A 111,001-nucleotide genomic window follows, 5' to 3' on the forward strand; every position below is an offset into this window, starting at 1 on the left:
GACGAGCTCATCGCCAAGACCTGCCTCACGCACGCCGGCGAGATCCGCCACGAGCCGACGAGGCAGCTCGTCGACGCGGCATGACGCCGAACGCTACGGCCGCCACGCGCGGCCTCCATGCCAAAACCCGCAAGGTGACGCCATGATCGACGGATTCCTCGCGCTCTACATCTTCATGCTCGCCGCGTTCACCGGCAAGGAGATCATCGGCCGCGTGCCGGTGATCCTGCACACGCCGCTCATGTCGGGCTCGAACTTCGTGCACGGCATCGTGCTGGTCGGCGCGATGATCGCGCTCGCGCACGCCGACACGCTGCTCGGCCAGGTCATCGGCTTCATCGGCGTCGCGCTCGGCGCGGGCAATGCGGCCGGCGGCTACGTCGTCACCGAACGCATGCTCGAGATGTTCAAGTCCAGCAAGGACAAGTAGCCCATCGCCGGCCGCCCGCGACGGCGCCGGCCACCGCTTCACGCGCACGCGCCACCGGCGCGACGCCTGCCACTCTTCCGGGGAAACACGCATGGATCTCGACAACGCGCTGATCTGGATCGCCAAGGCGAGCTACTTTCTCGCCGCCGTGCTGTTCATCCTCGGCATCAAGCGCATGGCCTCCCCGGTCACGGCGCGCAAGGGCATCGTGCAGGCCGGCATCGGCATGGTCATCGCGACGCTCGCGACGTTCGCGATCACGGGCGGTCACAACATCGGCCTCATCATCGCCGCGATCGCGGTCGGCGTCGTGCCGACATGGCTGTGGGGCAAGAAGGTCGCGATGACCGACATGCCGCAGATGGTCGCGCTGTTCAACGGCATGGGCGGCGGTTCGGCCGCCGCGATCGGCGCGGGCGAGCTGCTCAAGTTCTCGGCGGTAGGCGCCGCGTCGGTGCCGGTCGTGACGATCGCGCTCGCGGTGCTCGGTGCGCTGATCGGCGCGATCTCGATGACCGGCTCGATCATCGCCTGGGCCAAGCTCGACGGCCGCATGGACAAGCGCTTCACGTTCGGCGGCCAGCAGGTCTTCAACTTCGCCGTGTTCGCCGCGGCCGTCGCCACCGGCCTCGCGCTGATCGCGTGGCAGGTGCAGCCCTGGCTCATCGTCACGTTCTTCGTGCTCGCGCTCGCGTTCGGCGTGCTCATGACGCTGCCGATCGGCGGCGCCGACATGCCGGTCGTGATCTCGCTCTACAACGCGTTCACGGGCCTCGCGGTCGCGTTCGAAGGCTACGTGATGGGCATCGAGGCGCTCATCGTGGCCGGCATGGTGGTCGGCGCGGCCGGCACGTTCCTGACCCAGCTCATGGCCAAGGCGATGAACCGGCCGATCAGCGGCGTGCTGTTCTCGAACTTCGGCGGCGGTGGCGAAGGCGCCGCGATCGAGGGCTCGCAGAAGCCGATCGAGGCCGCCGATGCCGCGTCGCTGCTGTACATGGCCGAGAAGGTCATCATCGTGCCGGGCTACGGCATGGCCGTCGCGCAGGCCCAGCACAAGATCTGGGAGCTCTCGCAGCAGCTCATCAAGGCCGGCAAGGACGTCAAGTTCGCGATCCATCCGGTCGCGGGCCGCATGCCCGGCCACATGAACGTGCTGCTCGCCGAGGCCGGCGTGCCGTACGACCTCATCGCCGACATGGACGACATCAATCCCGAGTTCAAGACGTGTGACGTCGCCATCGTCATCGGCGCCAACGACGTCGTGAACCCGGCCGCGAAAACCGACAAGTCGTCGCCGATCTTCGGCATGCCGATCCTCGATGTCGTCGAGTCGCGCCAGACCATCGTGATCAAGCGCGGCAAGGGCACCGGCTTCGCCGGCATCGAGAACGCGCTGTTCTACGCCGACAACACGCGCATGCTCTACGCCGACGGCAAGGACGCGGCCAACCAGCTCGGCGCCGAGCTCAAGGCGATCGAGGGCGGCGGCGGGCACTGAGTCCGGCGATCGCGACTGTTGCGCAGCGCGTAACCCGCAAAGCGGCTTCCGCCGCCACGCGAAGTGGCGTGCGGCCGCAGCTAGCACCATCCGTACCGACGACGCGCGTCACGGCGGAATCGCCTGCGGCGGTTCCGCCCTACGCGTGGGACGAGAAGCAACGCAAGAGCGGGGAGGGCTTCGGTAGGGCGGAACCCGCGCAGCGGACTACGCCGTCACGCGGAGTTGCGCGCAGCGTCACTCTCGTCGCGTCGACCGCTCGTGTCGCCGTGTCCACGAGGAGATCACCTTCCTTGACTCCTCACCACGCGTCTGCCGTCCGGGCGGACCGCGTCAGCGTGACCGCCACACCAGCCACGCCGACAGCACCGCGGCGAGCACGATCGTGCCGATGTGGAAGCCGGTCATGTCCGCCCAGCTCACCGCGGCGGCCATCTCGGGGCCGATCGCGAGCAGGGTCGAGCGCATCGGCAGGCCGAGGAACGTCGCGACCTTGGCCGCGGCGAGCAGGTAGCTTGCGTAGGCGCAGGCGAGCAGCGTGAGCGCGGCGGCGACCGCACTGCCGGACAGCGTGCGTGCGAAGCCGTGGTTGCGCAGCGCCCATGCGACCAGCGCGCCGGTCGGCAGCGCGAGCACGACGAGGTCCATGCGCAGGTAAAGCTGCGCCACGCACCAGACCGCGCCCGCGGCGAGTGCGCACATGAACGCCGTGGCGAGGCCGACGACGAGCTGCGGACGGTGCCGGCCTTCAGAGGACATCGGCGTGGACGATCGGTCGCGGCATGCGGCGGGCCTTCCTGAGGGTCCGCGATCTTAGCGGCTCGCGCCGGTGGCGCGGAACCGCCGGTCGTCGTGCCTCAGCCGGCCAGGCGGCGCGCGGACGCGGGCAGGTCGACGCCCGGCGTCGCGTCGTCGGCGACGACCGGTTCGCCGTAGACGAGCGCCATCGGCACGACGCCGCTCCAGACGGGCAGCCCGGCATCGGCGGCATCGTCCCTGGGTCCGCCTTCGCGCACCTTCGCGCTCGCGTCCTCGATCGTGAAGCGCAGCAGCATCGTCGCAGCGAGTTCGTTGCGGTCGGCCGCGCGCGACTCGACGGCGCGGCCCGGGATCATCGCGTCGACGAAGCGTGCGAGCGCCGCGGCCTTCTCGTCGGCGTCGGTCACCGGCACGGCACTGCCGAACGCGACGACCGAGCGGTAGTTGGCCGAGTGGTGGAAATGCGAGCGCGCGAACACGAGGCCGTCGAGCAGGGTCACCGCGATGCTCGCGCGCACGCCGTCGCCGAGCGTGCGCATGAGGCGGCTCGCGATCGAGCCGTGCAGCAACAGCGTATCGCCGTCGCGTGCGTACAGCATCGGGATCACGAACGGCTGGCCGTCGTCGTCGGCGAAGGCGACATGGCACAGCCACGCGGCGTCGAGGATCGCGTGGATCGAGGCGGCGTCGTAACGCGCGCGCTGGCGCACGCGGCGGACGTCGTGGCGGGCAGGTGTCGGCATCTCGGCGGGCATCGGAGGGGATTGACGGCGGCCATGCTGCACCGACAGATTGGCCCCTTCGAGTCCCGCCTCGCGGGAAATCGCTGGAGCCAATCGTGTACCTCGACCTCGACGGCCAGGGCCCGCGCTACGCGCAGCTGATCCGTGCGCTCAAGCAGGCGATCCTCGACCGCCGCCTCGCGCCGGGCGTGCGCCTGCCGGCCAGCCGCGTGCTCGCGCGCGACCTCGACCTCTCGCGCAACACCGTGCTCGCGGCCTACGAGCAGCTGCAGGCCGAGGGTTTCGTCGTCGCGCGCGTCGGCTCGGGCAGCTACGTCGCCGAACTGGGCACGCGCGCGACGCCGTCGCGGCGCAGTGCCGCCGACGCGCTGGTCGCACCGCTGTCGCCGTTCGCGCGGCGTGCGCTCGACCTCAGCGACGGCGCGCGCGTTCCGGGCCATCAGCACGCCGGCCTGCGCTACAACCTGCAGTACGGCCTGCCGCTGGCCAATCCCGCGCTCGCGAGTGCGTGGCGGCGCGAGATCAGCCGCGCGACCGAGCGCGCCGATTTCGGTTATCCCGACGCGCAAGGCCTGCCCGCGCTGCGCGAGCAGATCTGCGACTACCTCGCACGTCGACGTGGCGTCAGCGCCGCGCCCGAGGACGTGCTCGTGCTGTCGGGCACGCAGCAGGCGTTCGCGCTGGCCTCGCGCGTGCTGCTCGGCGACGGCGCGACGGTCGTGCTCGAGGATCCGCACTACCGCGGCGCGCGCCAGATCTTCCTCGCGCATGGCGCGCGCGTGCGTGCCTGCCGCGTCGACGCCGAAGGCCTCGTGCCGTCGGCGTTGCCCTCGCGCGCGCGGCTCGCCGTGGTCACGCCGTCGCACCAGTTCCCGACAGGTGCGCTGCTGCCGCTGTCACGGCGTGTCGAGCTGCTGGCCTGGGCGGTCGAGCGGCGCGCGTGGCTCATCGAGGACGACTACGACGGCGAATTCCGCTATGGCGGGCGCCCGCTCGCGGCGCTCAAGTCGCTCGACCAGGACGGTCGTGTCATCTACATCGGCAGCTTCTCCAAGACCTTGTTCCCGGCGTTGCGGCTCGGCTACATGGTGTTGCCGGCCGCACTGCGCGAGGCGTTCCGCGCGGCCAAGTGGCTCGAGGACCGCGGCAGCACCACGCTCGAGCAGTTCGCGCTCGCGCAGTTCATGGCCAACGGCGGTTTCGAACGCCACCTGCGCCGCGCGACGCAGACGCTGCGCGCGCGCCGGGCGGCGATGCTCGCGGGCCTGCGCCGCCACGCCGGGGCCTCGCTCGAGGTGGTCGACTCCAATGCGGGCATGCACCTGACCGCGTGGCTGCGCACGGGCTCGCACGCCGACTGCGAGCGTCTCGCGGCGCATGCGCGCGAGCGCGGGCTCGGCCTCTACACGGTCGCGCCGTATTCGCTGCAACTGCCCGCTCGGCCGGGCCTGCTGTTCGGCTACGCGGGCCTTCCACCGGCCGACATCGAGGCCGCGCTGCGCCTGTTCGGGCGCTGCCTGCGCGACACCGGCCTGCTCGCTTGAAGCCCGCCTCGGCCGACCCGATATCGGCGGGCGGGAAGCCGTATCATGCGCGCCCCACCGCCCCCGTCCCGACGCTCCCCGACACGCCATGGGTTACAGCTCCACCTCCGAACCGGTGCGCTTCGAGCGCGATTGCCCCGCCGTCATGGTGCCGCAGGGCGATGCCGTGACCTTGCCCGCGGGGGAGGCCGGCTACGTGACCCAGGCGCTCGGTGGCAGCTTTACCGTCTACGTCGACGGCAACCTGTTCCGCATCGCCGGTGCCGACGCCGACGCGATCGGCAAGACCCCGCCCGCGCCGATCGAACTGCCCGACGGCGCCGGTGACGCCGAGGTCGAGCAGCTGGTCTGGGCGCAGCTGCGCACCTGCTTCGATCCGGAGATCCCGATCGACATCGTCGAGCTCGGCCTCGTCTACGACTGCACGCTCGAGCCGCTCGAGGACGGCAACCGCCGCGTCGAGGTACGCATGACGCTGACCGCGCCCGGATGCGGCATGGGTGACGTGCTCGTCGACGACGTGCGCTCCAAGCTCGAGATGATCCCGACGATCGTCGATGCCGACGTCTCGCTCGTGTTCGATCCGCCGTGGAACCAGACCATGATGTCGGAAGCGGCGAAGCTCGAGACCGGGATGTTCTGACACCCGCGACGCGGGGCCGTCACCAGAGCGGACGACCGAAGTCGAACTCGGGTTGCGCGAGCGGCTGCGAGAAGGCCGGGCCAACGGCGTAGTCGATGCCGAGGCGCAGCAGCAGATGCGCGCGGTTCGCGTTGTCGGTCTCGGGTGCGATGACCGCGGCGCCGGCGGAATGTGCCTTGCGCACGAGCGCCATGACCGTGTCGGCCACCGAACGCACGCTGCCGAGTTCGAGCACGAGCGCGGGATCGAGTCGCACGACGTCGACCTCGAGCTGCTTGAGCGCGTGCACGGCGGCCCAGTCGCGGCCGAAATCCGACAGGCACACGCGCACGCCGAGTTCGCGCAGCTCGGCGATGCGCGCGCGGCCGCGCTCGCCCGTGTCGATAAGCGGCGAGCACGGCAGCACGAGGGTCAGGCCGGTGCCCGACAGGTGGCGTTCCTTGAGTTCGCGTGCGAGCCACCAGGCGAGGTCGGGCGCGAGCACCGAGTCGACCGATTGCGGCACGAGCAGGCGCAGCTGGCGACCACGCTTGAGCTGCTGTTCGCGCACCTCGAGCGTGTGCTCGAGCAGCCAGCGGTCCATGCGTGCGAGGCTTTCCCGGTCACTCGCGACCGAGGCGAGATCCTCGTAGGCGATCGACGTGCCCGGATTCTGCGCGCTGCGCACGCGGAAGCGCAGGTCGAACTGTCCGCTGAGCTTGCCGGCGAGCGGCACGATCGGCAGGAAGTCGACCGCGATCTGCTCGGCACGCAGCGGCCGGCCCAGCACGGCGCGTGCGGCGAGCTGCGGATCGCTCGGCAGCAATGCGGCTTCCTTGGCTTCGTACCAGAGCACGCGATCGCCACCCATGTGGCGTGCGGCGAGCTGCGCGCCTTCGGCATTGACCACGACGGCATCGATGCCGGCGACCTCGCCACCGAGCAGGGCCAGGCCGATGCTCGCCGTGATCGCATGGGCGCGTTCGGCGAAGCGCCACGGTTCCCGCGCGAACGCGGTGCGGATGTTCTCGGCGGTCAGGCTGGCCTCGCCACGCGAGCGGCGGTGCACGAGCACGAAATAGTGGAAATCCTGGTAATGCGCGGCGATGTCGGTGACCTCGAGCTGCGAGCGCAGCAGTTGTCCGACATGCGCGTCGAGCGCGGCGAGGCCGCTCAGGCCGATGCTCTCGCGCAGTTCCTGCGCGTGGTCGATCGCCACGCACATGAGGGCCGCGGAACGATCGCCGAGCACGTTGCCCAGCTTCTCGAGCAGCACCGCGCGCGAGTACAGCCCGGTGCGCGGATCACGACCGCCCGAGGCGCCGATCATGTCGCGCAGCCAGCGCAGGCGGGTCAGCCGCGACAGCAGCGCATGGGTCAGGTGACGCGCCTTGACCGGCTCGAGCAGCACGTCGTCGCAGCCGGCAGCGATCGCGTCGAAGCGGTGGCCGACGTCGCCGCTGGCCGACATGAGAATGATCGGCAGCGCCGCATGCTCGGGCTGCTGGCGCACGAGCTGGACGAGTTCGAGGCCGTGCACGTCGGCGAGTTCCTCGTCGACCACGAGCATGTCGGGACGGAACTCCGACAGCGCGGTCAACGTGCCCTGGCCGTTGGTCGACAGGCGCACGGTCATGCCGCGCTCGGCGAGCCAGCGCGCGCGCTCGCCGGCGCGCTCGCGATCGCCTTCGGCGAGCAGTACGCGCCACGGCGTCTGCAGCGTGTGCATGAGCAGCTCGTCGATGCGGCCGATGACACGCAGCGAGTCGAGCGGTGCACTGAACAGGCCGACCGCGCCGGCACGCATCGCGAGCAGGCGGTCGCCGAGGTCGCCCTTGCGCGAGAACGCGAGCAGCGGCGGCGAGGCCTCGATGTCCGACGTGGCCGCGGCGATGCGCGCGCGGATGCGCGGCAGGTGGCGCAGCAGGCGCGTGTCGAGCAGCAGGGCGCCGGGCACGACGTTGTCGACGAACGCGAGCAGGTCATCGACCTCGACGAACGCATGTACCTGGTAACCGCGTTCGAGCAGCGCCGCGGCGAGGCCAGGCGCACCGCGCACGAAGTCGCCGAACAGGCACATCGCGCGCGGCAGGCGCAGGGGGCCGTCGGCCTTCGTCGCCTTCGCGGGCTTCGGAAGGGGCGCTGCTTCGGTCTCGACGTCGGCATCGGGGATGTGCGGGCGCGTGCCGGTGTCGCCGCGCAACGCATGCACCTCGGCGCGAGCGTTGCCCGACAGTTCGCTCAGTGCGCTGCCGAGCGCGTTGACCATCGAAGCCAGGCGTTCGAGATCGCGTGCATTCGGCACGAGGCGATCGTCGATGAACGAACACAGGTAGGCGGCGAGCTCGAGAGCCGAGCCGTTGACCATCGACAGCCCCATCTCCTCGCTCGTCGTCGCGATCTGGTCGAGCTCGTCGCCAAGCTGCCGCGCGGCGGCATGGTCCCAGCCCGAGCGTGCGAGCGGCTGCCAGCGACGCACGAGGCCGAGGCAGCGCTCGTGCAGCGCCTCGCGTGCGACGTGGTCGGGCAGGCTGTAGGTGGCGTCGTGGCCGCTCATGGGTCCAGGGGTCCGGTCCGGCGCTCGCGCGCCGGTGCACGCGCCGCGTGCCGCGCCAGCGTCGCCGAAGCTTGCGGGCATCGTCGTGCGCTGGCGCACAGTTTGCCCCGTGCCACGGTACGCCGGAAGCGTGCGCGCCTGCTAGCATCGCCGCACCCGGAGGGCGAGATGAAACGACGTCTGCACGTGATCGCGATGGTGCTGTTCCTGCTCGTGGCGGCGTTCGATCTGGTCCTGTGGGGCGGCGTGCCTTCGATCCCCGATGCGGGCGAGAAGATCAGGCGTTCGGCGAACGCCGAGGCACCGGTCGCCGCGACCTACATCCTGCTCGGCAGCTGGGTCGACAACACCGTGCCGTCGCTCGGGCGATGGGGCACCGAGACGATGACCGAAGCGCTCGGGCCGTTGTTGCCCCGCATCGCCGAGGAACCGGCCGTGGCGATGGATCTCATCCTCAACACCTCGCAGGGGCGACTGCACGGCTGGGTCAAGACGGCCTACTGGGCTGCACCGGTGCTGCTCGTGATCACGGCGCTGCTGTGGTGGCGACGTCCGAAGAAGATCAGCCTCATGCGCCGCTGAAAAAGGGCGACCTTCGGCGTCGGTGCATGCCGCGCTGGCGGCTCACGGCGAACGTGGGGCAACGAGATTCACGACGCGCTTCGTACGAACGTTGTGCACAAATGCGCATCGGGCGACCTCGGGAAAACCCGTGCCGCGGGCATGCCGAAACGCGTGATCGGGTTCGCACACAGGCCCGTCACGGGCGCGTAACGTCCATGACTTCCTGCCTACCTGAGGGGTCACCCGGAAGACCGCAAGAGAATCCCGCTGCCGGGGCAGCAGGGGGGTTCGCCGCTGGCTTTTGATCGAGTCTCGACATCCGGTCCTCGTCAGGCCGGAAGCCACGGCACAGGGAGTGGGCACGCCCGGGGAGACCGCGAACGCGGTCGTCATGCTCGTCCAATCTCTGGAGGTTTTCTGTGAAGCCGGATTCGTACACCGCTTTGCGCCGTACCTCGCTTTCCGTCGCCATGCTCGCGCTGCTCGGTTGCAGTGCCGCCGCCATGGCCGCCAGTGCCACGCCCGCCGAAATCCAGGCCTACGCCGATCGCGCGAACTTCACCGCCGACGTCTCCGGCCAGCGGGTCACGCACTACATCGTCACCTACGCCGAAGGCGCCGCCGAGAGCGATGCATCCGCGTTCACGGCCGACCTCTCGCGCGTGTCGCGCGAGACCGGCCTCACGTTCAAGTCGGCCCGTCGCCTCGCGACCGGCGCCGAGCTCGTCGAAGTCGTCGCCGACGAAGCTTCGAAGAAGGCCGCTGCGACCGTGACCGACGTGCTCGTCGCGTTCGCGCGCAACCCGGCCGTCGCCTACGTCGAGCCCGACCGCCTCATGCGCGCGGTGCTGTCGCCGAACGACACGAACTACGCCAGCCAGTGGGATCTCTTCGAAGCCACGGGCGGCCAGAACCAGCCGTCCGCGTGGGACATCGCGACGGGCGCGGGCATCCGCGTCGCGGTGATCGACACGGGCATCGTTCCGCACACCGACCTCGCCGGCCAGACCGTCGGCGGCTACGACTTCATCAGCAGCTCGACCGAGGCGCGCGACGGCAACGGCCGCGACGCGAATCCGAACGACGAAGGCGACTGGTTCAACTCGACCGAGTGCGGCACGGGCTACGCGTCGAACTCGAGCTGGCACGGCACGCACGTGACCGGCACGATCGCCGCGCTGACCAACAACGCCTCGGGCATCGCCGGCGTCGCGTTCGGTTCGAAGGTCGTCCCGGTGCGCGTGCTCGGCCGCTGCGGCGGCAGCACCTCGGACATCGTCGACGCGATCGTGTGGTCGTCGGGTGGCAGCGTCAGCGGCGTGCCCGCGAACGCCAATCCGGCGCGCGTCATCAACATGAGCCTCGGCGGCAGCGGTTCCTGCGGATCGTTCCAGGCCGCGGTCAACACGGCGCGCAACAACGGCACCGTCGTCGTCGTCGCCGCGGGCAACTCGAACGCGAACGTGTCGGGCTTCTCGCCGGCCAACTGTTCGGGCGTGATCTCGGTCGCGGCCACGAACCGCGCCGGTGCACGTGCCTACTACTCGAACTACGGTGCGGGCATCACGGTGTCGGCCCCGGGTGGCGAAACCAACTCGGTCGCCTCGAACGGCATCCTGTCGACGCTCAATGCGGGCACGACGACGCAGGGTGCGCAGAGCTATGCGTACTACCAGGGCACGTCGATGGCGGCGCCGCACGTCGCCGGCCTCGCCGCGCAGATCCTGTCGATCAACGGCAGCCTCACGCCCGACCAGGTCAGGAACTACATCACGAACAACGCGCGCGCGTTGCCGGGTGCCTGCTCGGGCGGCTGCGGTGCCGGCATCATCAACGCGACCGCGACGCTGCAGGCCGTGTCCGGTGGCGGCAGCAACGCCGCACCCGTGGCGAACTTCAGCTTCACGACGAGCGGCCTCACGGCGACGTTCTCCGACAGCTCGACCGACAGCGACGGCACGATCGCATCGCGCTCGTGGAACTTCGGTGACGGCACCACCTCGACGGCGACCAACCCGAGCAAGACCTACGGCGCGGCGGGCACGTACAACGTCACGCTGACGGTCACCGACAACGGCGGCGCGACCAACACCAGGACCTCCGCGGTCACTGTGTCCAGCGGCGGTGGTGGCGGCAACGTGCTCTCGAACGGTGTCCCCGTGACCAACCTGTCGGGTGCCGCGGGCGCGACGCTGGCCTACACGCTCGTCGTGCCGGCCGGTGCGACCAACCTGCGCTTCCAGATCGCCGGCGGTACCGGTGATGCGGACCTCTACGTGCGCTACGCCTCGGCGCCGACCACGGCGACCTACGACTGCCGTCCGTACCAGAGCGGCAACAACGAGACCTGCAACATCACCAACGTGCAGGCGGGTACGTACCACGTGATGATCCGCGGCTACAGTGCGTTCTCGGGCGTCTCGCTGACCGGCAGCTTCACGGCACCGAGTGGCGGCGGCGGTGGCAACGTGCTGCAGAACGGCGTCGCCGTGACGGGCGTGTCGGGTGCGGCCAACGCGACCGTGTCGTACACGATGGTCGTGCCGGCGGGAGCTTCCAACCTGCGCTTCCAGCTTGCCGGTGGCACCGGTGACGGTGACCTCTACGTGCGCTTCGGCTCCGCGCCGACCACGTCGGTCTACGATTGCCGTCCGTACCTGAGCGGCAACAACGAGACCTGCAACATCACCAACGTGCAGGCCGGCACGTACCACGTCTCGGTGCGTGGCTACACCGCGTTCTCGGGAGCGTCGCTGACGGGCAGCTTCACGCCCTGATGCCGGCATGCCGCGGCACGGGGTGTGCCGCGGCATGACGCTCCACGACCTCGGCGGCCGGCAGCGATGCCGGCCGTCTTCGTTCGCGGGGGCTCAGGCCGACTCGAAGCGGTTCGCGTCGCGGTTCTTGCGCACGCGCGCGGGATCCCAGATGCGGCCGTTCATCGCGATGTAGACGCCGTTCGGGAGCGTCTGCACGGCGCCGACCGCGCAGCCGACGTTGAAGACCGCGTCCGAACCCTGGAAGCGCGCCGGATTGAGCGCGCCCGTCATGACGATGACCTTGTCCTCGATCGCGCGCAGCACCGCCGCGGTCTCGACCATCGTGTCGGTGCCGTGGGTGACCAGCACGTGGCGGTGCGGCTGTGCGGCGATCAGGCGGCGCAGCAGTTCGCGGTCCTCGTCGTCGAGGTGCAGGCTGTCCTTGCGCATCGCCGGGATCACGTCGAACGAGAACGTCACGCCGAGCGCCTCGAGGATCTTGCCGATCTGCGGATCGCCGATCTCGTAGGCCGACTTGTCGTCGAAGTAGACCTTGTCGATCGTGCCGCCCGTGGTGACGATGGAGAGGTGCTGCATGGGAGATCCTGCGGAAGTCATGGCGTGGAGGATGAAGGCGCGAACGGCGCCGCGTCGAGCAGCGCGCGTGCGTCGCGGCCCGTGTCGACGCGCGGCAGGCGGTCGAGGCCTGCGGCGAGGAAGCGCGCGAGCGCGAGCGCGGGTCGCCGCTCGCCGAGGCGCGCGACGCGTGCGGCGTGGCGGGCGAGCAGCGCGGCCGCGAACGTGCGAGCGAGCGTGAGCGCGAAGTCGCGTGCGCCCGCCTGACGCGTACCGTCGTCGTGGTGCGCCGCCTCGAGCCAGGCGCTCGCGGCATGCAACGTGGAGCGGATCGCGTGTGCGTCGGCGGCGTCGATACCCGCTTCTCCGAGCAGCGCGTCGAGCGCGTGCACGAGCGGCGTGAAGCCCGTTCCCGCGATCGCGCGCAAGGTGTCGAGCGCGAGCACGTTGGTCGTGCCTTCCCAGATCGGGTAGACCTGCGCATCGCGCAGCATGAGCGGGATGCCGGTGTCCTCGATGTAACCGGCACCGCCGAAGGCCTCGCAGGTTTCCGATGCGATGCGCACGGCGAGCTTGCCGGTCCACAGCTTGGCCAGCGGCGTCAGCACGCGCAGCACGGCGCGTTCGCCCGCATCGGCGAGGGCCGCGTCGCTGCGTCCGAGCAGGTGGGCGACATGGAACACGAGCCCGAACGCTGCCTCGAACGCGGCCTGCTGGTCGGCCAGCGTCGCGGCGTGCAGCGGATGCGCAATGAGCGGCTTGCCGAACGCCTCGCGGCGGGTCGCGTAATCGGTCGCGAGGGTGAGGCAGCGTCGCATCGTCGCGAGCGCACAGACCGCGTTCCAGGTGCGCGTCACGTTGAGCATCGGCGCGATCAGGCGTACGCCATGGTCGAGTTCGCCGACCGGCTGCGCGGGCACGCCATCGAGGTGGATCTCGGCGGTCGGCAGTTCGCGCGTGCCGAGCTTGTCCTTGAGGCGGTCGATGCGGATGCCGTTCCAGGCACCGTCGGCGTCACGCGTCTCGAGATAGAACAGTGCGAGCGTGTCGCCGCCGTCGGGACGCGCGAGCGTGAGCGCCATGTCGCCGACCACAGCCGAGGTGAACCATTTGCGGCCGTGCAGGTGCCAGCGACCGTCGGCGTCGCGTCGCGCGAGCGTGTCCGTGCGCGAGACATCCGAACCGCCGGCGGTCTCGGTCATCCACTGGCCCGACAGCCACAGCGTCGACGGATCGCGCGAGGCGAGGCGCGGCACCGCGCGTTCGATCAGCATGCGGTTGCCCGAGGCCTTGAGCGCGGTCGCGGCGCCGTCGCTCATCGCGAGCGGGCAGGTGTAGAAGGCGCTCGCGACGTGATGCAGGTAGACGCGTGCGAACTGGTCGCAGCGCGCGAACGCGCCGTGCGTGGTCTCGTGGCCGGCGGCGACGAGGCCGAAGCGTGCCGCGATAGCAAGGCCTTCGCGCCAGGTCGGCGTCAGCTCGATGTGGTCGATGCGACGACCCCAGGCATCCCAGGAGACGAGCACCGGCTCGGTGGCCGGTCGCGTGCGCGAGGCAGCCCAGGCTTCGGCAGCGTGCGCACCGAGCGCAGCGAGGTCCGGCGTGATCGTGGCGAGCGTGTCGGCCGGCAACGCATCGGCGAGCCACGCGCGCAGCACGCGGTCGCTCGTGAACGTGTCGGAGAGGACAGGGCCGGCCTGCGTGAACGTCATCCGCCGATTATAGACCGCGCCCCGCGACGCCACGGATGCACGCACCGGCGTGGTGCGTGCGCCTCGGACGAGGTGCCTCAGCCGAAGACGCGGAAGCGCCCGGCGTCGTCGATGAAGGTCTTGTCGCCGAACGGTGCCTCGTTCGAACCGAACGGCATCTGCGCGCGCAGCTTCCACGACGCCGGCAGGTTCCAGCGTTGCGCGACGGCTGCGTCGGGCAGCGGGTTGTAGTGCTGCAGGCTCGCGCCGATGCCGGCATTCGCGAGCGCGGTCCACACCGCGAACTGGGCCATGCCGCTGGCCTGCTCGGACCACACCGGGAAGTTGTCGGCGTACAGCGGGAAACGCCCCTGCAGGCCCGTGACCACATCCTGGTCTTCGTAGAACAACACCGTGCCCGCGCCGGCGGCGAAGCCGTCGAGCTTCTGCTTGGTCGCGGCGAACGCGTCGGCCGGCACGATCGCGCGCAGCGCGTCCTCGACGAGGCCCCAGAACGCGAGGCTTTCGTCGCCGAACAGGATCACGGCGCGCGAACTCTGCGAGTTGAACGACGACGGCGAGTGCTTGACGGCCTCCTGGATCAGCGCGGTGACGGCGTCGCGCGACTGCGGCAGCGCCTTGCCGAGCGCGTACTGGCTGCGGCGGACCTTGATGGCGTCGATGAGTGTGTTGGACATGGCGGGTGGCCTCGAAGCGGAACATGCCGGCGGTCCGGCGACCCACTTACACTATGTCGTGGACGATCCATCGATAAGACGCCAAGATCGCAACATATCGTTCACGGTGACGAACAATGTCGGCGATGCCCGGTGATGTCCTCGGCGATCTCAACGACGTGCGCTTCTTCGTCGCCGTGGTCGACCACGGTGGCTTCTCTGCGGCCGGACGCGCGCTGCGCATACCGAAGTCACGCCTGAGCCAGCGCGTCGCCCACCTCGAAGAGCGCCTGGGCGTGCGCCTCGTGCAGCGCACGACGCGGCGTTTCGTCGTCACCGAGGTCGGCGAACGCTTCCTCGCCCATGCTCGTGCGATGCTCGAGCAGGCCCGTGCCGCGCAGGACGCGGTCGCCGAGCTGCGTGCGGAACCGAGCGGCATCGTGCGCATGAGCTGCCCGGTCGCGCTCGTGCAGACCGTGCTCGCCGGCCTGCTGCCCGAATTCCTCGCTGCGCACCCCAAAGTGCAGGTTCGCCTCGTCGCGAGCAACCGCCGTGTCGACCTGATCGGTGAAGGCATCGACATCGCGGTGCGCGTGCGCAGCGTGCTGGATGCGGACGCCACCCTGGTCATGCGCACGGTCGGCGTATCGCGCGCGCTGATCGTCGCCGCACCGTCGCTGCTCGACGTGCACGGCCGCGCGACCACGCCGTGCGAACTCGCCGCGCTGCCGTTCCTGTCGATGCTCGAGCACGAGGGCGCCCAGGTGCTGCGCGTGCTCGACGGCGAAGGACGCACGCAGGATGTCGAGATGCAGGCGCGCCTGGTCTGCGGCGATTTCCTCGTGCTGCTCGAGGCGGCCAAGCAGGGGCTCGGCGTGACCACGCTGCCCGAGTTCGTCTGCGCCGGCGCACTCGCGCGCGGCGAGCTCGAGGTCGTGCTGCCGGACTGGTCGGTGCCGCAGGGCACCGTGCACTTCGTCTATGCGACGCGACGCGGCCTGTTGCCGGGCGTGCGTGCGCTGGTCGATTTCCTCGCCCAGCGCCTGCCCGGCACGCTGCGCGAGAACCACGCGCAGTGCGCGACGAAGGCCTGATCGAGGCGCGCGCTCAGGCCTTGCGGCGGCGCGCGATCGCGCCGAGCGAGAACGTCAGCAGCACGCACAGCGCGACCTCGACGAGCGCCGGCGCGCGCGCGGCCGGTTCCGAATAGGCCGCGACGATGCCGTGGCAGAAATAGCCGAGGCTGATGATGCCGATCCACAGCAGCGCGCGTTTCGCGCCGCGGCGCAGCGCGAGCAGCGGCAGCAGCAGCGGCGGCAGCGTGATCGCGAGCGCGAGGCCGGTGTCGCCGCCGGCCGGAGGTGCCCACCACAGGTACCAGAGCGGCTGCAGCACGACGAGCGCGGCCCACGCGGCGAAGCCGAGCGTCGTCGCGCTCATGCGCCACCGCCGAGGCGTCGTGCCGCGTCGGCGACGCGACGGCCGAGGGCGCGCGCGAGCGTGCGCTCGTCGTCGCTGAGCTCGCGCTCGCCGCCGACGCCGGCGACGTGGCTCGCGCCGTACGGCGTACCGCCCGTGGTCGTGCGGTTGAGCGCCGCTTCGGTGAACGGCACGCCGACGATCAGCATGCCGTGATGCAGCAGCGGCAGCATCATCGTGAGCAGCGTGCTTTCCTGGCCGCCGTGCATCGTGCTCGTCGAGGTGAACACGCCGGCGGGCTTGCCGGCCAGTGCGCCCGAGGCCCACTCGGCGCCGGTGCCGTCGAGGAAATGCTTGACCGGCGCGGCCATGTTGCCGAAGCGCGTCGGGCTGCCAAGCACGAGGCCGGCGCACTCGCGCAGGTCGGCGGCGTCGACATACGGCGCGCCGTCGTCGGGCACCGGCGGCGCGGCCTGCTGGGTGACCGCGGCGACCGGCGGCACGCTGCGCACGCGTGCGCGCATGCCGTCGACCTCCTCGATGCCGCGTGCGACGTGGCGCGCGAGCTGCGCGACCTTGCCGGTGCGGCTGTAGTAGAGGACCAGCACTTCGCTCATCGGTTCGTTCGCCCGGGATCGTCGGCGGCCGTTTGGCCGGCAGGGAGGGACGCGCTACGCTCGGCGCATGCGCACCCCCCAGTTTGCCATGCCGCGCTTCGTGCGCGAACGCCACCTCGCGTTCCTGCGCTTCACGTGGAAGCGCTTCGTCGAGGACCGCTGCCTGCAGACCGCCGGCGCGCTGTCGTACACGACGCTGTTCGCGCTCGTGCCGCTGACTGCGGCGATCCTCGGCGTGCTCGCCGCGTTCCCGGTGTTCGCCGAATGGCGCGAGCAGCTCACGAGCTTCGCGTTCCGCAACTTCGTGCCCGCGGCCGGTGACGTCGTGCAGGGTTACCTGACCGAGTTCGCGGCCAACGCGAGCAAGGCCACCGCGGTCGGCGTGCTCGTGCTGCTGTTCAGTTCGATCTCGCTGATGATGAGCATCGAGGACACGTTCAACCGGATCTGGCGCGTCGGCACGCAGCGCCGTGCGGTGTCGCGCTTCGTCATCTACTGGACCGCGCTGAGCCTCGGCCCGCTGCTCGTCGTCGCCGCGCTCGTGATCAGTTCGTACGTGTTCGCACTGCCGCTGGTCGGCGAGGCGGCCGACCACTTCTCACTGCGCGCGCGCCTGCTGTCGGTGCTGCCGTTCGTGATCCAGTGGGTGGTGCTGCTGGCCGCCTACGTGGTCATCCCGAACCGCACCGTGCGCCTGCGCGATGCCGCCGTCGGCGCACTGATCGCCGCGGTGCTGTTCGAGGCGGCCAAGCGCGGCTTCGCGTGGTACGCGACCGGCATCGCGACCTACCAGCAGGTCTACGGCGCACTCGCGATGGTGCCGATCTTCATCCTGTGGATCTACCTGTCGTGGATCATCGTGCTGCTCGGCGCATCGATCACCGCGTCGGCGACCGCGTTCGACTACAGACCGCGCGCGCTGCGCCTGCAGCCTGGCCAACGCTTCGCGGGCCTGCTGCGCGTCGTCACCCACCTCGCCGCGGCGCACCGAGAAGGCCGCGGCCTGCACAGTGCCCAGTTGCGCGAGGCCGAGCCGGCACTGACCGACGACCTGCTGCAGCGCTTCCTCGACGACCTCGACCGCCTCGCGATCGCCCGGCGCACCGAGTCCGGCGAGTGGGTGCTGGCCCGCGACCTCGCCGGGATCAGCCTGCTGGACGTCTATCGCGAAGCGGACTACCGTTTGCCGGTCGGCGAGGGCGACCTCACCGAGGCGGACGCGGCGGCGCTGCGCGAGCTCGCGCAGGTGCTGCGCGGCCACCTCGCCGTGCCGGTCGCCGCGGCGATCGAACTCCCTGCGCGCGCGCCGGTCGATGCGCGTGCCGTTTTTCCTGGAACCTCCTAGATCATGCGCAACGCCCTTCTTGCCCTCTGCACCTTCATCGCCGCGGTCGCCGCACCGCCCGTGCTGGCCGATGCCGAACACCCGACGTTGTCGGTCACGACGATCGACGGCAAGCCGTTCGACCTCGCCGCGCAGCGCGGCAAGTGGGTGATCGTCAATTTCTGGGCGACGTGGTGTGGCCCGTGCATCGCCGAGATGCCCGACATCTCGGCGTTCGTGACCGCGCGCAAGGATGTCGTCGCGATCGGCCTCGCCTACGAGGACACCGAGAAGCAGGAGATCGTCGATTTCCTCGCCAAGCGCCCGGTCGCCTACGCGATCGCGCAGGTCGACGTCGAGAGTCCGCCGGCCGATTTCGCGACGCCGCGCGGCCTGCCGACGACCTATCTGATCGCGCCCGACGGCCGCGTGGCCAAGCACTTCCTCGGGCCGATCAAGGAGAAGGACCTCGAGGCCGCGATCGCGGCGGCGTCACCGAAAGGCTGACCGCCGATGCCCTGCGCGCGCTTCTTCGTGAGCGGGCATGTGCAGGGTGTGTCGTTTCGCGCGTCCACGCGCGCCGAGGCGCTCCGCCTCGGCATCACCGGGCATGCGAGGAACCTGCGCGACGGCCGCGTCGAGGTGCTGGCCTGCGGAAGTGACGATGCGCTCGGTACGCTGGAGCGCTGGCTCGCCCACGGTCCGCCCGCGGCGCGTGTGCAAGGCGTCGTGCGCGAAGCGGTCGACGACGAGATCCCGGACGGTTTCTACACGCGCTGAGTGCGTGGGATCACGGTGCGACGGCGGCGTCGGATGCCGCGTCGTCCGGCGACAGCGTGGCGAGTCGCGGCCTCCAGACCGTTTCGAGCTCGTCGGCACGCGCCGTGTCGCCCGTGGCGCGCAGGTCGGCCGCCCACACGAGTGCCGCGCGCGCGCTGCGCGGATGCGCCTCGCCGTGAACCTGCACGTGATCGCGCCACGAGGCCTCGTCGGCGGCGAGGGCATGGGCGGGCCCTTCCTGGCGGGCGAGATCGGCACGCAGCCTGCCGATCTCGAGCCGGTCGGCGGCGGACCAGCTCGCGCGGGCGGTTGCGAGCGAATCGAGTGTGGCCGTGGCCGCGGCGACGTCGCCGAGTCGTAGCGAGGCGCCCGCATCGACGATGCGCGCGCGCAGCGACAGGGCGGCGTCCGCCTCGCCGAGCTCGCGCCACTGCGCGAGCACCGGCGCGAGCAGCGCACGCGCGCCGGCGGCGTCACCCTCCGCGACGAGCGCGTCGGCGAGCTCGGTCGCGGCGCCGAGCGTGACGGGATCGTCCTCGCCGTAGAGGGCGACGTAGCGCGCATGGACATCCCGCAAGCCTGCGCGCGCGGCATCGAGGTGTCCCGCCGTGGCCTGCACGGCCGCGATCGTGGCGAGCACGTCGACGTAGTCGCCGTCATCCTGGCCGGTGAGGGCCTTCTGGTCCTCGCGTACGCGTTCGAGCAGGCCGAACGCTTCGTCGAAGCGCGCCTGGGTCGCGAGGTAGCGGGCGAGCGCGGTGCGGAAGTAGATCGCGAATGCGCCGGCATCGCCTTGCGCTGCGGAGACGAGTCGCACCGCTTCGCGTGCATCGGCTTCGGCCGCGTGCGCGTCACCGAGGCGTTCGCGCAGGCGGGCACGCGCGGCCAGGCGCATGCCCTTGACCACGCTGTCGGGCGGCGAGCGGCGCAACGCCTCCTCGTAGAACGGTCCAGCCTCGGCGTACTCGCCGCGCCGCACGTGGATGAGCGCGAGGTTGTTGTAGGCCGAGGCGAGACGGTTGCCGGGCCGTTCGAGGCGGTTGATCTCGAAGGTCGCGCGGGCGGCGGCGAGCGCTTCGGTGTAGCGGCCGGCACGGTTGAGCGCGAGCGACAGCACCATGAGCGCGTTGGCGATCGGCTGGGTACCGTCGTCGTGCACGCGCTGCGCGAGCACGAGGGCCTCGCGTGCGGCGCGCACGACGTCCCGCGCGGGATAGGCGCCGTTGGCCATTGCGTTGACGAGGGCCTCGGCGCAGCGTGCCGCGGCGGCCGGATCGTCGACCTCGGGTGACAGGTTGAGGTCGACCGCTTCGCGCAGCAGCGGCACCGCGGTCGTGCCGAGGCTCATGTGGCGGTAGGCGTGGCCGAGCGCCTCGAGCAGGCGCGCGCGCGTCGCCGGTTCGTCGGCGAGTTCGCTGCGCAGGCGCGCGAGCCCGCTGTCGAGCACGTCGCGCGCGCGCAGGTCGTGGCGCACGCCGCTGTTGACGTTGGAGTCCGAGGCCGAGAACACCGACACGAGGAAGTCGGTCGCGCGCTGCGCGGTCAGCGCCTCGGCGCGCGCGGCGCGTTCGGCGAGCACGGTGCGCCAGCCGAAGCCGGTGGCCGTCGCGACGACGAGCAGGCCCGCCGCGAACGCCGGCCAGCGTCGTCGCGCGAGCCGACGCAGCACGTAATGCCAGCGCGGCGGGCGTGCCTGCACGGGCTGGTGGCGTGCGATGCGTTGCACGTCCTCGGCGAGGGCGAGCGCCGAGGCATAGCGCCGTGTCGGATCGGCATGGCAGGCCCTGGCGACGATCGCATCGAGGTCGCCACGCAGGCGGCGGCGCTCGGCGCGTGTCGCGACGAGCGTGCTCGGCGCCGGCACGTCGCTGCCGCGTTCGCGCGCGATGCGCGTGCCCGACACGAGTTCGGCGAGCAGCACGCCGAGCGAGAACAGGTCCGACGCAACGGTCGGCGTTTCGCCGCGCAGCTGCTCGGGGCTCGCGTAGCGTGGCGTGAGGCGCGGCGATGCGGAAACGCCGGCCGTATCGCCCGGAGCCGCGGTGGCGTCGCTGGCCTGGGCGATACCGAAATCGAGCAGCACCGCGACGCCGTCGGCTCGCACGAGCACGTTCGAGGGCTTGAGGTCGCAGTGCACGACGCGGCGCTGGTGCGCGTGGTGCACGGTCTCGCAGATCGAGGTGAACAACGCGAGGCGGGCCGGATCGCCCGCTGCCTGTCGCGCAGCCCAGGCATCGAGCGGCTCGCCGTCGACGTACTCCATGACGAGGTAGGGATCGCCGTCCTTCGTCGCGCCGCCGTCGATGAGGCGCGCGATGCGCGGGTGGTCGAGGTCGGCGAGCAGCTGGCGCTCGCGTTCGAAGCGGCGCGCGTCGTCGTCGTCGCGGAAGCCGCGCATGAGCTTGATCGCGGCGCGTTGGGTGAAATGGCCGTCGGCACGTTCGGCGAGGAACACCGCGCCCATGCCGCCGCGGCCGAGCTCGCGCACGATGCGCCATGCGCCGAGCATGCTTCCTGCGGCGAGCGTCGCCTCGCCTGCGGCGGCCTCGACCAGCGGCGCGACGATGCGGGCGATCGGGTCGCGCGCCGGTGCGCCGACCGCGTCGGCGGCGACGAGGTCGAGCACGGCCGCGATCGTCGGCTCGTCGGCGCCGAGCTCGCGCAAGGCTTCGGTGCGGGCATCGGCGGGCAGGTCGCAGACGGCGTCGAACAGGTCGCGCAGGCGGCTCATCGCGGCCGTACCGTGAGCATCGGCCGGCCGTGGTCGGTCACGCGAGCGCTCGACTGACCCAGGCGCGCGCGAAGCGCAGGTCGCGATCGATCGTCGGCACCGACACGCCGACGATCTCGGCGATCTCTTCGCGCTGCAGGCCCGAGAAGCTCGCGAGCTCGAGCACGCGCGCGGCGCGTGCGTCCTCGGCATCGAGGCGGCGCAGCGCGTCGTCGAGCGCGAGCAGGTCGAGGGTGTCGTGGTCGGCCACGCCCTGTGCGTGGCCTATCGTCACCGTGAGGCCGCTGCCGCCGCGCCGGCCGGCGCGGATCGCGCGCGCGCGGTCGGTCAGGATCGAGCGCATGTAGAGCGCGCCGACGGCGAGGAAGTGCAGGCGGTTCGCATAAGCCTTGTCGGCACCGAGCAGGCGCACGACGGCTTCGTGGACGAGGTCGGTCGGGTCCAGCGTGAGGTTGCCGGATTCGCGCCGCAGCCGCTGCGAGGCGATTTCGTGCAAGGCGTCGTAGAGCGCCGGCATCGCGGGCTCGAGCGCGCCGGGATCGCCGCGTCGCCAGGCCTGCAGCAGGGCGGTGATGTCGTCGGGCATGCGGCGGTACGGAAATGACGGAAGGGCGCCGCGGGGACGCATGCGTCGATCCTAGCCGCGCCGGCCGCAAAAGCAAACGCGAGTGCCAAGCGCGTCACGAAGCGGGAGGCGACCTAGGGGATTCCCGGGATGTCCGGGGCGCGCGTGCGGCGTAGCGTCCGTCCACTGGCCAGCATAAGGACGAAACCGTCATGACCCTCGACGCGGCGCGCATCGGCAACGACAGTGCGGTTTCGGGTGCCTACTGGCAGGGCGATGTCGCCAACACCCAGGCCCTCGCGGCCACCAACACGGGCCCGCAGGGCCTGCCGGTCGGCGACGGCAACTTCAGTGCGGAGGCCGCCGGCACCCAGCCGCAGCCCGAGCGCGACCTGCAGCTTGCGCAGATGGCCAACGACTCGTACTCGTTGCAGAACGCCGAAGGCGTGACCGGGACGCAGTCCGAGGCCGAGCTCGCCGCGGCCGGCTGGACGCGCCTCGAGCCGGCCGGCGACCACCTTGTCGACGCCAACGGCAACCGGATCGAGATCGACCCGAAGATGCTCGAGGACAGTACCTCGGGCTTCCGCGCGTCGATCTACCAGAACGCCGAAGGCCAGTACGTCGTCGCATTCGCGGGCACGAATCCCTCCGAGATGGGCGACCTGATCGCCGACGGCGCGCAGGCGTTCGGCCTCGAGAACACCCAGTACAACATGGCGATCAACCTCGCCAAGAAGGCCGAGGTCGCGTTCGGCGAAGGCAATGTCGTCTACACGGGCCATTCGCTCGGCGGCGGCCTCGCCTCGACGGCGGCATTGGCGGTCGGCAGCACCGCGGTCACGTTCAACTCGGCCGGCCCGAGCAACGACACGCTGCGCGGGCTCGGCTTCAACCCGAACGAGGCGCGCAGCGACCTCGCCGAAAGTGGCCAGATCCGCCACTACATCGTCGACGGCGACCCGCTCAACCTCGCCCAGAGCGACATTCCGGCGATCCCGGCGCCGTACATCGGCGCGTTCTCGCCGCCCGACGCGGTCGGCCACGAGCTGCGCATCGCGCTGCCCGACGGCATGCGCCCGGTCATCGACTCGCACGGCGGCAGCGGCGACGGCACCTCCTACGTCGAGGCGCTGCGCCAGAACACGCCGTACGCCGGCGCGGCCGACAACGGTTTCGCGATCGATGCGCTCGGCCGCTATGGCGACTTCACGTTCAACACGATCGGTTCGGCGATCGAGGCCGGCGTCGAGACCGTCAAGGACGTCTCCAATGTCGTGCAGGACACCGCTGCCGAGATCCGCGACGTGTGGAACAGCGACGCGAGCGTGATCGAGAAGGGCACGCAGATCGCCGGTGACGTCATCGACGGTGTCGTCGACTCGGCCGGCGTGATCGCGGGCAACGCGATCGATGGCGCGGGCGACATCGTGCAGGACGCCACCGATTTCGCCGGAGGCCTCGTGCGTGACGCCGGCAAGGCGACCGGCCTGCAAGGCCCGGCCGACGCCGTGGCGCGCGTGATCGAGGGCGGCGGCGAGCTCGTCAACAAGGGCGTCGACGCGATCGGCGGCGGCGTCGAGTGGGCCGTCGACAAGGTCGGAGACGGTCTCGAAGTGGTCGCCGACGTGGCCGGCAAGGTCGGCCAGGGTGTCGTCGATGGCGCGGTCGCCGCAGGCCGTGCCGTGGTCGACGGTGCCGTGATCGCGGGCAACGCGATCGTCGACGGCGCGAAGGTGGTCGGCAACGCCGTGGTCGACGGCGCGACGGCGGCCGGCAATGCCGTCGTCGACGGCGCCAAGGCGGTCGGCGGTGCGGTCAGCGATGCCGCGAGCTGGGTCGGCGACAAGCTCAAGTTCTGGTGATCCGTGGTATGAATGCCGTCCGTTCGGATCGGCCCACGGGCCACGCGGAAGGTAGATGAGCCGCACGCTGCGCACCTGTGCACCGCGCCCCTCGAGGGTGGCGGTGCTGCTGGTCATCTTGTCGATGCTGATGGCCGGGACGGCGTGCGCCCGGCAAGGTTCCGGGTCCATGACGAATTCCCCGTTCAACGGCAGCTCTGCGGCCGCGCTCGCCGATGCCGCGAAGGCTGGCGACGCCGCCACGATCAAGACGCTGGTCGCACAGGGTGCGAACCCCAATGCGCAAGGCGAGAAGGGCATGCCGGTGCTGCAGTGGGCGATGCTCAACCAGAGCCGCGCCGGCTTCGAGGCGCTGCTCGCGGCGGGTGCCAATCCCGAGCAGGGCAATGATGACGGCCTCACCGCCGTGCACCTCGCCGCGATGGCCGATACGACGTGGTGGCTCGAGAAGCTGCTCGCGCGCAAGCACGGCCCCGACACGCCGAACACGGTCACGCAGGCCACGCCGCTCATGGCCGCGCTGCTCGCCGAGCGCAAGGAGAATGCCGACCTGCTCATGAAGGCCGGCGCGAATCCGAATGCCGCCGATCGCCAGGGCGACACGGCACTGCACCTCGCCGCCTCGATCAACGAGAGCGGCCGCGTGCTGCAGCTGCTCGAGGCCGGTGCGAACCCGAACGCGCGCAACAAGCAGAACGTGACGTTCCAGCGCTATCTGTTCATGACGCCCGAGAAGGCGCTCAACGCGGGCACGCGCGCCGACCGCGATCGCGTGCGCGACTGGCTGCGCGCGCACAACGTCGAGATCGAGGATCGCCGCAAGGGCGCGTGAAGCTGCCTGCACGGCGACCGCCGAGCAGGAGTTTGCGGTCTCGCGTCACGGTGTCGGCGTGTAGGGCGAGAACTCCGCCGGCACCCACGCAAACGCCTTGCCTTCGCCACGCACGTGGCCGAGCCCCGGGAACGGCAGGTGTGCACCGGCGACCCACCAGCCTTCGCGTGCCGCGCCCGCGAGCACCTCGCGGCGAGACGTGATCGCCCGCGCGCGGTCCACATCGGCCTCGTACGAGGCTTCGGGCATCGCGAACTGCACCGCGTGGTAGTGCAGCACGTCGCCCCACACGAGCAGCTTCGCGCTGCCGCCGTCGAGCAGGAACGAGCGGTGTCCCGGCGTGTGGCCCGGTGTCGCGACGATGCCGACGCCCTTGGGCAATGCATCGCCGTCGCCGAGGCGATGCACTCGATCCGCCTTTTCGTACGGCGCGAGCGCACGCCGCGCGAGATCGAACAGGAAGCGCATGCCTTCGGCCGTGCGCGCCTCGGCCTCGCGATCGTTCCAGTGGTCGACTTCCTCGCCGGCCAGCCAGACCTGCGCGTTCGGGTAGGCCATGCCGCCGTCGGCATCGAGCAGGCCGCAGGCGTGGTCGGGATGCGCATGGGTCAGCAGCACGACGTCGACATCGCCCGGCGAAAAGCCCGCCGCGCGCAGGTTCGCCGGCACCTGGCCGAGCCCGGGACCGAAGCATTGCGCGGTGCCGGCATCGACGAGCATGCGCGTGCCGTCGCGCTCGACGAGGTAGGCGTTGACCGCGGTCTGCAGGCCCTTCGGCGTCTCGGGCACGTAGCGGTTCTCGAGCAGCGCGGCGAGGCGCGCGGGCGTGACACCGACGAGCTCGCTGCGTGCAAGCGGCACGGTGCCGTCGAACAGCGCGGTGACGCGCAGGCTGCCGATCGCGGCACGGTAGTAGCCGGGCACCTGCATGGCGGACTCGGCGGCACTGGCGGCGGCTGCGGCCAGGGTTGCGATCGCGGCGAGCGCGAGCGGCAGGCGGCGGAAGGAAAGGGGCATGGGGACATCCTCGAGCGCTGCGGCCGGGCCGCGGTGGCGTGATCATGCGCCGGTCGGCGCGCGTGATCCGCTCGACTTCGTGTGCGAATCGCTCAGGTGTTGCCGATCGCCGACGGCTCGAGGCCGTAGCGCGCGACGAAGCGGCGCACGAACGTAGCGGTCGATCGGTAGCCGACGCGTGCGGCGATGGTCTTGAGCGGCAGCCGCGTCGTGTAGAGCAGCTCCATCGCGCAGGCGAGGCGCGCCTCGGCGATCGTCGCGAGCAGCGTCGTGCGTTCCGCGGCGAGACGTCGCCGCAGCGTCGCGCCGCTCATGCCGAGCGCCTCCTCGAGGTCGCGCGACCGCCATGCGCGCAGCGGCTGTGCGGCGACGAGTGCGCGCACCTCGGCGGCGAGGCTCGGTGGCGCCGGCGCGAGCACGCCGTCATGGCCGCGCTCGCACAGGCGCACGAGGATCGTCGCGAGGGCGAGGCGCGCCTCGGCGTAGCGCGCGCCGCGCAAGGCGTCGCACCAGGCGTCGAGTTCGGCTTCGAACGTGGTCGCGGGCAGCGTGACGACATCGTCGTCGCCCTGGCGTGCCGGCTGCGCCCACAGCAGGCGGGCCGCATCGACGACCTCGGCGCACAGTGGCACGGTGACGGTGAGGTACAGACCGCTGACAGGATCCGGCCGGTTGAGGACATCGAGGCGGCAGGCGCGCGTGACCACGAACAGGCTGCCGCGCGCGATCTCGAGGTGCGTGCGCGCACCGCGCAGAAGCTTCGTGCCCTGCAGCACGACCGCGAGCATCGGCGTGTCGATCGCGACGGCCCGGGCGCCGTGCTCGCGGCGTGCCGTGATGCACGCGAACGGGCCGGCACGCGCGCAGTCGGCGAGCGTGGCGAGGCGCTCGGTGAGCGAAGGGATGGCGGGTTCCGGCATGTCCATCGCGCGCATTCTCGCATCGCGCGCGTGATGACGCCTGGCGGGGGCAAAGGCGCGCGGAACGCCGCGCGCGTGGCGCTCAGGCGGGCTGCAACTCGTCGGGATCGACCGGACGGCCGAGGTAGAAGCCCTGCAGTGAGGTGCAGCCGAGCTTGGTCAGCAGGCGCTGCTGGTCCTCGGTCTCGACGCCTTCGGCGATGATGTCGAGGTTGAGCGTGCGGCCCAGCGCGACGATCGCCGCGACGATCGCGGCATCCTCGCCGCCTTCGACGAGGTCCTTGATGAAGCCGCGGTCGATCTTGAGCTCGCGCGCCGGCAGCTTCTTGAGGTACATGAGGCTCGAGTAGCCCGTGCCGAAGTCGTCGATCGAGATGTGCACGCCGATCGAGACGAGCTCGCGCAGGATCGCGAGGCTGCCCTCGGGATCGTGCATCGCGGTCGACTCGGTGACCTCGAGCGTGAGCGCGCTCGCCGCAATGCCGTTGCGTTCGAGCGCCGCGCGGATCTTGCCGGGCAGGCCCGGCGAGCGGAACTGCGTCGGCGACAGGTTCACGGCGACGCTCGGCACGGGGCGACCTTCGGCGGCCCATTGCGCCATCTGGCGGCAGGCCTCGTCGATGACCCAGCGCCCCATCTCGATGATCAGGCCGTTCTTCTCGGCAAGCGGGATGAAGCGTTCGGGCATGATCACGCCGCGCTCGGGGTGGCGCCAGCGCAGCAGGGCCTCGACGCCGATCAGCGGGCCGGCCGGCGCACGCAGCTTGGGCTGGAACTGCAGGAACAGCTGGTCGCGCGCGGCGGCGTGGCGCAGGTCCTGGATCAGCGCGAGCTGGTCGTGTGCGCCGAGATTCATGGACGGCTCGAAGAAGCCGTAGCCGTTACGGCCCTGCTCCTTGACGTGGTACATCGCGGCGTCGGCGTTGACGAGCAGGTCGCGTGCGTTGCCGCCGTCCTCGGGATGCATCGCGATGCCGATGCTCGCGGTCACGGCGATCTCGCCACCTTCGATCGCGAGCGGCTGCGCGATGCGCGTGAGCAGCTTGTCGGCGACCGTGGCGGCGTCCTCGGGCTCGTTGACCTCGAGCAGCAGCACGAACTCGTCGCCGCCCATGCGCGCGATCGTGTCCTGCGCGCGCACGGTCTCGCGGATCGCCTCGGCGACCGCGACGAGCAGGCGATCGCCGACCGGGTGGCCGTAGGCGTCGTTGATCGCCTTGAAGCCGTCGAGGTCGATGAACATGAGCGCGAAGCGCACGCGCGTGCGGTTGGCCTTGCCGACGGCCTGGGCGAGGCGGTCCTCGAGCAGCAGGCGGTTCGGCAGGCCCGTGAGCGGGTCGTGCAACGCCATGTAGCTGAGCTTCTCGTTGGCCTCGTGCAGCGAATCGGCGAGCACCGAGGTGCGCTCGTCGAGGCGGCGGTCGAGCACCGAGACGACGATCGCGAGCGAGAGGATCGCGAAGCTCGCGATGCCGACGAGGCTCGCGAGCAGGTCCGGCGACACGCCGTCGCCGAGCGTCGCCGTGCAGATGCTGCCGGGTGCGAACGTCGCCGCGGCCATGCCCGTGTAGTGCATGCCGACGATGGCGAACGCCATGACGAGCGCGGCGATCGCGCGCAGGCGCGTGCGCCCGCGGCCTTCGCCGCGCAGGTGGTGCGCGATCCACAACGCCGCGCCCGCGGCGGCCATCGCGATGAGGATCGACAACGCGAACCAGATCGGCTCGTAGGCGATGCCGGGCTCCATGCGCATCGCGGCCATGCCGACGTAGTGCATGAGCGCGATGCCCGCACCCATGATCACCGCACCGCCGAGGATGCGGGTGCGCGAGAGCTCGGGCTGCGAAACGAGGTAGAGCGCGTAGGTCGACGCGGCGATCGCGATGACCAGCGAGTACAGCGTGATGAACAGGTCGTAGCCCTGCGGGATCGGCAGGCTGAACGCGATCATGCCGATGAAGTGCATCGACCAGATGCCGACGCCCATCGCGGTGCCGCCGAGGCCGAGCCACCAGCGAGCCGCGTTGCCGCTCGCGGCCGTGATGCGCCCGGCGAGGTCGAGCGCAACGAACGACGCGACCACCGCGACGAGGTACGACGCGAGGACGAGCGTGAGGTTGTAGGTTCCGGTCATGGGATGCGCACGGAGGCGCCTTTCAGGGGGTGCGCGAGCCTAGCAAGCAATACGCCAACCTGATATCGACCAATGGTCAGGGATTGTCACATACCTGAACACGGTTTAGCGGGCCGAAAAACGTCGCAGGAACAATCGATTGGAGGCCGCGTGCGGCATGTGCGCGTCATCGCGAGCTGCGGCCGTCGAGCAATGGGGAGGTATTACTCCCGACGCCCGAATGTGCCTCCCACGTGACAGGAACGTGCGAGGGATGTTGCGATGCGACGCGTCGGGCCGCCTTGCGGCGGCCCGACGCTCCGCGCGTCACGCCACCGCGGGCTCGCTGAACGCCTCGGGCTCGGCATCGGCCGCGCCGATCGGGATGCAGCTGCAGAACACGTTCTTGTCGCCGTGCACGTTGTCGACGCGCGCGACCGGCGGCCAGTACTTCTGCTGGCGCAGGCTGGCCAGCGGGAACGCCGCGAGCTCGCGCGGGTAGGCGTGCGTCCACGTGGTGCCGGCGACCTGCGTCGCCGTGTGCGGCGCGTGCTTGAGCGGGTTGTCGAGTGCGTCGAGCGAGCCGTCCTCGACCGCGCGGATCTCGTGGCGGATCTGGATCATCGCGTCGATGAAGCGGTCGAGCTCGTGCTGCGACTCGCTCTCGGTGGGTTCGACCATGAGCGTGCCGGCCACCGGAAAGCTCAGCGTCGGCGCGTGGAAGCCGAAATCGATGAGGCGCTTGGCGACGTCCTCGGCGCTGATGCCGGTGGCGTCCTTGATCGGGCGCAGGTCGAGGATGCACTCGTGCGCGACGAGGCCGTTGCGGCCCGTGTACAGCGTCTCGAAATGCGGCGCGAGGCGCGTGGCGATGTAGTTCGCGTTGAGCAGTGCGACCTGGGTCGCCTTGCGCAGGCCGGCCGCGCCCATCAGCGTCACGTACATCCAGCTGATCGGCAGGATCGAGGCGGAGCCGTACGCGGCGGCCGAGACCATGCCGACGCCGTGGCCGGCGTGGTCGCCCGCGATAGGCGCCTTGCGAGGCAGGAACGGCGCGAGGTGCGCCTTGACCGCGCAGGGGCCGACGCCGGGACCGCCGCCGCCGTGCGGGATGCAGAAGGTCTTGTGCAGGTTGAGGTGCGAGACGTCCGAGCCCCATTTGCCCGGCTTGGCCACACCGACGAGCGCGTTCATGTTGGCGCCGTCGGTGTAGACCTGGCCGCCGTGCGCGTGGATCGCCTCGCAGATCGCGACGACGTCCTCCTCGAACACGCCGTGCGTGGACGGGTAGGTGATCATGAGTGCGGCGAGGCGGTCGGCATGCTTCGCCGCCTTGGCACGGATGTCCTCGACGTCGACGTTGCCGTTGGCGTCGCAGCGCGTCACGACGACGGTCATGCCGCACATCTGCGCCGAGGCCGGGTTGGTGCCGTGCGCGGATTCGGGGATCAGGCAGATGTCGCGATGGCCCTCGCCGCGCGAGCGGTGCCAGGCGCGGATCGCGAGCAGGCCCGCGTATTCGCCCTGCGCGCCGGAGTTGGGCTGCAGGCTGACCGCGTCGTAGCCCGTGCACTCGACGAGCATCGCCTCGAGCTCGTCGATGAGCTGCGTGTAGCCCGTGGTCTGGTCGGCCGGCGCGAGCGGATGGAGGTTGCCGAACTCGGGCCACGTCACCGGGATCATCTCGGCGGTGGCGTTGAGCTTCATCGTGCACGAGCCCAGCGGGATCATCGTGCGGTCCATCGCGAGATCCTTGTCGGCGAGTGCGCGCATGTAGCGCAGCAGCTCGTGCTCGCTGTGGTAGGTGTTGAACACCGGATGCTGCAGGAACGGCGTCGCGCGCGGCAGCGCGGCCGGCAGCGCATCGGGCGTCGCCGCGTCGCGGGCGTCGAGGTCGCCGAGGCTCGCGCCGAACAGTGCGGCGAGCGCTTCGACGTCGGCGCGCGTCGTCGTCTCGTCGAGGCTGATCGAGAGGCTCGTCGCGTCGATCGCGCGCAGGTTGATGCGCGCGCCGCGCGCCTTCGCGTGGATCGCGGAGGCGTCGACGCCGGTCACATGCAACGTGTCGAAGAAGTCGCCGCCGACCGTCGCACCGGCGTCGCGCAGCGCGGCGGCGAGGATCGCCGCGAAGCGGTGCGTGCGGCGCGCGATGCGCACGAGACCGTCGGGGCCGTGGTAGACCGCGTACATGCTCGCCATGACCGCGAGCAGCACCTGCGCCGTGCAGATGTTCGAGGTCGCCTTCTCGCGGCGGATGTGCTGCTCGCGCGTCTGCAGCGTGAGGCGGTAGGCCGGCTTGCCTTCGGCATCGACCGAGACGCCGATCAGGCGGCCCGGCATCGAGCGCTTGTAGGCGTCGCGGCAGGCCATGAACGCGGCGTGCGGACCGCCGAAGCCGTACGGCACGCCGAAGCGCTGCGAGTTGCCGACGACGATGTCGGCGCCCCACGTGCCCGGCGCGGCGACCAGCGTCAGCGCGAGCAGGTCGGCGGCGACCGCGACGAGGCCGCCGCGTGCGTGCACGGCATCGGCGACGGCGCGATGGTCGCCAACGTGGCCGAACGTGTCGGGGTACTGCAGCAGCACGCCGAAGCTGTCGGCACCGGCGGCGTCGGCGGCCGGGCCGACCTGCAGCGCGATGCCCATCGCCTCGGCGCGCGTGCGGAGCACCTCGAGGGTCTGCGGATGCACGTGGTCGGCGACGTAGAACGTCTCGGACTTCGACTTCGCCGAACGCTTGGCCAGCGTCATCGCCTCGGCCGCGGCGGTGGCTTCGTCGAGCAGCGACGCGTTCGCGATCTCCATGCCGCTCAGGTCGGCGACCAGCGTCTGGAAATTGATCAGCGCCTCCATGCGACCCTGCGAGATCTCGGCCTGGTACGGCGTGTAGGCCGTGTACCACGCGGGGTTCTCGAGGATGTTGCGCAGGATGACGTTCGGCGTATGAGTACCGTAGTAGCCCTGTCCGATGAAGCTGCGGAACACCTGGTTGCGGTCGGCGATCGCGCGGATCTTCGCGAGCGCCTGCACCTCGGTCAGCGAGTCGGGCAGCGCGAGCGGCGTCGGCGACTTGATGCCGGCCGGCACGATCGCGTCGGTCATCGCGTCGAGCGAGGCATGGCCGATCACGCCGAGCATGTGCGCGATCTCGGCGTCGTTGGGGCCGATGTGGCGCTCGACGAAGGCCGAGGCGTGTTCGAGGTCGCGCAGGGAGGAACGCTGGGACATGGCAGGCATCCGGGGCAGGGCACGCGAAGGGATGGAACGCCGTGCCGCCGCCGCACCGCTCGCGCGGAAACGGCGGAAGGCCAGGCCTTCCTCGCGCCCCTCTGTCCTTTTGCCTGAGAGTTTGGAAGCGCGGACGCTTCGTGCCCCTTCGGCGCCGGATCGAACCGGTCTCTCCAGAGTGTATGCACGCGGCGGTACGGGGCCTGAGCGATTGCGGGCGTGTTGCGCCTTCGGCAGCGGCTTTCGCCGCTTCTCCCACCGCGTGTAGCGGCACGCATGATACCGCGCCAGGCGTGGGCGCGCGCGCTCCGCGGGCCGGGTGCGGCGGGTTGCCGTCAGTCGCCGGAAGCGACCAGGAAACGGCGCGGGATGCGCTCGCGCGCAGGCTCGCCGGCGAGTGGCGGCAGTTCCAGCGGCGGTGCCGCGGCGGCGCGCTGCGGCAGGTAGGCGAGCAGGTGGCGGATCAGGTCGAGGCGGCCGCGGCGCTGGTCGTTGAAGTCGACCACGAACCACGGTGCGTGCTCGGCGTGGGTGGCCTTGAGCATCGCGTCGCGCGCCTTGCCGTAGGCGGCGTACTGCTCGCGTGCCTTGATGTCGACCGGCGAGAGCTTCCAGCGCTTGGCCGGATCCTCGGCGCGCTCGGCGAAGCGTTTCTCCTGCTCGGCCTGGTCGACCGCAAGCCAGTACTTGACGAGGATCGTCCCGTCCGCGGTCAGCAGGCGCTCGAACGCGGGGCAGTCGACGAGGAACTGCCGGTACTGCTCGTCGGTGCAGAAGCCCATGACCTTCTCGACGCCGGCGCGGTTGTACCAGCTGCGGTCGAACAGCACGAGTTCGCCTGCGGCGGGCAGCTGCGCGGCGTAGCGCTGGAAGTACCACTGCCCGCGTTCCTGCTCGTTCGGCTTGGACAGCGCGACCGTGCGCACGTGGCGGTTGTTGAGCGGCGCCTCGATGGTCTTGATGACGCCGCCCTTGCCGGCCGCGTCGCGGCCCTCGAGGATCACGACGACGCGCTTGCCCTCGTTGATGATCCAGCGCTGCAGGTCGATCAGCCCGGCGTGCAGCGGTTCGAGGGCGTCGTCGTACTTCTTGCGCTTGAGCGGTTTCATGCGCGGCTCCGTCGGGGAAGGGGCGTCAGCGTTCGCCGAGGCGCGAGCGCAGGCCGGCGAGGTTGCACGGCCGTGTGCGCGCATCGAGCTGGCTCTGGATGATCTTCTCCCAGGCCGTGCGGCAGGCCGAGGTCGAGCCCGGCACGCAGAACAGGAAGGTCTCGTTGGCGAGGCCGGCGAACGCGCGCGACTGCAGCGTCGAGGTGCCGATCTCGTCGAAGCTGATCGCGCGGAACAGCTCGCCGAAACCCGGCATGAGCTTGTCGAGCAGCGGCTCGATCGCCTCGGGCGTCGAGTCGCGGCCCGTGAAACCGGTGCCGCCCGTGATCAGGATGCCGTGCACGGCATCGTCGGCGATCCACTGCGAGACGACCGCGCGCATGCGGTACTTGTCGTCGCGCACGATCACGCGGTCGTGCAGGCGATGGCCGGCCTGGCCGAGCGCGAGCACGAGGTAGTCGCCGGAGGTGTCGTTGTCGGCGGTGCGCGTGTCCGACACGGTCAGCACGCAGAGGTTGAGCGGGACGAAATCGGCTTGGGCGGTCATGCGCGCAGCCTACGCGGGTTCAGGCGGCATCGATAGGTGCCGGTGCGAGGCCTTCGCGGTGACGTCGCGCCATCGTCGTCGCGAGTGCGAGCAGGTCGCGCGCGAACGCCTCCATGTCGAACAGGCCGCTCGCCGCGCGTCGTCCGGCGAGGCGCTCGCGCAGGGCGATGCGCGCGTCGCGGTCACGGCCGAGGTGTGCGGCGAGCCTCACGTACGCCTCGTCGTCGGCGACGACCAGCTCGGGCAGGTCGAGGTGCAGCAGCAGGCTCGCGGCCACGCGCGAGGCGAACGTCACGCCCGGCGTCGTCAGCACCGGGCAGCCGGCCCACAGTGCGTCGGAGGCAGTCGTGTGCGCGTTGTAGGTCGCGGTGTCGAGGAACAGGTCGGCGTGGCGGAAGCGCGCGAGGTAGTCGTCGTGGGCGAGCTTGGGCATGAAGACGAGGCGGGCCGGATCGATGCCGCGCGTGCGTGCGGCATCGCGCAGGTTGGCTTCCGATCCCGAAGGCCCTTGCAGCAGCCACAGCACCGAGCCGGGCACGAGCAGCAGCACGCGCAGCATGCGCTCGACGCTGCGCGGATCGAGCTTGTAGCTGTTGTTGAAGCAGGTGAACACGGTGCCCTCGGCCGGCAGGCCGCAGGCTTCGCGCGGTGGTGGCTCGGCGATGCCGCGCGTCGGGTCGGAAGGCTGGAAGCAGCGCGGCAGGCAGGCGACCGCTTCGGAGAACGCGTCGCGCGCGTCGGGCGGCAGCACGACGCGGTCGGCGACGACGTAGTCGATCCATGGCGCGCCCGACGTGCCCGGGTAGGCCAGCCAGTTGACCTGCACGGGCGCCGGCCGCTGTGCGAACACCTCGGCGACGTGGCCGCCGCCCCAGCCGCGCAGGTCGAACAGCACGTCGACGGCCGCGGCGTGGATGCGTTCGGCCATCGTGCGTGGCGACAGGCCGTGCAGGACGTGCCATCCCGTGGCGGCCGCGCGCAGGCGTCGCTCGATCGCCTTGCCGTCGCCCGCCGCGGTCGCGAAGAGCTGGACGTCGGTACCGAGAGCGCGCAGCTGCTCGAACAAGGCCACCGTGAGCAGGCCGGTAGGATGATTCGAGAAGCCGTTGGAGACGAAGCCGAGCCTGATCGGCTCGTCCTTTCCGCGCGGCGTGTGCGTGAAGGCCGGACGGGTGACGCGGATCGCTGTCGCCGCGGTGCGCGCGCAGCGGAGCTGCTCGGTGCCGTCCGCGGGTTCGGCGAGGAAGCCGAACGGCGATACGCCCGTGACTTCGGCGGCCACGGCGTGGCGCAGGCGCGTGGACAGCGTCTCGAGGCCGCGCCAGTCGCAGAGCTGGCGCTTGACGAACACGAGCTGCGCGAGCGCTTCGCCCATGTCCGGCGCGAGCGCGTGCGCGCGGGCATGCGCCGCCGCTGCACCGGCGTGGTCCTTGTCCTCGTCGGCGAGCACGCCGAGCTGGTACGGGAAGCGCGCATCGCCCGGTACGGCGCGCTCGGCCTCGGCGAACACGCTGCGTGCCTCGTCGCGTCGCCCGAGCGCGGCGAGCGATCGTCCGAGCAGAAGGCGTGCTTCGGGATGGCCGGTCTGCGTCGCCACCGAGCGCGCGAGACGCTCGGCCTCGACGAGGCGTCCCAGCGCGAACTCGACGCCGGCGAGGTTGATCCAGGCGCCGAGGTACGACGGTGCCGCGCGCACGGCGGCAGCGTAGGCTGCATGCGCGCCTTCCGCATCGCCGAGCGCATGGCGTGCGTTGCCGAGGCCGTTCAGCGCGGCCGGATGCCCTGGTGCGATCGCGATCGCGGCGTCGAGCGCCTCGCACGCCGCTTTCGCATCGTCCGCGGCGAGCCAGGCGCTGCCGAGGTTGCACAGGGTCTCGATCGAGCGCGGGTCGAGCCGGCGTGCCTCGCTCAACGCGGCGATCGCCTCGTCGACGCGGCCGAGTGCGAGCAGTGCGACGCCGTGCAGGCGGGCCGGCTCGCAGGCCTGCGGTTGTTGCGCGCGCAGGCGCGAAGCCTCGTCCGCGGCCTCGCCGAGGCGGCCGCGTTCGAACAGGTCGGCGATAAGCGAAAGGGCGGCTTGCATGGCGCTGGCGAAGTGCGGGGGCTTCACGCTAGCCCAGCGATGGCGGGCTGTCATCCCGTGGCGGTAGCATGGCGAGACCTCGACCAAGGGAGTGGATCGTGATCCGACGTTTCGTGTTCGCGGCAGCCTTCGTGCTCGGCCTGACGCTCGCACCGCCCACGGCAGCACGTGGCGGAGATTCGGTGCAGACCACCCTCGTGTGGCATCTGGACCTGGGGGCCGACGGTGCAATCGGCGAGCTCACCGCCGTGAGCACCATGCCCGACCTGCTGCGCGACAAGCTCGAGGCGGAGATCCGCACGTGGAGCTTCCGTTCCGGGAAGATCGGCGGCAGCGCGGCCCCGTCCCGGACCTCGTTGAACCTTCGCGTGAGGGGCGACCGCCAGGCGGACGGAACATGGTCGGTCACCCTGCTCGGGGCCGAGACCGGCGGGCGCATGCGCAAGATGATCGTACCGCAGTACCCCGAGGCCGCAATCGCCTCGAGGCGGCAAGGCCTGGTCCTGCTGCTGCTCGAGTACGACGCCGACGGCAAGGTCACGTCGTCGACCGTGGCGGATGCCTCGCCGATCAAGACGGGCAACCTCATCGGTGCGGCGAGGGGCGCGTCGAAGCGCTACGAGTTCGAACCCGAGCGTGTCGGCGGTCGCGCGGTCGCGGGGTCCGCGCTGCTTCCGGTCTGCTTCACGATCCGCGACCTGCCCGGCGCGCCGGTGGGCAACTGCGCGTGGACGCGCCCCGGCGATGCCGAGCCTCTCGAGGACGTGCAGGCTGTCGCACTCGGCTCGATGGTCACGATCGAGACGGACGTCGCCGGCCGCATGCTCTGAGGCGGCACCGACGCTCGTCAGGCGGTGTCCGCGAGCCCCGCGAGTTGATCCGCCTGGTCCTCGCGCACGAGCGTGTCGACGAGTTCGTCGAGGTCGCCCTGCACGATCTCGGGCAGGCGATACAGCGTGAGGTTGACGCGGTGGTCGGTCACGCGGCCCTGCGGGAAGTTGTAGGTTCGTATGCGCTGGCTGCGGTCGCCCGAGCCGACCTGCAGCCGGCGTGATTCGGCCTGCGCGGCGGCCTGCTTGCTGCGCTGGTCGTCGAGCAGGCGCGCCTTGAGCAGCGACAGCGCGCGGGCGCGGTTCTTGTGCTGGCTGCGCTCGTCCTGACACTCGACGACGACGCCGGTCGGCAGGTGGGTGATGCGGATCGCCGAGTCGGTCTTGTTGACGTGCTGGCCGCCCGCGCCCGAGGCACGGAACGTGTCGATCTTGAGGTCGGCGTCCTTGAACTCGATGTCGCCGATCTCGTCGAGTTCGGGGAGGATCGCGACGGTCGCGGCCGAGGTGTGGATGCGCCCCTGCGATTCGGTCTCGGGTACGCGCTGCACGCGATGCGTGCCCGATTCGAACTTGAGGCGCGAGAACGCGCCCTTGCCCTCGATGCGTGCGACGACCTCCTTGTAGCCGCCGTGCTCGCCGGGACTCTCCGAGAGGATCTCGACGGCCCAGCGCCGGCGTTCGGCGTACTTGAGGTACATGCGCAGCAGGTCGCCCGCGAAGATCGCGGCCTCGTCGCCGCCGGTGCCGGCGCGCACCTCGAGGAACAGGTTGGCCTCGTCGCGCGGGTCGTCCGGAATCAGGAGAAGCCCCAGCTCATGGTCGAGCGCGGCGAGGCGCGCCTCGAGTTCGGCGATCTCCTCGACCGCGAGCTCGGCCATCTCGGGATCGGCCAGCATGGCGCGTGCGGCCTCGAGCGCGCGCACGGCCTCGTCATGGGAGGCGAGCGTCGCCGTCAAGGGCGCAAGCTGCGCGTGCTCGCGCGAAAGCTCGCGCAAGCGCTTCGCGTCCGCGGCGACATCGGCGCTTGCGAGCAGGTGCTCGAGTTCCTGGTGGCGTTCGGCGAGCTGCTCGAGCTTGCGGCGGATCGAGGGCGTCATGGAGGGTCCGGCAGGCCGGGCGGCGGCCGCGGCGCGCGCATGATACGCGAGCCTCCGCGGGCATGACCTCCGGGCGAGCCGTGTGCGGCAGCGCGCGTCTACACTGGCGGTCCCCTGCACGAGGACAAGGACCATGCTCGTTCGATGCCTGCTCGGAGCGCTCGCCGCGCTCGCAATACCGCTCGCGGCACATGCCAAGGGCGACACCTGGCAACTTCCGGTCGCCGTGAAGAAGCTCGACAACGGCCTCACCGTCGTCGTCTCCGAGGACCGCAGCTCGCCGACCGTCGGCATCAGCGTGGTCTACCACGTCGGCATGCGCCTCGAGCCCAAGGGGCGTACGGGTTTCGCGCACCTGTTCGAGCACCTCATGTTCCAGGGCACGCCGGCGGCACCGAAGGGCACGTTCGATCGTGTCATCTCGGGCGGCGGCGGCATCCTCAACGGGTCGACCCGATCCGACTACACCAACTACATCGAGACCGCACCGGTCTCCGCACTCGAGCCGATCCTGTGGCTCGAGGCCGACCGCATGAAGACGCTCGATTTCTCGGCCGCGAACCTGCGCAACCAGCAGGATGTCGTGAAGGAGGAGATTCGCGTCAACGTGCAGAACCGCCCCTACGGCCTGTTCTTCTGGACCGACCTCTACGCGCTCGCGATGGCGAAGTGGGAGAACGCGCACGACGGCTACGGCAGCTTCACCGACCTCGACAACGCGAAGCTCGACGACGTGCGCGCGTTCCACCGCGATTTCTATGGTCCCAACAATGCCGTCATCGGCCTCGTCGGCGACCTCTCGGCCGAGCAGGGTTTCGCGCTCGTCGAGAAGTACTTCGGGTCGATCCCTGCCCGCGCGGTGCCGAAGCGCCCCGACGTCGACGAGCCGCTCAACACGAAGGAGCGCCGTGCCGCGCAGACCGACGCGCTCGCGCAGGTGCCCGCGTTCGCGGTCGGCTGGAAGATGCCGGCACGCGGCACGCCCGACCACGTGCCGATGGCCGTGCTCGGCCAGTTGCTCGTCGGCGACAGCGCCTCGCGGCTCTACCAGGGCCTCGTCAAGGGTCGCGAGCTGCTGCTCAACCTCGACGGCGGCCTCAACTGGCCGCTCGGCAACGCCTGGGACTACGACGGCCCGACCCTGTTCGTTCTTTTCGGCCTCTACAAGCCGGGCTCGTCGATGGACGCCTCGATCAAGGCGATCGACGAGGAGCTCGCACGCATCGCGCGTGACGGCGTCGATGCGGCCACGCTTGCGCGCGTCAAGACCAAGATGACCGCCGACTACTACGACGCGATCGACCCGTTCATCGCGCGTGCCGACGAGCTCGCCAAGGCCCAGGTCATGTGGGGGGACGCTGCCGTGCTCAATCGCATCCCGGGCTGGATCGAGGCCGTCACCGCCGACGACCTCAAGCGCGTCGCAGCGCGCTACCTGACGACGCCGAACCGCGTCGCCATCGACCGCACGCCGGCGCCCGCGCCGGCCCAGACGCCGTGAGGACGACCGCCATGAACCGTATCGCTTCACGCTTCCTCGCCGCGGCCGTCGCGTCGTGCCTGCCGCTCGCGACGCTCGCCGCCACGCCCGTGAATCCCGAAGGCCTGCCGCCGTTCGCGGCCGACAAGCCGTTGCCGGTGCCCGCGATCGAGAAGAAGACGCTCGCCAACGGGCTCGTCGTGTGGGTACTGCCGCGTCAGGGCGGCAATCCTCGTGTGGACCTCGTGCTCGCCGTGCGCGGCGGAGACGGCGCCGACGAGGCGCGCCTGCCGGGCCTGCAGAATCTCATGGCCCGACTGCTCGACGAGGGCACGAAGACACGCACGGCCGCGCAGGTCGCCGAGGAGCTGCAAGGCCTCGGCGGTTCGCTGCGTGCCGGCGCGGGTGCCGACGGCATCACCGTGTCGGCCTCGGCGCTGGCCTCGCACGCGCCCGCGCTCGTCGCGCTGCTCGCCGACGTCGCGCGCCAGCCTGCGTTCGCGGCCAAGGAAGTCACGCTGGCCAAGGCCAATGCGCTGCAGGAACTCAAGGCGGCCGAAGCCGAGCCCGACTACCAGGCCGCGCGCGCGCTCGACCGCGTGCTCTACGGCGATCACGCCTACGCACGCATGCATGCGACCGAGGCCTCGCTCGCCGCGATGGATCGCGATGCGCTGGTCGCGGCGCACGCGTCGCGCTTCCGTCCCGACCGCAGCCTTCTCGTCATCGCCGGGCGCCTCGACGCGAAGGCCGCGTTCGCGCTCGCCGAAACCTCGTTCGGCTCCTGGAAGGGGCAGGGCGAGGCCTTGCCCGACCTGCCGCGTACGTTGCCGGACCGTCCCGTCCAGCGCGTGTTCGTCGAGCGCGCCGGCAGCGTGCAGTCGGCGATCCGTTTCGGTCAGCCCGGGTTCGCCGCGGGTGACAAGGACGAGTTCGCCGCGGCGATCGCCAACACGATCACCGGCGGCGGCTTCGCGAGCCGCCTGTTCGACAGCCTGCGCGAGGACAAGGGCTACACCTACGGCGCCTACAGCGCGTTCACGATCCTGCGCGCGGGGGGCGCGTTCACGGCCGAAGCCGACGTGCGCAACGAGGTCACCGGTGCCGCGGTCGGCGAGTTCCAGACCCAGTTCCGCAAGCTGGTGGAAGAACCCGTCGGCGCGGACGAACTCGAGCGCGCCAAGCGCGCGACGGCCGGTCGTTACCTGTTCCGCAACCAGCTGCAGGGCGCCGTCGCCGCTTCGCTCGCGAACAACTGGCTGCTCGGTCGCGGTCCCGAATACCTCGGCGAGTTCGTGCCGAAGGCGCGCGAGGTCACGGCGGAGCAGGTGCAGACGATCGCGAAGCGCTGGTTCGACCCGAACAAGCTCAGCATCGTCGTGGTCGGCGACAAGGCCGTCGCCCCGCAGCTCGAGCCCTACGGCGAATTCGCGGCGAAACCGAAGTGACGCGCGGATCGCGCGGTGCCGCCCGGCGGCGCCGCGCGGTCAGTCGGACGGCTTGTCCGGCGCGTGACCGCCGGCATGCGGGTCGAACAGGCGTTCGGCCGCGTGCAGCAGTTCGGCGTCGCCGCGCAACGCGGCGGCGCGCAGGTTCGCGCTCGGCGCATGCAGCAGCTTGTTGGTCAGCGTGTGGGCGAGGAACTCGAGCGCCTCGTCGGCGCCGCGGCCGCGCGCGAGCATCGCGCGTGCCTTGGCCAGCACGTCGTCGCGATTCGCCTCGGCGTCGCGGCGCAGGCCCGCGATCGGATTGCGCAGCTCGAGCGCGCGCCACCAGCCCATGAAGTGCTCGACCGACAGCTCGATCATCGCCTCGGCTTCGCGCGCGGCCTGCTGGCGCGAGCGCAGGTTCTCGTCGATGACCTCGCGCAGGTCGTCGATCGTGTAGAGGAACACGTCGTCGAGCGTGCCCACGTCGGCCTCGATGTCGCGCGGCACCGCGATGTCGACGAGGAACATCGGCTTGTGGCGGCGTGCCGTGATCGCGGAGGCGACCATGCGGCGCGTCAGCACGGGTTCGCGCGCGGCGGTCGAGGCGATGACGATGTCGGCCTCGGCGAGGTGGCGGTCGAGGTCGCCGAGGCCGATCGCATAGCCGCCGAAACGCGTCGCAAGCGCCTGCGCGTTGTCGAGCGTGCGGTTGGCGACGATGAGCCGGCGCACGTTCGCCTCGGTGAGGTGGCGCGCGGCGAGTTCGATCGTCTCGCCCGCGCCGATCAGCAGCACGCAGGCTTCACGCAGGTCGGCGAAGACGCGCTCGGCGAGGCGCACCGCGGTGAACGCGACCGACACCGGGTTCGCGCCGATGCGCGTGTCCGAGCGCACGCGCTTGGCCACCGCGAACGTGTTCTGGAACAGCCGTTCGAGCGGGGTGTCGAGGGTCTGCGCATCGCGCGCGAACGCGTAGGCGTCCTTGACCTGGCCGAGGATCTGCGGCTCGCCGAGCACCATCGATTCGAGACCGGTGGCGACGCGGAACAGGTGGCGCACGGCGTCGGCGTCGAAATGCCGGTAGACGAATTCGTCGACGTTCGCGCCGTTGAGGTTCTGGCGCCGGTTGAGCCACGCGAACGGCGAGGTCTCGGCGCCGGCCTCGACGGTGCAATAGAGCTCGGTACGATTGCAGGTCGACAGGATCGCGGCTTCGCGCACGCCGGGCTGGGCCGTGAGATCGGCGAGCGCGGCCGGCGTGATCTCGGGCGTGAACGCGACCCTTTCCCGCAAGGCCACGGGCGCGGAGAGATGATTGAGTCCGAGGGCGATCAGGGCCATGCGTGCGACAATCGGCTAAGCTTGCCCTTGAACGAACCGCGGCGGCGACGGTCACACCGTCGAGGGCGGCACGCCGCGGTACGGGCGTGGCGGCCGGAGGTCGCGGCCGGCCCGGATTGTGCGGGCCGGCTGCCGCAAGTTCAAGCCACGACTGAGGTTTTCCGAGGAATTCGATGGTGCGAGATCGCCTCGCCCGAGGTGCCCGCGACGCCGCCGCACGCGGACTGCGTCCGGCCATGTGCGTACTTTTCGCGGCATCGCTGGCCGCGTGCGCCACCAGCGCGCCGCGTCCTGTCGTGCGACAAGCTGCCACGCAGTCCGTGTTCGCCGTGCCGGTCGAGCGGGATCTTCCGCTCAAGCTGATCGGCGCCGAGTTCGCGGTGCAGCGTGGCGACCTCGCCACTGCGGCGGGGCTGTATGTCGAAGCCTGCCTGTTGTCGGCGGACCCTTCGATCGCCGAACAGGCCACGCGTGTCTCGCTCGCGGTCAAGCGCTGGGACCTCGCCGCACAGGCGGTCGCGCGCTGGCAGGCGATCGCGCCCGAGGCCGGCGGCATCCTGCAGGCGCAGGCATGGATCGCGCTCGCGCAGGGCGACGTCGACAAGGCCTTCGCCGATCTCGAACGCATCGCGCGGCGCAGCCAGGAGAACGGCTGGCGCCCGGTCGGGCAGGTGCTCTCCGGTGCCGACGACAAGGCTGCCGCGGCGGGCCTGCTCGCGAGGCTCGCGACGCCGGAGCGCCTCGGTGATCGCGAGGCGATCTGGATCGCGATGAGCCAGCTCGCCCTCAAGCTCGGCGACACGCCGCTCGCGGAGCGCCTGTCGGCCGACGCGCTCAAGCGATTCAAAGGCGGCGATTCCTATGCATGGAGCGCGCAGCTCGCCCTCGATCGCGGCGACAAGGCGCTCGCGCGTGACCGTTACGCCGAGGCACTCAGGCGCGAGCCGGCGAGCCTGCGCCTGCGCACCGGTTACGCGGCGCTGCTGTCGGACAGTGGTGACAATCGCGCCGCGGCGCGCGCGCTGGCGGGCGGCGAGCAGACCGACGTCACCTTCGGTGCGCGTGCGGCCTATGCGGCGCGCGCCGAGGACAAGGCCTTGCTCGGCAGTCTGTATCGCGAGATCGAGGCCGACGCCGCCGAGCGCTCGGGGCGCCGCCTGTTCCTGCTCGGCCAGATCGCCGAGCTCATCGACGAGCCGGCCGAGGCACTCGACTGGTACCGCGAAGTGCCCGAGGACGACGAGCGCTGGTTCGACGCGGGGCGCCGCTACGTCGTGCTCGCCGACGAGGCCGGCGACAGCGCCGCGTCGTCCGCGCGCCTCGCCGACATGCGCGTGGTCGCCGGCATCGATGCCGAGGAGAGTGGCAACCTTGTGCTTCTCGAGGCCGAGCTGCTCACGCGCAAGAAGCGCAAGGCCGATGCGCTCGCGGTCTACACGCGTGGCCTCGAACAACTGCCCGACGATGCGCGACTGCTCTATTCGCGCGCGATGCTCGCGATCGACCTCGGCGACCTTGCACCCGCCGAGCGCGACCTGCGACGCATGATCGAACTCGACCCGCAGAGTGCCGATGCGCTCAATGCGCTCGGCTACACGCTGGCCGACCGCACCGACCGCCTCGACGAAGCCGCTGCGCTCGTCGCGCGCGCGCTCGAGCTCAAGCCCGACGAGCCGGCCATCATCGACAGCTACGGCTGGGTGCAATACCGCCGTGGCAACCTCGTCGAGGCGCGCACGCACCTCGAGAAGGCCTACGCGGCGCATCCCGACGGCGAGATCGCCGCGCACCTCGGCGAAGTGCTGTGGGTGTCGGGCGACCGTGAAGGCGCGCGCCGCGTCTGGGCCGAGGCGCTCGTGCGCGAGCCCGGCCATGCGGTCCTCGCCGAGACCAAGCGGCGGCTCGATCCATGACCGCAGGCCTGCGTGTACGCACGGCAGCGGCCGTGTTCGCGATCACCGCGCTCGTGCTGGCCGGTTGTACGCCGTCGCGCGTCAAGCCCGATGCCGCCGCAAGCGGTGACCTGGACACGCGCGAGCGCGCGCTGGCGCCGCAGGTCGCGTGGACTCTCAGCGGACGCCTCGCCGTGTCGGGGCGTGGGGACGGCGGCAGCGGTTCGCTGACCTGGGAGCAGGACGGCACGCGTTATCGCTTCGCGGTGAACGCGCCCGTGACGGGCAAGACCTGGATCCTCAGCGGCGACGACGGCCATGCCGAACTGACCGGCCTGCGCGCGACCCCGGTCCGCGGCGACGACGCGACGCGCCTGCTCGAGCGCGAACTCGGCTGGCAGGTGCCGGTGGCGCAGCTCGCCGCGTGGGCGCGCGCGGTCAGGGCGCCCGGCGCGCCGGCGACCGTGGCATTCCGTGCCGACGGCCTGCCCGCGCAGATCGACCAGGCTGGCTGGACCGTGCGCTACCTCGACTACGACACCTCGCGCGATCCGGCCCTGCCGACGCGCATCTTCGCGAGCCGCGGCGACGACAAGGTGCGCCTCGTCGTCCAGCGCTGGTCGACGCCGTGACCGAAGGGGGCGAGGCCGGCGGCTGGAGCGCCTGGCCGGCTCCGGCCAAGCTCAACCTGTTCCTGCACATCGTCGGCCGCCGCGCCGACGGCTACCACCTGCTGCAGACCGTGTTCCAGCTGCTCGACCGCGGTGACACGGTACGCGTGCGGCCACGCGACGACGGCGCGATCCGGCGCCTGTCCGGCGCGCCCGGTGTCGCCGACGAGGACGACCTCGGCGTGCGCGCGGCGCGACTGCTTCAGGAGTCGACCGGCAGCACGGCCGGCGCGGACATTGCGATCGACAAGCGCATCCCGCTCGGCGGCGGCCTCGGCGGCGGCAGTTCCGACGCCGCGAGCGTGCTCGTGGCGCTGAATGCCGTGTGGGGCTGCGGCCTCGACGAGGATGCGCTCGCCGCGCTGGGCCTGCGCCTCGGCGCCGACGTGCCGGTGTTCGTGCGTGGCCGCAGCGCGTTCGCCGAGGGCGTCGGCGAACGCCTCGATCCGCTGGACCTGCCCGAGCGCGTGTTCGTCGTCGTCGACCCTGGCGTGGCGGTGCCGACGGCCGATCTTTTCCGTGCTCCCGAATTGACACGCGGCGCGCCACCCCTGACAATTCAGGGCTTTGTTTCCGGGGCTCCGACCGGGAACGTGTTCGAGCCCGTCGCGCGCGCGCGTTACCCCGCGGTCGCGATGGCACTGGATTGGTTGTCGGGATTCGGCGAGGCGCGCCTGAGCGGATCGGGCGGCGCGGTGTTCGCGGCGGTCGACGCGCCTTCGGCGCAGGCCATCGCGGACCGGGCTCCCGAAGGCATGCGCGCATGGGTGGCGCGCGGCGTCAACCGCTCGCCGCTGCACGCGGCGCTGGCGGCGTGGCACGACACGGATGGCGCAGCGCGGATCCCGTCCCCGCCTGCGTGAACGAAGGGACGGGGCACGATTTCCCGCTGGGGCGTCGCCAAGTGGTAAGGCACCGGGTTTTGATCCCGGCATTCGCAGGTTCGAATCCTGCCGCCCCAGCCATGTCGAGCGACGCATCCGGCTCGTCGGCAGCACCCGGGTGTGACGGAGAAGGCAGTGAACGCGTCGGCGAAATCCGCAGGCATCCTCGTTTTCAGCGGCAACGCGAACCGTCCGCTCGCGCAGACGATCTGCAGCGAGCTCGCCGTGCCGCTCGGCAAGGCCCTCGTCGGCCGCTTCAGTGACGGCGAGGTGCACGTCGAGATCGAGGAGAACGTGCGCAAGCAGGAAGTGTTCGTGGTGCAGCCGACCTCGGCGCCGACGGCCGACAACTTCATGGAGCTGCTCGTGCTCATCGACGCGCTCAAGCGCGCGTCGGCGGCGAGCGTCACCGCGGTGCTGCCGTACTTCGGCTACGCGCGCCAGGATCGCCGCCAGCGTTCGTCGCGCGTCGCGATCACGGCCAAGGTCGCGGCCAAGATGATCGGCGCGGTCGGCACCGACCGCGTGCTCACGGTCGACCTGCACGCCGACCAGATCCAGGGCTTCTTCGACATGCCGCTGGACAACGTCTACGCCTCGCCGGTGCTGCTCGCCGACATCTGGCGCCACAACGCCAAGGACGACCTCATCGTGGTCAGTCCGGACGTCGGCGGCGTGGTGCGCGCGCGCGCGATCGCCAAGCGCCTCGACGACGCCGACCTCGCGATCATCGACAAGCGCCGCCCGCGCCCGAACGAGTCGACGGTCATGAACATCATCGGCGAGGTCGAGGGCAAGTCCTGCGTGCTCGTCGACGACATCGTCGACACCGCCGGCACGCTGTGCGCCGCGGCCGCCGCGCTCAAGCGCAACGGCGCGCGCAAGGTCGTGGCCTACTGCACGCACGCCGTGCTGTCGGGCCCGGCGATCCAGAACATCACCGCGTCGGTGCTCGACGAACTCGTCGTCACCGACACGATCCAGCTCTCCGACGCCGCGCGCGCGTGCGGGAAGATCCGCCAGCTCTCGGTCGCCGAGTTGCTCGCGGAGACCATCCGCCGCATCGCCTACGGTGAATCGGTCAGTTCGCTCTACGTCGACTGACGGCGCCTGCACGCGCCGCCGGGCCTGCCCGGCACGCGTCGCCTACGCCGCCACCGGCGCGACAACGCTCTCCTGGTCGCGGGGGAGCACACCAGCCGCCGCGAGGCGGATCCATCCAGAAGGTAGTTTCCATCATGGCAAAGTCCCACAAAATTTCGGTGCAGCTGCGCAAGGACGAGGGTAAGGGTGCGAGCCGCCGCCTGCGTCGCGCGGGCAGCGTGCCGGCGATCGTCTACGGTGGCCAGCTCGATCCCGTGAGCATCCAGCTGTCGCACAACGACGTCTTCCTCGCCTCGCAGAACGAGTGGTTCTACTCGGCGATCCTCGACCTCGACCTCAACGGCGACGTGCAGAAGGTCCTGCTGCGTGACATGCAGCGCCATCCGTTCAAGCCGCTGATCTCGCACCTCGACTTCCAGCGCGTCCGCGACGACCAGGACCTCCGCGTCCGCGTGCCGCTGCACTTCCTCAACCAGGAGACCTCGGTCGCCGGCAAGACCTCGGGCGTCATCGTCACGCACGAGCTCAACGAGGTCGAAGTCTCGTGCCTGCCGAAGAACCTCCCGGAGTTCATCGAGGTCGACCTGTCGGGCCTGAACGTCGGCGACATCGTGCACCTGTCCGAGATCAAGCTGCCGGAAGGCGTCGAGATCCCCGAGCTCAAGCTCGGCAAGGAACACGACATCGCGATCGTCATCGCCAAGCACGCCAAGGAAGAGGTCGATCCGGCCCCGGCCGAAGGCGAGGCCGCGGCGGCCGACGCCAAGAAGGACGACAAGAAGTAAGCGGCGGGCGCGATCCCTTCGAGCGCGGAGCTTCCACGCATGGCGGGATTGCGCCTCGTCGTCGGCCTCGGGAACCCCGGGGCCGAACATCTCGGAACCCGGCACAACGCCGGGTTCTGGTTCGTCGACGCGCTCGCCGAGCGTGAATCGGCGCGCTTCGGCATCGATACGAAGCTGCACGGCGAGACGGCCAAGGTCGTCATCGGCGGCGAGCCGGTCTGGCTGCTCAAGCCGACGACCTACATGAACAAGAGCGGCCTGTCGGTCTCGGCTGCGCTGCGCTACTACAAGATCGACCCTTCGCAGATGCTCGTCGCGCACGACGATCTCGACCTGCCTGCCGGTACCGCGCGCCTCAAGTTCGACGGCGGCCACGGCGGCCAGAACGGCTTGCGCGACCTGTTCGCGCACGTCGGCCACGGCAAGTTCCATCGCCTGCGCGTCGGCATCGGCCATCCGGGCCATCGCGACCGCGTGCTGTCGTGGGTGCTCGGGCGGCCCGGCGCGAAGGACGAGCAGGCCATCATCAACGCGGTCTCCGATGCGCTCGACGTGCTGCCCCTGGCGGTCGGCGGCGAGTTCGAGAAGGCCATGCAACGCCTCCACACGACAGCCGGGTAGGGCATCGGGAATCGGGAGTCGCACGCGACTCCCGATTCCCGATCCTCCATCCGCGGGAGCAGACCATGGGTATCAAATGCGGCATCGTCGGCCTGCCCAACGTGGGCAAGTCGACCCTGTTCAATGCGCTGACCAAGGCGGGCATCGCCGCGGCGAATTTCCCGTTCTGCACGATCGACCCGAACGTCGGCGTCGTGCCCGTGCCGGACGAGCGCCTCGGCGTGCTCGCCGACATCGTCAAGCCGCAGAAGCTCGTGCCGACGTCGATGGAGTTCGTCGACATCGCCGGCCTCGTCGCGGGCGCCTCGAAGGGCGAGGGCCTCGGCAACAAGTTCCTCTCGCACATCCGCGAGGTCGACGCGATCGCGCACGTGGTGCGCTGCTTCGACCACACCGACATCGTGCACGTCGCCGGCAAGGTCGACCCGATCGCCGACATCGAGACGATCGACACCGAGCTCGCGCTCGCCGACCTCGACTCGGTGGACAAGGCGCTGAACAAGGCCGAGCGTGCGGCCAAGGCCAACGACAAGGAGGCGCTGGCCAAGCGCCCCGTGCTGCAGAAGCTCGCGGCGGTCCTCAACGAAGGCCGGCCCGCGCGTGCGGCCGGACTCGACGAGGAGGAGAAGGCGCTCGTCCGCGACCTGTTCCTGCTCACGCTCAAGCCGCTCATGTACATCGCCAACGTGCTCGAGGACGGCTTCAAGGACAACCCGCACCTGGACAAGGTGAGGGCGCGCGCCGAGGTCGAGGGTGCCCAGGTGGTGCCCGTCTGCGCGGCGATCGAGGAGGAGCTCTCGCAGCTCGAGGACGCCGATCGCGACGAGTTCCTCAAGGACCTCGGCCTCGACGAGCCCGGCCTCAACCGCGTGATCCGCGCGGGCTACACGCTGCTCGGCCTGCAGACCTACTTCACCGCGGGCGTCAAGGAAGTGCGCGCCTGGCAGGTCAAGGTCGGCGCGACCGCGCCGCAGGCCGCGGCGGTCATCCACACCGACTTCGAGCGCGGCTTCATCCGTGCCGAGACGATCGCCTACGACGACTTCGTGAAGTACCGTGGCGAGGCCGGCGCGAAGGAAGCCGGCCGCCTGCGCCTCGAGGGCAAGGAGTACATCGTCAAGGAAGGCGACGTGCTGCATTTCCGCTTCAACGTCTGACACCGGGGAGCCATCGCCATGCCGGGTACGCAGAGGGAAGTCGAGTTCCGGTTCCTCGCCGAGCCGTCGGACGTCAATTTCGGCGGCAAGGTGCACGGCGGCATGGTCATGAAGTGGATCGACCAGGCCGGTTACGCCTGTGCGGTCGGCTGGAGCGGCAGCTACTGCGTGACCGTCGCGGTCGGCGGCATCCAGTTCGTCGCGCCGATCCACATCGGCGACCTCGTGCGCGTGCGCAGCCGCCTCGTGCTGACGGGGCGCTCGAGCATGCACGTCGCCACCGACGTGCTCGCGCGCGACCTCAAGAGCGGCGAGGAGCGCCTTGCGACGCATTGCCTCATCTCGTTCGTCGCGCTCGACGCACCGAACGGCAAGGCGACGGCGGTGCCCGCATGGGAGCCCGCGGACGAGGCGGACCGCCTGCTCGCCGACTACGCCGCGAACGTGCTCGAGATTTCGCGCCGCGTCGCCCAGGAGACCGCACACCTGCACGTGGTCGAGCCTCAGCGCGCCTGACGGGCATCGGAGCACCACGACGTCGTCGCCGACGGTTGACAGTGCCGGGTCGCTCCGTGAAAATGCGCGGCTCCGTGCTTCTGAACAACAGCGCGGGCTTCACGCGGCGCGTCGCAGGCGTCGCGCGGAGGTTCCAGACATCGCGAATGCATTCCGGAGGGATACCCAAGCGGCCAACGGGGGCAGACTGTAAATCTGCTGGCTCACGCCTTCGGTGGTTCGAATCCACCTCCCTCCACCAGATCATGCATGTGTGAAAGCCTTTCCGGAGGTGGTTTCGAGCCGCCGAAGGGAAAGCAGGTTCGATCGGTCCGCAGGATGCGGGCCGGAGCGCGACGCGAAAGCGGCGCGACACGGAAGGCGGCAGGAGCCCCGGAGCGATCCGATGCCTTCCAAAGGTTCCACCGGTGTCGCGTACGCCGGGCGTCGAGGCTCCGGCACGAAGCGGGAGTAGTTCAATGGTAGAACCTCAGCCTTCCAAGCTGATGGTGCGGGTTCGATTCCCGTCTCCCGCTCCATCGCGACGCGCGTCCACGCTGCATCGTTGAAGACAATTTCGCTCACGTAGCTCAGTCGGTAGAGCACCTCCTTGGTAAGGAGGAGGTCGAAGGTTCGATTCCTTTCGTGAGCACCATCCAGATCGTCATCCACTCCATCGTTCACCGAGAAGAGCACTGTCATGGCAAAGGGTAAGTTCGAGCGCACCAAGCCCCACGTGAACGTGGGCACGATCGGTCACGTGGACCACGGCAAGACGACGCTGACGGCGGCGCTGACGAAGGTCGGCGCGGAGCGTTTCGGCGGCGAGTTCAAGGCTTACGACGCGATCGACGCGGCGCCGGAAGAGAAGGCGCGCGGCATCACGATCTCGACGGCGCACGTGGAATACGAATCGCCGTCGCGCCACTACGCGCACGTCGATTGCCCGGGCCACGCGGACTACGTGAAGAACATGATCACGGGTGCGGCGCAGATGGACGGCGCGATCCTGGTGTGCTCGGCCGCCGACGGCCCGATGCCGCAGACGCGCGAGCACATCCTGCTGGCTCGCCAGGTCGGCGTGCCGTACATCGTGGTGTTCCTGAACAAGGCGGACCTCGTGGACGACGCCGAGCTGATGGAGCTCGTCGAGATGGAAGTCCGTGAGCTGCTGTCGAAGTACGAGTTCCCGGGCGACGACACGCCGATCATCAAGGGTTCGGCCCGTGCGGCGCTGGAAGGCGACCAGTCGGAGATCGGCGTTCCGGCGATCATCCAGCTGGTGGACGCTCTGGACAGCTGGATCCCGGAGCCGCAGCGCGACGTTGAGAAGACGTTCCTGATGCCGGTCGAGGACGTGTTCTCGATCTCGGGTCGCGGCACGGTGGTGACGGGCCGCATCGAGCGCGGCATCATCAAGGTCGGTGACGAAATCGAGATCGTGGGCATCCGCCCGACGACGAAGACGACGGTCACGGGCGTGGAAATGTTCCGCAAGCTGCTGGATCAGGGCCAGGCGGGCGACAACGCGGGCCTGCTGCTGCGCGGCACGAAGCGTGACGACGTGGAGCGTGGCCAGGTTCTGGCCAAGCCGGGTTCGATCACGCCGCACACGGAGTTCGAGGCCGAGGTGTATGTGCTGTCGAAGGAAGAGGGCGGTCGCCACACGCCGTTCTTCAAGGGCTACCGTCCGCAGTTCTACTTCCGCACGACGGACGTGACGGGCGCGTGCCAGCTTCCGGAAGGCGTCGAGATGGTGATGCCGGGCGACAACGTGAAGATGGTGGTGAGCCTGATCGCGCCGATCGCGATGGACGAAGGCCTGCGCTTCGCGATCCGCGAAGGCGGTCGCACCGTCGGCGCCGGCGTCGTCGCCAAGATCGTCAAGTAACATCCGAAGGCAGCGGCGGCCGAGGTCGCCGCTGCCGGTTCCACCGCTGCAAACCGGTCATTGAAACAGTACGCCAGTAGCTCAATTGGCAGAGCAGCGGTCTCCAAAACCGCAGGTTGGGGGTTCGAGTCCCTCCTGGCGTGCCATCCGGTTCAGGCCGGCACGCATCCCTCACGGCACAACGCATGAACACCAAGGTCGAACAAGCCGGCAACATGAGCGGCGCCGATATCGGCAAGCTGGTCCTCGCGGCCGCATTGCTCATCGGTGGATTCGTCGGTTTCTACTACTTCTCCGGGCAGTGGACGCCGGCACTGCGCATCGTCCTGCTGCTCGCCGCGATCGTGGCCGCAGCCTTCGTCGGCTCGATGACGCGCCCGGGCCGCAGCCTGCGCGTGTTCATCTCCGAATCGCACTTCGAGCTGCGCAAGGTCGTATGGCCGACGCGCGACGAGACGCTGCGCACGACGCTGGTCATCGTCGTCGTCGTGATCATCATCAGCATCGTGCTCGGCATCATCGACCTGATGCTGAAGTGGATCGTGATGGACTGGCTGCTCAAGCTCGGACACTGAGACTGACATGGCAAAACGCTGGTACGTGGTTCACGCTTACTCGGGCTTCGAGCACCAGGTCGCGCGCGCGCTGAAAGAGCGCATCGTGCGCGCCGGGATGGAAGAGAAGTTCGGCGAAGTCCTCGTGCCGACCGAGGAAGTCATCGAGATGCGCGGCGGCCAGAAGCGCCGCAGCGAGCGCAAGTTCTTCCCGGGCTACGTGCTCGTGCAGATCGAGACGGACGATTCCGACCGCAAGCTGCGCATCGACGACGACTCCTGGCACCTGATCAAGGAAACCGCCAAGGTCATGGGTTTCATCGGCGGTACCGCCGATCGCCCGCTCCCGATCAAGGACTCCGAAGCCGATGCGATCCTGCGCCGCGTGCAGGAAGGCGTCGACAAGCCCAAGCCGAAGGTGCTGTTCGAGCCGGGCGAGATGGTCCGCGTCACCGAAGGCCCGTTCAACGACTTCAACGGCGTCGTCGAGGAAGTCAACTACGAGAAGAGCCGACTGCGCGTCGCGGTGCTCATCTTCGGCCGCTCCACGCCCGTCGAGCTCGAGTTCGGCCAGGTCGAGAAGGCCTGATCCACGCCGCCACGGCACCGATTGCCGTGGCGACGCCAATCCTGCTATGCTGCGCGGCTCCCTTGTCCGGTCGAGCCGGGCAACCGCAATGGCCGCCCCCGGGCGGCCTTTCGCGCGAACGAGATACGCGATGTCGGGACGCGTGATTCTCCCGATCCGATGGGGAGCCTGATCCCAGGCGCTGGTACCCGGAGAGAGTGAAATGGCAAAGAAAGTCGTCGGTTACATCAAGCTGCAGGTGAAGGCCGGTCAGGCCAACCCGTCGCCGCCCGTGGGCCCCGCCCTCGGCCAGCGCGGCCTCAACATCATGGAGTTCTGCAAGGCCTTCAACGCCGCCACGCAGAAGCTCGAGCCGGGTCTTCCGATCCCGGTCGTGATCACGGCCTATTCGGACCGCAGCTTCACGTTCATCACCAAGACCCCCCCCGCGACGATCCTTCTCAAGAAGGCGACGGGTCTCCAGTCGGGCTCCAAGCGCCCGAACACGGAGAAGGTCGGCAAGGTCACGCGCAAGCAGCTCGAGGACATCGCGAAGGCGAAGGAACCCGATCTGACGGCCGCGAGCCTGGATGCCGCCGTGCGAACGATCGCCGGCAGCGCGCGCAGCATGGGTCTGGTGGTGGAGGGTTAAGGCAATGGCAATCATCGGCAAGCGTTACAAGGCACTCCGCGAGAAGGTCGTCCCGGGCAAGTCGTACGCCCTCGACGAGGCGATCAAGATCGTGAAGGACGGCGCCAAGACCAAGTTCGTCGAGTCCGTCGACGTAGCAATCCGTCTCGGCATCGATGCGAAGAAGTCCGACCAGGGCGTGCGCGGTTCGTCCGTGCTGCCGCACGGCACCGGCAAGAGCGTCCGCGTCGCGGTGTTCTGCCCGGCCGGCGAGAAGGCCGAGGCGGCCAAGGCCGCCGGCGCCGACGCCGTGGGCATGGACGACCTCGCCGAGAAGATGCAGGCGGGCGAGCTCAACTACGACCGCGTCATCGCGACCCCGGACGCGATGCGCGTCGTCGGCAAGCTCGGCCAGCTGCTCGGCCCGCGCGGCCTCATGCCGAACCCGAAGGACGGCTCGGTCGCGGCCGACGTCGTCACCGCGGTCAAGAACGCGAAGGCGGGCCAGGTCCGCTTCCGCAACGACAAGGCCGGCATCATCCACTGCACGATCGGCAAGGTGACCTTCGAGTCGACCGCGCTCAGCGAGAACCTCGGTGCGCTGATCGCCGACCTCGTCAAGGCCAAGCCGGCCGCGGCGAAGGGCATCTTCCTGCAGAAGGTGTCGCTGTCGAGCACGATGGGCGTCGGCGTGGCGATCGATCCGTCGAGCCTGCCGACCAAGTAATCACACGATCCAACGTGGTCGCCTCGCGGCGGCCACGACACTTTTGAGGGCGTCCCGGCCTCCACGGAGGCGGGGACGGCCGTCAAAGACCGCAGGCGACCGACGCCTCGGGGCCGGGAAGCAAGGATGCACGTGTTGCACGGATCGTCCCGGTCCACGAAGTCGAGGTCTCAAAACGCAAGCCTGCGTAGATGGTGCCCCTCGCTGGAAGGTTTCTGCTCCGGATGACTGGACGGATCCTCAGAGAGGCCACCACCGGAACGCCCCAGGCGTTCCCGTCGCCACGGATCCGGCGGCGCCCAGGACCGCAAGCGGCAGGAGTCGCGAGCGGAGTTCAATTGGAGGAGTGCAATGGCTCTTAATCTGTCCCAGAAGCAAGAAGTTGTGGCCGAGTTGGCAAAGGTCGCAGCCTCGGCCCACTCCCTGATCGCAGCCGAGTACGCAGGCACCACGGTCGAGCAGTTGACCGCGATGCGCAAGAAGGCCCGCGAAACCGGTGTGTACTTGCGAGTCGTCAAGAACACGCTGGCGTCGCGCGCCGTCGCCGGTACCGAGTTCGAGTGCGTCAAGGACTCGCTCGTCGGTCCGCTGCTGTACGCGTTCTCGACCGAGGAGCCCGGCGCTGCCGGTCGCCTGATCAAGGAATTCGCCAAGGGCAACGACAAGTTGCAGCCCAAGGTCGTCGCCGTCGGTGGCCAGCAGTATCCGGCCGGCCACGTCGAGGTCCTCGCCTCGCTGCCGACCCGCGACCAGGCCCTGGCGATGCTCGCCCGTGTCCTCGCCGAGCCGGCCAGCATGTTCGCGCGCGCCGTCAAGGCGATCGCCGACAAGCAGGGTGGCGGCGAAACGGTTGCCGAACCCGAGGCCGAGACGGCCTGATCGCGATCGCTCGCGATCCGCAGAATCCCATTCCAGTACATTTTCCCGAGGTAATCACAATGTCCCTTTCCAACGAGCAGATCGTCGAAGCCATCGCTGGCAAGACCCTCATCGAAGTGATGGAGCTGGTCAAGGCGATCGAAGAGAAGTTCGGCGTCTCCGCCGCCGCCCCGGTCATGGCTGCCGGCCCGGCCGCTGCCGCGGCTCCGGTCGAGGAGCAGACCGAGTTCAACGTCATCCTGAAGTCGGCCGGCGAGAAGAAGGTCGAAGTCATCAAGGCCGTCCGCGCCATCACGGGCCTGGGCCTGAAGGAAGCGAAGGACCTCGTCGAAGCCACCGGCACCATCAAGGAAGCCGTGAGCAAGGACGACGCCGCGAAGATGAAGAAGGATCTCGAAGCCGCCGGCGCCACCGTCGAGATCAAGTAAGCGACGCTTTGCGTCGGTTACTCGGCCAGTAACAGGCAGGCCTGGGGGCGAGAGCCCCCGGGCTTTGTCCGTTGCACGAACGGGATTCGCGATCCGGAATGCGTGGACACGACAAGGCTCCCACGCATCCCGAATCACGATTCCCGGCTTTCAAACCCCGTCGGCATAGCCCGTGCCGACCAAAGCTCCGAGGCGGTACCCCACGATGACCTACTCGTTCACTGAAAAGAAGCGCATCCGCAAGGATTTCGGCAAGCGTCCGCCGGTTCTGGACGTCCCGTTCCTGCTCGCCATCCAGGTCGACTCGTATCGCGAGTTCCTGCAGCTGGACGGTGATCCCAACCAGCGCGAGGACAAGGGGTTGCACGCGGCGCTCAAATCGGTCTTCCCGATCTCGAGCTACTCCGGCAATGCCGCGCTCGAGTACGTGAGCTACCGCCTCGGCGAGCCCGCCTTCGACGAGCGCGAGTGCCGTTCGCGCGGCATGTCGTACGGTGCGCCGCTGCGCGTGACCGTGCGCCTGGTCATCTACGACCGCGAGTCGTCGGTCAAGGCGATCAAGTACGTCAAGGAGCAGGAGGTCTACATGGGCGAACTGCCGCTCATGACCGACACCGGCACCTTCATCGTCAACGGCACCGAGCGCGTCATCGTCTCGCAGCTGCATCGTTCGCCGGGCGTGTTCTTCGACCACGACCGCGGCAAGACGCACTCCTCGGGCAAGCTGCTCTACAGCGCGCGCGTGATCCCCTACCGTGGCTCGTGGCTCGATTTCGAGTTCGACCCGAAGGACGCGCTGTTCACGCGCATCGACCGTCGCCGCAAGCTGCCGGTGACGATCCTGCTGCGCGCGCTCGGCTACACCAACGAGCAGATGCTCAACATCTTCTTCGAGCACAACGTCTTCCATCTGGGCAAGAAGGACGGTGCCGAGCTCGAGCTCGTGGCCGAGCGCCTGCGTGGCGAAACGCTGAACTTCGACCTCAAGGTCGGTGACGAGGTCATCGTCGAGACCGCCAAGCGCATCACGGCGCGCCACGTGCGCCGCCTCGAGAGCGCGGGCATCAAGTCGCTTGAAGTGCCGGACGAGTACCTGGTCGGCCGCATCCTCGCGCACGACATCGTCGACGCGAAGACCGGCGAGCTGCTCGCCGCGGCCAACACCGAGATCGCCGACGCGCACCTCGAAGCCTTCCGCAAGGCCGGCGTCGACAAGATCGCCACGCTGTGGGTCAACGACCTCGACCGCGGTGACTACATCTCCAAGACGCTGCGCATCGATCCGACCAAGTCGCCGCTCGAGGCGCTGGTCGAGATCTACCGCATGATGCGTCCGGGCGAGCCGCCGACCAAGGACGCCGCGCAGAACCTGTTCCAGAACCTGTTCTTCTCGGCCGAGCGCTACGACCTCGATCGCGTCGGTCGCATGAAGTTCAACCGCCGCGTCGGCCGCAAGGAAGACGTGGGCCCGGGCATCCTGTTCGACGGCCGCTACTTCGGCGACCGCAACGACGAGAACTCCAAGTCGCTCGTGCGCGAGTTCGCGGACGGCTCGGACATCCTCGACGTGCTCAAGGTGCTCATCGAGATCCGCAACGGCCGCGGCACGGTCGACGACATCGACCACCTCGGCAACCGCCGCGTGCGTTCGGTCGGCGAGATGGCCGAGAACGTGTTCCGCATCGGCCTCGTGCGCGTCGAGCGCGCGGTCAAGGAGCGCCTGTCGCTGGCCGAGTCGGAGGGCCTGACCCCGCAGGAGCTGATCAACGCCAAGCCGGTGGCCGCCGCGATCAAGGAGTTCTTCGGCTCCTCGCAGCTGTCGCAGTTCATGGACCAGAACAACCCGCTCTCGGAAGTCACGCACAAGCGTCGCGTCTCGGCCCTCGGCCCGGGCGGCCTGACCCGCGAGCGCGCCGGCTTCGAAGTGCGCGACGTGCACCCGACCCATTACGGCCGCGTCTGCACGATCGAGACGCCGGAAGGCCCGAACATCGGCCTGATCAACTCGCTCGCGGTCTACGCGCGCACCAACGAGTACGGCTTCCTCGAGACGCCGTACCGCCGCGTCGTGAACGGCAAGATCACCAACGACGTCGAGTTCCTCTCGGCGATCGACGAAGGTGACCACGTCATCGCGCAGGCGAACTCGCCGCTCAAGAAGGACGGCAGCTTCGTCGAGGAGTTCGTGTCCTGCCGTTCGCACGGCGAGTCCGAGCTGCGTCCGGCCAGCAACATCGAGTACATGGACGTCTCGCCGATGCAGACCGTGTCGGTCGCGGCCGCGCTCGTGCCGTTCCTCGAGCACGACGACGCGAACCGCGCGCTCATGGGCGCCAACATGCAGCGCCAGGCGGTGCCGACGCTGCGTGCGCAGACCCCGGTGGTCGGCACGGGCATCGAGCGCGCCGTGGCGCGCGACTCGGGCGTGATCGTGGCCGCGCGCCGCGGCGGCGAGATCGACCAGGTCGACGCCGCGCGCATCGTCGTGCGCGTCAACGAGAGCGAGATCGGCGAGAACGATGCCGGCGTCGACATCTACCCGCTGACCAAGTACACGCGCTCCAACCAGAACACCAACCTCAACCAGCGTCCGCTCGTGAAGGTCGGCGACAAGGTCGAGATCGGCGACGTGCTCGCCGACGGCCCGTCGACGGACCTCGGCGAGCTCGCCCTCGGCCAGAACATGCTCGTCGCGTTCATGCCGTGGAACGGCTACAACTTCGAGGACTCGATCCTCATCTCCGAGCGCGTCGTCCAGGAAGACCGCTACACGACGATCCACATCGAGGAACTGACCTGCGTCGCGCGCGACACCAAGCTCGGTCCCGAGGAGATCACCGCCGACATCCCGAACGTCGGCGAGCAGGCGCTCGCGCGCCTGGACGAGTCCGGCGTCGTCTACATCGGCGCAGAGGTGAAGGCGGGCGACATCCTCGTCGGCAAGGTCACGCCGAAGGGCGAGAGCCAGCTCACGCCGGAAGAGAAGCTGCTGCGCGCGATCTTCGGCGAGAAGGCCTCGGACGTGAAGGACAGCTCGCTGCGCGTGCCGCCCGGCATGGACGGCACCGTCATCGACGTCACCGTGTTCACGCGTGACGGCATCGAGAAGGACAAGCGTGCGCGCCAGATCGAAGAGATGGAGATCAAGCGCATCAAGAAGGACTTCGACGACCAGTTCCGCATCCTCGAAGGCGCCATCTTCGCGCGACTGCGCACCTCGATCGTCGGCAAGGTCGCCAACGGCGGCCCCGGCGGCTTCAAGAAGGGCGAGCTGACCGACGACTACCTCGACGGCCTCAAGAAGGACGAGTGGTTCTCGATCCGCATGAAGGACGAGGACGCTGCCGACTTCCTCGAGCGCGCGCAGGAGCAGATCAAGGGTCACCGCGAGGAGTTCGACCGCCGCTTCAAGGAGAAGCAGGCCAAGATCACCGCCGGCGACGACCTCGCCCCGGGCGTGCTCAAGATGGTCAAGGTCTACCTGGCCGTGAAGCGCCGCATCCAGCCGGGCGACAAGATGGCCGGCCGCCACGGCAACAAGGGTGTCGTGTCGATGATCGTGCCGGTCGAGGACATGCCGTACGCGGCCGATGGCCGCCCGGTCGACATCGTGCTCAACCCGCTCGGCGTGCCGTCGCGAATGAACATCGGCCAGATTCTCGAGACCCACCTCGGCTGGGCCGCGAAGGGCCTCGGCGAGAAGATCGGCAAGATGCTCGACGCGAACGAGAAGGTCGGCGAGATCCGCAAGTTCCTCGACGCGATCTACAACCACGACAAGGATGCGTTCAAGCAGCGCGTGGACCTCAAGTCGTTCACCGACGACGAGCTGCTCGGCATGGCGCGCAACCTGCGCCACGGCGTGCCGATGGCGACGCCGGTGTTCGACGGTGCGTTCGAGTCCGAGATCAAGGCGATGCTCAAGCTCGCCGACCTCCCGGAGTCGGGCCAGACCAAGCTCATCGACGGCCGCACGGGCGAGGCGTTCGACCGCCCGGTTACGGTCGGCTACATGCACGTGCTCAAGCTCAACCACCTCGTCGACGACAAGATGCACGCGCGTTCGACCGGTCCGTACTCGCTCGTCACGCAGCAGCCGCTGGGTGGCAAGGCGCAGTTCGGCGGCCAGCGCTTCGGCGAGATGGAAGTCTGGGCACTCGAGGCGTACGGCGCGGCCTACACGCTGCAGGAAATGCTGACGGTCAAGTCCGACGACGTGTCGGGCCGCAACCAGATGTACAAGAACATCGTCGACGGCGACCACGAGATGGTCGCGGGCATGCCCGAGTCGTTCAATGTGCTGGTCAAGGAAATCCGCTCGCTGGCGATCAACATCGAGCTCGAAGAGTCCAAGAAGTGATCGGCCGCTGAGCTCAGGAGAATCCCATGAAAGACCTGCTTAACCTGTTCAACCAGCAGCGCCAGACGCTGGACTTCGACGCGATCAAGATCGCGCTCGCCTCGCCGGACCTGATCCGTTCGTGGTCGTTCGGCGAAGTGAAGAAGCCCGAGACGATCAACTACCGCACGTTCAAGCCCGAGCGTGACGGCCTGTTCTGCGCGGCGATCTTCGGCCCGATCAAGGACTACGAGTGCCTGTGCGGCAAGTACAAGCGCATGAAGCATCGTGGCGTGGTCTGCGAGAAGTGCGGCACGGAAGTGACGCTGGCCAAGGTGCGCCGCGAGCGCATGGGCCACATCGAGCTGGCCAGCCCGACCGCGCACATCTGGTTCCTCAAGTCGCTGCCGTCGCGCATCGGCCTCATGCTCGACATGACGCTGCGCGACATCGAGCGCATCCTCTACTTCGAGGCCTACGTGGTCATCGATCCGGGCCTGACCGCGCTCGAGCGCGGCCAGCTGCTCAACGAGGAGCAGTACCTGCAGGCCGTCGAGGAGCACGGTGACGAGTTCGACGCCCGCATGGGTGCCGAGGCCGTCTACGAGCTGCTCAAGACGATCGACCTCAACGCCGAGCTGATCCGCCTGCGCGAGGAGATCGCCGCGACGAACTCCGAGACCAAGCTCAAGCGCCTGTCCAAGCGCATCAAGCTGGTCGAGAGCTTCCTCGAGTCGGGCAACCGCCCCGAGTGGATGGTGCTGACCGTGCTGCCGGTGCTGCCGCCGGACCTGCGCCCGCTGGTGCCGCTCGACGGCGGCCGCTTCGCGACGTCGGACCTCAACGACCTGTACCGCCGCGTCATCAACCGCAACAACCGCCTCAAGCGCCTGCTCGAGCTCAATGCGCCCGACATCATCGTGCGCAACGAGAAGCGCATGCTGCAGGAAGCGGTCGACGCGCTGATGGACAACGGCCGCCGCGGCCGTGCCATCACCGGCACCAACAAGCGCCCGCTCAAGTCGCTCGCCGACATGATCAAGGGCAAGCAGGGCCGCTTCCGCCAGAACCTGCTCGGCAAGCGCGTCGACTACTCGGGCCGCTCGGTCATCGTGGTCGGCCCGACGCTCAAGCTGCACCAGTGCGGCCTGCCGAAGAAGATGGCGCTCGAGCTGTTCAAGCCGTTCATCTTCTCCAAGCTGCAGCGCCGTGGCCTGGCCACGACGATCAAGGCTGCGAAGAAGCTCGTCGAGCGTGAAGAAGGCGACGTCTGGGACATCCTCGAGGAGGTGATCCGCGAGCACCCGGTGCTGCTCAACCGCGCGCCGACGCTGCACCGCCTCGGCATCCAGGCGTTCGAGCCGGTCCTCATCGAAGGCAAGGCGATCCAGCTGCACCCGCTCGTCTGTACGGCGTTCAACGCCGACTTCGACGGTGACCAGATGGCCGTCCACGTGCCGCTCTCGCTGGAAGCCCAGCTCGAGGCGCGTGCGCTCATGATGTCGTCGAACAACATCCTGTCGCCGGCCAACGGCGACCCGATCATCGTGCCGTCGCAGGACGTCGTGCTCGGCCTGTACTACATGACCCGAGCGCTCGAGAACGTGCCGGGCGAAGGCATGGTGTTCGCGAACGTCGCCGAGGTGCGCCGTGCGTACGAGAACCGCGCCGTCGCGCTGCACGCGAAGGTGCGCGTGCGCATCCACGAAGTGCTCATCGACGACGTCACCAAGGAGCGCAGCGAGCGCACGACGATCCAGGAGACGACGATCGGCCGCGCGCTGCTCGTGGACATCCTGCCGGTCGGCCTGCCGTTCGCGCTGGTCAACACCGAGCTGACCAAGAAGAACATCTCGCGCCTCATCAACGCGTGCTACCGCCAGCTCGGCCTCAAGGAAACGGTCGTGTTCGCGGACAAGCTCATGTACATGGGCTTCCACTACGCGACGCGCGCGGGCATCTCGATCGGCATCGACGACATGAAGATCCCGGGCGAGAAGAAGGCGATCCTCGAGAGCGCCGAGAAGGACGTCGTCGAGATCCAGGAGCAGTTCCAGTCCGGTCTCGTCACCGCCGGCGAGCGCTACAACAAGGTCGTCGACATCTGGTCGCGCACCAACGAGCTCGTCGCGCAGGCGATGATGAAGGGTATCGGCGTCGACAAGATCGCCAATGCCAAGGGTGAGACGGTCGACCAGAAGTCGATGAACTCGCTCTACATCATGGCCGACTCCGGCGCGCGTGGTTCGGCGGCGCAGATCCGCCAGCTCGCCGGCATGCGTGGCCTCATGGCGCGTCCGGACGGCTCGATCATCGAGACGCCCATCAAGGCGAACTTCCGCGAAGGCCTCGACGTCCTCCAGTACTTCAACTCGACCCACGGCGCGCGAAAGGGCCTCGCCGACACGGCGCTCAAGACCGCGAACTCGGGTTACCTGACGCGTCGCCTCGTCGACGTCGCCCAGGACGTCGTCGTCACGTCCGTCGACTGCAACACCGCGAACGGCGTCACCATGGCGCCGATCGTCGAGGGCGGCGACGTCGTCGAGCCGCTGCGCGACCGCGTGCTCGGTCGCGTCGCCGCCGAGGACGTCTTCGCGCCCGGCAACGACGAGGATCCGATCGTCACGCGCAGCACGCTGCTCGACGAGAAGATCGTCGAGAGGCTCGAGGCCGCCGGCGTGCAGTCGGTGCTCGTGCGTTCGCCGATCACCTGCGAAGCGACGTTCGGCGTGTGCGGCCTGTGCTACGGCCGCGACCTCGCGCGTGGCCACCTCGTCAACATCGGCGAGGCGGTCGGCGTCATCGCCGCGCAGTCGATCGGCGAGCCCGGCACGCAGCTGACGATGCGCACGTTCCACATCGGTGGCGCGGCGTCGCGAGCGGCGGCGGTCGACAACGTGCAGGTCAAGACGACCGGCGCGGTCAAGTTCAACAACCTCAAGACGGTCCAGCACAACAACGGCCACCTCGTGGCGGTGTCGCGCTCGGGCGAACTGTCGGTCATGGATGCGCACGGCCGCGAGCGCGAGCGCTACAAAGTGCCGTACGGCGCGGTCATCGACGTCAAGGACGGCGCGGCCATCAAGGCGGGCCAGACGATCGCCAAGTGGGATCCGCATACCCACCCGATCGTGTCGGAAGTGGCCGGTGTCATCCGCTACATCGACTTCCAGGACGGCATCACGGTCCAGGAGCAGGTCGACGAGCTGACCGGTCTCGCGAGCTCGGTGGTCACGGATCCGAAGCGTCGTGGCGTCGCCGCCAAGGACCTTCGCCCGATGGTCCGCCTCGTCGACAAGAAGGGCGGCGAGCTGCGCCTGCCCGGCACCGACATCCCGGCGCAGTACTTCCTGCCGGCCGGTGCGATCGTCTCGCTGCAGGACGGTGCCGAGGTCGGCGTCGGCGACGTCGTCGCGCGTATCCCGCAGGAAACGTCCAAGACCCGCGACATCACCGGTGGTCTACCGCGCGTCGCCGACCTGTTCGAGGCACGCAAGCCGAAGGAGCCGGCGATCCTCGCCGAGCGCTCCGGCATCATCAGCTTCGGCAAGGACACCAAGGGCAAGCAGCGCCTCATCATCAAGGACTCGGACGGCAACGAGCACGAGGAGCTGATCCCGAAGTGGCGCCAGGTCATCGTGTTCGAGGGCGAGCACGTGGAGAAGGGCGAGACGGTCGTCGACGGCGAGCCGAATCCGCACGACATCCTGCGCCTGCTCGGCGTCGAGCCGCTGGCGGTCTACCTGACCAAGGAAATCCAGGACGTCTACCGCCTGCAGGGCGTGAAGATCAACGACAAGCACATCGAGGCGATCATTCGCCAGATGCTGCGCAAGGTCGAGATCACGGTCGCCGGCGACACGCGCTACCTGCGTGGCGAGCAGGCCGACCGCCTGCGTGTGCTCGACGCGAATGCGCGTGCGCTGGCCCGCGACGAGCGTCCGGCCGAGTACCTGCCGGTCCTGCTCGGCATCACCAAGGCTTCGCTCGCGACCGAGTCGTTCATCTCGGCGGCGTCGTTCCAGGAGACGACGCGCGTGCTGACCGAAGCGGCCGTCCGTGGAACGCGCGACACCTTGCGCGGCCTGAAGGAGAATGTTATTGTCGGGCGCTTGATCCCCGCCGGAACGGGTCTCGCCTACCACTCCAAGCGTCGGAGTCTGCAGGGCGAGCTCACCGAGTCCGAGCGGGCCACGCTCGGGGCTGCTTCGGTGGCCGAGGCGTTCGCCGACGACGGCGATTCGCACTGAGCGTGACCCCGGCTTCGGCCGGTTGAAGACCTTACATCGAAAAGAGGCTGCTGGAAGCGGCCTCGTGTTCGAGCGAATGGATGCGAACGTGGGGTGGGGCGCCTTGACGGTGTCTTCGCCTGGACGTTAAACTCCCGCTTCTGGGCAGGCCGGGTTCACTCGGCCTGTCTTTTGTTTCTTAGGGCTCATATCGCATGTCGACTGTCAATCAATTGGTGCGCAAGCCGCGCTCCCCGAAGACGTACAAGAGCGCCTCGCCCGCCCTGCAGGATTGCCCGCAGCGTCGTGGCGTCTGCACGCGCGTCTACACGACGACCCCGAAGAAGCCGAACTCGGCCCTGCGCAAGGTGGCCAAGGTTCGCCTGACCAACGGCTTCGAGGTCATCAGCTACATCGGTGGCGAAGGCCACAACCTGCAGGAGCACTCGGTGGTGCTGATCCGCGGCGGTCGCGTCAAGGATCTCCCGGGTGTGCGCTACCACACCGTGCGCGGCAGCCTCGATGCGGCCGGCGTGACCAAGCGTCGCCAGAGCCGTTCCAAGTACGGCGCCAAGCGTCCGAAGTCCTGAGCACAACCAAGCAAGGCTTGAACCATGTCGCGTAAAGGCTCCAATCCCAGTCGTACCACGCTGCCCGACCCGAAGCACGGCAGCGACACGATCGCTCGCTTCATCAACATGGTGATGCAGAGCGGCAAGAAGTCCGTGGCCGAGAAGATCGTCTACGGTGCGCTCGACCAGATCGGCCAGAAGCACGCCGAGCCGGTGAGCGTCGTCGAGAAGGCGCTGAGCAACGTCGCGCCGGCCGTCGAGGTCAAGTCGCGCCGCGTCGGTGGTGCGACCTACCAGGTCCCCGTCGAAGTGCGTTCGGCCCGTCGCATGGCGCTGGCGATGCGCTGGCTGATCGAGTCGGCGCGCAAGCGCGGCGAGAACTCGATGCCGCGCAAGCTCGCTGCCGAGCTCGTCGACGCGGCCGAGAGCCGTGGCGGCGCGGTGAAGAAGCGCGAAGAGACGCACCGCATGGCGGAAGCCAACAAGGCGTTCTCGCATTACCGCTGGTAATCCCGTTTTTTTGAGGTGAAAGACCGTGGCTCGCAACACCCCCATTGAGCGCTATCGCAACTTCGGCATCATGGCGCACATCGATGCCGGCAAGACGACGACGTCCGAGCGCATCCTTTTCTACACCGGCGTGAACCACAAGATCGGTGAGGTTCACGAGGGTGCTGCGACCATGGACTGGATGGAGCAGGAGCAGGAGCGCGGCATCACGATCACGTCGGCCGCGACGACCGCGTTCTGGAAGGGCATGGACAAGTCCCTGCCCGAGCACCGCTTCAACATCATCGACACCCCGGGCCACGTCGATTTCACGATCGAGGTGGAGCGTTCGCTGCGCGTGCTCGATGGCGCGGTGTTCGTGCTGTGTGCGGTCGGTGGTGTGCAGCCGCAGTCCGAGACCGTCTGGCGCCAGGCGAACAAGTACGCCGTGCCGCGCCTCGCGTTCGTCAACAAGATGGACCGCACCGGTGCGAACTTCGAGAAGGTCATCGCGCAGCTGAAGTCGCGCCTCGGTGCCTACCCGGTCCCGATGCAGGTGCCGATCGGCGCCGAAGACGGCTTCGAGGGCGTGGTCGACCTGCTCAAGATGAAGGCCATCCACTGGGATGTCGCCTCGCAGGGCACGACGTTCGAGTACCGCGAGATCCCGGCGAGCCTCGTCGAGTCGTCGAAGGCCGCGCGTGCGTTCATGGTCGAGGCTGCCGCCGAGGCGTCCGAAGAGCTCATGGACAAGTACCTCAACGAGGGTGACCTCAGCGAGGAGGAGATCGTCTCGGGACTGCGCGAGCGTACGCTGCGTGTCGAGATCGTTCCCGCCTTCTGCGGTACCGCGTTCAAGAACAAGGGCGTCCAGGCGATGCTCGACGGCGTCGTGCAGCTGCTGCCGTCGCCTATCGATCGTCCGCCGGTCAAGGGCATCGACGAGAGCGAGAACGAGTCGAGCCGCGTCGCTGCGGACGACCAGCCGTTCTCGGCGCTCGCGTTCAAGATCATGACCGATCCGTTCGTCGGTTCGCTGACGTTCTTCCGCGTCTACTCGGGCGTGCTGAACTCCGGCGACACCGTCTACAACCCGGTCAAGAGCAAGAAGGAGCGCATCGGCCGCATCCTGCAGATGCACGCGAACCAGCGTGACGAGATCAAGGAAGTCCGCGCGGGCGACATCGCCGCCGCGGTCGGCCTGAAGGACGTCACGACGGGCGACACGCTGTGCGCGCAGGACAACGTCATCACGCTCGAGCGCATGACGTTCCCGGAGCCGGTGATCGCGATGGCGGTCGAGCCGAAGACGAAGTCGGACCAGGAGAAGATGGGCATCGCGCTGTCGCGCCTCGCCCAGGAAGATCCGTCCTTCCGCGTGCGTTCGGACGAGGAGTCGGGCCAGACGATCATCGCCGGCATGGGCGAGCTGCACCTGGACATCATCGTCGACCGCATGCGCCGCGAGTTCAACGTCGAGGCCAACGTCGGCAAGCCGCAGGTCGCGTACCGCGAGACGATCCGCAAGGCGGTCAAGCAGGACGGCAAGTTCGTTCGCCAGTCCGGCGGCAAGGGCCAGTACGGCCACGTCGTGCTCGAGATCGAACCGCAGGAGCGTGGCGCCGGCTACGTGTTCGAGAACCTCACGGTCGGTGGCTCGGTCCCGAAGGAATACGTTCCGGCGGTCGACAAGGGCATCCGCGAGGCGATGACGAGTGGTCCGATGGCGGGTTACCCCGTCGTCGACATCAAGATCAAGCTCGTCGACGGTTCGTACCACGAGGTCGACTCGAACGAAATGGCGTTCAAGATCGCCGGCTCGATGGGCTTCAAGGAAGGCTTCAACAAGGCCAACCCGGTCCTGCTCGAGCCCGTCATGAAGGTCGAGGTGGTGACGCCCGAGGATTACATGGGCGACGTCATGGGCGACCTGAGCCGTCGTCGCGGCTTGCTGCAGGGTTCGGACGACAGCCCGTCGGGCAAGGTCATCAACGCCCTCGTGCCGCTTGGCGAGATGTTCGGCTACGCGACGAGCCTCCGCTCGATGTCGCAGGGCCGCGCCACGTTCACGATGGAGTTCGATCACTACGCCGAAGCGCCGACCAGCATCGCCGACGCAGTGATCAAGAAGTCCTGATCCATCCCCCCATTCGATTCGTTTTGAGGTTTGAGCCATGGCAAAGGGTAAGTTCGAGCGCACCAAGCCCCACGTGAACGTGGGCACGATCGGTCACGTGGACCACGGCAAGACGACGCTGACGGCGGCGCTGACGAAGGTCGGCGCGGAGCGTTTCGGCGGCGAGTTCAAGGCTTACGACGCGATCGACGCGGCGCCGGAAGAGAAGGCGCGCGGCATCACGATCTCGACGGCGCACGTGGAATACGAATCGCCGTCGCGCCACTACGCGCACGTCGATTGCCCGGGCCACGCGGACTACGTGAAGAACATGATCACGGGTGCGGCGCAGATGGACGGCGCGATCCTGGTGTGCTCGGCCGCCGACGGCCCGATGCCGCAGACGCGCGAGCACATCCTGCTGGCTCGCCAGGTCGGCGTGCCGTACATCGTGGTGTTCCTGAACAAGGCGGACCTCGTGGACGACGCCGAGCTGATGGAGCTCGTCGAGATGGAAGTGCGCGAGCTGCTGTCGAAGTACGAGTTCCCGGGCGACGACACGCCGATCATCAAGGGTTCGGCCCGTGCGGCGCTGGAAGGCGACCAGTCGGAGATCGGCGTTCCGGCGATCATCCAGCTGGTGGACGCCCTGGACAGCTGGATCCCGGAGCCGCAGCGCGACGTTGAGAAGACGTTCCTGATGCCGGTCGAGGACGTGTTCTCGATCTCGGGTCGCGGCACGGTGGTGACGGGCCGCATCGAGCGCGGCATCATCAAGGTCGGTGACGAAATCGAGATCGTGGGCATCCGCCCGACGACGAAGACGACGGTCACGGGCGTGGAAATGTTCCGCAAGCTGCTGGACCAGGGCCAGGCGGGCGACAACGCGGGCCTGCTGCTGCGCGGCACGAAGCGTGACGACGTGGAGCGTGGCCAGGTTCTGGCCAAGCCGGGTTCGATCACGCCGCACACGGAGTTCGAGGCCGAGGTGTATGTGCTGTCGAAGGAAGAGGGCGGTCGCCACACGCCGTTCTTCAAGGGCTACCGTCCGCAGTTCTACTTCCGCACGACGGACGTGACGGGCGCGTGCCAGCTTCCGGAAGGCGTCGAGATGGTGATGCCGGGCGACAACGTGAAGATGGTGGTGAGCCTGATCGCGCCGATCGCGATGGACGAAGGCCTGCGCTTCGCGATCCGCGAAGGCGGCCGCACCGTCGGCGCCGGCGTCGTCGCCAAGATCGTCAAGTAAGTACCGGGCATCCGCCTTCGGGCGGGTGCCGTGATCACCGCGCCACGCTCGTCGTGGCGCCGGTGAAGCGACTCCAAGGTCGGGCCATCGCGCCGGGCCACTACAGCGAAAAGAGGAGCAGGATGCGCCTCGTGTTCGCCGGACAGGGATGCGTGCATCGGATTGCCACCGTGTGTTGACGGGGTGGTTTGGCGCGTATTACACTCTCATGTCTCGGCGGACCGGATTTCGGTCCGTTTTCGTTTTTCTGGGGAACCGTCCACCGAGGTGGTTCCCGACGCTCTTTATCTCCAGGAATGACTGCAATGGCAGACCAGAAGATCCGCATCAGGCTGAAGGCTTTCGACCACCGCCTGATCGACCGTTCGGCGAGCGAGATCGTCGAAACCGCGAAGCGCACGGGTGCGCAGGTGCGAGGCCCGATCCCCCTGCCGACCAAGATCGAGCGCTACACGATTCTGGTGTCGCCGCACGCCGACAAGGATGCGCGTGACCAGTACGAGACGCGTATCCACAAGCGCGTGCTGGATATCGTGGATCCCAATGACAAGACCGTGGATGCCCTCATGAAGCTCGACCTGGCGGCCGGTGTGGACGTCCAGATCAAGCTTTACTGATAGCGGCAGCGATAGGACACGACGATGAGTATCGGATTGGTAGGCCGCAAGTGCGGCATGAGCCGAGTCTTCACCGACGACGGCCGCTCGGTTCCGGTGACGCTGATTGAAGCGACCCCGAACCGCGTGACGCAGGTGAAGACGACGGAGATCGACGGCTACAACGCCGTCCAGGTGACGGCGGGCATCAAGCGCGCCGCGCTGATCAACAAGCCGCTCTCCGGCCATTACGCGAAGGCGAAGGTCGAGGCGGGGCGTGGTCTGTGGGAGTTCCGCGTCGAAGCGGACGACCTCGGCAAGTTCAGTGTGGGTGGCGAGCTCAAGGCGGACGAGGTGTTCTCGGTCGGCCAGATCGTCGACGTCGCCGGCGTCACGAAGGGCAAGGGCTTCCAGGGCACCATCAAGCGCCATCACTTCACGATGGGCGACGCGACGCACGGCAACTCGCTGTCGCATCGTTCGCCGGGCTCGATCGGCCAGCGCCAGACGCCGGGCCGCGTGTTCCCGGGCAAGAAGATGTCGGGCCACATGGGTGCCGTTCGTCGCTCGTCGATGAACCTCGAGGTCGTGAAGATCGACAGCGAGCGCCACCTGATCGCGGTCAAGGGTTCGATCCCTGGCGCGCCGGGCGGCAACGTCATCATCCGTCCCGCGGTCAAGGCTTGAGGAGCGACGTCATGGAACTCAATGTCATCGGCTCCAATCCCGTGAATGTCTCCGAGGCCGTCTTCGGTCTCGAGTTCCGCGAGGATCTCGTGCACCAGGTCGTCACCGCGTACCGCAATGCGGGTCGCTCTGGCACCAAGGCGCAGAAGTCGCGCTCGGATCTCTCCGGCACCACCAAGAAGTTCAAGAAGCAGAAGGGCGGCGGCGCGCGTCACGGCGATTACCGCGCTCCGATCTTCGTCGGCGGTGGTCGTGCGTTCGCCGCACGCCCGCGCAGCTTCGCGCAGAAGATCAACCGCAAGATGTTCCGCGGCGCGCTCGCGTCGATCCTGTCCGAGCTCAACCGCCAGGGTCGCCTGCGCGTGATCGAGTCGTTCGGTATCGACCAGCCGAAGACCCGCGGCCTCGTCGGCAAGCTCGCCGAGCTCGAGGCGTCGGGTCGTACGGTCCTCGTGTCGGAGAACGCGCCAGAGGCGCTGTATCTCGCCGCCCGCAACATCCCGTATGTGCATGTCGTCGACGCTGCCGCGATCGATCCGGTCAGCCTCGTGGGCGCCGACCAGGTCGTGCTGACGGTCGAGTCGATCAAGAAGATCGAGGAGTGGCTGGCATGAAAGAGGCTCTCTACAGCGTGCTGCGCGCTCCGCTCGTCTCCGAAAAGACGGCTCGCGCGCAGGAAACGAACCAGTACGTGTTCGAAGTCGCCCTGACCGCCACCAAGGCGGACGTCAAGGAGGCGGTCGAGCAGCTCTTCAACGTGAAGGTCGAGGCGGTCAACGTGGTCAACCTGAAAGGGAAGACCAAGTCGTTCCGCCAGCGTGCCGGCACGCGTGGCAACAAGCGCAAGGCGTATGTGCGCCTTGGCGATGGCCAGTCCATCGACGTGATGGCCAAGGCCTGAGGCGGATAATCCATGGCACTGATCACTCTCAAGCCGACTTCGGCAGGTCGCCGCTCCGCGGTCCGCGTCAAGACGCCGGGCCTGCACAAGGGCTCGCCCTACGCGCCCCTGACCGAGTCGCAGAACAAGACGGGCGGCCGCAACCATTACGGCCGCATCACCACCCGCCACAAGGGCGGTGGTTCGAAGCAGCATTACCGCATCATCGACTTCAAGCGCGACAAGGAAGGCATCGCCTGCCGCATCGAGCGCATCGAGTACGATCCGAACCGCACCGCGCACATCGCGCTGCTGCTGTTCGTCGACGGTGAGCGCCGCTACATCATCGCGCCGAAGGGCGCGCAGGTCGGCGACCAGCTCATGGCCGGTCGCGAGGCGCCGATCAAGATCGGAAACTCGCTGCCGCTGCGCAACATCCCGATCGGTTCGACCGTGCACTGCATCGAGATGAAGCCCGGCAAGGGCGCCCAGCTCGCGCGTGCCGCCGGTGCTTCGGCCCAGCTCGTCGCCCGCGAGGGTGGCCACGCCACGCTGCGCCTGCGTTCGGGCGAGATGCGCAAGGTTCCGGCCGAGTGCCGCGCGACCATCGGCGAAGTCGGCAATACCGAGCACAGCCTCGAGAAGCTCGGCAAGGCCGGTGCGAGTCGCTGGCGCGGCGTGCGCCCGACCGTTCGCGGTGCGGCCATGAACCCCGTCGACCATCCGCACGGTGGTGGCGAGGCTAAGGCCGGCCAGGGCAACCCGCATCCGGTGTCGCCGTGGGGCATGCCCACCAAGGGCTACAAGACGCGCAAGAACAAGCGCACCGACCAATTCATCGTGCGCGATCGCAGGGGTTGAGGTAGATCATGGCTCGTTCACTGAAGAAAGGCCCGTTCATCGACCACCACCTGCTCAAGAAGGTGGAGGTTGCCTCGGCGACCAACAACAAGCGCCCGATCAAGACTTGGTCGCGCCGCTCGATGATCTCCCCGGAGATGGTCGGCCTCACCCTCGCCATCCACAACGGTCGCCAGCACGTCCCCGTGCTCGTGAACGAGAACATGGTTGGCCACAAGCTCGGCGAGTTCGCCGTGACCCGTACGTTCAAGGGTCACGCAGGCGACAAGAAAGCCGCCGACAAGAAGAAGTAAGGAGACCGCCTCGTGGAAGCCAAAGCGATTCTGCGCAGTGCGCGCATCTCCGCACAGAAAGTCCGCCTCGTCGCCGATCAGGTGCGTGGCATGCCCGTCGGCAACGCGACCCATCTGCTCGCCTTCAGCAACAAGAAGGCGGCGCACCTCGTCAAGAAGCTGCTGCTCTCGGCGGTCGCGAATGCCGAGAACAACCTCGGCGCCGACGTCGACGAGCTGAAGGTCGCGAAGATCTTTGTCGACGATGGTCCGATCATCAAGCGCATGCACGCCCGCGCCAAGGGCCGTGGAACCCGTATCTCCAAGCGCACCAGCCACATCACCGTGGTCGTGGGCGAGTAAAGGACGTCAACGATGGGTCATAAAGTCAATCCCACCGGTATCCGCCTCGGCATCGCCAAGGACTGGAACTCGAAGTGGTTTGCCAACAAGCGCGACTACGCGGGCTACCTCGCCGCGGACCTCAAGGTGCGCGAGCTGCTCAAGAAGAAGCTGGCCCAGGCCGGCATCTCGAAGATCCAGATCGAGCGCCCGGCCAAGACGGCGCGCGTGACGATCCATACCGCCCGCCCCGGCGTCGTCATCGGCAAGAAGGGTGAGGACATCGAGAAGCTGCGCAAGGAAGTCTCGCAGGTGATGGGCGTTCCGGCGCACATCAACGTGAGCGAAGTGCGCAAGCCCGAGCTCGACGCCCAGCTCGTCGCCGAGTCGATCGCCCAGCAGCTCGAGCGCCGCATCATGTTCCGCCGCGCGATGAAGCGCTCGGTGCAGAACGCCATGCGCCTCGGTGCTCTCGGCATCAAGATCAACGTCGGCGGCCGCCTCAACGGCGCCGAGATCGCGCGCTCCGAGTGGGCTCGCGAGGGTCGCGTCCCGCTGCACACGCTGCGCGCGGACATCGACTACGGTCTGGCCGAGGCGAAGACGACGTACGGCATCATCGGCATCAAGGTGTGGATCTACAAGGGCGAGATCTTCGACCTCCACGCGGCCACGCAGGAAGCCAAGACCGAGGCGAGCGAAGAGCGCGCGCCCCGTCGGTCGGCTCCGGCGAAGTAAGGAATCCAGATCATGTTGCAACCGAAGCGAACCAAGTACCGCAAGGTGCACAAGGGCCGCAACCCGGGTCTGTCGTACGTCGCCACGAAGGTCAGCTTCGGCGCGTTCGGACTCAAGGCGACGACCCACGGCCACCTGACCGCGCGCCAGATCGAAGCCGCACGTCGCTGCATCACGCGTTTCGTGAAGCGTGGCGGCAAGCTCTGGATCCGCGTGTTCCCGGACAAGCCGATCACCAAGAAGCCGATCGAAGTCCGAATGGGCAACGGCAAGGGCAACGTCGAGTTGTGGGTGGCACCGGTGCAGCCGGGCCGCATGTTGTATGAAATCGAGGGTGTCGACGAGGTCACCGCGCGCGAGGCATTCCGCCTGGCGGCCGCGAAGCTCTCGGTTCAGACCCAGTTTGTGACCAGAACGGTGCTGTGATGGAACTGAAAGATCTCCGCCAGAAGTCGGAAAAAGAGCTGAACGAGCATCTCGGCGAGCTTCGCCGCGAGCAGTTCAACCTGCGCATGCAGAAGGGCTCCGGTCAGCTCACGCAGACCCACCAGTTCGGCCGGGTCCGGCGCGAGATCGCGCAGGTCAAGACCCTGCTTGGCAGCAAGAAGTAAGGACGGCCTGCTATGAGCGAGACTGAAAAGAAGACGCGCACGCTCGAAGGGCGTGTCGTGAGCAACAAGATGCAGAAGACGGTCACCGTGCTTCTGGAACGCCAGGTCCAGCATCCGCTGTACGGCAAGATCGTGCGTCGCTCCACCAAGGTGCACGCCCACGACGCCAACAGCGAGTGCCAGGAAGGCGACGTCGTGCGCATCTCCGAGATCCGCCCGATGTCCAAGACCAAGAACTGGCGCGTGGTCGAGATCGTCACGCGGGCCGAGCAGTAATCGGCCCGGGACGACTAGGAGAATCCAATGATCCAGATGCAGACCACGCTGGCCGCGGCGGACAACAGCGGAGCGCGCGAACTGATGTGCATCAAGGTGCTCGGTGGTTCGAAGCGCCGCTATGCGCAGATCGGCGACGTCATCAAGGTGTCGGTGCGCGAAGCGATTCCGCGCGGCAAGGTCAAGAAGGGCGAAGTCTATGACGCTGTCGTCGTGCGCACCCGCAAGGGCGTGCGTCGCGCGGACGGCTCGCTGATCCGCTTCGACGGCAATGCGGCCGTCCTCCTCAACAACAAGCTCGAGCCGATCGGCACCCGCATCTTCGGGCCGGTCACGCGCGAGCTGCGCGGCGAGAAGTTCATGAAGATCGTCTCGCTCGCTCCTGAAGTGCTGTAACGGGAACCTGCCATGAACCGTATCCGCAAGGGTGATCAGGTCCTCGTGATCACCGGCAAGAACAAGGGCCAGAAGGGCGAGGTTCTGAACGTCGCGGGCGACCGCGTGTTCGTCCAGAACATCAACCTCGTCAAGCGCCACACCAAGCCGAACCCCCAGGCCAACAAGCCGGGCGGCATCGTCGAGCGCGAGGCTTCCATCGACATTTCCAACGTGCAGTTGCTCAACTCCGCCACGGGTAAGGGCGAACGCGTCGGCTTCAAGGTTCTTGAAGACGGTCGCAAGGTTCGCGTCTTCCGCTCGTCCGGCGAGATGATCGACGTTTGAGGTCCGCCATGACGACGCGTCTTGAGACGATTTACAAAGAGAAGATCGTGCCGAAGCTCACCGAGCGCTTCGGTTACCAGAATCCGATGCAGGTGCCGCGCCTGAGCAAGGTCACGCTCAACATGGGCGTGGGCGAGGCTGTCGGCAACAAGAAGATCCTCGAGAACGCGGTCGCCGACATGGCGAAGATCGCGGGCCAGAAGCCGATCATCACGTTGTCGAAGAAGTCGATCGCGACCTTCAAGATCCGCGACAACTGGCCGATCGGCTGCAAGGTCACGCTGCGCCGCGCGCAGATGTTCGAGTTCATCGATCGCCTCGTGAACATCTCGCTGCCGCGCGTCCGCGACTTCCGCGGCATCTCGGGTCGTTCGTTCGACGGCCGCGGCAACTACAACATGGGCGTGAAGGAACAGATCATCTTCCCGGAGATCGATTTCGACCAGATCGACGCCGTGCGTGGCATGGACATCGCGGTCACCACGACCGCGCGCACCGACGAAGAAGCCAAGGCGCTGCTCGAAGCGTTCGGCTTCCCGTTCCGCAACTAACAGCGACAGGATCCAGCAATGGCCAAGACTTCCATGGTCGAGCGCGAGCTCAAGCGCGCCAAGCTCGTCAAGCGCCACGCTGCCAAGCGTGAGCAGCTCAAGGCGATCGTCAGCAGCCCGACGGCCTCGTACGAGGACAAGATCGACGCGGCGACGAAGCTGCAGAAGCTGCCGCGCGACTCGAGCCCGAGCCGCCAGCGCAGCCGCTGCGCCCTCACGGGTCGCTCGCGCAGCGTCTACAAGAAATTCGGCCTCGGCCGCATGAAGCTGCGCGAAGCGACGATGCGCGGCGATGTGCCGGGTCTTCGCAAGGCGAGCTGGTAAGCCGCCGGATATCGATGCTTTTCACAGGAATCTGATTCATGAGCATGACTGATCCCATCGCGGATATGTTTACGCGTATCCGCAACGCGCAGCTGACCGGCAAGCGCTCCGTGCGCATGCCGTCGTCGCGCGTCAAGGTGGCCCTCGCCACGCTGCTCAAGGACGAAGGCTACGTTGCCGACTTCCAGGTGCAGACGAAGGAAGGCAAGCCCGAGCTCGAGGTCGCCCTCAAGTACTACGAAGGCAAGGCCGTCATCGAGCGCCTCGAGCGCGTGAGCCGTTCCGGCCTGCGCGTCTACCGCGGCAAGAGCGATCTTCCGAAGGTCCTCGGCGGCCTCGGCATTTCGATCGTCTCCACGTCGTCCGGCATCATGACCGACGCACAGGCCCGTCAGAAGGGTCTCGGTGGCGAAGTCATCGGCATCGTGGCCTAAGGAGCACAGCAACCATGTCACGCGTTGCCAAGAAACCCGTTGTCCTGCCGAAGGGCGTGGACGTCCAGGTGACCGCCGAGGCGATCATCGTGAAGGGCCCGAAGGGCGCCCTCAACCTGCCGACGCCTCCCGGTGTCGTCGCGTCGGTCGACGAGGGCCAGCTGGTCCTCAACGGCAAGACGCCGAACGACGTCAAGATGGCCGGTACGGCCCGCGCGATCCTCGCCAACATGGTGACGGGCGTCAGCGAGGGCTACACGCGCAAGCTCGAACTCGTCGGCGTCGGTTACCGCGCCGCCCTGTCGGGCAAGGACCTCAACCTGAGCCTCGGCTTCTCGCACCCGGTCGTGTTCACCGCGCCGGAAGGCGTGACGATCGAAGTGCCGACGCAGACCGAGATCCTGCTCAAGGGCGCCGACAAGCAGGCGCTCGGCCAGGCCGCTGCCAAGATCCGTGGTTTCCGTCCGCCGGAGCCCTACAAGGGCAAGGGCGTGCGTTACTCGGGCGAGAAGATCACCTTGAAGGAAGCCAAGAAGGCCTGATGGTCCTTCAGCTTCCCGGAGAACGACAGTGAGCAAGAACGTTTCCAGACTGCGTCGCGCCAAGTCCACCCGCGCCCACATCCGTGTGCTCGGCGTGGCGCGCCTCAGCGTGCACCGCACGGGCCAGCACATCTACGCGCAGGTCGTCACCGCGACCGGCGACAAGGTGCTCGCCGCCGCGTCGACGACGCAGAAGTCTGTGGCCGAAGGCCTCAATGGCACCAAGAACAAGGACGCCGCCGCGGCGGTCGGCCGCATCGTCGCCGAGCGCGCGATCGCTGCCGGTGTCGAGAAGGTCGCGTTCGACCGCTCGGGCTTCCGCTACCACGGCCGCATCCAGGCGCTCGCGGACGCGGCTCGCGAGGCCGGTCTCAAGTTCTGATCCATCCGGGGGCGGGCACGCCCGCCCCCATGTTCCATACAACTCCAAGCGGCACGAGCCGCAAGCAGAAGCCCGATCCGCTCCGGCGGAAGGCATACCAGGTGAATCATGTCGACGAATGATCGTGAGAACAGCGACGGCCTCCTCGAGAAGCTGATCGCGGTGAACCGCGTGGCGAAGACCGTCAAGGGCGGCCGCCAGATGACCTTCACGGCCCTGACCGTGGTCGGCGACGGCGATGGCCGCGTCGGTTTCGGTTACGGCAAGGCGCGCGAAGTGCCGATCGCCATCCAGAAGGCGATGGAGCGTGCGCGCAAGAACATGATCCGCGTGCAGCTGCGCGAGGGCACCCTGTGGCACGCCGTCAAGGCGAACCACGGCGCCGCGCGCGTCTACATGCAGCCCGCCTCCGAGGGCACCGGCGTGATCGCCGGTGGCGCGATGCGCGCCGTGCTCGAAGTGGTCGGCGTCAAGAACGTCCTGGCCAAGGCGGTCGGTTCGCGCAACCCGATCAATCTGGTGCGCGCCACCATCAACGGCCTGATCGCGATGGCTACGCCGGACCGCATCGCGTCCAAGCGTGGCAAGACCCTCGACGAGGTGCTCGGCAATGGCTGACAAGAACGACAAGATGGTCCGCGTGCGGCTCGTGAAGAGCCCGAACAGCTGCCAGGCGCGTCATCGCCTGAGCGTGCGCGCGCTCGGCCTGCGCAAGCTCAATGACGTGCGCGACCTGAAGGATTCCCCCTCGGTCCGCGGTCTGATCAACCAGGTGAGCTACCTGGTCCGGGTCGAAGAGAGCGCTTGAGCGCCTCACTACAGTCATCAGGAGTCGATCCCATGCGTCTCAATTCTCTCAAGCCTGCCGCCGGCGCCCGCAAGGAAGGCGTCCGCGTCGGTCGCGGCATCGGTTCGGGTCTCGGCAAGACCGCCGGTCGTGGTCACAAGGGCTCGTACGCGCGTACCGGCAAGGGCAAGATCAAGGCCGGCTTCGAAGGCGGCCAGATGCCGCTGCAGCGTCGCCTGCCGAAGGTCGGTTTCCGTTCGCGCACCGCACGTGAGGTTTCGGAAGTGCTGCTGTACAAGCTCGGCACGATCGAAGCCGACGTGATCGATTTCGACGTGCTCAAGGCGGCCGGTCTCGTCGAGACGCGCGCCGAGCGCGTCAAGATCGTCAAGAAGGGTGAGCTGTCGCGCGCGATCAAGCTGCGCGGCGTGGCCGTCACGGCCGGCGCCCGCGCCGCGATCGAGGCTGCCGGCGGCAGCGTGGAGTAAGCGGTGGCCGCTTCCAAGCCCAATGGCCTGGCGTCGCTGGGCAAGCTGACGGAACTCAAGCAGCGCCTGCTCTTCGTGGTGGGCGCGCTGATCGTGTTCCGACTCGGTTCGTTCATTCCGGTGCCGGGTGTCGACCCGGAGGCGATGGCGCGGCTGGTGTCCAACAGCGGCGGCATCATCGACATGTTCAACATGTTCTCCGGTGGCGCGCTGAGCCGATTCTCGCTGTTCGCCCTCGGCGTGATCCCGTACATCTCGGCGTCCATCGTCGTGCAGCTGTTCAGTTCGGTGATCCCGGCCTGGCAGGCGCTCAAGAAGGAAGGCGAGTCGGGTCGGCGCAAGCTGACCATGTACACGCGCTGGGGCACCGTCGGCCTCGCGGCGTTCCAGTCGTTCGGCGTCGCGACGATGCTGCAGACGCAGGCGGGCGTGGTCTACGCGCCGGGTCCGAGCTTCGTGTTCGGCACGGTCGTCGGCCTGACTGCAGGCACGCTGTTCCTGATGTGGCTCGGCGAGCAGATCACCGAGCGCGGCATCGGCAACGGCATCTCGCTGATCATCTTCGGTGGCATCGTCGCGGGCCTTCCGTCCGCGGTCGTGCACACGCTCGGCATGGCACAGAACGGCGAGCTCTCGCCGCCCAAGGTGCTCATGGTGCTGATCGCGGTGATCGTCGTCACGCTGTTCGTGGTGTTCATGGAGCGCGGCCAGCGCCGCATCACCGTGAACTACGCGCGTCGCCAGGGTGGTGCCGGCAAGGCGTACACGAACCAGAGTTCGCACCTGCCGCTCAAGATCAACATGGCGGGCGTCATTCCGCCGATCTTCGCCTCGAGCCTGATCATGTTCCCGGCTACGGCCGCGGCGTGGTTCAACAATTCGAGCGAGCTGCGCTGGCTGCAGACGCTGACCTCGGCCCTCGGCCCGGGCGAGCCGCTGCACATGGCGTTGTTCTCGGCGATGATCGTGATCTTCGCGTTCTTCTACACGGCGCTGGTGTTCAACTCGCAGGAAACCGCGGACAACCTCAAGCGTTCGGGTGCGTTGATCCCGGGCATCCGTCCCGGCAAGGCGACGGCGGACTACATCGACGGCGTGATGACGCGACTCACCGGCATCGGTGCGCTCTACCTCGTCATCGTCTGCCTCGTGCCGGACCTGCTGCGCAACGCGTGGAACGTGCCGTTCTACTTCGGTGGCACCTCGCTGCTGATCGTGGTCGTCGTGGTGATGGATTTCACCGCGCAGATCCAGGCGCACCTCGTGTCGCACCAGTACGAGAGCCTGCTCAAGAAGGCCAACCTCAAGGGGCGCTGATCCACGCGCCGGGGTTGGGTAAGAGGGTCTCCCGGCGCGCCGCGCCGGGCCTGCTCGTGGGAGGGCTTTATGTTTCCTCCCGATCAGGATAGAATACGAAGTTCACTGCGCATTTAGTTCTTTCGGAGACAGTCAAACATGGCGCGCATTGCGGGTGTCAACCTTCCGGTCCAGAAGCACGCCTGGGTCGGACTGCAAAGCATTTTCGGCATCGGCCGTTCGCGGTCGAAGAAGGTCTGTGAGAGCGCGGGTGTCGCGCCGACGACCAAGATCAAGGACCTGACGGAAGCCGAGGTCGACAAGCTGCGTCACGAAGTGGCCAAGTACACGGTCGAGGGTGACCTCCGCCGCGAGATCGGCATTTCGATCAAGCGCCTCATCGACCTGGGCTGCTACCGCGGCCTGCGTCACCGTCGTGGCCTGCCGCTGCGCGGCCAGCGCACGCGCACGAACGGCCGTACCCGCAAGGGTCCGCGTCGTGCGATCAAGAAATAACCTGCCCGGAATCGCATCATGAACAAGCCGGTCGCCAAGCCGAAGAAGAAGATCAAGCGTGTCGTGACCGACGCTGTCTGCCACGTGCAGGCGTCGTTCAACAACACGGTCGTCACGATCACCGATCGCCAGGGCAATGCGCTCTCGTGGGCGACTGCGGGTGGCGCGGGTTTCCGCGGCTCGCGCAAGTCGACGCCGTTCGCTGCCCAGGTCGCCGCCGAGAAGGCCGCGCGCGTCGCCGCCGAGTACGGCGTCAAGACGATCGAAGTGCGCATCAAGGGCCCGGGGCCGGGTCGCGAGTCCGCCGTGCGTTCGCTGAACAACGTCGGTTTCAAGGTCACCAACATCATCGACGTGACGCCGATCCCGCACAACGGGTGCCGTCCGCCGAAGAAGCGTCGCGTCTAAAGGATTCCACCATGGCTCGTTATATCGGACCCACCTGCAAGCTGGCCCGTCGCGAAGGCGCGGACCTCAGCCTCAAGAGCCCGGCGCGCGCGATCGATTCGAAGTGCAAGCTGGAACAGAAGCCCGGTCAGCACGGCGCCGCCCGCAAGGGCCGCCTGTCGGACTACGGCGTGCAGCTGCGCGAGAAGCAGAAGGTCAAGCGCATCTACGGCCTGCTCGAGCGCCAGTTCCACAAGTATTACGAGAAGGCCTCGAACCAGAAGGGCAACACGGGTGAAAACCTGCTGCGCGCCCTCGAGTCGCGCCTGGACAACGTGATCTTCCGCATGGGCTTCGCGGTCACGCGCGCCCAGGCCCGCCAGCTCGTCTCGCACGGTGCCGTCGCGGTCAACGGCAAGCGCGTCAACCTGCCGTCGTACCAGGTCCGCCCGGGCGACGAGCTCTCGCTGACCGAAGGCGCCCGCAGCCAGCTGCGCGTGCAGGAGTCGGTGACCGTCTCCCAGGAGATGGATCTCGTTCCGTCGTGGATCGAAGTGGACGCGAAGAAGTTCAGCGGCGTGTTCAAGTCGCTGCCGGAGCGTTCCGATCTGCCCTCGGATATCAACGAGAGCCTGATCATCGAGCTTTACTCGAAGTAATTCGTCGTCATCTTTTGGAGTCCCTGTTCATGGCAGGATCGTCCACCAATGTGCTGCGTCCGCGCGGCATTCAGGTAGAGCGCATCGGTACCAATCACGCGAAGGTCGTGGTGGAGCCGCTCGAGCGCGGCTTCGGCCATACCCTCGGCAACGCGCTGCGCCGCGTGCTTCTGTCCTCCATCCCCGGCTGTGCGATCACCGAGGTCGAGATCGACAACGTCCTGCACGAGTACACGACGCTTGAAGGTCTGCAGGAGGACGTCATCGAAGTCCTGCTCAACATCAAGGACGTCGCGATCCGCATGCACGGCCACGACGAGACGACCCTCACGCTCAGCAAGAAGGGCAAGGGCGTCGTCACGGCGGGTGACATCAAGGTCGACCACTCGGTCGAGATCGTCAACCCCGACCACGTCCTGTGCCACCTGACCAAGGACATCGCGCTCAACATGCGTCTGAAGGTCGCGCGTGGCGTCGGCTACCAGCCGGCGGTGTCGCGTCGCCTGCCGGACGAGGAAGCGCGTCCGATCGGTCGCCTGCAGCTCGATGCCTCGTTCTGCCCGATCCGCCGTGTCGCCTACCAGGTCGACAGCGCGCGCCTCGAGCAGCGCACCGACCTCGACAAGCTCGTGCTCGAGATCGACACCAACGGTGCGATCGATGCCGAGGAAGCGGTCCGCAAGGCCGCCGAGATCCTGCAGGACCAGATCTCGGTGTTCGGTGACTTCACGCGCCGCGAGAGCTCGGATGCGAAGACCGACAAGGGCGGCGTCGACCCGATGCTGCTGCGTCCGATCGACGACCTCGAGCTGACCGTGCGTTCGGCCAACTGCCTCAAGGCCGAGAGCATCTACTACATCGGCGACCTCGTGCAGAAGACCGAAGTCGAGCTGCTCAAGACGCCGAACCTCGGCAAGAAGTCGCTCACCGAGATCAAGGACGTCCTCGGCCAGCGTGGCCTGTCGCTCGGCATGAAGCTCGAGTCGTGGCCGCCGCCGGGCATCGCGCACGGCATGCAGCTGGGCTGATCCATTTCCCGGGCCCAGGCCCGGGATGCTCCACATCCAATAAGCGGAACATCCGCGGGAGCCGGTCCTAGGGCCGGATTCTCATAATAATCGCCAAGAGGATTCCACCATGCGCCACCAGAAAGCCGGTCGCAAGCTCAGCCGCACGAGCAGCCACCGCGAAGCGATGTTCAAGAACATGGCTGCGTCGCTGTTCAAGCACGAGCTGATCCGCACGACCCTGCCGAAGGCCAAGGAACTGCGCCGCGTCGCCGAGCCGCTCATCACGCTCGCCAAGACCGATGGCGTCGCCAACCGCCGCCTCGCCTTCGCGCGCCTGCGCGACAAGCAGGCCGTCGGCAAGCTGTTCGTCGAGCTCGGCCCGCGCTTCCGCGAGCGCAAGGGCGGTTACCTGCGCATCCTCAAGTGCGGCTTCCGCGTCGGCGACAACGCGCCGATGGCGTACGTCGAGCTGCTCGACCGTCCCGCGACGGCCAGCAACGAGGCCGTCGAGGACTGATTCCGACTCGCCGCATGCCCCGGAAAGCCCCGCTCGTCGGGGCTTTTCCGTTTCTGGGGACCGGGGAACCGTGATTGCGGGAACCTGGCGACGCACGCACGGTCAGCAACGCCCACACCACCAAGGAAAACCCCATGAGGTCCTCCCGCCTGTCGTCGCGCCAGCTGTTCCTCTTCATCGCGCTCGCGTGTGGCGCGCTCATGGGGTATGCGCTCTACGCCGAGCATGTGCAGGGCTACATGCCGTGCATGCTGTGCATGGTGCAGCGCGTATTCGTCTGTCTGGCCGGCGCGATCGCGCTCGTCGCCGCGCTGCACGGCCCCGGTCGCACGGGTTCGCGCGTCTACGGCGTGCTCACCGCGCTCGCGGCCGGCGGCGGCGCCTACATCGCCGGGCGCCACGTCTACCTGCAGTGGCTCGCCAACCATGCGCCCGAGCAGCTCGACGGCTGCGCGCCGTCGTTCGAGTACGCGCTGCAGAACTACGAGCCGCTCAAGTTCCTCGGCACGATCTTCATCAAGGACCAGGACTGCGGCGTCATCGACTGGACCTTCCTCGGCCTGTCGATGCCGACGTGGACGCTGGCCTGGTTCATCGTGCTCGCGTTCGTCGCGCTGTGGGCAGGCTTCCGCCGCGCACGCTGATGCCCGTTCGGCGGGGCTGTGGCATGATGATTTTCCGCGACGCAGCACAGATGCCCCGATGAAACGCGACGCCACGATCGCACCCGTACGCATGGCCGAAGACTGGAGTCCGTCCTCGTGGCGCGCCCGTCCGGCCGTGCAGCAGCCCAACTATCCCGATGCCGCCGAGCTCGACGATGCGCTGAGGCAGCTCGGCGAACTGCCGCCGCTGGTCACCTCGTGGGAGATCCTCGCGCTGCGCGGCCTGCTCGCCGACGTCGCCGAAGGCCGCCGCTTCCTGCTCCAGGGCGGCGACTGCGCGGAGAGTTTCGACGACTGCACGTCGCCGCTGATCTCCAACCGCCTCAAGGTGATGCTGCAGATGAGTCTCGTGCTCACGCACGGCCTGCAGTTGCCTGTCGTGCGCGTCGGCCGTTTCGCCGGCCAGTACGCCAAGCCGCGTTCGGCCGATACCGAGACGCGCGACGGCGTCACGCTGCCGTGCTACCGCGGCGACATCGTCAATGCACCCGCGTTCACCGAGCAGGCGCGTCGGCCGGATCCGAAGCGCCTGATCAAGGGCCATGCACGCTCGGCGATGACGATGAATTTCGTCCGCGCCCTCATCGATGGCGGCTTCGCCGACCTGCACCATCCCGAGTACTGGGACCTCGCCTGGGTCGAGCACTCGCCGCTGCAGCTCGAGTACCGGCGTCGCGTCGAGGCGATCGGTGATTCGCTGCGCTTCATGGAGACGCTGGCGGGCCGCCCGGTCGGCGAGTTCCAGCGCGTCGATTTCCACACCTCGCACGAAGCCCTGCTGCTGCACTACGAGGAGCCGATGACGCGCCAGGTCCCGCGCCAGTGGGGCTGGTTCAACATGTCCACGCATTTCCCGTGGATCGGCGTGCGCACGGCCGAGCTCGACGGCGCCCATGTCGAGTACTGCCGCGGCATACGCAACCCGATCGGCATGAAGGTCGGGCCATCGACGAAGCCCGACCAGCTGCTGCGCGTGATCGACGTGCTCGATCCCGACAACGAACCCGGCCGCCTCACGCTGATCCATCGCATGGGCGCGAAGCACGTGGCCGACGCGCTGCCGCCGTTGCTCGCGGCAGTCAAGGCGGCAGGCCGCAAGGTGGTCTGGTGCAGTGATCCGATGCACGGCAACACCGAGGCGCTCGGCAGCGGCATCAAGACGCGACGCTTCGAGAACATCCGCAGCGAACTCGAGCAGGCCTTCGACATCCATGCTGCGGCCGGTACGCGCCTCGGCGGCGTGCACCTCGAGCTCACGGGCGAGAACGTCACCGAGTGCATGGGTGGTGCGCGCGACCTCACCGAGAGCGACCTCACGCGCGCCTACCGGTCGTCGGTCGACCCGCGCCTCAACTACGAGCAGTCGCTCGAACTGGCGATGCTCATCGTGCGCAAGCGCGGTGCGGCGACGCCGATAGCCTGACCCCGTGGCGGCGCGGCGGGGGCCGCGCCACACGCGGCATCCACACCAGGGAGTCCATCGATGCGCCTGACCCCGCGCCGCCATGCCTGGCGGTTCGTCCTTTCCTTGGCCTTGCCGGCGACGAGCGTCGCCGCGTCGTCGACCGACACGGTACCCGTCGAGGGCATCGCCGACCGCACGCCACGCTCGGCCGCGATCACCAATGCACGACTCGTCGTGAAGCCGGGGCAGGTGATCGAGCGAGGTACGCTGGTCGTGCGCGACGGGCGCATCGTCGATGTCGGTGCGAAGGTCACGGTACCGTCCGATGCCCTCGTCGTCGACGTCGGCGGACGCAGCGTGTTCGCGGGCTTCATCGACGCTTCGAGCGACTACGCGCAGCCGCGCGATCCCGAGCCCGTAACGCCTCCGGCACGCGGTGCCGACAGCGATCCGCCGGTATCCGGCGCACGCCACTGGAACCGCAAGGTGCAGCCCGAGCTCGATGTGGCCGAGCGCCTGCGTCCCGACGCGAAGGCCGCCACGGCGCTGCGCGAACTCGGCTTCACGAGCGTGCTTTCGGTGCCCGGCAAGGGTGTGCTGCGCGGGCAGTCGGCGCTCGTCACGACCGCCGAGGCGACGCGCGCGAACGAGATCCTCGTGCGTCCGCGCGTCGCGCAGCACATCGCGTTCGAATTCGGCACATGGCCGTCGCGCGACTATCCGGCCTCGCTGATGGGCGCGATCGCGCTCGTGCGCCAGACCGTGCTCGACGCACGCTGGCAGGCGCAGCGCCTCGCGTGGCAGTCCCGCCACCGTGACGCCGAGGTGATCGAGGCGAACCTCGCGCTCGAAGCGCTCGGCCCGCTCGCCGAAGGTCGGCAGGCCGCGATCTTCGCGACGCGCGACGAGCTCGACATCGGCCGTTCGCTCGCGATCGCGCGCGAATTCGACCTGTCCGCCGTGCTCGTCGGCTCCGGGCGTGAGTACCGCCGCGTCGGCGAACTCGCCGACGCCCGGGTGCCCGTGATCGTGCCGCTGGATTTTCCCGAGGCGCCGGCCATCGAGGATCCCGATCGCGCGCTCGACGTGTCACTCGCCGAACTCGAGCACTGGGAGTGGGCACCGTTCAACGCGCGCGTGCTGGCCTCGGCCGGCGTGCCGTTCGCGTTCACCGCGGCCGGCCTCAAGAAGCCACAGGAGACGTTCTGGAAGCACGTGCGCAAGGCCGTCTCGAGTGGCCTCGACGAGGATCACGCGCTGGCCGCGCTGACCGTGCAGCCCGCGGCGATGCTCGGCATGTCGGATCGCCTCGGCACGCTCGAGCGCGGTCGCCTCGCCCAGTTCGTCGTCGCAGACGCCGACCTGTTCCGCTCGGATCGCGCGCGCATCCACGAGACCTGGATCGACGGCCGTCGCCTGCCGTCGCGCGGCGCGCCCTCCGATGCGCGCGGCCGCTGGACACTGACGTGGCATGGCGTCGAAGGGCCGCGTGATCTCGATGTCAGCGGTGAAACCGCCACGCCGAAGGGCAAGGCCGGCGACGCCGACGTTGCGATGACGGTCGCCGGCGACACGCTGACCGCCTACCTGCCGGGTCGCCTCGTCGGCCGCTCGAGCGAGCGCGTCGCGCTCGTCGCGGCGCTCGACGGCGACACGCTGTCGGGGCGCGTCGTGCTCGACGACGGCGGCGAATGGCGCGTGGAAGGCCGTCGTGCCGACACGGCCAGGGCCGCGGCCGCGAAGGCCGCCATGCCCCCTCTGCCCGGTTCGCTCGGGCGCTATCCGGCCGGCGAGTACGGGGTCGTCGACGCGCCGGCTCCGCGTGCCGTGGTGTTCCGCCACGCGACCGTGTGGACACAGGAGACGCAAGGCGTACTCGAGGATGCCGACGTACTCGTCGAAGGCGGCCGCATCAAGGCCATCGGTCGCGGGCTGGGCGTGCCGTCGGGTACGGTCGAGGTCGACGCACGCGGCAAGCACGTCACGCCGGGCCTCATCGACGCGCATTCGCACATGGCCGTCGCGGGCGGCGTCAACGAGAGCTCGCATTCGGTGACCAGCGAGGTACGCGTCGGCGACGTGCTGGATCCGACCGACATGACGCTGTACCGCCAGCTCGCCGGCGGCGTGACCAGCGCGCACCTGCTGCACGGCTCGGCCAACACGATCGGCGGGCAGTCGCAGACGATCAAGCTGCGCTGGGGCGGTGACGCACAGGCGCTGCGTTTCGACAGCGCGCCCGGCACGATCAAGTTCGCGCTCGGCGAGAACGTCAAGCAGGCCAACTGGGGCGAGGCGTTCACGAAGCGCTACCCGCAGACGCGCATGGGCGTGCAGGAAATCCTCGTCGACAGTTTCGCGGCCGCACAGGATTACCGCGAGCGCGTCGCGGCGAAGAAGGGCGCGCCGGTGCGGCGCGACCTGCGCCTCGAGGCGCTCGCCGAGATCCTCGACGCGCGCCGCTACGTGCACGTGCACAGCTATCGGCAGGACGAGATCCTCGGCTTCGTGCGCATCGCGCAGCGCTACCGTTTCGTGCCGACGTTCCAGCACGTGCTCGAAGGCTACAAGGTCGCCGACGAACTCGCCGCGCTCGGTGCGGGTGCTTCCACCTTCAGCGACTGGTGGGCTTACAAGATGGAAGTCGCCGACGCGATCCCGTACGCGGGTGCGCTGATGACGCGGCAAGGCGTCGTCGTGTCGTTCAATTCCGACTCCGACGAGCTCGGCCGCCGCCTCAACACCGAGGCAGCGAAAGCCGTGAAGTACGGCGGTCTGGCCGAGACCGATGCGCTCGACCTCGTCACGCGCAACCCCGCGAAGCAGCTGCACGTCGACTCGCGGGTCGGTTCGCTCGCCGTGGGCAAGGATGCCGATCTCGTCGTGTGGAATGCCCATCCGCTGTCGTCGTTCGCGATCGCCGAACAGACCTGGGTCGACGGCCGCAAGCGCTTCGACCGTGCCGACGACCTCGTCGAGCGCGCGCGCATCCTGCGCGAGCGCGATCGCCTCGTCGCGAAGATCCTGCCCGAACGCGTCAAGGCGCTCGCCAGGGGCGACGGCGAACGCAAGCCCGACGCCGCCGCGCCGGCGCCGAAGGCCGATCACGATCTCGTGCATTTCGCCGGGTTGAGGCCGCCGTACCACGACAGCGAGCCCGTCAACGTCTGCGAGGAGGACCACCGATGACCCTGCGCGTCCTCATCGCCGCGCTCGCCGCGACCTTCGCCCATGCCGCGATCGCGGTGACGCCCGCGTCGCGCGCGCCCGCCACGCCGGTCGTGCTCGCCGGAGCGGACCTGCACACGATCAGCCACGGCGTCGTGCCGAAGGGTGAGCTGCTCATCGTCGACGGGCGCATCGCCGCGCTCGGCGCCACCGTCGATGCCCCGGCCGGTGCGACGCGCATCGACCTCGCCGGCAAGCGCATCTACCCGGGCCTGATCGCTGCCAACAGCGTGATCGGCCTCAGCGAAGTGGCCGCGGTGCGCGCGACCAACGACTTCGCCGAGAGCGGCGCGGTCACGCCCGAGGTGCGCGCCGAATCGGCGGTCAACCCGGATACCGAACTGTGGCCTGTCGCACGCGCCAACGGCGTGCTCGCCGCGCTCGTGATGCCGCGCGCCGGCAACGACGGCGTGCTCGCGGGCCGCGCGGCGCTCATGCGTCCGGACGGCTGGACGGCCGAACAGATGACGATCGCCGCGCCGGCCGGGCTCGTGCTCGCATGGCCCGAGGCGCGTGCACCGGAGTGGATGCCGCAGGCCGCGCGCGATCGCGCGGAAGAAAGCGCGCGGATCAAGCGCGTGGCGCTCGATCAGGCGATGCGCGACGCACGCGCCTACGCCGCCGGCAAAGGCAAGGGGCAGGGCGTCCAGGATCTGCGCTGGGAGGCGATGCTGCCCGCGCTCGAGCGCCGAGAGCTCGTGCTCGTGCAGGCGGATTCGTCGGTGCAGATCCGCGAAGCGCTCGCGTTCGCCGCACGCGAGAAGCTGCGCATCGCGATCGTCGGTGGTCGTGATGCGTGGCGTTTCGCGTCGACGCTGCAGGCGGCCGGCATCCCCGTGATCCTCGGCTCGTCGCACTCGCTGCCGGCGCGTCGCGGCGAGGCCTACGACACGATCTACGCCTCGGCCGGCAAGCTCGCCGCCGCGGGCGTCACGCTCGCGATCGCCAATGACGGCGACAGCATGGCGGCGTCGAACGAGCGCAACCTGCCGTACCAGGCGGCGAGCTACGCAGCCTACGGCCTTGGAGCCGAAGCCGCACTGCGCGCGATCACGCTCGGCCCGGCCGAGATCCTCGGTGTCGCGGAGCGGCTCGGCTCACTCGATGTCGGCAAGGACGCGACGCTGTTCGTCGCCGACGGCGACGTGCTCGAGGTGCGCACCAAGGTCGAGCGCGCGTGGATCGGCGGGCGCGAGATCGATCTCGCCAACCGCCACACGCGCCTCAACGAGACCTACGAGCGCAAGTACCGCGGCGAACCGAAGGACTGACCCGCGTGACACGCGGGCGATCGCGTCACGCGGCGCGATCGTCCGCGAGCCAGAGGCGACCGCGCAGCGAGTTGCTCATGGCCTCGGTGACTACCACGTCGACGAACTGGCCGATCAGGCGCGGATGGCCCGGGAAGTTCACGAAGCGCATGTTCTCGGTGCGGCCCGTGAGCTCCTGCGCGCTCTTGCGGCTCAGGCCCTCGACGAGCACGCGCTGGGTCGTGCCGACCATCGCCTCGTTGATGCGGCGCGCGTTCGCGTTGATCGCGGCCTGCAGGCGCGTCAGGCGCGCGTGCTTGACCTCGGCCGGCGTGTCGTCGGCGAGCGTCGCGGCCGGCGTGCCGGGGCGCGCCGAGAAGATGAAGCTGAAGCTCTGGTCGAAGCCGATGTCGTCGATGAGCTTCATCGTCTTCTCGAAATCGGCGTCGGTCTCGCCCGGGAAGCCGACGATGAAATCGGAGGACAGGCAGATGTCCGGACGTACCGCGCGCAGCTTGCGGATGCGCTGCTTGAACTCGATCGCGGTGTAGCCGCGCTTCATCGCGGCAAGGATGCGGTCCGAGCCCGACTGCACGGGCAGGTGCAGGAAATTGGCGAGCTGCGGCACGTTGGCGAACGCGTCGATCAGCGAATCGCTGAATTCCATCGGGTGCGACGTGGTGAAGCGAATGCGGCCGATGCCGTCGATCTCGGCGATCGCGTGGATCAGCAGGCCGAGGTCGGCGATGCCGCCGTCGTGCATCGGGCCGCGGTAGGCGTTGACGTTCTGGCCGAGCAGGGTGACCTCGCGCACGCCTTGCTCGGCGAGCATCGCGACCTCGGCGACGACGTCGTCGAACGGGCGGCTGATCTCCTCGCCGCGCGTGTACGGCACCACGCAGTACGTGCAGTACTTCGAGCAGCCCTCCATGATCGAGACGAACGCGGTCGGACCCTCCGCACGCGGCTCGGGGAGGCGGTCGAACTTCTCGATCTCGGGGAAGCTGATGTCGACCTGCGGTTTGCCGGTGGCGCGCCGCGCGGCGATCATCTCGGGCAGGCGGTGCAGGGTCTGCGGGCCGAACACGAGGTCGACGAACGGCGCGCGCTTGACGATCGCCTCGCCTTCCTGGCTCGCGACGCAGCCGCCGACGCCGATCACGACGGACGAGTTCGCCTGCTTGAGCTGGCGCCAGCGGCCGAGCTGGCTGAACACCTTCTCCTGCGCCTTCTCGCGGATCGAGCAGGTGTTGACGAGGATGACGTCGGCCTCGGCCTCGTTGTCGGTCAGCTCGAGCCCATGCGAGGCCTGCAGCACGTCGACCATCTTGGCCGAGTCGTACTCGTTCATCTGGCAACCGTGGGTCTTGATGTAGAGCTTGCCGGCCATGGGTCTGGAGAATCGTGAGCGAACACAGTAGTTTACGCGCTGCCCGGGGACGCCGCCAGCGTCGCGGGGCCGATCCGCCGTGTTGCGCGGCAGGTCGCGAAACTTTTCCGCGCGACACGGTTCCATAGCACCCGATGCCGATTCGAGCCTCCCTCGCCAGCCTCACCGTCGCGGCCGCCTGCCTGGCGCCGGCGGTCGTGCGCGCCGACACGCTGTACAAGTGCGAGGGACCGGGCGGCACGATCGCCTATACGAACAAGAAGGAAAGCTTCACGGCCTGCAAGGCCGTCGCGAGCTATGCCGCGCGCAAGCCGGCACCGAGCAGCGCGCAGGCGACGCGGCGCTGGGACTACCAGGAGCGCGTCGATCCGAAGGCGCAACGCTCGGGCGTGGTCAGCACCGCGCCGCTCGTGGCATCGACCACGCCGCCGGCCGACGCGGCGAAGCCGGAGGCGGTCGCGCAGCTTGATGGCAAAGCCGGGCCTGCGCCGGTCAAGGCCGTGGTCGCCTCGGCCGCGCCGGCGACGCCGAAGGTCGTGCGCGGCGCGGTCTACCGCGTCGACCGCAAGGACGGCATCGTCGAGTACACGAACGTGCCGCCTCGCGGTGGCAAGTACGCACTGCTGTTCAGCTACATCGCGACCTGCGTCGCCTGCGACGTGCATTCGAAGATCGACTTTTCGGCGACGCGCCTCAACCTCGATGCGTACCGTGACGAAGTCGCCCAGGCCGCCGCCGAGTTCGGCGTCGACGCGGCGTTGATCCGCGCGGTCATGCACGCGGAATCGGCGTTCAACCCGATGGCGCTCTCCTCGAAGGGCGCGCAAGGCCTCATGCAGCTGATGCCGGGCACGGCTTCGGACCTCGGCGTCGTCGACGCCTTCGACGCGGCCGAGAACATCCGCGGCGGCGCGCAATACCTCTCGCAGATGCTCAGGAATTTCAACGGCGACGTGCGCCTCGCGACGGCCGCGTACAACTCGGGTCCCGGTGCAGTGCAGAAGTACGGCAACAACGTGCCACCGTTCGCGGAGACCCAGGTCTACGTCGAGCGCGTCGCGACGTTGCGCGAGCGCTACAGCAAGGCGCTCTGAAAAGGGCCTCCGCGCGCCCCCGCCCGAGGTCAGGTCCCGACGGTCGTCGGCTGTGGGCGCTGCATCATGGTGAGATCGAGGGTGAAGGCCGTGCCGTTGCGCAGGCCCTCCACGCGCACGAGCTTGCCCGGCGCAAGCGCGGCTTCGTGCATGCGCAGGTCGGTCGCATCGGTGACCTCGTCGCCGTCCAGGCGCAGCAGCACGTCGCCGGCGCGCAGGCCTGCAGCGGCGGCCGGACCGCCCGGGTGGACCTCGAGCACGACCGCGCCTCGCGCCACGACGGGTTGCGTCGGGTTGGCCAGCGAGGCATCGGCGTAGTCGATGCCGAGCCAGCCGCGGATCACGAGGCCGTGGCGCACGATCTGGTCGAGCACGGCCTTGGCCGTCGCGACCGGGATCGCGAAGCCGATGCCTTCCGCGCTCTGCGTCGCGCCGCCACCTTGCCTGGCATCGCCGCTGTTGCGGTAGAACGCGGTGCTGATGCCGACGAGTTCGCCGGCCGCGTTGACGAGCGCGCCGCCCGAGTTGCCCGAATTGATCGCGGCGTCGGTCTGGATGAAATCCTCGTAGGCGGACAGCCGCAACTGTCGGCCGGTCGCGCTGACGATGCCCATCGTCACGGTCTTGCCGATGCCGAACGGATTGCCGATCGCGAGCACGACGTCGCCGACGTTGGTGGTGCCGCCTTCGGCGATGTTGATCGGCACGAGGTTGGCCGCCTCGATGCGCAGCACGGCGAGGTCGGTGTCGGCGTCGACGCCGATCACGCTCGCGCGCGCGACGTTGCCATCCGACAGCAGCACCTGGATGTCGTCGGCGCCGTGGATGACGTGGTTGTTCGTGAGCACGTAGCCGTCGGCGCTGAACACGACACCCGAACCGAGGCTGCGTTCCGGCTTCAGGTAGGACGGCCCGCGAACGATCGAGCCGAACAGGCGCTGGGTCAGCGGGTCGGGCGTGACGCGGTACTGGTACTGCCGCATCGTCGTGATCTTGTTCGCATAGATGCTCACGACGGCAGGGCCGGCGCGATTCACCGCGTCCGCATACGAGAACGGGCCGCTCGCGCGAGGGGAGTCCACGCGCGGCGCGGCGGTCGCCACCGGGGCGGCGGGCGAGGGGCCGCGCAGGCGGTTCGCGATGCCCGGCGCTAACACGCTCACGAGGAACGCGACGGCGAGGCCGAGCACGGCGAAGCGCACGACGAAGGAGACGAGGCGGGTGGTCGCGCTGCGCATGGTCCGGAAGGCGTGGGCGCCCGTGGCGGGGGACATCCTGCCGCGCCGCGCTTGATTGTGCGGTACGGAGTGCTTCGTTAAACTACCACGATTCTGGGGCTCCCCCATCGTTGTACCGCTTTTCTCCGCAGTAATCAGCAAGCTCCGTAATCAGCAAGCTCCTGGAGTGCCGGATGGCAAATGACGGCGTCGACAAGGGCCGCCGACGATTCCTGACCGCGACGACGGCTGTCGTCGGCGGCGTGGGTGTCGCGGTGGCTGCCATACCCTTCATCAAATCGTGGCAACCGAGCGCGCGGGCGAAGACCGCAGGTGCCCCGGTCGATGCCGACATCAGCAAGCTCGAAGAAGGCCAGATGGTCATCTACGAGTGGCGCGGCCAGCCCGTGTGGATCATCCGCCGCACCAAGGCGCAGCTCGATGCGCTGCCGGGCCAGGACGGTCGCCTGCGTGATCCGAAGTCGCAGAACGCCGACCAGCAGCCGAAGTTCGCGCAGAACGAGTACCGCTCGCTCAAGCCCGAGGTACTCGTGCTCGTCGGCCTGTGCACGCATCTGGGCTGTGCGCCGAAGCTGCACGCCGAGCTCAAGCCCGAGCCGTTCGATGCCGAGTGGAAGGGCGGTTTCTTCTGCCCCTGCCACAAGTCGCGCTTCGACATGGCCGGTCGCGTCTACGACGGCGTCCCCGCGCCGAGCAACCTCGTCGTGCCGCCTTACAAGTTCGTCGACGACGGCCACATCGTCATCGGCGTCGCCGAGGGGGCAGCGTAATGGCCAATGCACTTTCCCGCGCCGTGACCGGCGTGCAGGAGTGGTTCAACGACCGTGCTCCGTCGTTCGGGCCGTTCTACCGCAAGCACATGACGGAGTACTACGCTCCGAAGAACTTCAACATCTGGTACATCTTCGGCGTCCTGTCGATGGTGGTGCTGGTCAACCAGATCCTCACCGGCATCTTCCTCACGATGCACTTCAAGCCGAGCGCCGCGGAAGCGTTCGCCTCGGTCGAGTACATCATGCGCGACGTCGAGTGGGGGTGGCTGATCCGCTACATGCACTCCACGGGTGCATCGGCGTTCTTCGTGGTCGTCTACATCCACATGTTCCGCGGCGTCATGTACGGCTCGTACAAGAAGCCGCGCGAGCTCGTGTGGGTGCTCGGCATGCTGATCTACCTCGTGCTCATGGCCGAGGCGTTCCTCGGCTACGTGCTGCCGTGGGGCCAGATGTCGTTCTGGGGCGCCAAGGTGATCATCTCGCTGTTCGGTGCGATCCCGTACGTCGGCGGCGCGCTGACCGAGTGGATCATGGGCGATTACCTGCCGTCCGACGCAACGCTCAACCGCTTCTTCGCGCTGCACGTGATCGCGCTGCCGCTGGTGCTGCTGCTGCTCGTCGTGCTGCACATCTTCGCGCTGCACGAGGTCGGTTCGAACAACCCGGACGGCGTCGAGATCAAGAAGGGCCCGAAGGGCAACCGCTGGTCCGACAAGGCACCGGCCGACGGCATTCCGTTCCACCCGTACTTCACGGTGAAGGACACGTTCTACACCGGCTGCTTCCTCATGGTCTGCGCGTTCATCCTGTTCTTCGAACCGACCCTCGGCGGCTGGTTCCTCGAGCACGACAACTTCGTCGAGGCCAACCGCCTGGTGACGCCGGAGCACATCAAGCCGGTGTGGTACTACACGCCGTTCTACGCGATGTTGCGCGTGGTCCCCGACAAGCTGCTCGGCGTGCTCGTCATGTTCGGCGCGATCATCGTGCTGTTCTTCCTGCCATGGCTGGACCGCGGCAAGGTGAAGTCCTGGCGTTACCGCGGCACGGGCTTCCGCGCGGCGATCTTCGTCCTCGGCGTGTGCTTCGTGTGGCTCGGCAAGATCGGCGCCGGCCCCGGTACCGATCCGGTCGAGACGGTGATCGGCCGCATCCTGACGGCGGCGTATTTCGGCTTCTTCGCCTTCCTGTTCGTCTACACCCACTTCGGTTTCGAGAAGACCAAGCCGGTGCCGGAGAGGGTGACGAGCCATGACTGAGACGATCATGCAGCAGACGCGACATGCGATCGTGAACGTGTTGATGGTGCTGGCCCTCGCGCTCGTGCCGGCGGCTGCGATGGCGGCCGGCGGCGGCAGCCTGCAGGCGTCCAATGCGAGCCTGTCCGACGCGGGTTCCCTGCAGAACGGCGCCAAGCTGTTCTTCAACTACTGCTCGGGCTGTCACTCGCTCAAGCTCATGCGCTACTCGCGCATCGCGGAGGACCTCGGCCTGACGGAAGAACAGGTCATGGACAACCTGAACTTCACGACGGCGAAGTTCGGCGAGCAGGTGCCCCCGAGCATGCACGCCGACGATGCCAAGCGCTGGTTCGGTGCGACGCCACCCGACCTGACGCTCATGGCGCGTGCCAAGGGCACGGACTACATCTACACCTACCTCAAGACGTTCTACATCGACCCGACGCGCCCGCTGGGCTGGAACAACACCACGTTCCCGAACGCGTCGATGCCGAACGCGCTGTGGGAGCTGCAGGGCGTCCAGACCGCCACGTTCAAGCCGCACGAAGGCGGCGACCCGGTGTTCGAGAAGTTCGAGATGCACCAGGAAGGTCGCCTGAGTTCCGCCGAGTTCGACGCTGCGGCGCGCGACATCGCGAACTTCCTGCAGTACACGGCCGAACCCGCCGGTCTCAAGCGCAAGGCGATCGGCGTGTGGGTGCTGGCGTTCCTGGGCCTGTTCACGCTGCTGGCCTGGCTGCTCAAGCAGGAATACTGGAAGGACGTCCACTGACGTCGCCGGCCGGCCCGCCCACGGCGGGCCGACCCGTTCCCCGGCCCTTCACGGGCCCGCTATGCGGTTCAGTCCCGCCGTAGTAAAGTTCGGCGCCTCGGGAGCAGCCGGAATTGCTCCGGCTGTTCTGGATCTGGCGGGGTCCCGGCCCGCGGGGGAGGAGTTGCGAATGGCCTTGAATCAGCGCTCGCGCGCGGTTCTGACGGTGTTCTCGGCGCCGGACTGCGTGCATTCGCACAGGGTCCGGCTCGTGCTCGCGGCGAAGGGCGTCAGTTACGACCATGTGACGGTCGACCTCGACAACCCGCCGGAAGACCTCATCGACCTCAATCCGTACAACTCGGTCCCGACCCTGGTCGACCGAGACCTCGTGCTCTACGACACGAGTGTCATCTGCGAATACCTCGACGAGCGCTACCCGCATCCCCCGCTGATGCCGGTCGACCCGCTCTCCCGTGCGCGCCTTCGCCTGGCGATCGTGCGCCTCGAGAACGACTGGCTCACCCTCGTGGACCGCATCGACGAAGGCGGCAAGGCCGCCGACGCCGCGCGCCGCACCTTGCGCGACGACCTCGTCCGCAATGCGCCGGCCTTCAAGGCATCCCGGTTCTTCCTGAGTCCCGAGATGAGCCTGGCCGACTGCGCGCTCGCGCCGTTGATCTGGCGCCTCGAGGCGCTCGATGTGCAGTTGCCCAAGGAAGCGCAACCCGTGCTCGACTACGGCGAACGCATCTTCCGCAGCCAGGGTTTCACGCGTAGCCTGACAGCCGAAGAACGCGCCTTGCGCCACTGAGGAAACGGGCTGGTGTCTGCAACTGCAATGAGTTCCAACCGCCCGTACCTGCTGCGGGCGATGCTCGAATGGATCTGCGACAACGACCTCACGCCCTACCTGCTCGTCGATGCGGCGGCGGGCGGCGTGAGGGTTCCGCCGAGTGCCGTGAAGGACGGCCGGGTCGTGCTCAGCATCGCGCCGCGCGCGGTCGCCCAGCTCAAGATCGGCAACGATGTGGTGACGTTCCTCGCGCGTTTCGGCGGGGTCAGCCAGTCGATCGAGATCCCCGTGTTCGCGGTGCTGGCGATCTACGCGCAGGAGAACGGGCAGGGCATGATGTTCCCGGCCGAGGGGACTCCCGAGCCGGAACCCGAGCCCGAGCCGCCCGAAGAGGCACCGAAGCGACCGACGCTGCGCGTGGTCAAGTAAGGCTCACTCGACGATGTGGACGATCGGCGGCAGCCCGTTGGCGACCTCGCGCACGGGCAGCGTCCAGGTCCCGACGCTGCGCCCGACCATGCTGACATTCGCGGGGTGGCGGTCGGTGCCGTCGAAGCTGACCTCGAACCCGTAGCGCCGCCGCAGGCAGAGCCGGCCGTCGCGACGTGCGAAGCCGATCCTCTGCAGCGACACGGTGTGGTCGAGCAGCTGCAGGCCGGCTTCCTGGCACAGGCGGCGCGCGCTGCGCGCGGCGAGCTCGCGAGCGGCGAGCGCGTCGAACCACAGGGCCACGGCGAGCCCCCCCAGCAACATCGGTATCATCGTCCCCAGCATGACGTGAGTGTGGAGGCGGTCACGCGGGGCGACAAGCCCTCGCCTTTCTTACCTCGGGTTCATCGTGGGACGTCGCCGGTTCGCTACAATCCCGGCACTGCGTGGGGAGTTCCGAGTGACGGCAATCGATATTCCAGGCTACCTGGTGCGACGCGAGCTGGGTGCGGGCGGGATGGCCAGCGTCTATCTCGCGGTGCAGACCTCGCTGGACCGGGAGGTCGCGCTCAAGGTCATGGCCCCTGCGCTCGCCGTCGACCCGACCTTCTCCAAGCGCTTCCTGCAGGAAGCGCGCATGCTCGCGTCGCTCGCCCACCCGAACATCGTGCAGGTGTACGACGTCGGCGTGACGCAGACGCAGCTCAACTACTTCTCGATGCAGCACCTGTCGGGCGGCGACTTCGCCCAGCGCGTGCGCATCGGCCTGTCCGAGAAGGACCTCGTGCGCGTGCTCGAGGGCGTCGCCAATGCGCTCGGCTACGCGCACCAGCGCGGCTACGTGCACCGCGACGTCGCGCCCGGCAACATCCTGTTCGACGTCAACGACACGCCGGTGCTGACCGACTTCGGCATCGCGCGCGCGATCAGCCAGGCTGCCCGCATCACGAGCGCCGGCATCTCGATCGGTACCAGCCACTACATGAGCCCCGAGCAGGCGCGTGGCGGCGACGTCGACGCGCGCTCCGACCTCTACGGCCTCGGTGTGCTGACGTGGTTCGGACTCACAGGCAAGCCGCCCTACGAGGGCGCCGACGGCTTCGCCGTGTCGTACGCGCACGTGTTCGAGCCGATCCCGCGCCTGCCGCCCGCGCAGGCGCACTGGCAGCCGATCATCGACAAGGCGCTCGCGAAGGACCCGGCCGACCGCTACCAGAGTGCGGACGAGTTCGTCGCGGCGCTTTCGCGCTTCGATGCGCGTGCCGCTGCACCTGCGCCGGCGCCCGAGGCCGAAGCGCCGACGCGCGTGATCAAGCGCGACGCGGTCGCGGCCGCGGCCGCCGCGCGTGCGACGGCCGAGCCTGCGGCGCGTGCTCACGTGCCCGCGACGGAGCCGGCTCCTTCCGTCGTGGATGCCGCTCCCGCTCCCGCGGGAAAGCGCTGGATCCCTGTCGTGCTCGCCATCGTCGGAGCGCTCGTCGTGGCCGGCGTCGGCTATGCGGTCTTCGCGCCGAAGTCGTCGACCACGACGGCTGCAGTGCGCCCGGCGCCGGCGAAGCCTGCGCCCGAAGCGCCCAGGCCCGTGGACACGCCGGTCGCCACCGCGCCTTCGCCGCCACCGCCCGCCGATCCCGCTGCAGGAACGACGGCTGCGCCCGTGATTTCCGACACGGTCGCGTCGACCGACGTGACGACCGAAGCCACCGACGTCGCGAGCGAGGAGCCGCTCGATCTATCGAAGGTGCCCACGGTCGTCGATCCGGTCGTCGAGCTCGTGCGCCTCGCGCGCGCCGATCTCGCCGGTCAGCGCCTGACCAACCCGCCGCGCACGAATGCGTTCGAGCGGTTCAGCCTCGCCCTGCGCATCGACGCGAAGTCCAAGCCCGCCGCCCAGGGCGTGGTCGACACGGCGCGTGCCTACGTCGATCTCGCCGAGAAGGCGTGGACGGCCGGCAACCCCAAGGAATTCACCGACTTTCTCGCCAAGGCCGAGGAAGTCGCGGCGACCGTACCCGATGGTGCCGCGACGGTCGCCGCTGCGCGCACGCGCCGCACGACCGAAGTCGATGCCTTCGTCGCACAGGCGGACGCCGCTGCGCTCGCGTGGGACAAGGACGCGGCGCGCGCGGCCTACGAGAAGGCGCTCGTGCTCGACGCGAAGAACACCAGAGCGCGCGACGCCCTGCGTACGGTCGACCGCATCGGCGCGCCCGGTTTCGTGTTCCGCGACACCGCCGGTGACGGCAAGGGCCCCGAGCTCGTCGTCACGTCGACGCGCCTCGCGTTCGCGCGCCGCGAGACCACGCGCGCCGAATTCGCACGCTGGTGGGCCGCGGCGGGCCAGCGCCAGTTCGGCGGCAAGGAGCCTTCGTGCCGCGACCGCGAGTCGGTGTTCCGCTCGTCGCGCAAGCGTACCTGGCAGGTGCCCGGATTCGACCAGGACGACACGCATCCGGTCGTCTGCGTGAGCTTCGCGCAGGCGGCGGCGTACGCCCAGTGGCTCTCGACGTCGACCGGCAAGCGCTATCGCCTAGCCACGGCCGCCGAATGGGACTCGCTCGCGAAGCAGGCGCCCGCGGGAAGCTGCACGAGCGCGAACCTCGCCGATGCCGCATTCCGCAAGGCCTTCGACACGCGTGCCGGGGCCGAATGCGACGACGGCTTCTCCGCGACCTCTCCGGCCGGCCGGTTCCCGGCCGTCGCCGGCGTGTTCGACATCGACGGCAACGCACGCGAGTGGATTGCCGCGTGCGGCAAGTCCGGCGCGCTCGCCGCGGGCTGCCGCGAGCACGGTGTGCGCGGACGCGGCTGGATGTCTCCGGGTGATCGCGAGGGCGTCACCGAAAGCAACGCGTACGGCGACGACGTCGCCATGAACACCCTCGGTTTCCGCGTCGTGCGCGAGATCGATCCGTGACACCGCATCACCGAAGCGCCAAGGGGGCGTGATGAAGCTGATTTTTCCGAATGGCGAGCACGAGACCGTGATGCTCGGGGAGGGCATCACGCGCGTCGGCTCGGGCAGCGATGCCCATGTCGTGCTGGTCGCCTCGGGCGTCGCGCTCGACCATTGCGAGATCGAGACGCGCGATGGCCAGGCCACCGTGCGCGTGCGCGACGCGAGTGTCGCGACCGTGCTCAACGGTCGCCAGATCGACGGCGAGAGTCCGCTCAAGCCGGGCGACCTGCTGCTGTTCGGGCGTATCGGTTGCCGCGTCGTCGCGGTCGAACGCGTCACCCCGGTACCGCCACCGGCGGCCGCCGCTGCCCCCGAAGACGGCCGCACGCGCGTGCGCATGGCGTTACCGAAGTTCATGCTGCGCGGCGTGTCGGGTCCGACTTTCGGGCGCAACTTCGCGCTCACCGGCACGATGACGGTGGGTCGCCAGGCCGACTGCGACATCTCGATCCCGGCCGACGAAGTCTCGCGTCACCATCTTCGCCTGCAGGTCACGAGCGAAGGCGTCATGGTCGAGGATCTCGGCTCGGCCAACGGCACCTGGATCAACGACAAGCGCGTGCACACCGGCATGCTGCACCCGGGCGAGGAGCTGCGACTGGACACGATCCGCTTCCTGCTGCTCGCGCCGGGCGCGCAGGTTCCGGCGGCTGGCGCGTCGCGAGCCGCGGAACCCGTCGTCGAAACCAGGCCATCGGGATCGAAGGCCGGCCTCGTCATCGGCGTCGTGGTCGCGCTTGCGGTCGTCGCGGGCGTCGCCTTCTGGATGCTGCGCGGCAGCTGACGCCGCGCGTCGGTTCACGCGTCGACGAGTTCGACGCGCATCGACAGGTCGACGGCGCGCACGTGCTTGGTCAGTGCGCCGATCGAGATGAAATCGACGCCGGTCTCGGCGATCGCGCGCACGCGCTCGAGGCCGACGCCGCCGGAGACCTCGAGCGGCACGCGACCGTCGACTTCGGCGACCGCCTGCATCAGTTCATCGGGCTCGAATTCGTCGAGCATGATGCGGTCGGCCTGCGCGGCGAGGGCTTCGCGCAGTTCCACGAAATCCTCGACCTCGACCTCGACGAGCAGCCCGGGATGCAGTTCGCGCGCGCGGGAGACGGCCGCCGCGATCGAACCCGCCGCGGCGACATGGTTCTCCTTGACGAGCACGGCGTCGAACAGGCCGATGCGATGGTTCGTGCCGCCGCCGGTGCGTACCGCGTACTTCTGCGCGAGGCGCAGGCCGGGCAGCGTCTTGCGCGTGTCGAGGATGCGTGCGCGCGTACCCTTGACGGCGGCGACATAGGTCGCCGTCACGGTCGCGGTCGCCGACAGCGTCTGCAGGAAGTTGAGTGCGCAACGTTCGGCCGTGACGAGTGCCCGTGCGGGACCTTCCACGCGGCACAGCACGTCGCCCGCGGCCACACGCGCGCCTTCCTCGGCGAGCCAGCTCACGCGCACCGCGGGATCCACCGCGGCGAAGCACGCATCGAACCAGTCGCGACCGCACAGCACGGCGGTTTCGCGCGTGATCACGCGCGCACGCGCGCGGCGCTCGGCGGGCAGGAGCAGGGCCGTGACATCGCCGCTGCCGACGTCCTCGCGCAGCGCGCGCTCGACATCGTCATGGATGGCCTCGGCGGATGGGGACGTCATCGTGGCTGCGCTCCGCGGCGGACGGTCGCGCAGGTTAGGCCAAGCGCGCGCACCGTGGAAGTGCGCGCGCCGGCCGTCACGCCGGCGAAGGCGCCGGAGGTGGCGTCGGTGCGGAACCCTCGGCAGGTCCCGATTTGCGCAGGCGCTCGACGATCGCATCGAGCGCGCGATCGAACAGCGGCACTTCCTCGAGCAGCACCGCATTGCCCTGGCGCAGTTCGGCGGCGAGCGCGGTCGCGGTCTTGTCGCAGACCTTGAGGCCGCGGCGGTTCACGAAGAGGTACTTCGAGCTGATCGGACTGATCCAGGAGAGCTTCGCGCGCTCGCGGTTGCCGGACTCGTCGATGAACTCGATCCAGTTGCCGACCTTCATCTGGCGCACCGACTCGAGGAACGCGTCCACTTCCGCGTCGTCGACCACCTCGACGGGATCCGGCTCGATGCTGGCCGTGCCGAGCACGACCTCCTCGACCGGACTCTGGTTCGAGGCCGGAAGGTCGTTCGACGGCGCACTGCCGTCCTCCGCGCGCACGGTGTCGCCCACGTTGCGCTCGATGACTTCCTTGGCGGTCTTGACCTCGACGCTCTCGCCCGCGACGAGGCGCTGGTAGAACTGCGAGAGCTCCTGCATGAGCGAGCGCACGTCGCCATCGTGGTAGGCAACCGTGCCGAGCCCATGGCGCAGAGCCTTCTCGAGCTGGGGCAGCAGCGCGCGCAGGCGCGCCTTCTCGGCCTCGGTCGTCTTCGGCATCGCGCTCCAGACGAACTCGTCGGCGAAGCGCAGCGCGTTCTTCCACTCGTCCGACTCCGCCCCATGGCGCAGCTTGGTCAGCACGAGGTAGTTCGCCCACGGGCGCGACAGCACGTTGTGCACGACCGGCGGCAGCTCGCGGTCGCCGATGCGCTGCAGGATCTCGCGCGCGGCGTCACGACGCGCTGCGTGCAGCTTCTCGCGGCCACGCGTGACCTCGGCCGCGCGCTGTTCCGCGAGGTCCGCGCGCCGGCGGTTCTGCTGCGTGAACTGGTCGAAGCTCTCGAGCTCCTTCTCGATGATGCCGAGGTCGTCGTCGAACTCGAGCAGCACCTTGTCGATCGCGGCCTTGATGCGGTCGTGCAGGCGGTGGTCGGCATCCGCTTCGGGCGACCAGCCCTTGCCGGCCTCGGCCATCGCGTCGAGCAGGCGACGCGCCGGATGCGACTTCTGCGCGAACAGGTGCTTGTCGAGGATCGCGATCTTGAGATAGGGGATCTGCAGGCGTCCGAGCAGGGCCTGGATCTCGGAAGGAATGTTGCGGTCCTGGAGGATGAACTCGAACAGCATGCCGACCAGGTCGATCGTGTCCTCGTCGGCGGTCGAGACGTGGTGTGCGCTCGCGGCGGCACCGCCAAGCTTGCGTACCTGGTCGAGCAGTTCCTGCTTGATCTGCTGCACCGCCTGCGCGGCGTCGGCTGCGCTCGTGGCCTGCGAGTGCGCGGCGATCGTCTGCTGGCCCTGCAGGATGCTCAGCGCGTTGAGGAGATCGGTCGGGCTCAGGTTCGGCACGAGCGGTGCGCCGGTCGCGTAGCCGCCGCCGAAGTCGCCGACGTGCTCGGTCGGGCGCCGGCTGGCGAGCAGGCTGCGCACGGTTTCGTACAGCTCGGCCTGCAGTTCGGCGCCGACGGGATCGTAGGCGCCCGGCATGCCGTGGGCAGCATGCCCCTGTGTATAGGCATTCGGGTCGGCAGCGACGCCGGCGGGCGCGTGGGCGCCCGGCCCGGTGCCGGCTCCGCCGTGCGGAGCCCCGCGTCCTGCCGACGGCATCTGGTGGCGGATCTGCGGCAGCACGCCGGCCCGGATCAGCTCGGCATTGACCTCGTCGTAGAGCGGCTCGAGTCCCGCCATCACGTAGCGGTCGAACAGCTTGTAGATGATGAGCTTCACCTCGACGTTGAGCTCGAGCTCGCGCACGGCGGTGCGGAAGGCCTGGCACAACGGCGCGGGCCCGACCGGGTTGCTCGCGTCCTCGACCGCGTGGCCGCCGTTGATCACGGCGAGGCGCTGGTTGACGAGGAACAGCGTGCGCGCGAGGCGGTTCTCGGCCTTGGCGACCATGCTCGAGATCGCGAGCGACTCCTCGAGCTCCTGATCGTCGACGAGCGACAGGCCGGCACTGCCCTGATGGCCCACCTCGGGCTTGACCGGCTTGAGCTTGCCGTCGGCGAAGTCGGCGAAGATCTTCGAAAGCTGATCCTGGAAAACGCGCTCGACGAGCTGGCGCTTCTTGCGCACCTCGCGCATGCCGTCGAAGAACTGCACCTGAGAGGCGTTGCTCTGCGCACGTTCGGCGAGGTCGAAGAGCGCGTCGTCGACATTCTCGAACAGCGTGCTGACGAGGCCGTTGACACGCTTGAGCGCGATCCCGCGCACGAGCTTGAGCAGCTCGCCGACGCGGTCGCCGGCCTGCGCGGCCTGGCGATGCTTGAGGTCGACGACCTTGCCGGACGGGTCCTCGTTGGTGTTCATGACGGCCTGTTTCCCGAACCTGTGGGCGCCCGTGCGGGCGCACGGACGCAATCTGCCTCAGTCTGATGGCAGCATCGTGTGCCGATCGTTAGCGCGGTGTGAACGAAGTCACAACTCGCCGTGCGCGTTCACGCCGGTGCGACGGCGTCCAGCGCGCGCGCATCGATACGCTGGTCGGCGAGCAGCACGGGGATGCCGTCGTCGACGCGGTAGATCGTCGCATGGTCGGCCGTCACGAGCGCCTCGGAAAGCGACGACGCCAGGGCCGAGCCGTCCGCGGCACGCACACCGCCGGCGGCGATCGCGCGATTGAGCGCGTCCAGGCCGGCTCGATCGAGCACGTGGAGCGGCTGGCCCGAGTGCGGGCAGCGCAGGATGTCGAGCAGGCGTTTGTCCATGAGGAGATCCGGAGCGCGCGACGGAAACGTCGCAGCGCTGCGTTGAGGGCTTGCGGATGCGCTTACAATAGCGGCTTTTCCGCGCACCGACCAATGAGCCCGACTTCCAGCGATCCGCGCATCGGCGTCGTCATGGGATCCCGTTCCGACTGGGAGACCATGCGTCACGCCGCGGAAACCCTCGAGCACCTCGGCATCGCCCACGAGGTCTGCGTGGTGTCTGCGCACCGCACGCCCGACTCGATGTTCGAGTACGCCGAGACGGCCGCCTCGCGCGGCCTCGCCGCGATCATCGCCGGTGCCGGCGGTGCGGCGCATCTGCCGGGCATGCTCGCCGCGAAGACACGCGTGCCGGTGCTCGGCGTGCCGGTGCAGTCGCACGCGCTCAACGGCATGGACTCGCTGCTGTCGATCGTGCAGATGCCGGCCGGCATCCCGGTCGCGACGTTCGCGATCGGCCGTGCCGGCGCGGTCAACGCCGCGCTGTGTGCGACGGCGATCCTCGCGATCGGCGACGGTGCCGTCGCGGCGCGCCTCGACCGCTACCGTCGCGAGCAGACCGAAGCCGTGCTCGCGCGCTCCGATCCGCGCAAGGACTGAGCCTTGGCCACGATCGGCATCCTCGGCGGCGGCCAGCTCGCGCGCATGCTCGCCCTCGCCGGCGCGCCGCTCGGGCATCGCTTTCTCGTCGTCGACACCGCGGAAGACGCCTGTGCCGCACAGGTCGCGCCGCTGCTGCGCGCCGACTGGCGCGACGACGAGGCCCTCGATGCGTTCGCCGCACGCGTGGACGTGGTCACCTTCGATTTCGAGAACGTGCCGGCCGAGACCGCGCAGCGCCTGACCGCACGCGCGCCGGTGTTCCCGAACCCCGCCGCGCTAGCGACCGCGCAGGACCGTTTCGCCGAGAAGACGCTGTTCCGCGCGATCGGGCTCGACACGCCCGCGTTCGCGACCGTCGACACGCGTGACGAACTCGCGCAGGCCGTGCAGGCGATCGGCTTGCCGTCCGTGCTCAAGACGCGTCGCCTCGGCTACGACGGCAAGGGCCAGTTCGTGTTGCGCAGCGAGGCCGACCTCGACAAGGCCTGGGCCCTGCTCGGCGGCCATGCGCTGATCCTCGAGCAGTTCATCCCGTTCGACTTCGAAGTGTCGATCGTGGCGGTGCGTTCGCGCTCGGGCGAGTTCCGCCATTACCCGGTGACGCGCAACTGGCATCGCGACGGCATCCTGTCGGCGAGCCTCGCGCCGTTCGCCGCGCCTTCGGTCGAGGCGCAGGCGGTCCAGCATGCGCACGCGCTGGCCGAGCGCCTCGATTATGTCGGCGTGTTCGCACTCGAGCTGTTCGTGCACGGCGAGCGCCTGCTCGGCAACGAGATGGCGCCGCGCGTGCACAACTCCGGGCACTGGACCATCGAAGGCACGGCCTGCAGCCAGTTCGAGAACCATGTGCGCGCCGTGCTCGGCCTGCCTCTCGGCGACACCGCCGCGCTCGGCCGCAGTGTCATGCTCAACTGGATCGGCGAACTGCCTGACGCGAACGTGGTGCTGTCGACGCCGCGCGCGCACTGGCACGACTACGGCAAGTCGCCGCGTGAAGGCCGCAAGGTCGGCCATGCGACCGTGTGCGCGGACGGTGCCGCGTCGCTCGCGAAGGTCCTGCGTGGCCTCGGTGCGTCGCTCGGCCGCGAGGCGCAGGTGGCGCCCGTCATCGAGGCGCTTGACGCCGCCGGCTGATTCCGGCGGCGCGAAGAAGGCGCGGCGTCACCGCCGCGCCGGTCGAGGGTCAGGCCAGCTGGCTCTCGACGAACTCCCAGTTGACGAGGTTCCAGAACGCCTCGACGTACTTCGGACGCGCGTTGCGGTAGTCGATGTAGTACGCGTGCTCCCACACGTCGCAGGTCAGCAGCGCGCGGTCGCTGCCGGTCAGCGGCGTGCCGGCGTTGGACGTGCTCGCGAGCGCGAGGCTGCCGTCCGGGCGCTGCACCAGCCAGCCCCAGCCCGAGCCGAACGTGCCGACCGAGGTCTTGGTGAACTCGTCCTTGAACGTCGCGAAATCGCCGAACGCCTTGTTGATGAGGTCGGCGAGGCGGCCGGTCGGCTCGCCGCCGCCGTTGGGCGCCAGGCAATTCCAGTAGAAGGTGTGGTTCCAGATCTGCGCGGCATTGTTGAACATGCCGCCGCTGGACTTGCGGATGATCTCCTCGAGCGAAAGCTCCTCGAACTCCGTGCCCTTGATCTGGTTGTTGAGGTTGGTGACGTAGGTCTGGTGATGCTTGCCGTAGTGGTAATCGATCGTCTCGGCCGAGATGTGCGGCGCGAGCGCGTCGCGTGCCCAGGGAAGCGGGGGAAGCTCGATGGCCATGGTGGGATCTCCTTGCCGATGGGTAGGGGTTGAGGGGAGGGGAGCACGCCAGCATATGAAGCCGCCCCGGGGCAAATCAACCGGCGCCGTGGCGGGCTGGTACCATGCCACCCGCGGCGCAGCACGGACTGAACCGCCCTGCCGCATCTTCCTCCGAGTCGAATTCCCATGGATATCATCGAACGCATCAAGTCGACCGTCGAGTCCTCGCCGATCGTCCTCTTCATGAAGGGCACGCCGACGTTCCCGATGTGCGGCTTCTCGAGCCGCACGGCCAAGGCGCTCAAGGCGATCGGTGCGCCGTTCGTGTCGGTCAACGTGCTCGAGGATCCCGACGTCCGCGCCAACCTGCCGCGCTACTCGAACTGGCCGACGTTCCCGCAGCTCTTCATCAATGGCGAGCTGATCGGCGGATGCGACATCGCGCTCGAGCTCTACGAGAGCGGCGAGCTCGAGCGCATCGTCAAGGACATCCATCGGGTCGCAGGCTGATGCTTGCGGCGTCGCGCGGGGCCGTACAGCAGCCGGCCCCCGAAACGCTGCGCGGGCGCGTCGTGCTCGTCACCGGCGTGAGCGGCGGCCTCGGCGGCGCCACTGCGCTCGCCTGTGCGCGCGCCGGCGCGATGGTCGTGCTGTGCGGCCGCAAGGTCAAGCCGCTCGAGGCCGCGTACGACGCGATCGAGGCGATCGAAGGCGCGGCGCAACCGGCCATCTATCCGCTCAATCTCGAAGGCGCGACGCCGGACGACTACGCCGGCCTCGCCGACGCTGTGCAGCAGCAATGCGGTCGCCTCGATGCGATCGTGCATGCAGCCGCGCACTTCGACGGCCTGCGCCCGGTCGACCAGAGCAAGCCCGACGACTGGCTGCGCGCGCAGCAGGTCAACCACCTCGCCCCGTTCCTGCTGACCCAGGCCTGCCTGCCGCTGCTGCGCGAGGCCGGCGACGGCGCCATCGTGTTCGTGTTCGACGATCCCGCGCGATCGCACAAGGCGTACTGGGGTGGTTACGGCGTGGCCAAGGCCGCGCTCGGCGCGTTCGCCGGGATCCTGCACGACGAGACCGAGTCGGGGACCCTTCGTGTTCACGGCCTGCTGCCGGCGCCGATGCGCACGGCGCTGCGCCGCATGGCCTATTTCGGCGAGAGCGCGCCCGACCGCGAGTCGCCCGACGCAGCCGGCGCGACCGCCGCGTGGCTGCTGACACGCGAGGCCGCGGAATGGCGCGGCCGCACGCTCGACCTGCGCACGGACTGAAGAAGGCCGCACCGTGAGCACCTTGTCGGCAGGCATCCTGCTGTTCCTGATCATGGATCCGCTCGGGAACATCCCGTTCTTCCTCGCGCTCCTCAAGAACGTCGCGCCCGAGCGCCGCCTGATCGTGGTCGTGCGCGAGCTCGTCATCGCGCTGGTCGTGCTGTTCGCGTTCCTGTTCGGCGGCAAGTACCTGCTCGCCGCGCTGCAGCTCAAGCAGGAGTCGGTCAGCATCGCCGGCGGCATCGTGCTGTTCCTGATCGGCATCCGCATGATCTTCCCGCCCAAGGACGGCATCTTCGGCGGCGACGAAGGCGGCGAGCCGTTCATCGTGCCGCTCGCGATCCCCGCCGTGGCCGGACCCTCGACGATGGCCGCGGTGATGCTGCTCGCCAACAGCAATCCGGGCCGCACGGCCGACTGGAGCCTCGCGCTGTTCGCAGCCTGGCTGGCCACGTCGGTCATCCTGGTCGGCTCGATCTTCCTGTACCGCTGGCTGCGCCACAGCGTGCTCGTCGCGACCGAGCGGCTCATGGGCATGCTGCTCGTCGCGCTGTCCGTGCAGATGTTCCTCGACGGCGTCGTCGCCTACGTACGGGCGATTCGTTAAGATTTCATGTAGGGCGGCAGGAAGGCCAGCCAATCGCTTGATTGCAAAAGGTGCCGTGCTCGCATCGTCCGATCGCGCGCCATGTCCGTGATCGGACAGGGGAAACACGTTCAGCCAAGGCCTCCCGACGCCCGCAGATTCTGTTAGAAATCTGTCACATAGTCGGGTTAAACTGTGGTTAACAAGAATCGAGCGAACGCGCACGCCGGCGTGGGGGCACCGAAGCCGGGCGGGTGACGAGATCGCCGACGACGATTTTCCAGCCGCGAGCCGCGTGATCCGTGCAAGCCGCACGAGACCACGAGGCCCGCGGCATGTCCACGTATTTCATATAGCCGAGAGGATGGTTGTAATGACGAAGCGATTGACGATGCGGCTGCTGCCGCTGATGCTTTCCTCGATGTTCGCGGTGTCGGGCGCGTATGCGCAGAGCACCTCCGCATCGCTGGGTGGCGTGATCACGGATGCCGGCGGCCAGCCCGCGACGGGCGCCGAGGTGGTGATCACCCACACCACCTCCGGCACGGTCAGCCGCGTCACGACGGACGAGGCCGGCCGCTACTCGGCGCGTGGCCTGCGCGTCGGCGGCCCGTACACGATCACGATCACGAAGAACGGCGAGACCGAGACGCGCGAGAACGTGTTCCTGCAGCTCGGCGAAGCCAACACGGTGAGCGCGAGCCTCGCGCCGACCGAGAGCCTCGACACGATCGTCGTCACCGGCATCGCCTCGGGCAGCGTGTTCAGCTCCGAGAACATGGGCACGGGCACCAACCTGTCGAGCGCGCAGATCGAGTCGCTGCCGTCGATCGGCCGCAACATCCAGGACTACATGCGCCTCGACCCGCGCATCTCGCAGGTCAGCAAGGCTGACGGCGCGATCTCGGCCGGTGGCCAGAACACGCGCTTCAATGCGATCCGCATCGACGGCGTGTCGACCAACGATCCGTTCGGCCTCGAGTCGAACAACCTCCCGACCGAGCGCCAGCCCGTGTCGATGGATGCGATCGAGGAAATCAACATCGGCCTCGCCAACTACGACGTCACGACGTCGGGCGGCAGCGGCGCGGTCGTCAACGCGGTGACGAAGTCCGGTACCAACGAGTTCCACGGCAGCGTCTACGGCGTCTACCGCGACAAGAAGATGGTCGGCGACGACCGCAACGGCAACGACTTCGCCGGCTTCAAGGACGAGCAGACCAAGGGCTTCACGTTCGGTGGTCCGCTGATCAAGGACACGCTGTTCTTCTTCCTCAACTACGAGAAGTTCGAGCGTCGCGCGCCGGGTCCGGACATCACCAACTCGCCGTACGGCCGTGGCCTCATCACGGACGCCGACATCGCGCGCGTGCAGCAGATCGCGCAGACCACGTGGGGCTTCGACGCGGGTTCGCTCGCGGGCGTCGACGCGCTCGGCACCGACATCGAGGAATACGCCGGCAAGATCGACTGGAACATCAACGAGAGCCACCGCGCCAGCTTCCGCTACAGCAAGATGGCGCAGGACGTCGCCAAGCTGCCGCCGTCGAGCTGGACGACCGGCATCTCGCTCAACTCGCACTGGTACAACCAGAACAAGACGTTCGAGAGCTACGTCGGCGAGCTCTTCAGCGACTGGACCGAGAACTTCTCGACCGAGCTGAAGGTGTCGTACCGTGACTACTCGGCGATCGCCGAGCCGACCTCGAACCTGCCGCAGATCGCGATCGACATCGGCAACTCGACGCTGTTCCTCGGCACCGAGCAGAACCGCCACGTCAACGTCGTCGAGACGAAGGAAAAGAGCGCGTTCTTCGCGGGCAACTACTTCATCGGCGACCACACGATCAAGTTCGGCGTGGACTGGTCGAACAACGAGATCTTCAACTACTACGGCCGCAACCAGAACGGCGTGTACCGCTTCGGCAGCATCGACCTGTTCCAGCAGGGCATCCCGCGCCAGTACGACTACCGCGCGCCGGCCCCGGGTGGCAGCTACGCCGACATCCCGGCCCGCTTCGAGATCGAGAACACCGCGCTGTTCATCCAGGACAGCTGGGCGGCGACGTACAACCTGAACCTGACGTACGGCGTGCGCATCGACCAGCCGGACTTCAAGAACACGCCGCTCTACAACGCGCGCATCGAGCAGCTGTACGGCTTCGACAACACCAACCTGCCCGACGGCAAGGTCATCCAGCCGCGCTTCGGCTTCAACTACAACATCGAAGCCGAGCGTCCGACGCAGGTCCGCGGTGGCTTCGGCCTGTTCATGGGCTCGCCGCCCAACGTGTGGATCTCGGGTGCCTACCAGAACACCGGCCGCAACTACGTCGAGTACAGCGCCAGCGTCGCCGGCGGCATCGGTCCGATCTTCAGCCCCGATCCGAACAACCAGCCGACCTCGGGCTCGGTCGGTGCGCGCCAGAACGTCGACATCATCGAGCCGGGCTTCAAGATGCCGTCGGTGTGGAAGGCGAACGTCGCGTTCGACCACGAGCTGCCGTGGTGGGGCATCGTCGCGTCGGCTGAAGTGCTGACGTTCTGGAACAAGGACGGCATCTACATGGGCCGCCTCGACGTCGGCGCGCCGACCTACACCGGTCCGGACGGCCGTGCGATCTTCTGGAACGCCAACGGCATCGACCCGACGCGCTGGAACACCTCGCTCACGGCGCCGACCGGCGGCGTGGCGCGCGCCAACCGTCCGTCGGACATCGGCGACGTCATGATCGTGCGCAACACGGACAAGGGCAACGGCAACCAGATCACGCTGAGCCTCGCCAAGCCGATGAAGGAGTCGGGCTGGTCCTGGCTCGCCGCGTACACCCACACGCAGGCCAAGGAAGTGAGCCCGATGACGAGCTCGCAGAACACGTCGAACTGGAACAACCAGCTCGCGTTGAATGCGAACGAGGAAGTGGCCTACGACTCGCGCTACGCGTTCAAGCACCGCGTCACCGGCGTCCTGACCAAGGAGTGGAAGTTCTTCGGCGACAACAAGACCACCGCGTCGGTCGTCTACGAAGGCCGCACGGGTCGTCCGTACAGCGCCGTGTTCTACAACGACGCCAATGGTGACAGCCGTTCGTTCAACGACCTGTTCTACG

Annotated in this window: 108 protein-coding genes, 5 tRNA genes and 1 riboswitch (2 of these 114 cut by a window edge); of the genes, 87 read left to right on the plus strand and 26 right to left on the minus strand. The window is 68.7% G+C overall.

What is annotated here, in order from left to right; all coding sequences use genetic code 11:
* From ACQQ2N_RS11085 to ACQQ2N_RS11095, 3 genes are all read left to right on the plus strand, one after another.
* Positions 1-84, plus strand: the end of a protein-coding gene (locus tag ACQQ2N_RS11085; protein WP_440221645.1) for an NAD(P) transhydrogenase subunit alpha. 1,047 nt of this gene lie to the left of the window's left edge; the window shows 84 of its 1,131 coding nt (coding positions 1,048-1,131); its start codon lies beyond the left edge, outside the window; the stop codon is at positions 82-84.
* A 58-nt stretch (positions 85-142) separates the two neighbouring features.
* Positions 143-430, plus strand: a complete 288-nt coding sequence (locus ACQQ2N_RS11090) for an NAD(P) transhydrogenase subunit alpha (RefSeq protein ID WP_440221646.1) — start codon at positions 143-145, stop codon at positions 428-430.
* Positions 431-521: 91 nt separating this feature from the next.
* Entirely contained in the window at positions 522-1,931 is a 1,410-nt protein-coding gene (locus tag ACQQ2N_RS11095) for an NAD(P)(+) transhydrogenase (Re/Si-specific) subunit beta (protein WP_440221647.1), read from the plus strand.
* A gap of 333 nt (positions 1,932-2,264) precedes the next feature.
* On the opposite strand, the gene ACQQ2N_RS11100 is transcribed toward ACQQ2N_RS11095, so the two are convergent.
* On the minus strand, positions 2,265-2,690 hold the full coding sequence (locus tag ACQQ2N_RS11100; RefSeq protein ID WP_440221648.1) for a hypothetical protein: 426 nt from the start codon (positions 2,688-2,690) through the stop codon (positions 2,265-2,267).
* 98 nt (positions 2,691-2,788) lie between these two features.
* Positions 2,789-3,433 carry a pyridoxamine 5'-phosphate oxidase family protein gene (locus tag ACQQ2N_RS11105; RefSeq protein WP_440221649.1) on the minus strand — a complete coding sequence of 215 codons (645 nt, stop codon included), beginning with the start codon at positions 3,431-3,433 and terminating at the stop codon, positions 2,789-2,791.
* Between the two features lie 95 nt (positions 3,434-3,528).
* On the opposite strand from ACQQ2N_RS11105, the gene pdxR reads away from it, so the two are divergent.
* Positions 3,529-4,977, plus strand: a complete 1,449-nt coding sequence (gene pdxR, locus ACQQ2N_RS11110; RefSeq protein ID WP_440221650.1) for a MocR-like pyridoxine biosynthesis transcription factor PdxR — start codon at positions 3,529-3,531, stop codon at positions 4,975-4,977.
* Positions 4,978-5,065: 88 nt separating this feature from the next.
* Complete coding sequence (gene sufT / locus ACQQ2N_RS11115; RefSeq protein WP_440221651.1) at positions 5,066-5,620, plus strand: putative Fe-S cluster assembly protein SufT; 555 nt, start codon at positions 5,066-5,068, stop codon at positions 5,618-5,620.
* A 19-nt stretch (positions 5,621-5,639) separates the two neighbouring features.
* On the opposite strand, the gene ACQQ2N_RS11120 is transcribed toward sufT, so the two are convergent.
* Positions 5,640-8,156, minus strand: a complete 2,517-nt coding sequence (locus ACQQ2N_RS11120; protein ID WP_440221652.1) for an EAL domain-containing protein — start codon at positions 8,154-8,156, stop codon at positions 5,640-5,642.
* A gap of 168 nt (positions 8,157-8,324) precedes the next feature.
* Here ACQQ2N_RS11120 and ACQQ2N_RS11125 point away from each other — a divergent pair, with 168 nt between their 5' ends.
* On the plus strand, positions 8,325-8,738 hold the full coding sequence (locus ACQQ2N_RS11125) for a hypothetical protein (protein ID WP_440221653.1): 414 nt from the start codon (positions 8,325-8,327) through the stop codon (positions 8,736-8,738).
* Between the two features lie 818 nt (positions 8,739-9,556).
* Positions 9,557-11,497 carry a S8 family serine peptidase gene (locus ACQQ2N_RS11130; protein ID WP_440225744.1) on the plus strand — a complete coding sequence of 647 codons (1,941 nt, stop codon included), beginning with the start codon at positions 9,557-9,559 and terminating at the stop codon, positions 11,495-11,497.
* Positions 11,498-11,590: 93 nt separating this feature from the next.
* Here ACQQ2N_RS11130 and ACQQ2N_RS11135 read toward each other — a convergent pair whose 3' ends face one another.
* From ACQQ2N_RS11135 to ACQQ2N_RS11145, 3 genes are all read right to left on the minus strand, one after another.
* Complete coding sequence (locus ACQQ2N_RS11135; RefSeq protein ID WP_440221654.1) at positions 11,591-12,076, minus strand: asparaginase domain-containing protein; 486 nt, start codon at positions 12,074-12,076, stop codon at positions 11,591-11,593.
* Between the two features lie 17 nt (positions 12,077-12,093).
* The gene (locus ACQQ2N_RS11140; RefSeq protein WP_440221655.1) at positions 12,094-13,767 is read right to left on the minus strand and encodes an acyl-CoA dehydrogenase family protein; all 1,674 of its coding nucleotides are present in this window, start codon (positions 13,765-13,767) and stop codon (positions 12,094-12,096) included.
* A gap of 77 nt (positions 13,768-13,844) precedes the next feature.
* On the minus strand, positions 13,845-14,444 hold the full coding sequence (locus ACQQ2N_RS11145; protein ID WP_440221656.1) for a nitroreductase family protein: 600 nt from the start codon (positions 14,442-14,444) through the stop codon (positions 13,845-13,847).
* 116 nt (positions 14,445-14,560) lie between these two features.
* Between ACQQ2N_RS11145 and ACQQ2N_RS11150 the strand changes: the two genes are divergently transcribed.
* Positions 14,561-15,517 (plus strand): LysR substrate-binding domain-containing protein, encoded by a 957-nt coding sequence (locus ACQQ2N_RS11150; RefSeq protein ID WP_440221657.1) that lies wholly within the window; start codon positions 14,561-14,563, stop codon positions 15,515-15,517.
* Positions 15,518-15,530: 13 nt separating this feature from the next.
* Here the strand turns inward: ACQQ2N_RS11150 and ACQQ2N_RS11155 are convergent, their stop codons facing one another.
* Both ACQQ2N_RS11155 and wrbA read right to left on the minus strand, forming a co-directional pair.
* On the minus strand, positions 15,531-15,863 hold the full coding sequence (locus ACQQ2N_RS11155; RefSeq protein ID WP_440221658.1) for a DUF2069 domain-containing protein: 333 nt from the start codon (positions 15,861-15,863) through the stop codon (positions 15,531-15,533).
* Positions 15,860-16,459, minus strand: a complete 600-nt coding sequence (gene wrbA, locus ACQQ2N_RS11160) for an NAD(P)H:quinone oxidoreductase (RefSeq protein ID WP_440221659.1) — start codon at positions 16,457-16,459, stop codon at positions 15,860-15,862. The genes ACQQ2N_RS11155 and wrbA overlap by 4 nt, the downstream gene beginning before the upstream one ends.
* Positions 16,460-16,526: 67 nt before the next feature.
* Between wrbA and ACQQ2N_RS11165 the strand changes: the two genes are divergently transcribed.
* The 3 genes from ACQQ2N_RS11165 to ACQQ2N_RS11175 are packed head-to-tail and all read left to right on the plus strand — an operon-like array spanning position 16,527 to position 18,563.
* Positions 16,527-17,804: a virulence factor BrkB family protein gene (locus ACQQ2N_RS11165; RefSeq protein WP_440221660.1), complete on the plus strand. Its 1,278-nt coding sequence runs from the start codon at positions 16,527-16,529 to the stop codon at positions 17,802-17,804.
* Between the two features lie 3 nt (positions 17,805-17,807).
* The gene (locus ACQQ2N_RS11170) at positions 17,808-18,290 is read left to right on the plus strand and encodes a TlpA family protein disulfide reductase (RefSeq protein ID WP_440221661.1); all 483 of its coding nucleotides are present in this window, start codon (positions 17,808-17,810) and stop codon (positions 18,288-18,290) included.
* A 6-nt stretch (positions 18,291-18,296) separates the two neighbouring features.
* Positions 18,297-18,563, plus strand: a complete 267-nt coding sequence (locus ACQQ2N_RS11175; protein ID WP_440221662.1) for an acylphosphatase — start codon at positions 18,297-18,299, stop codon at positions 18,561-18,563.
* 10 nt (positions 18,564-18,573) lie between these two features.
* On the opposite strand, the gene ACQQ2N_RS11180 is transcribed toward ACQQ2N_RS11175, so the two are convergent.
* Together ACQQ2N_RS11180 and ACQQ2N_RS11185 are read right to left on the minus strand one after the other, a co-directional pair.
* Complete coding sequence (locus tag ACQQ2N_RS11180) at positions 18,574-21,294, minus strand: protein kinase domain-containing protein (protein WP_440221663.1); 2,721 nt, start codon at positions 21,292-21,294, stop codon at positions 18,574-18,576.
* Positions 21,295-21,331: 37 nt separating this feature from the next.
* On the minus strand, positions 21,332-21,922 hold the full coding sequence (locus ACQQ2N_RS11185) for an ECF-type sigma factor (protein ID WP_440221664.1): 591 nt from the start codon (positions 21,920-21,922) through the stop codon (positions 21,332-21,334).
* A gap of 149 nt (positions 21,923-22,071) precedes the next feature.
* On the opposite strand from ACQQ2N_RS11185, the gene ACQQ2N_RS11190 reads away from it, so the two are divergent.
* Positions 22,072-23,724, plus strand: coding sequence for a hypothetical protein (locus ACQQ2N_RS11190; protein WP_440221665.1), 1,653 nt, complete (start codon positions 22,072-22,074; stop codon positions 23,722-23,724).
* Between the two features lie 169 nt (positions 23,725-23,893).
* Complete coding sequence (locus ACQQ2N_RS11195; protein WP_440221666.1) at positions 23,894-24,556, plus strand: ankyrin repeat domain-containing protein; 663 nt, start codon at positions 23,894-23,896, stop codon at positions 24,554-24,556.
* Between the two features lie 45 nt (positions 24,557-24,601).
* Here ACQQ2N_RS11195 and ACQQ2N_RS11200 read toward each other — a convergent pair whose 3' ends face one another.
* The 7 genes from ACQQ2N_RS11200 to ACQQ2N_RS11230 form a co-directional block, all read right to left on the minus strand.
* Positions 24,602-25,573: an MBL fold metallo-hydrolase gene (locus ACQQ2N_RS11200; RefSeq protein WP_440221667.1), complete on the minus strand. Its 972-nt coding sequence runs from the start codon at positions 25,571-25,573 to the stop codon at positions 24,602-24,604.
* Between the two features lie 92 nt (positions 25,574-25,665).
* A complete protein-coding gene (locus ACQQ2N_RS11205) occupies positions 25,666-26,499 on the minus strand; it encodes a helix-turn-helix transcriptional regulator (protein ID WP_440225745.1) in 834 nt (277 codons plus the stop codon).
* A gap of 76 nt (positions 26,500-26,575) precedes the next feature.
* Positions 26,576-28,627: a putative bifunctional diguanylate cyclase/phosphodiesterase gene (locus tag ACQQ2N_RS11210; RefSeq protein WP_440221668.1), complete on the minus strand. Its 2,052-nt coding sequence runs from the start codon at positions 28,625-28,627 to the stop codon at positions 26,576-26,578.
* Positions 28,628-28,933: 306 nt separating this feature from the next.
* Entirely contained in the window at positions 28,934-31,843 is a 2,910-nt protein-coding gene (gcvP, locus tag ACQQ2N_RS11215; protein WP_440221669.1) for an aminomethyl-transferring glycine dehydrogenase, read from the minus strand.
* 82 nt (positions 31,844-31,925) lie between these two features.
* Positions 31,926-32,021, minus strand: a riboswitch (glycine riboswitch).
* Between the two features lie 148 nt (positions 32,022-32,169).
* Positions 32,170-32,943, minus strand: coding sequence for a polyphosphate kinase 2 (ppk2, locus tag ACQQ2N_RS11220; protein WP_440221670.1), 774 nt, complete (start codon positions 32,941-32,943; stop codon positions 32,170-32,172).
* 25 nt (positions 32,944-32,968) lie between these two features.
* A complete protein-coding gene (gene moaB, locus ACQQ2N_RS11225; protein ID WP_440221671.1) occupies positions 32,969-33,490 on the minus strand; it encodes a molybdenum cofactor biosynthesis protein B in 522 nt (173 codons plus the stop codon).
* Positions 33,491-33,509: 19 nt separating this feature from the next.
* Positions 33,510-35,573, minus strand: coding sequence for an O-linked N-acetylglucosamine transferase, SPINDLY family protein (locus ACQQ2N_RS11230; protein WP_440221672.1), 2,064 nt, complete (start codon positions 35,571-35,573; stop codon positions 33,510-33,512).
* 98 nt (positions 35,574-35,671) lie between these two features.
* Here ACQQ2N_RS11230 and ACQQ2N_RS11235 point away from each other — a divergent pair, with 98 nt between their 5' ends.
* Positions 35,672-36,403, plus strand: coding sequence for an energy transducer TonB (locus ACQQ2N_RS11235; protein WP_440221673.1), 732 nt, complete (start codon positions 35,672-35,674; stop codon positions 36,401-36,403).
* Between the two features lie 17 nt (positions 36,404-36,420).
* Here ACQQ2N_RS11235 and prfA read toward each other — a convergent pair whose 3' ends face one another.
* Positions 36,421-37,503, minus strand: a complete 1,083-nt coding sequence (prfA, locus tag ACQQ2N_RS11240; protein ID WP_440221674.1) for a peptide chain release factor 1 — start codon at positions 37,501-37,503, stop codon at positions 36,421-36,423.
* Positions 37,504-37,636: 133 nt separating this feature from the next.
* Here prfA and ACQQ2N_RS11245 point away from each other — a divergent pair, with 133 nt between their 5' ends.
* Both ACQQ2N_RS11245 and ACQQ2N_RS11250 read left to right on the plus strand, forming a co-directional pair.
* Positions 37,637-39,004, plus strand: a complete 1,368-nt coding sequence (locus ACQQ2N_RS11245; protein WP_440221675.1) for a M16 family metallopeptidase — start codon at positions 37,637-37,639, stop codon at positions 39,002-39,004.
* A gap of 11 nt (positions 39,005-39,015) precedes the next feature.
* Positions 39,016-40,431: a M16 family metallopeptidase gene (locus tag ACQQ2N_RS11250; protein WP_440221676.1), complete on the plus strand. Its 1,416-nt coding sequence runs from the start codon at positions 39,016-39,018 to the stop codon at positions 40,429-40,431.
* A gap of 39 nt (positions 40,432-40,470) precedes the next feature.
* Here the strand turns inward: ACQQ2N_RS11250 and hemA are convergent, their stop codons facing one another.
* Positions 40,471-41,754, minus strand: coding sequence for a glutamyl-tRNA reductase (gene hemA, locus ACQQ2N_RS11255; RefSeq protein ID WP_440221677.1), 1,284 nt, complete (start codon positions 41,752-41,754; stop codon positions 40,471-40,473).
* A gap of 296 nt (positions 41,755-42,050) precedes the next feature.
* Here hemA and ACQQ2N_RS11260 point away from each other — a divergent pair, with 296 nt between their 5' ends.
* The 57 genes from ACQQ2N_RS11260 to ACQQ2N_RS11540 all read left to right on the plus strand — a co-directional run bounded on the left by ACQQ2N_RS11260 (position 42,051) and on the right by ACQQ2N_RS11540 (position 88,486).
* A complete protein-coding gene (locus ACQQ2N_RS11260; protein ID WP_440221678.1) occupies positions 42,051-43,667 on the plus strand; it encodes a tetratricopeptide repeat protein in 1,617 nt (538 codons plus the stop codon).
* Entirely contained in the window at positions 43,664-44,278 is a 615-nt protein-coding gene (gene lolB / locus ACQQ2N_RS11265) for a lipoprotein insertase outer membrane protein LolB (RefSeq protein WP_440221679.1), read from the plus strand. Before ACQQ2N_RS11260 ends, lolB begins: the two co-directional genes overlap by 4 nt.
* Positions 44,275-45,180 carry a 4-(cytidine 5'-diphospho)-2-C-methyl-D-erythritol kinase gene (gene ispE / locus ACQQ2N_RS11270; protein ID WP_440221680.1) on the plus strand — a complete coding sequence of 302 codons (906 nt, stop codon included), beginning with the start codon at positions 44,275-44,277 and terminating at the stop codon, positions 45,178-45,180. The genes lolB and ispE overlap by 4 nt, the downstream gene beginning before the upstream one ends.
* A gap of 27 nt (positions 45,181-45,207) precedes the next feature.
* Positions 45,208-45,282, plus strand: a tRNA-Gln gene (locus ACQQ2N_RS11275).
* An 81-nt stretch (positions 45,283-45,363) separates the two neighbouring features.
* On the plus strand, positions 45,364-46,305 hold the full coding sequence (locus ACQQ2N_RS11280; protein ID WP_440225746.1) for a ribose-phosphate diphosphokinase: 942 nt from the start codon (positions 45,364-45,366) through the stop codon (positions 46,303-46,305).
* A 134-nt stretch (positions 46,306-46,439) separates the two neighbouring features.
* Positions 46,440-47,090, plus strand: coding sequence for a 50S ribosomal protein L25/general stress protein Ctc (locus tag ACQQ2N_RS11285; protein ID WP_440221681.1), 651 nt, complete (start codon positions 46,440-46,442; stop codon positions 47,088-47,090).
* Between the two features lie 39 nt (positions 47,091-47,129).
* On the plus strand, positions 47,130-47,711 hold the full coding sequence (pth, locus tag ACQQ2N_RS11290) for an aminoacyl-tRNA hydrolase (protein WP_440221682.1): 582 nt from the start codon (positions 47,130-47,132) through the stop codon (positions 47,709-47,711).
* Positions 47,712-47,776: 65 nt separating this feature from the next.
* Positions 47,777-48,868, plus strand: a complete 1,092-nt coding sequence (ychF, locus tag ACQQ2N_RS11295) for a redox-regulated ATPase YchF (protein ID WP_440221683.1) — start codon at positions 47,777-47,779, stop codon at positions 48,866-48,868.
* A gap of 18 nt (positions 48,869-48,886) precedes the next feature.
* The gene (locus ACQQ2N_RS11300) at positions 48,887-49,384 is read left to right on the plus strand and encodes an acyl-CoA thioesterase (RefSeq protein WP_440221684.1); all 498 of its coding nucleotides are present in this window, start codon (positions 48,887-48,889) and stop codon (positions 49,382-49,384) included.
* Between the two features lie 155 nt (positions 49,385-49,539).
* Positions 49,540-49,625: transfer RNA gene (locus ACQQ2N_RS11305), tRNA-Tyr, on the plus strand.
* A 203-nt stretch (positions 49,626-49,828) separates the two neighbouring features.
* Positions 49,829-49,902: transfer RNA gene (locus ACQQ2N_RS11310), tRNA-Gly, on the plus strand.
* A gap of 40 nt (positions 49,903-49,942) precedes the next feature.
* Positions 49,943-50,018 (plus strand) — tRNA-Thr (locus tag ACQQ2N_RS11315).
* 45 nt (positions 50,019-50,063) lie between these two features.
* A complete protein-coding gene (gene tuf / locus ACQQ2N_RS11320; protein WP_440221685.1) occupies positions 50,064-51,254 on the plus strand; it encodes an elongation factor Tu in 1,191 nt (396 codons plus the stop codon).
* 70 nt (positions 51,255-51,324) lie between these two features.
* A tRNA-Trp gene (locus tag ACQQ2N_RS11325) sits at positions 51,325-51,400 on the plus strand.
* A gap of 39 nt (positions 51,401-51,439) precedes the next feature.
* On the plus strand, positions 51,440-51,829 hold the full coding sequence (secE, locus tag ACQQ2N_RS11330) for a preprotein translocase subunit SecE (protein ID WP_440221686.1): 390 nt from the start codon (positions 51,440-51,442) through the stop codon (positions 51,827-51,829).
* Positions 51,830-51,836: 7 nt separating this feature from the next.
* The gene (gene nusG / locus ACQQ2N_RS11335; protein WP_440221687.1) at positions 51,837-52,397 is read left to right on the plus strand and encodes a transcription termination/antitermination protein NusG; all 561 of its coding nucleotides are present in this window, start codon (positions 51,837-51,839) and stop codon (positions 52,395-52,397) included.
* A 202-nt stretch (positions 52,398-52,599) separates the two neighbouring features.
* On the plus strand, positions 52,600-53,028 hold the full coding sequence (gene rplK / locus ACQQ2N_RS11340) for a 50S ribosomal protein L11 (protein ID WP_440221688.1): 429 nt from the start codon (positions 52,600-52,602) through the stop codon (positions 53,026-53,028).
* Positions 53,029-53,032: 4 nt separating this feature from the next.
* Positions 53,033-53,734: a 50S ribosomal protein L1 gene (gene rplA, locus ACQQ2N_RS11345; protein WP_440221689.1), complete on the plus strand. Its 702-nt coding sequence runs from the start codon at positions 53,033-53,035 to the stop codon at positions 53,732-53,734.
* Between the two features lie 351 nt (positions 53,735-54,085).
* The gene (rplJ, locus tag ACQQ2N_RS11350) at positions 54,086-54,613 is read left to right on the plus strand and encodes a 50S ribosomal protein L10 (protein WP_440221690.1); all 528 of its coding nucleotides are present in this window, start codon (positions 54,086-54,088) and stop codon (positions 54,611-54,613) included.
* 59 nt (positions 54,614-54,672) lie between these two features.
* Complete coding sequence (rplL, locus tag ACQQ2N_RS11355; protein ID WP_440221691.1) at positions 54,673-55,041, plus strand: 50S ribosomal protein L7/L12; 369 nt, start codon at positions 54,673-54,675, stop codon at positions 55,039-55,041.
* A 205-nt stretch (positions 55,042-55,246) separates the two neighbouring features.
* Entirely contained in the window at positions 55,247-59,401 is a 4,155-nt protein-coding gene (gene rpoB / locus ACQQ2N_RS11360; protein ID WP_440221692.1) for a DNA-directed RNA polymerase subunit beta, read from the plus strand.
* 26 nt (positions 59,402-59,427) lie between these two features.
* Positions 59,428-63,633, plus strand: coding sequence for a DNA-directed RNA polymerase subunit beta' (gene rpoC / locus ACQQ2N_RS11365; protein WP_440221693.1), 4,206 nt, complete (start codon positions 59,428-59,430; stop codon positions 63,631-63,633).
* A 194-nt stretch (positions 63,634-63,827) separates the two neighbouring features.
* Positions 63,828-64,202, plus strand: coding sequence for a 30S ribosomal protein S12 (rpsL, locus tag ACQQ2N_RS11370; protein WP_092410919.1), 375 nt, complete (start codon positions 63,828-63,830; stop codon positions 64,200-64,202).
* 24 nt (positions 64,203-64,226) lie between these two features.
* Complete coding sequence (gene rpsG, locus ACQQ2N_RS11375) at positions 64,227-64,694, plus strand: 30S ribosomal protein S7 (protein WP_440221694.1); 468 nt, start codon at positions 64,227-64,229, stop codon at positions 64,692-64,694.
* Positions 64,695-64,719: 25 nt separating this feature from the next.
* Positions 64,720-66,810, plus strand: coding sequence for an elongation factor G (fusA, locus tag ACQQ2N_RS11380; RefSeq protein WP_440221695.1), 2,091 nt, complete (start codon positions 64,720-64,722; stop codon positions 66,808-66,810).
* Positions 66,811-66,847: 37 nt separating this feature from the next.
* On the plus strand, positions 66,848-68,038 hold the full coding sequence (gene tuf / locus ACQQ2N_RS11385) for an elongation factor Tu (protein WP_440221685.1): 1,191 nt from the start codon (positions 66,848-66,850) through the stop codon (positions 68,036-68,038).
* 305 nt (positions 68,039-68,343) lie between these two features.
* On the plus strand, positions 68,344-68,655 hold the full coding sequence (gene rpsJ / locus ACQQ2N_RS11390) for a 30S ribosomal protein S10 (RefSeq protein ID WP_092406388.1): 312 nt from the start codon (positions 68,344-68,346) through the stop codon (positions 68,653-68,655).
* Between the two features lie 24 nt (positions 68,656-68,679).
* Complete coding sequence (gene rplC, locus ACQQ2N_RS11395) at positions 68,680-69,321, plus strand: 50S ribosomal protein L3 (RefSeq protein WP_440221696.1); 642 nt, start codon at positions 68,680-68,682, stop codon at positions 69,319-69,321.
* 11 nt (positions 69,322-69,332) lie between these two features.
* Positions 69,333-69,935, plus strand: coding sequence for a 50S ribosomal protein L4 (gene rplD / locus ACQQ2N_RS11400; protein WP_440221697.1), 603 nt, complete (start codon positions 69,333-69,335; stop codon positions 69,933-69,935).
* Complete coding sequence (gene rplW / locus ACQQ2N_RS11405; RefSeq protein ID WP_440221698.1) at positions 69,932-70,222, plus strand: 50S ribosomal protein L23; 291 nt, start codon at positions 69,932-69,934, stop codon at positions 70,220-70,222. Before rplD ends, rplW begins: the two co-directional genes overlap by 4 nt.
* Positions 70,223-70,234: 12 nt before the next feature.
* Positions 70,235-71,062 (plus strand): 50S ribosomal protein L2, encoded by an 828-nt coding sequence (gene rplB, locus ACQQ2N_RS11410; protein WP_440221699.1) that lies wholly within the window; start codon positions 70,235-70,237, stop codon positions 71,060-71,062.
* 8 nt (positions 71,063-71,070) lie between these two features.
* Entirely contained in the window at positions 71,071-71,355 is a 285-nt protein-coding gene (gene rpsS, locus ACQQ2N_RS11415; RefSeq protein WP_440221700.1) for a 30S ribosomal protein S19, read from the plus strand.
* A gap of 12 nt (positions 71,356-71,367) precedes the next feature.
* Positions 71,368-71,697 (plus strand): 50S ribosomal protein L22, encoded by a 330-nt coding sequence (rplV, locus tag ACQQ2N_RS11420; RefSeq protein ID WP_440221701.1) that lies wholly within the window; start codon positions 71,368-71,370, stop codon positions 71,695-71,697.
* Positions 71,698-71,709: 12 nt separating this feature from the next.
* Positions 71,710-72,414 carry a 30S ribosomal protein S3 gene (gene rpsC / locus ACQQ2N_RS11425; RefSeq protein WP_440221702.1) on the plus strand — a complete coding sequence of 235 codons (705 nt, stop codon included), beginning with the start codon at positions 71,710-71,712 and terminating at the stop codon, positions 72,412-72,414.
* Between the two features lie 12 nt (positions 72,415-72,426).
* A complete protein-coding gene (rplP, locus tag ACQQ2N_RS11430; RefSeq protein ID WP_440221703.1) occupies positions 72,427-72,840 on the plus strand; it encodes a 50S ribosomal protein L16 in 414 nt (137 codons plus the stop codon).
* Positions 72,840-73,025, plus strand: a complete 186-nt coding sequence (gene rpmC / locus ACQQ2N_RS11435) for a 50S ribosomal protein L29 (RefSeq protein WP_440221704.1) — start codon at positions 72,840-72,842, stop codon at positions 73,023-73,025. The genes rplP and rpmC overlap by 1 nt, the downstream gene beginning before the upstream one ends.
* A gap of 12 nt (positions 73,026-73,037) precedes the next feature.
* Complete coding sequence (gene rpsQ, locus ACQQ2N_RS11440; RefSeq protein ID WP_440221705.1) at positions 73,038-73,301, plus strand: 30S ribosomal protein S17; 264 nt, start codon at positions 73,038-73,040, stop codon at positions 73,299-73,301.
* A 27-nt stretch (positions 73,302-73,328) separates the two neighbouring features.
* Positions 73,329-73,697, plus strand: a complete 369-nt coding sequence (rplN, locus tag ACQQ2N_RS11445; protein WP_422199335.1) for a 50S ribosomal protein L14 — start codon at positions 73,329-73,331, stop codon at positions 73,695-73,697.
* 12 nt (positions 73,698-73,709) lie between these two features.
* Positions 73,710-74,024, plus strand: a complete 315-nt coding sequence (rplX, locus tag ACQQ2N_RS11450) for a 50S ribosomal protein L24 (protein ID WP_440221706.1) — start codon at positions 73,710-73,712, stop codon at positions 74,022-74,024.
* A gap of 8 nt (positions 74,025-74,032) precedes the next feature.
* Positions 74,033-74,575 (plus strand): 50S ribosomal protein L5, encoded by a 543-nt coding sequence (gene rplE / locus ACQQ2N_RS11455; protein ID WP_440221707.1) that lies wholly within the window; start codon positions 74,033-74,035, stop codon positions 74,573-74,575.
* 18 nt (positions 74,576-74,593) lie between these two features.
* Complete coding sequence (gene rpsN, locus ACQQ2N_RS11460) at positions 74,594-74,899, plus strand: 30S ribosomal protein S14 (protein ID WP_440221708.1); 306 nt, start codon at positions 74,594-74,596, stop codon at positions 74,897-74,899.
* A 38-nt stretch (positions 74,900-74,937) separates the two neighbouring features.
* Positions 74,938-75,333: a 30S ribosomal protein S8 gene (gene rpsH, locus ACQQ2N_RS11465; protein WP_440221709.1), complete on the plus strand. Its 396-nt coding sequence runs from the start codon at positions 74,938-74,940 to the stop codon at positions 75,331-75,333.
* A gap of 14 nt (positions 75,334-75,347) precedes the next feature.
* Entirely contained in the window at positions 75,348-75,875 is a 528-nt protein-coding gene (gene rplF, locus ACQQ2N_RS11470; protein ID WP_440221710.1) for a 50S ribosomal protein L6, read from the plus strand.
* A gap of 28 nt (positions 75,876-75,903) precedes the next feature.
* A complete protein-coding gene (gene rplR, locus ACQQ2N_RS11475; protein ID WP_440221711.1) occupies positions 75,904-76,257 on the plus strand; it encodes a 50S ribosomal protein L18 in 354 nt (117 codons plus the stop codon).
* Positions 76,258-76,365: 108 nt separating this feature from the next.
* The gene (gene rpsE, locus ACQQ2N_RS11480) at positions 76,366-76,875 is read left to right on the plus strand and encodes a 30S ribosomal protein S5 (RefSeq protein WP_440221712.1); all 510 of its coding nucleotides are present in this window, start codon (positions 76,366-76,368) and stop codon (positions 76,873-76,875) included.
* A complete protein-coding gene (gene rpmD, locus ACQQ2N_RS11485; protein ID WP_440221713.1) occupies positions 76,868-77,065 on the plus strand; it encodes a 50S ribosomal protein L30 in 198 nt (65 codons plus the stop codon). Before rpsE ends, rpmD begins: the two co-directional genes overlap by 8 nt.
* A gap of 32 nt (positions 77,066-77,097) precedes the next feature.
* Positions 77,098-77,532, plus strand: coding sequence for a 50S ribosomal protein L15 (rplO, locus tag ACQQ2N_RS11490; RefSeq protein ID WP_440221714.1), 435 nt, complete (start codon positions 77,098-77,100; stop codon positions 77,530-77,532).
* 3 nt (positions 77,533-77,535) lie between these two features.
* On the plus strand, positions 77,536-78,849 hold the full coding sequence (secY, locus tag ACQQ2N_RS11495) for a preprotein translocase subunit SecY (RefSeq protein ID WP_440221715.1): 1,314 nt from the start codon (positions 77,536-77,538) through the stop codon (positions 78,847-78,849).
* Positions 78,850-78,987: 138 nt separating this feature from the next.
* The gene (gene rpsM / locus ACQQ2N_RS11500) at positions 78,988-79,344 is read left to right on the plus strand and encodes a 30S ribosomal protein S13 (protein WP_440221716.1); all 357 of its coding nucleotides are present in this window, start codon (positions 78,988-78,990) and stop codon (positions 79,342-79,344) included.
* Between the two features lie 18 nt (positions 79,345-79,362).
* Positions 79,363-79,752 carry a 30S ribosomal protein S11 gene (gene rpsK / locus ACQQ2N_RS11505; RefSeq protein ID WP_440221717.1) on the plus strand — a complete coding sequence of 130 codons (390 nt, stop codon included), beginning with the start codon at positions 79,363-79,365 and terminating at the stop codon, positions 79,750-79,752.
* Between the two features lie 11 nt (positions 79,753-79,763).
* A complete protein-coding gene (gene rpsD / locus ACQQ2N_RS11510; protein ID WP_440221718.1) occupies positions 79,764-80,390 on the plus strand; it encodes a 30S ribosomal protein S4 in 627 nt (208 codons plus the stop codon).
* Positions 80,391-80,419: 29 nt separating this feature from the next.
* On the plus strand, positions 80,420-81,418 hold the full coding sequence (locus tag ACQQ2N_RS11515) for a DNA-directed RNA polymerase subunit alpha (RefSeq protein WP_440221719.1): 999 nt from the start codon (positions 80,420-80,422) through the stop codon (positions 81,416-81,418).
* 109 nt (positions 81,419-81,527) lie between these two features.
* Positions 81,528-81,917: a 50S ribosomal protein L17 gene (rplQ, locus tag ACQQ2N_RS11520; RefSeq protein ID WP_440221720.1), complete on the plus strand. Its 390-nt coding sequence runs from the start codon at positions 81,528-81,530 to the stop codon at positions 81,915-81,917.
* 134 nt (positions 81,918-82,051) lie between these two features.
* Positions 82,052-82,561: a disulfide bond formation protein B gene (locus ACQQ2N_RS11525; protein WP_440221721.1), complete on the plus strand. Its 510-nt coding sequence runs from the start codon at positions 82,052-82,054 to the stop codon at positions 82,559-82,561.
* A gap of 58 nt (positions 82,562-82,619) precedes the next feature.
* Positions 82,620-84,005 carry a class II 3-deoxy-7-phosphoheptulonate synthase gene (locus ACQQ2N_RS11530; protein WP_440221722.1) on the plus strand — a complete coding sequence of 462 codons (1,386 nt, stop codon included), beginning with the start codon at positions 82,620-82,622 and terminating at the stop codon, positions 84,003-84,005.
* Between the two features lie 60 nt (positions 84,006-84,065).
* The gene (locus ACQQ2N_RS11535) at positions 84,066-87,176 is read left to right on the plus strand and encodes an amidohydrolase family protein (protein WP_440221723.1); all 3,111 of its coding nucleotides are present in this window, start codon (positions 84,066-84,068) and stop codon (positions 87,174-87,176) included.
* Positions 87,173-88,486 (plus strand): amidohydrolase family protein, encoded by a 1,314-nt coding sequence (locus tag ACQQ2N_RS11540; RefSeq protein ID WP_440221724.1) that lies wholly within the window; start codon positions 87,173-87,175, stop codon positions 88,484-88,486. Before ACQQ2N_RS11535 ends, ACQQ2N_RS11540 begins: the two co-directional genes overlap by 4 nt.
* A gap of 25 nt (positions 88,487-88,511) precedes the next feature.
* Here the strand turns inward: ACQQ2N_RS11540 and miaB are convergent, their stop codons facing one another.
* On the minus strand, positions 88,512-89,981 hold the full coding sequence (gene miaB, locus ACQQ2N_RS11545; protein ID WP_440221725.1) for a tRNA (N6-isopentenyl adenosine(37)-C2)-methylthiotransferase MiaB: 1,470 nt from the start codon (positions 89,979-89,981) through the stop codon (positions 88,512-88,514).
* Between the two features lie 8 nt (positions 89,982-89,989).
* Here miaB and ACQQ2N_RS11550 point away from each other — a divergent pair, with 8 nt between their 5' ends.
* The gene (locus ACQQ2N_RS11550) at positions 89,990-90,949 is read left to right on the plus strand and encodes a lytic transglycosylase domain-containing protein (RefSeq protein ID WP_440221726.1); all 960 of its coding nucleotides are present in this window, start codon (positions 89,990-89,992) and stop codon (positions 90,947-90,949) included.
* Positions 90,950-90,978: 29 nt separating this feature from the next.
* Here ACQQ2N_RS11550 and ACQQ2N_RS11555 read toward each other — a convergent pair whose 3' ends face one another.
* Positions 90,979-92,187, minus strand: coding sequence for a S1C family serine protease (locus ACQQ2N_RS11555; protein WP_440221727.1), 1,209 nt, complete (start codon positions 92,185-92,187; stop codon positions 90,979-90,981).
* Between the two features lie 173 nt (positions 92,188-92,360).
* Here ACQQ2N_RS11555 and petA point away from each other — a divergent pair, with 173 nt between their 5' ends.
* From petA to ACQQ2N_RS11580, 5 genes are all read left to right on the plus strand, one after another.
* Positions 92,361-92,957, plus strand: a complete 597-nt coding sequence (gene petA, locus ACQQ2N_RS11560) for a ubiquinol-cytochrome c reductase iron-sulfur subunit (protein WP_440221728.1) — start codon at positions 92,361-92,363, stop codon at positions 92,955-92,957.
* Positions 92,957-94,222, plus strand: coding sequence for a cytochrome b (locus ACQQ2N_RS11565; protein ID WP_440221729.1), 1,266 nt, complete (start codon positions 92,957-92,959; stop codon positions 94,220-94,222). The genes petA and ACQQ2N_RS11565 overlap by 1 nt, the downstream gene beginning before the upstream one ends.
* 7 nt (positions 94,223-94,229) lie before the next feature.
* On the plus strand, positions 94,230-94,976 hold the full coding sequence (locus ACQQ2N_RS11570) for a cytochrome c1 (protein WP_440225747.1): 747 nt from the start codon (positions 94,230-94,232) through the stop codon (positions 94,974-94,976).
* Positions 94,977-95,145: 169 nt separating this feature from the next.
* Positions 95,146-95,769, plus strand: a complete 624-nt coding sequence (locus ACQQ2N_RS11575; RefSeq protein ID WP_440221730.1) for a glutathione S-transferase N-terminal domain-containing protein — start codon at positions 95,146-95,148, stop codon at positions 95,767-95,769.
* 27 nt (positions 95,770-95,796) lie between these two features.
* Positions 95,797-96,180, plus strand: a complete 384-nt coding sequence (locus tag ACQQ2N_RS11580) for a ClpXP protease specificity-enhancing factor (protein ID WP_440225748.1) — start codon at positions 95,797-95,799, stop codon at positions 96,178-96,180.
* Positions 96,181-96,183: 3 nt separating this feature from the next.
* Here ACQQ2N_RS11580 and ACQQ2N_RS11585 read toward each other — a convergent pair whose 3' ends face one another.
* Complete coding sequence (locus ACQQ2N_RS11585; RefSeq protein ID WP_440221731.1) at positions 96,184-96,504, minus strand: DUF3301 domain-containing protein; 321 nt, start codon at positions 96,502-96,504, stop codon at positions 96,184-96,186.
* 166 nt (positions 96,505-96,670) lie between these two features.
* Between ACQQ2N_RS11585 and ACQQ2N_RS11590 the strand changes: the two genes are divergently transcribed.
* Both ACQQ2N_RS11590 and ACQQ2N_RS11595 read left to right on the plus strand, forming a co-directional pair.
* Positions 96,671-99,097 (plus strand): bifunctional serine/threonine-protein kinase/formylglycine-generating enzyme family protein, encoded by a 2,427-nt coding sequence (locus tag ACQQ2N_RS11590; protein WP_440221732.1) that lies wholly within the window; start codon positions 96,671-96,673, stop codon positions 99,095-99,097.
* 31 nt (positions 99,098-99,128) lie between these two features.
* Positions 99,129-99,923 carry an FHA domain-containing protein gene (locus ACQQ2N_RS11595; RefSeq protein ID WP_440221733.1) on the plus strand — a complete coding sequence of 265 codons (795 nt, stop codon included), beginning with the start codon at positions 99,129-99,131 and terminating at the stop codon, positions 99,921-99,923.
* Positions 99,924-99,937: 14 nt separating this feature from the next.
* Here the strand turns inward: ACQQ2N_RS11595 and nadC are convergent, their stop codons facing one another.
* From nadC to ACQQ2N_RS11610, 3 genes are all read right to left on the minus strand, one after another.
* Positions 99,938-100,783 carry a carboxylating nicotinate-nucleotide diphosphorylase gene (gene nadC, locus ACQQ2N_RS11600; RefSeq protein ID WP_440221734.1) on the minus strand — a complete coding sequence of 282 codons (846 nt, stop codon included), beginning with the start codon at positions 100,781-100,783 and terminating at the stop codon, positions 99,938-99,940.
* A gap of 76 nt (positions 100,784-100,859) precedes the next feature.
* On the minus strand, positions 100,860-103,286 hold the full coding sequence (locus ACQQ2N_RS11605; protein ID WP_440221735.1) for a DUF1631 domain-containing protein: 2,427 nt from the start codon (positions 103,284-103,286) through the stop codon (positions 100,860-100,862).
* Between the two features lie 128 nt (positions 103,287-103,414).
* Positions 103,415-103,684, minus strand: coding sequence for a Trm112 family protein (locus ACQQ2N_RS11610; protein ID WP_440221736.1), 270 nt, complete (start codon positions 103,682-103,684; stop codon positions 103,415-103,417).
* A gap of 93 nt (positions 103,685-103,777) precedes the next feature.
* On the opposite strand from ACQQ2N_RS11610, the gene purE reads away from it, so the two are divergent.
* Positions 103,778-104,284: a 5-(carboxyamino)imidazole ribonucleotide mutase gene (gene purE, locus ACQQ2N_RS11615; protein ID WP_440221737.1), complete on the plus strand. Its 507-nt coding sequence runs from the start codon at positions 103,778-103,780 to the stop codon at positions 104,282-104,284.
* Positions 104,285-104,287: 3 nt separating this feature from the next.
* On the plus strand, positions 104,288-105,421 hold the full coding sequence (locus tag ACQQ2N_RS11620; RefSeq protein WP_440221738.1) for a 5-(carboxyamino)imidazole ribonucleotide synthase: 1,134 nt from the start codon (positions 104,288-104,290) through the stop codon (positions 105,419-105,421).
* 49 nt (positions 105,422-105,470) lie between these two features.
* Here ACQQ2N_RS11620 and sodB read toward each other — a convergent pair whose 3' ends face one another.
* Positions 105,471-106,049 carry a superoxide dismutase [Fe] gene (sodB, locus tag ACQQ2N_RS11625; RefSeq protein WP_440221739.1) on the minus strand — a complete coding sequence of 193 codons (579 nt, stop codon included), beginning with the start codon at positions 106,047-106,049 and terminating at the stop codon, positions 105,471-105,473.
* A gap of 168 nt (positions 106,050-106,217) precedes the next feature.
* On the opposite strand from sodB, the gene grxD reads away from it, so the two are divergent.
* From grxD to ACQQ2N_RS11645, 4 genes are all read left to right on the plus strand, one after another.
* Entirely contained in the window at positions 106,218-106,541 is a 324-nt protein-coding gene (grxD, locus tag ACQQ2N_RS11630) for a Grx4 family monothiol glutaredoxin (protein WP_440221740.1), read from the plus strand.
* Positions 106,541-107,305 carry an SDR family NAD(P)-dependent oxidoreductase gene (locus ACQQ2N_RS11635; RefSeq protein ID WP_440221741.1) on the plus strand — a complete coding sequence of 255 codons (765 nt, stop codon included), beginning with the start codon at positions 106,541-106,543 and terminating at the stop codon, positions 107,303-107,305. Before grxD ends, ACQQ2N_RS11635 begins: the two co-directional genes overlap by 1 nt.
* Positions 107,306-107,318: 13 nt before the next feature.
* Positions 107,319-107,912: a MarC family protein gene (locus ACQQ2N_RS11640; RefSeq protein ID WP_440221742.1), complete on the plus strand. Its 594-nt coding sequence runs from the start codon at positions 107,319-107,321 to the stop codon at positions 107,910-107,912.
* A 352-nt stretch (positions 107,913-108,264) separates the two neighbouring features.
* Positions 108,265-111,001 carry the 5' portion of a TonB-dependent receptor gene (locus tag ACQQ2N_RS11645; RefSeq protein WP_440221743.1) on the plus strand. 482 nt of this gene lie beyond the right edge of the window, so the window shows 2,737 of its 3,219 coding nt (coding positions 1-2,737); its start codon is at positions 108,265-108,267; its stop codon lies off the right edge, out of view.

This window comes from Dokdonella aquatica, from assembly GCF_051987395.1.
In the GTDB taxonomy this organism is placed as follows: Bacteria; Pseudomonadota; Gammaproteobacteria; order Xanthomonadales; family Rhodanobacteraceae; genus Dokdonella.

Bases quoted from the DNA above. Each gene is read 5' to 3' on its own strand.
- rpsL (WP_092410919.1), top strand. From the start codon at position 63,828: ATGTCGACTGTCAATCAATTGGTGCGCAAGCCGCGCTCCCCGAAGACG.
- gcvP (WP_440221669.1), bottom strand. From the start codon at position 31,843: ATGCCTGCCATGTCCCAGCGTTCCTCCCTGCGCGACCTCGAACACGCC.
- ACQQ2N_RS11095 (WP_440221647.1), top strand. From the start codon at position 522: ATGGATCTCGACAACGCGCTGATCTGGATCGCCAAGGCGAGCTACTTT.
- sufT (WP_440221651.1), top strand. From the start codon at position 5,066: ATGGGTTACAGCTCCACCTCCGAACCGGTGCGCTTCGAGCGCGATTGC.
- ACQQ2N_RS11185 (WP_440221664.1), bottom strand. From the start codon at position 21,922: ATGCGTCCCCGCGGCGCCCTTCCGTCATTTCCGTACCGCCGCATGCCC.
- grxD (WP_440221740.1), top strand. From the start codon at position 106,218: ATGGATATCATCGAACGCATCAAGTCGACCGTCGAGTCCTCGCCGATC.
- ACQQ2N_RS11530 (WP_440221722.1), top strand. From the start codon at position 82,620: ATGAAACGCGACGCCACGATCGCACCCGTACGCATGGCCGAAGACTGG.
- wrbA (WP_440221659.1), bottom strand. From the start codon at position 16,459: ATGAGCGAAGTGCTGGTCCTCTACTACAGCCGCACCGGCAAGGTCGCG.
- rplP (WP_440221703.1), top strand. From the start codon at position 72,427: ATGTTGCAACCGAAGCGAACCAAGTACCGCAAGGTGCACAAGGGCCGC.
- secE (WP_440221686.1), top strand. From the start codon at position 51,440: ATGAACACCAAGGTCGAACAAGCCGGCAACATGAGCGGCGCCGATATC.
- ACQQ2N_RS11140 (WP_440221655.1), bottom strand. From the start codon at position 13,767: ATGACGTTCACGCAGGCCGGCCCTGTCCTCTCCGACACGTTCACGAGC.
- ACQQ2N_RS11145 (WP_440221656.1), bottom strand. From the start codon at position 14,444: ATGTCCAACACACTCATCGACGCCATCAAGGTCCGCCGCAGCCAGTAC.
- ACQQ2N_RS11190 (WP_440221665.1), top strand. From the start codon at position 22,072: ATGACCCTCGACGCGGCGCGCATCGGCAACGACAGTGCGGTTTCGGGT.
- ACQQ2N_RS11540 (WP_440221724.1), top strand. From the start codon at position 87,173: ATGACCCTGCGCGTCCTCATCGCCGCGCTCGCCGCGACCTTCGCCCAT.
- rplL (WP_440221691.1), top strand. From the start codon at position 54,673: ATGTCCCTTTCCAACGAGCAGATCGTCGAAGCCATCGCTGGCAAGACC.
- ACQQ2N_RS11105 (WP_440221649.1), bottom strand. From the start codon at position 3,433: ATGCCGACACCTGCCCGCCACGACGTCCGCCGCGTGCGCCAGCGCGCG.
- ACQQ2N_RS11515 (WP_440221719.1), top strand. From the start codon at position 80,420: ATGGCAGGATCGTCCACCAATGTGCTGCGTCCGCGCGGCATTCAGGTA.
- ACQQ2N_RS11130 (WP_440225744.1), top strand. From the start codon at position 9,557: ATGCGCGCGGTGCTGTCGCCGAACGACACGAACTACGCCAGCCAGTGG.
- rplA (WP_440221689.1), top strand. From the start codon at position 53,033: ATGGCAATCATCGGCAAGCGTTACAAGGCACTCCGCGAGAAGGTCGTC.
- rplN (WP_422199335.1), top strand. From the start codon at position 73,329: ATGATCCAGATGCAGACCACGCTGGCCGCGGCGGACAACAGCGGAGCG.
- ACQQ2N_RS11580 (WP_440225748.1), top strand. From the start codon at position 95,797: ATGAGTTCCAACCGCCCGTACCTGCTGCGGGCGATGCTCGAATGGATC.
- rplC (WP_440221696.1), top strand. From the start codon at position 68,680: ATGAGTATCGGATTGGTAGGCCGCAAGTGCGGCATGAGCCGAGTCTTC.
- rpsN (WP_440221708.1), top strand. From the start codon at position 74,594: ATGGCCAAGACTTCCATGGTCGAGCGCGAGCTCAAGCGCGCCAAGCTC.
- rpsG (WP_440221694.1), top strand. From the start codon at position 64,227: ATGTCGCGTAAAGGCTCCAATCCCAGTCGTACCACGCTGCCCGACCCG.
- nusG (WP_440221687.1), top strand. From the start codon at position 51,837: ATGGCAAAACGCTGGTACGTGGTTCACGCTTACTCGGGCTTCGAGCAC.
- ACQQ2N_RS11635 (WP_440221741.1), top strand. From the start codon at position 106,541: ATGCTTGCGGCGTCGCGCGGGGCCGTACAGCAGCCGGCCCCCGAAACG.
- ACQQ2N_RS11245 (WP_440221675.1), top strand. From the start codon at position 37,637: ATGCTCGTTCGATGCCTGCTCGGAGCGCTCGCCGCGCTCGCAATACCG.
- rplQ (WP_440221720.1), top strand. From the start codon at position 81,528: ATGCGCCACCAGAAAGCCGGTCGCAAGCTCAGCCGCACGAGCAGCCAC.
- ACQQ2N_RS11100 (WP_440221648.1), bottom strand. From the start codon at position 2,690: ATGTCCTCTGAAGGCCGGCACCGTCCGCAGCTCGTCGTCGGCCTCGCC.
- miaB (WP_440221725.1), bottom strand. From the start codon at position 89,981: ATGGAACCGTGTCGCGCGGAAAAGTTTCGCGACCTGCCGCGCAACACG.
- ACQQ2N_RS11230 (WP_440221672.1), bottom strand. From the start codon at position 35,573: ATGCAAGCCGCCCTTTCGCTTATCGCCGACCTGTTCGAACGCGGCCGC.
- ACQQ2N_RS11250 (WP_440221676.1), top strand. From the start codon at position 39,016: ATGAACCGTATCGCTTCACGCTTCCTCGCCGCGGCCGTCGCGTCGTGC.
- rpsH (WP_440221709.1), top strand. From the start codon at position 74,938: ATGAGCATGACTGATCCCATCGCGGATATGTTTACGCGTATCCGCAAC.
- rpsC (WP_440221702.1), top strand. From the start codon at position 71,710: ATGGGTCATAAAGTCAATCCCACCGGTATCCGCCTCGGCATCGCCAAG.
- ACQQ2N_RS11205 (WP_440225745.1), bottom strand. From the start codon at position 26,499: ATGGACATGCCGGAACCCGCCATCCCTTCGCTCACCGAGCGCCTCGCC.
- rpsQ (WP_440221705.1), top strand. From the start codon at position 73,038: ATGAGCGAGACTGAAAAGAAGACGCGCACGCTCGAAGGGCGTGTCGTG.
- ACQQ2N_RS11210 (WP_440221668.1), bottom strand. From the start codon at position 28,627: ATGACCGGAACCTACAACCTCACGCTCGTCCTCGCGTCGTACCTCGTC.
- rpsJ (WP_092406388.1), top strand. From the start codon at position 68,344: ATGGCAGACCAGAAGATCCGCATCAGGCTGAAGGCTTTCGACCACCGC.
- prfA (WP_440221674.1), bottom strand. From the start codon at position 37,503: ATGACGCCCTCGATCCGCCGCAAGCTCGAGCAGCTCGCCGAACGCCAC.
- ACQQ2N_RS11595 (WP_440221733.1), top strand. From the start codon at position 99,129: ATGAAGCTGATTTTTCCGAATGGCGAGCACGAGACCGTGATGCTCGGG.
- ACQQ2N_RS11120 (WP_440221652.1), bottom strand. From the start codon at position 8,156: ATGAGCGGCCACGACGCCACCTACAGCCTGCCCGACCACGTCGCACGC.
- rpsS (WP_440221700.1), top strand. From the start codon at position 71,071: ATGGCTCGTTCACTGAAGAAAGGCCCGTTCATCGACCACCACCTGCTC.
- ACQQ2N_RS11200 (WP_440221667.1), bottom strand. From the start codon at position 25,573: ATGCCCCTTTCCTTCCGCCGCCTGCCGCTCGCGCTCGCCGCGATCGCA.
- ACQQ2N_RS11155 (WP_440221658.1), bottom strand. From the start codon at position 15,863: ATGAGCGCGACGACGCTCGGCTTCGCCGCGTGGGCCGCGCTCGTCGTG.
- rpsK (WP_440221717.1), top strand. From the start codon at position 79,363: ATGAACAAGCCGGTCGCCAAGCCGAAGAAGAAGATCAAGCGTGTCGTG.
- ACQQ2N_RS11565 (WP_440221729.1), top strand. From the start codon at position 92,957: ATGGCCAATGCACTTTCCCGCGCCGTGACCGGCGTGCAGGAGTGGTTC.
- tuf (WP_440221685.1), top strand. From the start codon at position 50,064: ATGGCAAAGGGTAAGTTCGAGCGCACCAAGCCCCACGTGAACGTGGGC.
- ACQQ2N_RS11575 (WP_440221730.1), top strand. From the start codon at position 95,146: ATGGCCTTGAATCAGCGCTCGCGCGCGGTTCTGACGGTGTTCTCGGCG.
- rpmC (WP_440221704.1), top strand. From the start codon at position 72,840: ATGGAACTGAAAGATCTCCGCCAGAAGTCGGAAAAAGAGCTGAACGAG.
- rplW (WP_440221698.1), top strand. From the start codon at position 69,932: ATGAAAGAGGCTCTCTACAGCGTGCTGCGCGCTCCGCTCGTCTCCGAA.
- rplB (WP_440221699.1), top strand. From the start codon at position 70,235: ATGGCACTGATCACTCTCAAGCCGACTTCGGCAGGTCGCCGCTCCGCG.
- ACQQ2N_RS11550 (WP_440221726.1), top strand. From the start codon at position 89,990: ATGCCGATTCGAGCCTCCCTCGCCAGCCTCACCGTCGCGGCCGCCTGC.
- ppk2 (WP_440221670.1), bottom strand. From the start codon at position 32,943: ATGAAACCGCTCAAGCGCAAGAAGTACGACGACGCCCTCGAACCGCTG.
- rplJ (WP_440221690.1), top strand. From the start codon at position 54,086: ATGGCTCTTAATCTGTCCCAGAAGCAAGAAGTTGTGGCCGAGTTGGCA.
- ACQQ2N_RS11285 (WP_440221681.1), top strand. From the start codon at position 46,440: ATGGCAAAGTCCCACAAAATTTCGGTGCAGCTGCGCAAGGACGAGGGT.
- rplD (WP_440221697.1), top strand. From the start codon at position 69,333: ATGGAACTCAATGTCATCGGCTCCAATCCCGTGAATGTCTCCGAGGCC.
- ACQQ2N_RS11525 (WP_440221721.1), top strand. From the start codon at position 82,052: ATGAGGTCCTCCCGCCTGTCGTCGCGCCAGCTGTTCCTCTTCATCGCG.
- sodB (WP_440221739.1), bottom strand. From the start codon at position 106,049: ATGGCCATCGAGCTTCCCCCGCTTCCCTGGGCACGCGACGCGCTCGCG.
- rpmD (WP_440221713.1), top strand. From the start codon at position 76,868: ATGGCTGACAAGAACGACAAGATGGTCCGCGTGCGGCTCGTGAAGAGC.
- petA (WP_440221728.1), top strand. From the start codon at position 92,361: ATGGCAAATGACGGCGTCGACAAGGGCCGCCGACGATTCCTGACCGCG.
- ACQQ2N_RS11165 (WP_440221660.1), top strand. From the start codon at position 16,527: ATGCGCACCCCCCAGTTTGCCATGCCGCGCTTCGTGCGCGAACGCCAC.
- rpsD (WP_440221718.1), top strand. From the start codon at position 79,764: ATGGCTCGTTATATCGGACCCACCTGCAAGCTGGCCCGTCGCGAAGGC.
- ACQQ2N_RS11585 (WP_440221731.1), bottom strand. From the start codon at position 96,504: ATGTTGCTGGGGGGGCTCGCCGTGGCCCTGTGGTTCGACGCGCTCGCC.
- rplO (WP_440221714.1), top strand. From the start codon at position 77,098: ATGCGTCTCAATTCTCTCAAGCCTGCCGCCGGCGCCCGCAAGGAAGGC.
- ACQQ2N_RS11125 (WP_440221653.1), top strand. From the start codon at position 8,325: ATGAAACGACGTCTGCACGTGATCGCGATGGTGCTGTTCCTGCTCGTG.
- ACQQ2N_RS11555 (WP_440221727.1), bottom strand. From the start codon at position 92,187: ATGCGCAGCGCGACCACCCGCCTCGTCTCCTTCGTCGTGCGCTTCGCC.
- rplX (WP_440221706.1), top strand. From the start codon at position 73,710: ATGAACCGTATCCGCAAGGGTGATCAGGTCCTCGTGATCACCGGCAAG.
- rpsE (WP_440221712.1), top strand. From the start codon at position 76,366: ATGTCGACGAATGATCGTGAGAACAGCGACGGCCTCCTCGAGAAGCTG.
- ACQQ2N_RS11195 (WP_440221666.1), top strand. From the start codon at position 23,894: ATGACGAATTCCCCGTTCAACGGCAGCTCTGCGGCCGCGCTCGCCGAT.
- ACQQ2N_RS11135 (WP_440221654.1), bottom strand. From the start codon at position 12,076: ATGCAGCACCTCTCCATCGTCACCACGGGCGGCACGATCGACAAGGTC.
- ACQQ2N_RS11150 (WP_440221657.1), top strand. From the start codon at position 14,561: ATGTCGGCGATGCCCGGTGATGTCCTCGGCGATCTCAACGACGTGCGC.
- lolB (WP_440221679.1), top strand. From the start codon at position 43,664: ATGACCGCAGGCCTGCGTGTACGCACGGCAGCGGCCGTGTTCGCGATC.
- pth (WP_440221682.1), top strand. From the start codon at position 47,130: ATGGCGGGATTGCGCCTCGTCGTCGGCCTCGGGAACCCCGGGGCCGAA.
- rpsM (WP_440221716.1), top strand. From the start codon at position 78,988: ATGGCGCGCATTGCGGGTGTCAACCTTCCGGTCCAGAAGCACGCCTGG.
- purE (WP_440221737.1), top strand. From the start codon at position 103,778: ATGAGCCCGACTTCCAGCGATCCGCGCATCGGCGTCGTCATGGGATCC.
- ACQQ2N_RS11570 (WP_440225747.1), top strand. From the start codon at position 94,230: ATGCAGCAGACGCGACATGCGATCGTGAACGTGTTGATGGTGCTGGCC.
- tuf (WP_440221685.1), top strand. From the start codon at position 66,848: ATGGCAAAGGGTAAGTTCGAGCGCACCAAGCCCCACGTGAACGTGGGC.
- moaB (WP_440221671.1), bottom strand. From the start codon at position 33,490: ATGACCGCCCAAGCCGATTTCGTCCCGCTCAACCTCTGCGTGCTGACC.
- rplF (WP_440221710.1), top strand. From the start codon at position 75,348: ATGTCACGCGTTGCCAAGAAACCCGTTGTCCTGCCGAAGGGCGTGGAC.
- ACQQ2N_RS11300 (WP_440221684.1), top strand. From the start codon at position 48,887: ATGCCGGGTACGCAGAGGGAAGTCGAGTTCCGGTTCCTCGCCGAGCCG.
- rplK (WP_440221688.1), top strand. From the start codon at position 52,600: ATGGCAAAGAAAGTCGTCGGTTACATCAAGCTGCAGGTGAAGGCCGGT.
- nadC (WP_440221734.1), bottom strand. From the start codon at position 100,783: ATGACGTCCCCATCCGCCGAGGCCATCCATGACGATGTCGAGCGCGCG.
- rpoC (WP_440221693.1), top strand. From the start codon at position 59,428: ATGAAAGACCTGCTTAACCTGTTCAACCAGCAGCGCCAGACGCTGGAC.
- ACQQ2N_RS11180 (WP_440221663.1), bottom strand. From the start codon at position 21,294: ATGAGCCGCCTGCGCGACCTGTTCGACGCCGTCTGCGACCTGCCCGCC.
- hemA (WP_440221677.1), bottom strand. From the start codon at position 41,754: ATGGCCCTGATCGCCCTCGGACTCAATCATCTCTCCGCGCCCGTGGCC.
- ACQQ2N_RS11610 (WP_440221736.1), bottom strand. From the start codon at position 103,684: ATGGACAAACGCCTGCTCGACATCCTGCGCTGCCCGCACTCGGGCCAG.
- ACQQ2N_RS11090 (WP_440221646.1), top strand. From the start codon at position 143: ATGATCGACGGATTCCTCGCGCTCTACATCTTCATGCTCGCCGCGTTC.
- ychF (WP_440221683.1), top strand. From the start codon at position 47,777: ATGGGTATCAAATGCGGCATCGTCGGCCTGCCCAACGTGGGCAAGTCG.
- ACQQ2N_RS11170 (WP_440221661.1), top strand. From the start codon at position 17,808: ATGCGCAACGCCCTTCTTGCCCTCTGCACCTTCATCGCCGCGGTCGCC.
- ACQQ2N_RS11175 (WP_440221662.1), top strand. From the start codon at position 18,297: ATGCCCTGCGCGCGCTTCTTCGTGAGCGGGCATGTGCAGGGTGTGTCG.
- ACQQ2N_RS11605 (WP_440221735.1), bottom strand. From the start codon at position 103,286: ATGAACACCAACGAGGACCCGTCCGGCAAGGTCGTCGACCTCAAGCAT.
- rplE (WP_440221707.1), top strand. From the start codon at position 74,033: ATGACGACGCGTCTTGAGACGATTTACAAAGAGAAGATCGTGCCGAAG.
- ACQQ2N_RS11535 (WP_440221723.1), top strand. From the start codon at position 84,066: ATGCGCCTGACCCCGCGCCGCCATGCCTGGCGGTTCGTCCTTTCCTTG.
- rpoB (WP_440221692.1), top strand. From the start codon at position 55,247: ATGACCTACTCGTTCACTGAAAAGAAGCGCATCCGCAAGGATTTCGGC.